This window comes from Microbacterium sp. I2 (genome assembly GCF_051364985.1).
Lineage (GTDB): Bacteria > Actinomycetota > Actinomycetes > Actinomycetales > Microbacteriaceae > Microbacterium.
Genome location: NZ_JBLWIH010000018.1, coordinates 1 through 111,482 on the forward strand (window position 1 = coordinate 1; position 111,482 = coordinate 111,482).

Genomic DNA, 111,482 nt, shown 5'->3' on the forward strand with positions numbered 1-111,482 from the left:
CGCAGCCGTGGCTCTGGGGGTACCCGAGCGACGAGCGCAGGCTGTTGGCACCGTGGAAGCCGATGTCGGGCGCGAACCAGGTGACCCACGGGACGTCGCGGACGCAGTACGGCGCGCCTTCGAAGCAGCCCATGCTCTGCTGGCGGGAGTACCCGTTCACCGTGAAGTTGCCCGTGGGCGTCGGGGTGTCCGAGAGGCCTGACGAGATCACGTACGAGCCGATGAGGCTCTCGTTCTCGAAGAGATACGCGCGCTGGTCGCCGAGGTCCACCTCGATGCGGCGGGCGAGCGAGACGGTCGCGACGGGCACCTCGTTGACGGGCAGGTCGAACGAGGCGTCTCCGCTGCTCAGCTGCGTCGCGAAGTCGTCCGCGACGCTCTGCGTGTCGCCGAGTTCGCGGCCGCTCTGACCGGCGGCCTCGGTGCGCAGCACCCGGCCGGCGCTGTTCGTGATCACGAGCGCGTTCTCGGGCGCCCGGTTGACGGCCGCGGCGAGTCCGTCGACCACAGGCTGGATCGCCGCAGCGTCGGCGGTGATCTCGAAGGCGCCATCCGCAGGTGCGGGCGTGATCGTGAGCCAGGATGCCGCGACGGCGCGATCGACCGGCACCGTGCGCTCTTCGCCGATGTAGAAACCGACCGTGTCGAGCATGCTGTTCAGCTGGCCGGCCGTCGCTTCGGCGGCGGGCGTGGGGATCGCGGCTTCGATGTCGGCCGGCACGACGTCGAATTCGACGCTCATGCCGCCGGCGTCGAAGGCGTTCTGCACGGCCTGCTGCACCGCGGCGACGTCGATCCCGGTGCCGAGGACGGCGGGGGTCACGACATACGTGGCGCTGGCGGGGTCGAAGGCCAGCGTCGCGTCGACGGGATCGGTGTAGAGGTCGGGCACGGCGGCGCGCAGCGCTTCGGTCGCCGCTTGGGTGTCGAGCGTGACCTCGGCCTCGATGGGTGCGGCGAACCAGGCGGTGGGGTTCCACATCGGGTGCTCGGCGAAGGCGGCGTCGGCCATCGCCCGCGCGTCGACCGAGGCGCCCAAGTCGGCACCGGTGACCTCGGCCTCGACGCCGTCGCCGGCGAGGACGATGGTCGTCTCGGCCAGGCGCTGCTCGATGGCGTCGGCCGCGGCGCCCGGGGTGAGCCATCCGACCGGAACCCCGGCGACGGTGGTTCCAGGAGCGATCAGGATGAGCGACGCGGCCACGAGTGCGGCGGCCGCCGCGGCGCCGGCCCCGATCCCGATCCACATCGCGGTGCGATGCTTCTTCGGCTGCGGCTCGGGCGGTGCCCATGCGTACGTCGGCGAGGCGGGTCCGTCGCCCGTGGGGGTGTCTTCGGTGACGGCGCGATCGTCGGTCGCCGGGACGGCGACACCGTCGGCGGCGTCGCCGTCCGACGCCTCGTCGGCGTTCGGCTTGGTGGCCAGATCCGTCACGTCTTCACCCCCCGGCATGAACAACGTCAGTCCCTATCGTAAGGGACGCAGCCTGCGCGTGGATTACGGCTAGGTCACACCTTTTCCCAGGTCAGGGGGCGCAGACCGCCTGGAATTCCTCGATCGTCTGCTGGAAGCTCGTCCCGAGCTCCTCGACTTCGGCGATCCGTGCCACATCGCCCTGCGCGATCGCGCCCATCACATCGGCGACCTGCTCGAACATCCCCTGGAGCGAGGGCAGCAAGGCGGCGACCTCGTCGTTCGTGATGTCGGCGGACGCCTCGGCGATGGGCTGGCCCGCCGCCTGCATGGCGTCGATCACGGCCGTCGGGTCCTCGCTCGAGATGTTCGCGAATTCATCCGTTGCCTGGGTGATGGTGTCCTCGACGAGCGCACACGCATCCGCCGTCGACTGCCCGCTGTCGCCGGGCTCGTCCTCGACGGTCGGCGCGCTGCTGCGAGACGGTGACGCGCTGTCCGGGACGGACGGGATGCCGTTGCACGCGGTCAGTGCGAACAGCGCCGCGCCCGCCAGTGCGAGAGCGGCCAGGCGGCGGCCGGCGGCGCCGCGGCGCGGCGGAGTGGTGCTCATGGCTCCACTGTAAGCGACCCCGCGCGCGTGGCAGCGGACGCGCCTGCGGCGGTCTCGCGAGCTCGTAACGGTTCGGTAAAGACCGCGCCGAAGGCCGGGGAAGGGGCTTGCGGATTGTTTGTTCGTAAGGTCTACTAACAAACATGGTCACCAACGCCGGCATGCGCAGCGCCTTCGCTCCCGGACGCACGCTCCGCCAGGGTGCGAAGGTTCTGCCCGAGCACGCGCGCGGTCACAATCGCTCGCTTCTGCTCCAGACGCTGTTCCATCAGGGCGCGATGAGCCGCGCCGACCTCTCACGCGAGACCGGACTGACCCGCGTCACGATCTCGGACCTGATCGCCGAACTGATCGCGGACGGCTTCGTCGCCGAGATGGGCGTGCGCGAAGCCTCCGGTCCCGGCAAGCCGGCGATCCTGGTCGACCTCGACCGCGCCGGGCATCGCATTGTCGGGCTGGACCTGTCGGGCAGCGACACCTTGATCGGCGCAGTGCTCACGCTCGACGGCGACATCGTCGCGCGGCGCGAGGTGCCCGTCCCGGAGGCCACGGATCTCGTCGCGACGGTCGTCGAGCTCGCGCGTGAACTCGTCGCCGACTCCCACGCCCCGGTCCTCGGCATCGGCGTCGGCACGCCGGGCATCGTCGACGATCACGGCGTGATCGTGACAGCCCCGAACTTCGGATGGGCCGGGTTCGACCTCGAAGGCGCGCTCCGACAGGCGCTCGGTCTGCCCGTTCTCGTCGCGAACGACGCGAACGCCGCAGTCCTGGCCGAGTACACCTTCGGCGGCTCGGCCGAGGACGTGCTGCTGGTCAAGGTCGGCCGCGGTGTGGGCTCCGGGCTGCTGGCATCCGGCCAGCCGATGCGTGGCAGCCGATTCGCCGCGGGCGAGATCGGCCACGTGACCGTCGGCACGGACGGTGGACCGCCTTGCGCGTGCGGGAAGGTGGGATGCCTCGAGGCCTGGCTGTCGGTGCCCTCGCTGACGAAGCGCTTGGCCGCGGCATCCGACGACGCCGCCCGTGAGGGCGTGCTGCGCGACGCGGGGGAGCGGCTGGGAATCGCGCTGGCTCCCGTCGCCGGCGCCCTCGACGTCTCGGAGATCGTGCTCTCCGGTCCCCCCGAACTGCTCGGTGGCCCACTCGCGGAGAAGGCCATCGAGACTCTGCGTGCCCGCACTCTCGCGCCCTCGGCCGATGACGCCCTGCGGCTGCGCATGACCGAGCAGGGCCAGGACATCGTCCTGCGCGGTGCCGCGGTCATGGTCCTGTCGGGTCAGCTCGGAGTGTCGTAGCACTGCGCGGCGCTCCTCCTGCGGGGCTTCGGCCCCACCCCCCGGATGGGTCACCCGACCCACCCGAACACCAAGAGAACACGAAGGAAGACACCATGAAGAAGACGCTCGGAGCTGTGGCGCTCCTCGGCGCCTCAGCGCTCTTGCTCGCGGGCTGCGCAGGCAGCGGCGACAACGGATCCTCGGGCGAGACGGAGGGCGCCGAGATCCGCGTGTGGCTCAACGGCACCGATACGCCGCAGGAGGCCCGTGACTACCTCAAGGAGACGTTCGAGGAGGAGAACCCCGGCGCGACGCTCACCATCGAGGAGCAGAGCTGGGAGGGACTGGTCGACCGTCTGACCACCAGCCTGTCGAGCTCCGACAGTCCTGACGTGGTCGAGTTCGGCAACACCCAGGCGCCCGCGTTCACCTCCGTCGGCGCGCTTCTCGACCTCAGCGACATGTACGAAGACCTCGGTGGCGACGACCTGCTGCCGGGATTCGTCGAGGCCGGCTCGTACGACGGTGCGTTCTACGCTCCGCCGCTCTACGCCGGCGCTCGCGTCGTGTTCGCCGACCCGGCCTTCGTCACCGAGGCGCCGGCCACGCTCGACGACTACATCGCCAAGGCGAAGGAGCTCGCTGCCGCCAACCCCGGCAAGTCGGGCATCTACTTCGCCGGCCAGGACTGGTACAATGCCCTCCCCTTCATCTGGGAGAACGGCGGCGAGATCGCCGTGCAGGATGGCGAGGAGTGGGACGCGCAGCTGAGCTCGGACGAGTCGGTCGCCGGCCTCCTGCAGGTGCAGGACCTGATGACGACGGCCTCGGTCGCACCCAAGGACGGCGACAACGCCGAGCCGTGGACGCCGTACTGCGAGGGCTCGTCGATCCAGTTCTCGGCCCCGAACTGGGCGCTGGGCCTGGCCAGCGAGTGCGAGACCGACAACCCGCCGGCCGCACCGTTCGTCTATGCCCTGCCGGGCATGGACGGCGACGCCGCAGAGGTGTTCGCGGGTGGATCGAACATCGGCGTGTCGGCGAAGTCGGCCAACCCCGACCTGGCCAAGAGCGCCCTGGAGATCATCCTGAGCGATGAGTTCCAGACGATCTACGGCGAGAACGGTCTGATCCCGGCCAAGAAGTCGCTGTCGTCCACGCTGGGTGACACTCCCGAGGCCCTGGCGTTCGCCGAGGCCGCAGGCAACGCCAAGCTCACCCCGGCATCGCCGAACTGGGCCGAGGTCGAGGCCGCTCGTATCCTCGAGGACTTCTTCGTCAAGATCGCGCAGGGCGGCGACGTCGCCGCGCTCGCGGCGGACGTCGACGTCCAGATCGAGGAGATCCTCAACGGCTGAGGCTCCGTGCCGACACCGAGAACGGGCGCAGACCGCAACGCTCTGCGCGAGTTCACCCGGGCCGGCGGCACCCGCCGCCGGCCCGGGTCATGCCCGGCCCCGCCATGCCGGGACATCATCACCGAACTACAGGAGCCACCATGTCCACCGCGTCCCGTCAGCTGCCTCCGGCGGTGAGCGCCGTCGAAGGCGAGCGGCTGATCGCCCCGCCCGAGCCGCGACGTACCGGCCGGCGACGCGCCGCGCGCGACGGAGGCTTCACGCCTTACGCGCTGCTGACTCCCGCCCTGATCGTGCTCGCGGCGATCACGGGATGGCCGCTCGTGCAGCTGCTCATCATGTCGTTCCAGGAGTTCGGTCGTGCCCAGATCTTCGGGGCGCCTCCGGAGTTCGTCGGGCTGGACAACTACGCAGAGGTGCTCACCGATGCGGCTTTCTGGGAGGTCCTCGCGCGGTCGCTCGTGTTCACCGCCGTGTGCGTGCTCGGGACCATGGTGCTCGGGATCCTCATCGCCCTCCTCATCAAGCGGCTCGGGACCGTGCTTCGGACCCTCGTGTCGGTGGGGCTCCTCCTCGCATGGGCCATGCCGCCGCTGGCGGCCACGATCGTCTGGGGATGGATCTTCGATACGCAGTACGGCGTCCTCAACTACGTGCTGGTCCACTGGTTCGGCCAGACGCAGTTCGAAGGCCACGCCTGGCTCATCGAGCCGCTGAGCTTCTTCTTCGTCGCGACGATCATCATCGTGTGGGGTGCCGTGCCGTTCGTCGCGTTCACCGTCTACGCGGGTCTCACTCAGGTGCCCGACGAAGTCCTCGAGGCCGCGCAGCTCGACGGCGCCGGCGCCGTGAAGCGCTTCACGCTCGTGATCGTGCCGTACATCCGGTCGATCCTCATCATCGTGACGATCCTGCAGGTGATCTGGGATCTGCGGGTGTTCACGCAGATCTATGCGCTTCAGTCGATCGGCGGCCTCGCCGAGCAGACCAACACCCTCGGCGTGTACATCTACCGCGTCTCGCTCGGGTCGGGTGACTTCGGCACCGGTGGTGCGATCTCGGTGATCGTCGTCCTCCTGCTGTCGGGGCTCTCCATCTTCTATGTGCGTCGCAACATCAAGGAGGAGGCACTGTGATCACCGCCACCCCCACGGCCGGACGCCGCGAGACCGCCGGCGCGCCTCGCCGACGCCGGCTCGGGGCCAAGCGCCGGATCGGATCGGTTCTGGCCGGCATCGCAGCGATCGTCGTGTTCGCGGCATCGGTCTTCCCGGTGTACTGGATGGTGAACACCTCGTTCCAGCCGAACGGCCAGGTGCGCGGCAGCGAGCTGCACTTCTGGCCCGACAACGGCACCGTCGACAATTACGTCAACGTCATCTTCCACTCGGCGCGCGCGCCGTTCCTCCCTGCGCTCGGCAACTCGCTCATGGTGACGCTGCTCACGGTGGTCGTCTCGCTCGTCTTCGCGTTCTTCGCGGCACTGGCGGTGACGCGGTTCCGCTTCCGCAGCCGCGCGGCGTTCGTCGTGACGATCCTCATCGTCCAGATGGTGCCCGCCGAGGCCCTGATCATCTCGATCTTCCGGGTGATCGATGGGTGGCAGCTCCTCAACACGGTTCTGGGCCTTTCGGCCGTGTACATCGCCACGGTGCTGCCCTTCACGATCTGGACGCTGCGCGGGTTCGTCAACGGGGTACCGGTGGAGCTCGAGGAGGCGGCGATGATCGACGGGCTCAGCCGTGCGGGGGCCTTCTGGCGCATCACCTTTCCGCTCCTTGCTCCCGGTCTGGTCGCGACCGGCATCTTCGGGTTCATCCAGGCGTGGAACGAGTTCATGTACGCGCTGGTGCTCAACCCTCGTCCCGAGGCCATGACCCTGCCGGTGTGGCTGAGGACGTTCCTCGACCCCAACGGAGGCATCAACTGGGCCGAGCTGATGGCCGGCTCGACGCTCGTCGCGATCCCGGTCGTGATCTTCTTCCTCATCGTGCAGACGCGCATGACGAGCGGTCTCGTGGCCGGGGCGGTCAAGGGCTGATGCGCGCGGAAGACGCCGCCCTCCGCCCGGGGGGACGGCCGATGAGGATCGGGCTGGATGTCGGAGGCACCAAGACCGACGCGGTGGCGCTTGACGCAGCGGGAACGATCATCGGCCGCGTCCGCCTGCCCACGGGATGGGGTCCGGATGCCGTCACCCAGACGATCCTCGACGCCGTCGGCGCGGTCGCCGCCGACGCCGGTGCAGGTGCCGGAGACGTGCGCTCGGTCGGCATCGGCATTCCCGGACAGATCCGGCCCGGCTCCGGCCGCGTCGTGCACGCCGTGAATCTCGGGGTCGAGCGACTCGACCTCGCCGCGGCTCTCACGCCGCGCGTGGGCGTGCCGGTGCGGCTCGAGAACGACGTCAAGGCTGCGGCGCTCGGCGCGTACGCCCTGCAGGCCGCGGCAGGACCGGCACCCGACTCGATGGCGTACCTCAACATCGGCACCGGCATCGCGGCCGGCATCGTCTCTCGCGGGACGCTGTGGCGCGGGGCCCGCGGCACGGCGGGTGAGGTGGGGCACATCTCGGTCGACCCGAACGGGCCGCTGTGCCGCTGCGGTCAGCGGGGATGCATCGAGGCCTTCGCGGGCGGCGGCGCGATCGCCGAACGCTGGGCACGGCGCGGTGCGCTGCCGGTGCGCGACGTGTTCGACGCCGCCGATGCGGGCGACGCGTCTGCCCGGCAGCTGCGCGCGGGTCTCGCGCGCGGCGTCGCTGCCGCGATCCGGGTACTGGTCCTGGTGGCAGACGTCGATATCGTGGTGCTCGGAGGGGGCGTGACGGCGTTGGGAGGACGACTGATGACGGATGTCGCAGCCGAACTGACCGCCAGCGCCGAGGCATCCACTTTCATGCGCTCGCTGCGGCTGGGCGAGCGAGTGGAGTTCCTGCCACCAGGCTCGCCGGCGGCTGCGCTGGGTGCCGCGCTGGTGGGTGCGGGCGAAACCGAACACGACGCCGAGGAGGCGCTGGCACATGGCTGAGATCGTCATCGTCCGCGACAAGGCGGAGGCCGGCGCGCTGGTCGCCGACGAGATCGCCGGACTCATCCGAGCCAACCCCGAGACGGTGCTCGGCCTGGCCACCGGGTCCACGCCGCTGCCCGTGTACGAGGCGCTGCGCCCGCGCCTGCAGGGGGTCGACGTGTCCCGCGTGCGCGGGTTCGCGCTCGACGAGTACGTCGGCATCGATCCGGCCCACCCCGAGAGCTACCGCTCGGTCATCACCCGCGAGGTCGTGGAGCCGCTGGGACTCGACCCGTCGCGGATCCGCACGCCCGACGGGTCGCCCGCAGGCATCGAGCGCCACGGCGACGAGTACGAGGCCGCGATCGTCGAGGCCGGCGGCATAGACCTGCAGATCCTCGGCATCGGCACAGACGGGCACATCGGCTTCAACGAGCCGGGGTCGTCGTTCGCGTCGATCACGCGCGTGAAGACGCTCACCGAGCAGACCCGCCGCGACAACGCGCGCTTCTTCGACTCGATCGACGACGTGCCGATGCATTGCATCACGCAGGGGCTCGGCACGATCCTGCGCGCGCGACACCTCGTGCTGCTCGCCTTCGGCGAGGGCAAGGCCGCCGCGGTCGCCGGAGCGGTCGAAGGACCGATCACCGCGTCGCTGCCGGGCTCGGCGATCCAGCTGCACCCGCACGCCACGGTCGTCGTCGACGAAGCGGCCGGGTCGCGTCTCGCGAGGGCCGGCTACTACCGTTACGCCTACGCCAACAAGCCCGACTGGCAGGGTCTGTAAGCCGGACTCGGCCCGCACGCTGCCGGAATCGGCATCCGCTGCAGAAGCGTTCGGCAGCGGATGCCGATTCCGACCGCGTGAGGCGTGGTGCTGTCACGCGACCCGTCGTTAGGCTGGCGCCATGACCGGCCCGATATCCGCGCCGCAGGGCGCTGAAGCCCGACGCGGAGCCTCGGGGAACGCGAGCGTGCGCTTCGCTAAGGACGCCCGGCTCGCGTGGATCCTCGGCGGCTCGCTGCTGATCGCGGTCGGTCTGCTGCCGATGGCGCTGCAGGCCGCGTCGGTGCTCGTCCCGGGCCTCGACCTCTTCGGCGACGCCCTCTGGGCGGCGGCTCTCACGGTGTTCGCCTTCGGTGTGCGCGGGGCGGGCAGCGTCGTCGCCCGGCGTCCGCTCGGCGTGACCGCTCTCCTCGTCGCCGGGTTCCTGCCGCTGGCCGGCACGCTGGCCTGGCGGTTCGTGCCCGTCGGCTCCGTCACGCCCGGCACGGCGATTCCGATCACTCAGATCCAGCTCGTCCTGATGCTGGCCGCCCTGCTCACGGCGACGGTCCAGATCGGCCGTGCTCCGGTCGTGCCGCCGAGGCTGCGGTGGCTTCCGCTCATCGCCGTCATCGTCGTCGCGGTCGCCTTCGCGGGCGCCCAGATCATCGCGATGCAGGTCCCGACGCTGGGGCAGCAGGTGCTCTCGCTGTTCGTCGCGGTGACCACTCTCGTACCCGCTCTCGCGCTCTTCGCGGTCGGCATCGCCGCGATCGTGGCGGGCGCTCAGCAGCCGCCGCGCGCCGACGCCGCGACGGTGCAGGTCTACCCGCCGGCCTCGTAGCGAGGCATCCGTCGCCGTCTCGTCCCCCCGCGGTGCGCGGACCGGGGGCGCCGCCGTGCGGCGCGAATCCTCCCCGCAGTCCCGCGCGAACCGGATCGAGTCGGATGGCTGCGGGTGAGGGGGTACCCGGGCCCGTCAGGGCGTGAAGACCTTGCCCGGGTTGAGGATGCCCTGTGGGTCGAAGACCCGCGTGATCTGCCGCTGCAGCTCCCACTGATCGTCGCCGAGCTCGTCGGCGAGCCAGCGGCGTTTGAGCACGCCCACGCCGTGCTCGCCGGTGAGGGTGCCGCCGAGCCGGAGCGCGGCCCGGAACAGGTCGTCGGCGGCGGCCCACACGTACGGCGGCGCCTCGATCACGCCGAACTCGTCGGGCTCGCCGTCGAAGATGAAGTTGGGGTGCAGGTTGCCGTCGCCGGCGTGGGCCACGGTCGGGATCGTGATCCCATGTTCGCGCTCGACGCGGGCGATCTCGTCGAACATCGCGGGCAGGGCGCTGCGAGGCACTGAGACGTCCTCGATCAGGGCGGTGCCCAGCGACTCCATCGCCGGGTGCATCGAGCGCCGGATCGTGAGCAGCCGCTCGCCCTCCGCGCGGTCGTGCGACATCGCGACGGTGCCGCCGGTCGCCCGCAGCACGGCCGCGATCGCGTCCGCCTCGGCGGCGGCCGCTGGTCCGTCGGTCTGGATGGTCAGCTGGGCGGCGCCCGGTGTCGGCGGCTCGAGCGAGAGCAGGGCATGGACCGCCGCCAGGGAGGCGGCATCCATCAGCTCCATGATCGCGGGCTGTACCCCCGACGCGGTGACGGCGGCGGATGCCTCGGCCGCGCGCCGCACGTCGGGGAAGGTCGCCGCGACCGTGCACACGCCGCCGGGCACGAGGCGTCGCAGCTTGAGCGTCGCGCCGACGATGACCCCGAGCGTGCCCTCCGACCCGATGACGAGCGACGTCAGGTCGAGGCCCGTGACACCCTTGACGGTGCGATGTCCGAGGCGCATCAGGCGGCCGTCGGCGAGAACGAGGTCCACGCCGAGCACGGCGTCGCGCACGACTCCGTACTTGGCGCACAGCAGACCGCCGGCGCCCGTCGCGATGTTGCCGCCGACCGTCGAGATCGCGCGGCTCGCCGGATCGGGAGCCCACCACAGTCCGTACTCGGCGAGCGCGGCGTTGAGGTCGGCGTTGAGGATGCCCGGCTCGACGACCGCCAGCAGGTCGTCGGCGTGCACCTCGAGGATGCGGTCCATCTCACGCAGCGAGAGGGCGATCTCGCCGTGGCCCGCGTTGGCGCCGCCGGCGAGACCCGTGGCCGCCCCACGGGTCACGACCGGCGTGGAGGTCGCAGTCGCGATGCGCAGCGTCTGCTGCACGTCTTCGACCGAGCGCGCACGAATCACCGCCAAGGGGAGACCGGATGCCGCGTGCCCGGACTTGTCGGCCCGTGCCGCGGCGAGCGAAGCCGGGGAGGTGTCGACGCGATCGCCCAGGGCGTCGCGCAGGAGCCCGACCACGTCGGAGCCAGGGGTGGCGAGGGCGGATGCCTCGATCGGCGCTGTCATCGAGGGTTCGGTCATGCGAGACGACGCCGTCCGGCGATGACGCCGACCGTCACGGCGACCACGCCGAATGCCAGTCCGATCCAGGCGTTGCCCATCATCCACCACGCGACCGTGGCGGACGCGTACACGAGGAGCTCGACGAGCGCGCGGACGAACGGGTGGACCGCGACGACGGCGCGGGGCGACACGAACAGGGCCCACGCGAGGATCGCGGCCACGGGCGCGGCGATGCCGGCGACGATGTTCCACGGGAAGGGCCACATCGTGAAGCCCCACAGCGCGAGGGTGGCGAAGGCGAAGATCTCGCAGAGGAACGCGACGATGTCGACCGCCGTCAGGGGTGTCCGCGTTCCCGGCGCCGTTCCGGCGGGTGTGGCGGGTGTGACAGGGGGCGTGTCGGACATGTTCCCAGTTTAGGACGCCGCTTCGTCGCGGATCATCGGCCAGGGAGTCGGTGCCCGTGCGATCAGGGCGCGGGAGTGCCGGCGATCGGATCGGTCTCGGTGGGCGCTGCGGCGGGGGCTTCCGGGGAGGCGTTGCTCGGAGGTTTCGCCGGCGCCACCCTGGTCGGGGCGGATGCGGCTCCCGCGGGGGCTCGGGACGTGCCCTGGTTTGCGGGCACCTGCGCCATCGGTGCTGCCGCTGTGGAGGGGGAGTCGCCGAGTCCTTGGGGCACGTCGCCGGTTCCCGGTCCCGTGTTGCCGCCGTTGCCGCCGCGAGTGCCGTGAGGCGGGGTGCCGTTGCCCGTCGTTCCGCCGTTGCCGTTGCCGTTGCCGTTGCCGTTGCCGTTGCCGAGGCTCGGCGTGCCGTTGCCGGTCGTTCCGCCGTTGCCGTTGCCGAGGCTCGGCGTGCCGTTGCCCGTCGTTCCGCCGTTGCCGTTGCCGTTGCCGAAGCTCGGCGTGCCGTTGCCCGTCGTCCCGCCGGTGCTGTTGCTCGGCGTGCCGTTGCCGGTACCGGGTCCTGTGCCCGGGTTCGCCGGAGTGCCCGTGTCGGGGTTCGCGGGCGTTCCGGCGCCCGGTGCCGGATTGCCGTCGGCGGACGTGCCGGGTTCTGCGCCCCCGGCCGCGCCGTCCGTCCCAGAATCGTCGTCGGGCGCTTCGGGCAGGACAGGGATGTCGGCGGGATCCGGCCCGGACCGATCGGCGATCTGCGTCGTGTCCGTGGACTCTCCGGTCCCCTCCGCACCGCCGACCGACTCGTCTCCGGCCGGCACGGTGTCGGAGATGGTCGTCTTGTCGGGGGTGTCCGCGGGGGACACGAGCGCAGGCAGCCCGACAGCCGCCGCCACGACACCGCTTACGACCACGAGCCCCGCTGCGGCAATGCCCGTCGTCGCGCCGATGCTCGCCAGCGCGGAGGCCGACGCGGCCCCGGCGGCGACAGCGGTGGTGCCGGCAGCGCTTCCCGCGACGCCGGCGCCCGTCACGGCGGCCGATCCGACGGATGCGGCGGAAGCTCCGGCCACGCCCGACGTCGCTCCAGCGGGCGCGACGACCGCGCCGGACATCACACTCGAGGGCATCGCGGCCAGCGCCAGGATCGGCGCTCCGCCGCCCTGCACCGTGGCGAGGTAGCCGGCCGTTCCGGTGGCGCCCAACGCGAGCGGCAGCAGGATCAGCGCCAGCCGGCCAGAGACCTCCTCGGCCTCGCTCGCCACGACCCCGCAACGCACGCACGACTCCAGATGCCGCTCGACCTTGCCGCGATCGCGCCGGCCGAGGTTGCGGCGGGCGTACGCTCCCAGGCGCTCGATCGTCCACTGGCAGTCGGATCCGTCCGCGACGGCGCGCAGGTGCGCTTGCACCCACGCTTCGCGCAGGCCCTCTCTGGCGCGGAACGTCAGCTGCGCGACCGCAGTCGGCTTGAGCCCGAGCAGCGGCGCGATCTCGGCGGGCTTCATCTGCTCGATCTCGGAGTACCAGAGCACCTCCTGCCACCGGATCGGGAGGCTGCGGAAGGCCTGATGGGTGAGGCTGCGGTCCAGCGCGGCGTCGCTGTCGTCGCGTACTGCCGCGTCTTCGACGTGGTCGAGTTCGTCGTAGGCGGTCTCGCGCCGCGCGCGTCCCCACGCGGCGGCGGTGTTGCGGATGCTGGTGAAGAGGTAGGCGCGGAACGAGCCGGTCGGCCCGCCGCCGGCCACGATGGACTGGTAGATGCGCGTGTAAGCCTCTTGCACGAGGTCGTCGGCATCCAGGCTCGAAGTCAGGTTGCGCGCGACGGTGACGCCCGCGCGGTAATGGCGGCGCCACAGCTCACCGAACGCACCGGCATCGCCCGATCGCGTGCGCAGGACGAGGTCGGCGTCGCCGAGCGCGACCGTCTCGCGCTGTCGCACTTCTTCGTGGTCCATGTGTTCCCCAGTGGTGCGACGACGTCGGCAGGTGCTCCCCGGCGCTCCCCGGCGCGGAGTCCGACGGGCGCCGCGTGTGGGTCCATTGTCGCCGCTGCCACGCAGTTTGACCAGGCCGGGCCGCCGCTGCCAGCCTGATGCCAGAGGAAACTCTGCGAAGTCGCGTAATAGATTCGCCCTGGCCCCGTCTCTTTCGTCAGAGTGGTGCGCCCGATCTCGTGCGTGGGGCATGAAGATGCGCGCCGCCGCGGCCCAGCCGCGGACCCGGCGGGGCTCGGAGGTAACTCGGGGGAGGGACCTCCGGCCCCGCCTACATCTTGTCGGCCGTCTGCTCGGCCTGAAGCGTCACGCCGATGCGACCGCGACGCCGTCGACCCAGACCGTCTCCACTGTCAGCTCCCGCGTCAACAGCACCGCGTCGGCGGTCGCTCCGATGCCGAGGCGTCCGAGATCGGCACGCCCGATCGCTCGCGCCGGCACCGATGCGGCTGCCGCGAAGGCGAGCGCCCGCGGCACACCGGCGCTGACGACGCGGCGGACCGCCTCATCCTGGGTGAGCGTCGAGCCTGCGATCGCCCCGCCGTCCTGCAACCGGGCCACGCCGTCGACCACGTTGACGGCCAGGCCACCGAGCTCGTAGTGCCCGTCGTGCGCACCGGCAGCCGCCATCGCGTCGGTCACCAGGGCGACGCGGTCCGGCGCGGCCGCGAACACCGTGGCGATGAGATCCGGATCGACGTGAACCCCGTCGGCGATGATCTCGAGCGTGACGCGCTCATCACGAAGGGCCACGACCACAGGTCCCGGTGCACGGTGATGGATGCCGCGCATCGCGTTGAAGGCGTGGGTCAGCAGCGTCGCGCCGGCGTCGAAGGCGCGACGGGTGGTGGCAGCGTCGGCGTCGGTGTGTCCCACCGCCACGGCCACTCCCGCCGCCGTGAGGCGGCTGATGGCGTCGTCGGCGCCGGGCAGCTCGGGAGCCAGGGTGACCTGCCGGATGGTGCCGCGGCCGGCTTCGAGAAGGCGATCGACGGATGCCGGGTCCGGCGCGCGCAGCAGTGCTTCGGAGTGCGCACCCTTGTGCCCAGGGTCGAGGAACGGTCCCTCCAGGTGAGAACCGAGGATCGTGGCATCCGCCTCGCACAGGTCGGCGACCATGGCCGCGTGCGCCACGAGGTCGTCTATCGAGGCGGTGACCCGCGAGATGACGGCACGCGTCGTGCCGTGGGCGCGGTGCAGCCCACGGGCAGTGCGGATCGCCTCGATACCGTCCTCGAAGCTGACGCCGCCCCCGCCGTGCACGTGGATGTCGATGAAGCCGGGGACGAGGCATCCGTTCCCGCCGTCGACGATCTCGTCCGCCGGCGGCCGCTGTTCACCGGAGCCGACAGCGGAGACCCGCCCGCCGTCGAAGAGGACCCACGCGCCGACGTCGTCGGGGTCGGCTTCGGCCGATCCGAACACGTGCACCGAGTGGACGAGAGTGCTCATTCGGTGGCCCAGGGGATCTCGTCGGACGCGTGGAATCCGATGCCAAGGCTCGACCACAGCGGGCCGAGCGCGCCGACGCGCTCGCGGAACGACGCCCACGTGCGCAGGTGGCTCGCTCCGGTCGCCGGAGACCAGGCCGCTTCGGCCGCGGCGGCGATGCGCGGAAACGCCATGACGTCGATGTCGTCGAGGTCGCGGATGGTCTCGGTCCACAGCGGCGCCTCGACGCCCAGGATGTCGGCGTCGTCGATGCCCGCGATGACATCCGACGGCTCCCACGAGTATGCCCGCTCGACGCTGGTCGGTCCGTTGGCCCATTCGAGTCCCAGCGACGGGCCGGCCACGTCGGAGCTCGAAGGCGGGTACTTCATGTCGAGGTAGATCGCGTCGGCGGGGGAGAGGATCAGCTGCGATCCGTTCGCGACGAACGCGCGGGCACGGTCGTCCATGCCGTCCGTCGGCACCATGTAGCCCCAGTACTGGCCGATCGTGGTGTCGGCGATGTTCTCGGCCGCACCCACCTCGTGCCAGGCGACCGGGACCTTGCCGAGGTCGGCGATGATGTCGCTCGCCCGCGCCACGAAGGTCGCGAAGTCCTCCGCCGATGTGCCCAGCGCCTCGTCGCCGCCGAGGTGAAGGTAGGGGCCGGGCGTCATCGCCGCGAGCTCGCCGAACACGTCGGCGACGAAGTCGTACGTCGCCTCGTCGTGGATCTTCAGCGACGAGAAGCCCACCGCGATGCCTCCGTACGGGGTGCCCGCCACCGGCAGCCCGCCGCCGTACACGCGCGCCGTCTCGCGGATGTCGTCGCTCAGCACCGGCGCCTCCGCGAGTTCCGGATACGCCAGCCCCACCGCGTGCGTGTGACCGGGCATGTCGATCTCGGGGACCACGATCAGGTGACGGGATGCCGCGTACTCCACGATCTCGCGGTAGTCGGCCTTGGAGTAGAAGCCGCCACCGGTGTCGCCGCCCACGGCGGTGCTGCTGGCCCGCGCGGTGAGCTCGGGACGCGAGTCGAGGTGGATGCGCCACCCCTGGTCGTCGCTGAGGTGCAGATGCAGTGCGTTGAACTTCAGCGAGGCGGCCCGGTCTATGTACGCCTTGACCGTCGAGAGGGAGTGGAAGTGCCGCGCGACGTCGAGCATCACGCCGCGGTAGGCGAAGCGCGGCGCGTCCTCGATCGTGATGCCGGGAACGACCCAGCGGTCGCCGTCGCGTGTGAGGAGCTGGCCGAGCGTCTGCACGCCGTAGAAGAGCCCGGCCGCATCCGCGCCGGTGACGACGACACCGCTCTCGGCGACGGTCAGGCGATACGACTCCGGGGCGCCGCCGGCCGCGACCCGCAGGTCGATCAGCCCGCCGCCGGAACCGTTCGCGTCGCCCAGGCCGAGACCCGTGCGCGCCCGGACCACCGCGGCGAGGGAGGCCGCGGCATCCGGATCCCCTTCGACCGCGGTCGAGGCGTCGAGGGCGAACGCGGCCCCGGTCGCCTCGATCGAGGCGGGGGCGGGAACGACGGGGGGCACACGCACAGTGTCTCCATTCTGCGCCGCCGGCGCGCAGCCGGCCAGCGCCGCCGCGAGGAACGCGGCGAACAGGGCCGTCCGTCGGCGCCGGTTCATTCCCCGGCGACGGTTCGTCGGAAGCGTTGCATGTAAAGCGTCCTAACAAAAGGCGTGAGCTCAGCCTATCGGTTATGCTCGGGGGGTCGCGACTGGCGTTGAGGTGGGCCACCATCGGGGAGCGACTGACTACGGCATTCGACCGCACGCCTGGGCCGATGTGATTCCCGGCACCCCGTGCCGCACCAGAAAGCCGTGAGTCAGGAGATCCCATGACCGATCAGTTCTTCAACGCCCCCCTCGCCGAGGTCGATCCCGAGATCGCTCAAGTGCTCGAGCGCGAGCTGGAGCGCCAGCGCGGCTACCTCGAGATGATCGCCTCCGAGAACTTCGTGCCGGTCTCGGTGCTCGAGTCGCAGGGCTCGGTACTGACGAACAAGTACGCCGAGGGCTATCCCGGACGCCGCTACTACGGCGGCTGCGAAGAGGTCGACGTCGCGGAGGAGCTGGCGATCGAGCGCGCGAAGGCCCTCTTCGGCGCCGGGTTCGCCAACGTCCAGCCGCACTCCGGAGCGACCGCCAACGCGGCGGTGCTGCACGCGATCGCCCGGCCCGGCGACACGCTGCTCGGGCTCTCGCTCGACCAGGGCGGCCACCTCACGCACGGCATGAAGATCAACTTCTCGGGCCGTCTCTACAACATCGTCGCGTACGGCGTCGACCCCGAGAGCTCGACCGTCGACATGGACGAGGTGGCGAGGCTCGCCCGTGAGCACAAGCCCAAGGTCATCATCGCGGGCTGGTCGGCGTACCCGCGTCAGCTCGACTTCGCCCGCTTCCGCGAGATCGCCGACGAGGTCGGCGCCTACCTGTGGGTCGACATGGCGCACTTCGCCGGACTCGTCGCCGCGGGCCTGCACCCCAACCCGGTGCCGCACGCGCACGTCGTCTCGTCGACGGTGCACAAGACGATCGGCGGCCCCCGCTCGGGGTTCATCCTCACCAACGACGCGGAGCTCGCCAAGAAGATCAACACCGCGGTGTTCCCCGGCCAGCAGGGCGGACCCCTCATGCACGTGATCGCCGCGAAGGCGACCGCGTTCAAGCTCGCCGCGACCCCGGAGTTCGCCGAGCGGCAGGAACGGGTGCTGCGCGGCGCGCGCATCCTCGCCGATCGGCTGTCGCAGCAGGATGTGACGGATGCCGGCATCTCGGTCCGCTCGGGAGGCACCGACGTGCACCTCGTGCTCGTCGACCTGCGGGGCGCCCAGATCGACGGCAAGCAGGCCGAGGATCTGCTGCACGAGATCCACATCACCGTCAACCGCAACGCCGTGCCGAACGACCCGCGGCCGCCGATGGTCACCTCGGGTCTGCGGATCGGCACGCCTGCCCTCGCGACCCGCGGGTTCGGCGACGCCGAGTTCACCGAGGTCGCCGACGTCATCGCGCTCGCCCTGCTGCCGGGCGCCGACGTCGCCGGGCTGCGCTTGCGTGTCGCCGCGTTGACCGCCGCCTTCCCGCTCTACCCCGGCCTGCACTACTGAATGGAAGCGTGCTTGCCTCGGGCAAGTACCTATGGCCATAGTTATATGAGCCGCGGGTTCTCCGCGCGACCGCGAAGGAGCACGACATGACAGCACGCGTCCTCGATGGGCGGGCCGCCGCCGACGCGATCAAGAAGGAGCTCGCCGAACGGGTCGCCGCACTGCGCGAACGCGGCGTGGTGCCGGGCATCGCCACGGTGCTCGTCGGGGCCGACCCGGCATCCCAGCTCTACGTCGGAATGAAGCACAAGCAGTCCGAGTCGATCGGCATGAACTCGATCCAGCGCGAACTGCCCGCCGACGCCACGCAGGAGCAGGTCGAAGCCCTCATCGACGAGCTCAACGCCGACCCGGCCTGCCATGGCTACATCGTGCAGCTGCCGCTGCCGAAGCACCTCGACACCGACGCCATCCTCGAGCGCATCGATCCGTCGAAGGACGCCGACGGCCTTCACCCGACGAACCTCGGCCGCCTCGTGCTCAACGTGAACACCCCGATCACCTCGCCGCTGCCCTGCACCCCGCGCGGCGTGATCGAGCTGCTCGTGCGCAACGGGTACGACCTGGCCGGCAAGCATGTCGTGATCGTCGGTCGCGGCGTCACCATCGGTCGCTCGATCGGCCTGCTGCTGACGCGCCGCGAGTACAACGCCACGGTCACGCTCACCCACACCGGCACGACCGATCTCGGGCATCACCTGCGACAGGCGGACGTGATCGTCGGGGCCGCGGGCGTCAAGCACATCGTCCGCGCCGAGGACGTGAAGCCGGGTGCCGCGGTGCTCGACGTCGGCGTCACGCGCGAGAGCGACCCCGAGACGGGCAAGTCGAAGGTCCACGGCGACGTGCACCCCGATGTCGCCGATGTCGCCGGCTGGCTCTCGCCCAACCCGGGCGGCGTCGGCCCGATGACGGTGGCCCTGCTCATGACCAACGTCGTCGAGGCCGCCGAGCGCACCCTCGCCTGAGAGCTGCCGCGACCCTCAGGTGGTGAATCGCGCGAGGAATGCCCGCGTGCGTTCCTCACGCGGCGCACCGAAGACCTCGGCGGGTGGACCCTCCTCGAGGATGCGGCCGGCGTCGAGGAACACGACGCGATCGGCGACGTCACGCGCGAACGCCATCTCGTGCGTGGCCATCACGATCGTCATGCCGTCATCGGCCAGATCGCGCACCAGGTCCAGCACTTCGCCCACGAGTTCGGGGTCCAGCGCAGAGGTGACTTCGTCCAGCAGCAGCAGCTCCGGCGAGGTGGCCACCGCACGTGCGATCGCCACCCGCTGCTGCTGACCGCCCGACAACCGGTCGGGATGCGCGTCGGCCTTGTCGGCGAGACCCACGCGCTCCAGAAGCGCGGTGGCCGCCGCATCCGCCTCCCTCCTGCCCAGGCGGTGCACGTGACGAAGTGCGAGGGTGATGTTGCGCTGCACGGACAGGTGCGGGAAGAGGTTGTACTGCTGGAACACCACGCCGATCCGCGACCGCACGGCATCGGCACCCACGCGAGGGTCGCTGATGTCCGTGTCGCCGAGCCAGATGCGGCCGTCGTCGATCGGCTCGAGCAGATTGACGGTGCGCAGGAGCGTGGATTTGCCCGAGCCGCTCGCGCCGATCAGGGCGACCACCTCACCGGGCGCGACCGACAGATGGATGCCGCGGAGCACGTCGTGATCGCCGAAGGACTTCCAGACGTCCTCGAGGCGCAGCACGGGGGCACTCATACGATGCCCCCGACCTGCTCGCGGGCGCGCACCCGCGCGGTGTACCAGTCGGTGAGCCGGATGGTGGGGATCGCGAGCAGCACGAACAGCAGCGCCGCCACGACGTAGGGCGTGAAGTTGAAGTACGCCGCGGTCTCGATCTGTGCCGCGCGCACGGCATCCACCGCGCCCAGGAGCGAGATGAGGCCGACGTCCTTCTGCATCGCGACGAAGTCGTTCATGAGGGCGGGCGTCACCTTGCGGAACGCCTGCGGCACGACGACCAGCCGCATCGACTGGCCATGCGAGAGTCCGAGGGACCGCGCGGCGTGGCGCTGGGACGGATGCACCGCCTCGATGCCGGCGCGGAACACCTCCGACACGTACGCCGAATACGTGAGCGTGATGGCGATCGTGCCCCAGAACTCCGTGGGCATGCGCACCGGGATCATCTGAAGCCCGGGGATGCCGAATCCCACGAGGTAGAGGACGATGATCAGCGGAATGCCGCGGAAGACGTCGGTGTACGCGGCTGCCACCGCCCGCAACGGCAGCCAGACGGCGCCACGCAGCGTCCGCAGCGTCGCCAGCAGCAGCCCGAACACCAGGACGAGCACCGCCGACATCGCGAGCACGCGCAGGTTCAGCAGGAACCCGTCCCACACACGAGGCATCGAGGCCAGCGCGATCTCGGGATCGAAGAACTGCTGCTGCACGCGCGCCCAGCCGGGCGTGTTGATGACGAGCAGCCACGCGAGCACGGCCAGCACGAGTGTCGACACGACGCTGATCGCGACGGATGCCGCGCCCTGTCGTTTGCGGAACGCACGGCGCTCGAGCTCGACGGAACTCACCTCGCGGGGCGCGCTGCCGACCTCGCGGGCCGGCGTGGCGGGGTCGGTCGCAGCCCCGCGTGCGCGGTCGGCCGCGGCGCTGCCGGGAGCGGGAGTCATCCGGCCAGGGTAGCGGCGCGCGTGCTCACTGCAGCAGCGGCGCCTGGCCCTCGCCGCCGAGCCACTCGGCCGCGAGCTCGTCGAGCGTGCCGTCCTCGCGCAGCGCGTCCACCGCGGCGGTCACCTCGTCTGTCAGCGGGGAGTCCTTGGCGAGCACGAATCCGAACTCGTCTCCGGTCTCGCCATCCGGGTTGGGCAGCTGGCCCACGAGCACGCCGTCGGTGAGCTCGACGCCCGAGATGTAGAACGCCGTCGGCAGATCGACGACGATCGCGTCGACCTGGCCGTTCTCGAGGGCGAGCTTGGCGTCGTCGTTCGTGTTGAACGCCTGCGCGCTCTGCGTGGGCTGGATGACGGACTCGATCGTGGTGTAGCTCGTCGTGCCGGTCTGCGCGCCGATGAGCAGGTCCTGAAGATCGGCGATCGACGTGGCGTCGGCGGCCGGAGACGATGCCGTCGTCACCACGACCTGCGTCGTCTCGTAGTACGGCGAGCTGAAATCGACCGACTCCTTGCGCTCATCGGTGATCGAGAACTGCTGCAGGTTGACGTCGAAGTCCTTCGGGCCGGGGGCGATGGCCTCTTCGAATCCGGTGCGCACCCAGACCACGTCCTCCGCCGCGAAGCCGAGCTGCTCGGCGACGGCGTAAGCCACCGCGGCTTCGAAGCCCTCACCCGACGCGGGGTCGTCATCGATGACCCAGGGGTAGTAGGCGGGCTCGCCGGTGGCGATGGTGATCTTCCCGGGCGTGACCCAGCCTTCGTCCGAGCCGGAGTCCGTGCCGGCGGGGGCGGCGGTCGACGCACAGCCGGCCAGCGCGAGCGCGGCGGCGCCGGCGACGGTGAGACGGAGCAGGCGAGTGCGACGCGACATGATGCCTCCAAGGTCGGGTGTGTGCGGGGCGCGTGCTGTCGCGGCCCGATGCACTCCATCTTGGCTACTGCGGGGCAGGACCGGCCGCGCAGGTCGGATTGTTACGGGGCGGGATGGGCGGATGCCGCCCCCGCCGTCGCAGGCTCAGACCACTCGGGCTTCGGCTGCGGCGAGGGCGGCGCGAGCGCCGTCGGTCGGGGCGATCGCTACGAGACCTCGGTACAGCTTCACGAGTGCGTCGACGTCGAGCTCGCCGGTGCGCGCGCGGTCGCAGTGCACGGCCTGGATCGCCGCCTCGAGCTGGAACCGGCCGAGCGGCCGACCCAGCGCGGAGGCCCGGCGCAGGAGTGCGGCGGCCTCGGCGATGAGGGCGCGGTCCCACAGCGCGGGATCCTGCTCGTCCAGCGGCGGCCATGGGCTCGTCGCGCGTGCCGGGACGCGGGACTGCGCGTAGGTGAGGAGGGCTGCCAGACCCCACGCCTCGGGTTCGTCCTCGAGCAGGCTGGCGGTCAGCACCGCGAGCCAGCGGGCCTCGTCGGCGATCGTCAGGCGCGGATCGCCGGCCTGCTCATGACGGGCATCGTCGAGCCAGTCGATCGCGTACGCACCGTAGATCGCCTCGAGCACGGCCTCGAGCCGCGCGGGCATGTCGGCCCGCGTCGGCACCCGGAACGGGATGCCGGTGTCGCGGATGCGGCGCTTGGCCCGCACCAGCCGCTGCGCCATCGTCGCCGGCTCCACCCCGAACGCCCGGGCGACGTCGGCCGCTTCGAAGCCGAGCACGGTCTGCAGCATGAGCGGCGTGCGGATGGCCGGATCGATCGCGGGGTGCGCGCAGGCGAAGAGCAGCTCGAGGCGCTTGTCGGGAATCGCGTCGCGTCTCTCGAGGACGTCCGACGCGTCGAGACGGTCGGGGTCGGCGAGTGTCGCCTCCAGTGACTCGTCGAGGGGCGTGCCGGTGCGGTGCGCCGCGGAGCGGAACATGTCGCGCAGGCGGTTGCGGGCCACGGTGAACAGCCACCCTTCGGGATTGGCGGGGATGCCGGCATCGGGCCATATCGTCAGCGCCCGCTCGAAAGCGTCGGCGAGGGCGTCTTCGGCGGTGGTGACGTCTCCGGTGGCGGCGGCGACCATGGCCAGGATGCGGCCGTACGACGCACGGGCGGCGAACGCGGCCGCCTCCCGTGCGTCGTCGGCTGGGCCCACGCGCCCGGAGGCTCCGCTCGACGCGCCTGGGCCCACGCGGCCGGAGGCTCCGCTCGACGCGTCAGCGGCGAGTGGAGGGGCCGTGGGGACGGCGACTGGAGGGGGCGTGGGGACGATGGGCATCAGCCCGCGAACGCCGTCCACGCGCCGTCGTGGAACCGGGTCATGGTCGGACGGATCTCGACGGTGCCCCAGCTCACCGAGGGCGCCTTGCCGGCCCAGCCGATGGCGGCGTCGAGGTCATCGACGTCGATCACGAAGGTGCCGCCGATCTGCTCCTTGGTGTCGGCGAAGGGCCCGTCCTGCACGCGCAGGGTGCCGCCCTGGGCGGTCACGGTGGTGGTGGCCGAGGAGGGCTGCAGCACCTCGGCCGATACGAGCACGCCCGCCGCGTCGAGCGCTGCGGCGTAGGCGTCGAACTCGCGCATGCCTTCGGCGAGCGCCTCGGGGCCGAGGTCGTCCGGGGTCATTTCGGGGTAGTGCAGCAGAAGGGTGTACCGCATGATGTGTCCTTTCGTCGGAACAGTGACACTGCGATGACGATCCAGCGCCCCGGCAATCGACAGCCGGCGAGAATCAGGACTTGCCGAGTTCGTCGAGCATGCGGCGCTGCTCCTCGGTGAGGCCGTCGTCCCGTTTGCTTCGGGCGGCGGATGACTCGGGCCGCGGTGCCGCGGGGGCGGTTGCGTCGGTGGCCACGGTCTTGGTGCCCGTCGCCCTGTCGTACAAGGCCCCTGCCTGCGACTCGACCCTGTCGTCGACGGCCCCGTAGATCGCCCAGCCGATGAGGAGGAAGACGGGCGGCAGCACGTAGCCCCAGAAGGCGCCGAAGATCCCGCCGCCGATCGAGACGCCGGTCAGCAGCACGGTGCCGATCCACACCAGGAACGCCACGGCGAAGGCGAGGAGCGCTTCGACCAGCTTCTCGCCGGCGCGGGTGCGGCGCCCGGCCGAGCGGGCCGCCATCGAGCGGAACCACTTCTCGACGAGCGGCTTGATCCAGATGACGATCGCGGTCAGCACGATGCCGGCCCACAATGCCGCCCAGCCGACGCGAGCCGGGGTGAGCCACCCGATCAGCAGCAGCACGACGACGTTGAACACGAGCAGTGAAACGAACCGCACGACCCACTTCTTCATGGATTCACTGTGCCACGACTCGTGCGCGGCCTGCGACTGCGCACAACTCAGCAAGAACCCTCGGCTCGCCGCGGGCGGACCGCGGAATTCCGCGGCCGACGACCCAAGCGGCCGCCATCCCTCCTGAATTGCGAACACCGCGCCGGCGCGAGCGGATGCCTCCGACCCGGGGCGGGGGTCAGTACGAGGCGCGCTCGGGGCCGGTGTCGGCCGGGACGAAGCGGGCGGCGAGCGCCTCGGAGCCGCGGGCGAGCAGCGCGGTGTCGGCGCCGACGAGGATGAACGACGCCCCCGCCTCGAGGTACGCGTCCGCCGCGGCCGGGTCGAACGCGTTGACGCCGACCGGCTTTCCCGTCGCGCGCACCGCCTCGAAGACGCGCAGGGCCGCCGCGATGACGTCAGGGTGCGTCTGCTGCCCGAGCAGACCCATCGAGGCGGCGAGGTCGCTCGGGCCCACGAAGACGCCGTCGACGCCGTCGACGGCGGCGATCTCGGCGGCCGCGTCGACGCCGGCGGCGGTCTCGATCTGCACGAACAGCGAAACGTGCTCGTCGGCGTCGGTCAGGTAGTCGTCGACGCGGTTCCACCGCGCCGAGCGCGCCAGAGCCGAGCCCACCCCACGCGTGCCACGCGGCGGATAGCGCACCGCCGCGACGGCGGCCTCGGCATCCGTCCTCGATGACACCATCGGCACGAGCAGGTTCTGGGCTCCGAGGTCGAGCACCTGCTTGATCGTCACGACATCGCCGATGGGCACGCGCACGACGGGCGTCACGGGGTACGCGGCGACAGCCTGCAGCTGGGACAGCACCGACTCGAGACCGTTGGGGGAGTGCTCCATGTCGATGAGCAGCCAGTCCAGGCCGGAACCGGCACAGATCTCGGCCACGAGCGGCGAACCGGAGCACACCCACATGCCCGTGAGGGGTCCGGATGCCTCGGCCAGTGCGGCACGGAAGGTCGGCGTCAGACGAAGCGGCATTCGATCACTCCCATGGGTCCGTAGTCGCACAGCACGCTATCGCCCCGCGCCACCCACATGGGGCGGGTGAACGATCCGGCGAGGATGATCTCGCCCGCCTCGAGGCGCGCACCGTGCTGGTGGAACTTGTCGGCGAGCCACGCGACGCCGGTCGCGGGGTGGCCGAGCACACCCGCCGCGACGCCGGTCTCTTCGATCTCGCCGTTGCGGGCCAGCACGCCGGGGACCCAGCGCAGGTCGATCTCGTCAGGACGCTTGTGCACCGTGCCGAGGATCATCGCGCCGTACGCGGCGTTGTCGGCGATCGTGTCGACGATCGTGCGCCCTTCGAGCTCGATGTGCGAGTTGAGCACCTCCAGAGCGGGCACGGCGTAGTCGATCGCGGCGAGGGCGTCGTCGAGGGTGCAGTCGGGGCCTTCGAGCGGCGCCTTCAGCACGAACGCGAGCTCGACCTCGATGCGCACGTTCGAGAAGCGGTCGACCGGGATCTCGGCGCCGGAGCGGTACACGGTGTCGTCGAACATCACGCCGTAGTCCGGCTCGGTGATGCCGGTGGCCTGCTGCATCGCCTTGGACGTCAGCCCGATCTTGCGCCCGACGAGGCGGCGGCCGTCCGCGATCATGCGGTCGCGCCACACGCCCTGGATCGCGTACGAGTCCTCGACCGTCGCGTCCGGGTGCCGTGCGGTGATGCGGGGGATCACGCCGTGCGTGCGGTCGGCCTCGGCCAGCTCCTCCGCGAGCTGCTGGATGACCTCGGGTGTCAGCATCCGTCCTCCTCAATGATCGCGCTCGTCCGTCTCTCAGCTTCGCCGTACGCAACTCCTGAAATCACGCGGTCGCACCCCGCCGGATCGGCCAGGAGGGCCATCCGCGCCCGCTTCTCAGGAGTCAGGCACGGGCGACGCGTCAGAGCTGGTGGCCGAGCTTGTACTCGCCCTGCTTCCAGCTGGGCAGCTCCTCGGCCTTCTCGTCGGGGCGCGTGTACGAGAAGCCGTCGGCGCCGATCGTGACGGCCATCTCGGACTCGTCGGTGCGCGCGACGACCGGCTGCGGGTTGCCGTCGAGGTCGAGGACGAGGGAAGCCTCGGTGTACCACGACGGAACCACCGGGTTGCCCCACCAGTCGCGGCGCTGGTTGTCGTGCACGTCCCACGTCACGACCGGGTTGTCGGGGTCGCCGGTGTAGTAGTCCTGCGTGTAGATCTCGACGCGGTGCCCGTCGGGGTCGCGCAGGTACAGGTAGAACGCGTTGCTCACGCCGTGGCGGCCGGGGCCGCGCTCGATCGCGTCGGAGCGGCGCAGTGCCCCGAGCTTGTCGCAGATCGCGAGGATGTTGTGCTTCTCGTGCGTCGAGAAGGCGACGTGATGCATGCGCGGCCCGTCGCCGCCGGTCATCGCGGTGTCGTGCACGGTGGGCTTCCGGCGCATCCAGGCCGCATAGACCGTGCCGGCCTCGTCCTGGATGTCCTCCGTGACGCGGAAGCCGAGGCTCTGCATGAAGTTGACCGCGCGGGGCACGTCCGGCGTGACCTGGTTGAAGTGGTCGAGGCGCACCAGCTCGCCGGGGGTGTGCAGGTCGTAGCGCCACGACAGCCGCTCGACGTGCTGCACATCATGGAAGAACTCGTACGGGAACCCGAGCGGGTCGACCACGCGCACCGACTCGCCGATGCCCTTCGTGAAGCCCTCCGAGTTGCGACGCACCTCGCAGCCGAGCTCTTCGTAGAACGCGACGGCCTTGTCGAGGTCTTCGGGCGTGCGCACGCGGTACGAGAAGGCGGCGACCGCCGCGACCGGGCCCCGGCGCACGACGAGGTTGTGGTGGATGAACTCCTCGGTCGAGCGCAGGTAGATGCTCTCGTCGTTCTCCTCGGTGACGTGCAGTCCGAGCACGTCGACGTAGAACACGCGCGACGCAGCCAGATCGGTCACGACGAGCTCCATGTACGCGCACCGCAGGATGTCGGGCGCAGGGCTCGTCGGCGTGGGGATGGGGTTGTCGGTGTGGATCGGCGCCTCCTGGCTCACGTAGAAGCCCGAGGAGGTGAGGATCATGTCGTCGCGGTGGGTCATTTCGCGTCCTTGCGTGTCTTGTCTTTCGTGTGTTGCCGAGCCGTCGCGTCCGGTCGCATCAGCGGGGCGCTGAGCGGCCGATTGCGACGGCTCGGCGCGGCGTCAAGCCGGGGCCTTGCCGAACGTGGGGTTGTGCGCCGGGCCGAGGGTGATGTGCACGGCCTGCTGGTCGGTGTAGAAATCGATCGAGCGGTAGCCGCCCTCGTGGCCGAGACCCGAGGCCTTGACCCCGCCGAATGGCGTGCGCAAGTCGCGCACGTTGTTCGAGTTGAGCCACACCATGCCGGCCTCGATGGCCTGCGAGAAGTTGTGGGCGCGCTTGAGGTCGTTGGTCCACACGTAGGCGGCGAGGCCGTACTTGACGCCGTTCGCAAGAGCGAGGGCCTCCTCGTCGGTGTCGAACGGGGTGATCGCGACGACGGGTCCGAAGATCTCCTCCTGGAAGATCCGGGCCTCCGGCGCGACGTCGGCGAAGACCGTCGGCCGCACGAAGTTGCCGGTCTCGAACCCGTCGGGGCGGCCGCCGCCGGCGACCAGCCGCGCCTCGGTCTTGCCGATCTCGATGTACGACATCACCTTGTCGTAGTGCTCCGGGTGCACGAGCGCGCCGACCTCGGTCTTCGGGTCGTGCGGGTATCCGACGGTCACCCGGTCGGCCTGGGCGGCGTAGCGCTCGACGAACTCGTCGTAGACCGAGCGCTCGACGAGGATGCGCGAGCCGGCCGTGCAGCGCTCGCCGTTGAGCGAGAAGACGCCGAAGATGGTGGCGTCGATCGCGGCCTCGAGGTCGGCGTCGGCGAACACGACGGCCGGGCTCTTTCCGCCCAGTTCCATCGAGAGGCCCTTCAGGAAGGGTGCGGCATTGCCGAAGATGATCTGCCCGGTGCGGCTCTCGCCCGTGAACGAGATGAGCGGGACATCCGGATGCTTCACCAGCGCGTCGCCGGCATCCTCACCGAGTCCGTTGACGAGGTTGAAGACCCCCTGCGGCAGCCCGGCCTCCTCGAAGATCCCCGCCCACAGCGACGCCGACAGCGGCGTGAACTCGGCCGGCTTGAGCACCACGGTGTTGCCGGTCGCGAGGGCGGGGCCGAGCTTCCACGACTCGAGCATGAACGGCGTGTTCCACGGCGTGATCAGGCCCGCGACGCCGATCGGCTTGCGGTTGACGTAGTTCATCTGCCGGCCCGGCACCTTGTAGGCGTCGTCGGCCTGCGCCACGATCAGATCGGCGAAGAAGCGGAAGTTCTCGGCCGCGCGCCGCGCCTGCCCGAGCGCCTGCGTGATCGGCAGGCCGGAGTCGTACGACTCGAGCTCGGCGAGCCGCGCGTCGCGTGATTCGACGATGTCGGCGATGCGGTGCAGCACGCGCGATCGCTCGCGCGGCAGCATCCGGGGCCACGGTCCCTCGGTGAAGGCGCGTCGCGCGGCGGCGACGGCCCGATCGATGTCGGCCTTCTTGCCTGCGGCGGCACGCACATAGGTCTCGTTCGTGACCGGGTCGAGCACGTCGAACGTGTCGCCGTCGGCCGAGCCTGCGAACTCGCCGTCGATATAGTGCTGGATCCGCTCAGGGAGCCCGTCGGGCACGTGCCGTGCGTCCAGCTGTGTGGTGGTGTCGGTCATGGGTTGCTCCTTCATGGGGAGAGGATCTTGGACGGATGCCGGGTGCCCGGCATCCGCGGACGGTCAGAACGCGGGCAGGCCCAGTGCCTCGTCGGGGTGCTCGTGGATCATGTAGGCGTCGAGGGTCGCCGAACGGTGGCGCCGGGCGGCCTTCTCGATCTCGCCCAGGGGCGCACCCGACTCGATGAGCTGCACGATGTTTTCGTGCTCGCGCACGGATTCGGCGGCACGGCCCGGCACGAAGCTGAACGTCGAGTCGCGCAGATGCCCGAGCCGCGCCCACTCGGCGTTCACGAGTTCGAGCATGCGCGGGTTGGCGCACCTGGTGAACAGCGCCGCGTGGAACTCCTGGTTCAGCGACGTGAACGCGCGCGGATCGAAGTGCTCGAGCGTCTCGATCATCAGCTCGTTGATGCGGCGCGCGTTGCGTATGTCGTCGGCGGTCAGCCGGCGTGCCGCGAGCGCGGTGGCAGCGCCCTCGAGGATCGACAGCGCCTGCATGCTGTGGCGGTACTGCGAGTCGTCGACCATCGACACGCGCGCGCCGACGTTGCGCTCGAACGTGACGAGGCCTTCGGCCTCGAGCTGACGGATCGCCTCGCGCACCGGTACGACGCTCATGTCGAGGTCGCCGGCGATCGCGCCGAGCACCAGCCGGTAGCCGGGGGTGTACTCCTGCCGCGCGATGCGCTCCTTGATCCAGTGGTAGGCGCGCTGCGACTTGCTCTGCGACGTGAGCGGCGTCTCGGTGGTCATCTCGTCTCCTCGTCCGCGCGGTCGGCGTCGAAACGTGCGCGCCACTCGGCGTTCATCGGGAAGAGACCGTCGACGGGATGACCCTCAGCGACGCGCGCGGCGATCCAGGCGTCTTCGTCCTCCTGCGCGAGTGCGGCGTCGAGGACCTCCTCGGCCATCGCGCGCGGAATCACGATGACCCCGTCGGCGTCGCCCACGACGACATCGCCCGGAAGCACCGTCGCTCCGCCGCAGGCAACGGCGACGTCGGCATCCCACGGCACGTGCTTGCGACCCAGCACGGCGGGATGGGCGCCGGCGGAGTACACCGGAATGCCGACCGCGGCGACGGCTGCGGCATCCCGCACGCCTCCGTCGGTCACGATGCCGGCCGCACCGCGCGCGTGCGCCCGGATCGCGAGCACGTCGCCGAGCGTGCCCGAACCGGTCTCGCCACGGGCCTCGATCACGAGCACCTCGCCCTCGCCCACGGCATCGAAGGCGCGCTTCTGCGCGTTGTAGCCACCGCCGTGCGAGGCGAAGAGGTCCTCACGGTTCGGCACGAAGCGCAGCGTGCGCGCGGTGCCGACCAGCTTCGCAGCGCTGTCCAGGGGAGCGCCGCTCAAGGGAGTGCTGCTCAAGGGAGCGCCGTTCGGGGGAGCGCCGTTCAGGGTAGCGCCGTTCAGGGGAGTGGGATGCAGCGGCGAGACGCCGTCGATGTGCACGTTGTTCAGCCCGCGCTTGCGCAGCTGTGCCGACAGCCCAGCCACGGGCGCGGCCTCGAGCTTGGCGCGCAGCTCGGGCGAGAGGCCCGTCGGTTCCGGCCCCGTCAATCCCCGTCCGGTCACCGAATCAGGTGATTTCACGTGCGTAGGAGATTCCGCCGAGATTCGTCCTACCTCGGTGAAATCACCGGATCTCGTGACCGCCGCGTCGGCCGTCGCGGGCGCCGGCTGGGGCGGCGGACCCGCGTCCTCTGGTGGCAGGCCCGCGGCCTCGCGGGAGCCCCACGCCTCGGTGCGCTGCAGATCGTCGGCGGCGGGAACGGACCCGAGTTCGGGGTCGAACCCGTCCTGGCCTTGCACGACCGTGGTGACGAGCCGTCCCGAGGTCGGTCCGCCGTCGACCGAGACCTCGACCTCGATCACATCGCCGGGCACGGCGACCGACGAGCCGGCAGGCGTGCCGGTGAGGATCACGTCGCCCGGCTCGAGGGTGAAGTGCTGCGAAAGGTCGGCGACGAGCTGGGCGAGAGGAAAGATCATGCCGGCCGACGTGTCGTCCTGCACGAGCTCGCCGTTCTGCCACGTGCGCAGTCGCAGCGCCGCCGGAGCGACTGCGCGGGCGTTGATCAGCGTCGGTCCGATCGGCGTGTACCCGTCGCGGCCCTTGGAGCGCACGTTCGACCCCTTGTCGTTGGCGCGCAGGTCGTACAGCCCGAAGTCGTTTGCGGCGGTGACGGCCGCCACGTGCGACCAGGCGGCGGCGAGCGGAACCCGCCGTGCCGGCGCACCGATCACGAGCGCGATCTCGCCCTCGAACGCGAGCAGTTCGGTGCCGGCCGGCCGCTCGATCGTGCTGCCGGAGGCGGCGACGGAGCTCGACGGCTTGAAGAAGTACGACGGATGCTGCGGCCGGCGTCCGCGCTGATCCGCGCGCGACGCGTAGCTGAGGTGGATCGCGATGATCTTGCCGGGCCGACCGGGGAGGGCGGCGAACCGGGGATCGCCCGGGACTCCCGTGCTCGACGGGGGCGCGGCATCCGTTTTCTCGTCCATTGAGCTCCCTCACTCCGGCGACCGGTTGCGTCGTATCCGAAATCGTATATGATCGTGCACGTTCCGGCAAGCGATCCCGATCCGCCCACCGGAGACGACGACGTCACGCACAGACACAGGAGTCACGCACATGAGCACCCCGCAATCCTCCGAGGGCTTCACGCCCACCGGCACCATCGCCGCATCCGTCGACCGCCGACGCGTCGTCTTCGCGACGATCGTCGGCACCACCGTCGAGTGGTACGACTTCTTCATCTACGCCACGGCCGTCGGCCTGGTGTTCGGGCAGCTGTTCTTCGCCCCGCTGGGCGCCGACAGCGCGTTGATCGCGTTTGCCACCGTCGGTGTGAGCTTCCTGTTCCGCCCGCTCGGCGCCTTCCTGGCCGGCCACTTCGGCGACAAGTACGGGCGCAAGCTCGTGCTGATGTGGACGCTGATCCTGATGGGTACGGCGACGGCGCTCATCGGCGTGCTGCCCACGTACGAGGCGATCGGCATCGCCGCGCCGATCCTGCTCGTGCTGCTGCGCATCCTGCAGGGCATCTCGGCCGGAGGCGAATGGGGAGGCGCGGTGCTCATGGCGGTCGAGCACGCGCCCAAATCGCGCCGCGGGGCCTTCGGCGCGTCGCCGCAGATCGGCGTGCCGCTCGGCCTGCTGCTGGCATCGGGCGTCATGGCGCTCATGACCGTGATCGCGCCCGGCGACCAGTTCCTGCAGTGGGGCTGGCGCGTGCCGTTCCTGCTCAGCGTGGTGCTGATCCTGGTCGGCTACTACGTCCGCCGACGCGTCGAAGAGAGCCCGGTGTTCGCCGAGCTCGCCGAGCGCAAAGAGAAGGCGCGGATGCCGATCGTCCAGCTCTTCCGCAAGCACGCGCTGCTCGTGCTCATCGCCGCGCTGGTCTTCGCGGGCAACAACGCCGTGGGGTACATGACGACGGGCGGCTACATCCAGGGCTACTCGACCAACCCCGAGGGGCCGCTCGGCCTCGAGCGCGGCCCGGTGCTGTGGGCCGTCACCGGCTCGGCCGTGACGTGGCTGCTGTCGACGCTCGCCGCCGGCTTCATCTCCGACCGGATCGGGCGGCGCACGACCTACATCGCCGGCTGGATCCTGCAGCTCGTCGGTGTGTTCCTGCTCTTCCCGCTCGTGAACACCGGCAACATCTGGCTGCTCTTCCTCGGGCTCGCGATCCTCACGATCGGCCTCGGCTTCACGTACGGACCCCAGGCGGCGCTGTACTCCGAGCTCTTCCCTGCCTCGATCCGGTTCTCCGGCGTGTCGATCTCCTACGCGATCGGTGCGATCCTGGGCGGCGCGTTCGCCCCGACCATCGCGACGTGGCTCGTGCAGCAGACCGGCTCGACCACCGCGGTGACCTGGTATCTCGCGGGCATGACGATGCTGGGGCTCATCGCCACCCTGCTGCTGCGCGACCGCAGCGGCATCCCGCTCGGCCCCGACCACGAGGCCGAGCAGTCGGTCAGCCCGATCTACGGGCTCTCGAAGGCCTGACGTCCGGCCAGCCCCCGACCTCCTGACCCGCTCTGCGGGTTGCGAAAACACCAGCCGGTGACGGCGACACGCCGGTGGCGGATGCCTCGCCCCGGCGTGTCTGGTCACGGACTGGTGTTTTCGCAGTCGGGTGGTGAGTGGGCGGGTCGGTCGGTCCGGCGGACTGGCCGCGGGGCCAGGGTCGCGGGTGACGGATGCCGCACCCCGAGCAGCGACTCGGGTCAGGGCCGAGGCATCCCTGTCGTGCGGGTGCGGCCTCGCACCTCGGCGATGACGCGGCCGCCGGCAGAGACCCGGGCGTCGTAGAGGCCCGACCGGCCCTCGACAGTCCGGCGCTCGGCGACGGCCTCGAGATCGTCACCCTCCCGTGCGGGGGAGAGGAACGCGATGTCGGCTCCGGCGACCAGGGTGACGGCATCCGTCTCGTTGCACGCAAGAGCGAGCGCGGTGTCGGCCAGGGCGAAGACGAGCCCGCCATGGGCCACCGCGAAGCCGTTGAGCATGTCGGCGCGCACCGTCATGCGCACGACGGCGCGGCCTGGCTCGGCGCGCACCACGCGCATGCCGAGTGCGGCGGAAGCGGCATCCGCCTCGATCATGCGGCGCCCGTGCGCGGTCGCGTAGACATCGTCCATGCCCGATCCTCTCCGCTCGGCGTTGAGCCGTCCGCGGCGCTGTGCGATCATCGTACAGAACGAGCGTTCAGTAATCCATGATGCTCGTGGTCGACGATGACGAACGGATGCCGATGCCGACGATCCTGCGAGAGAACCGGCGCGACCGGGTCTGGGTGCGGCTGCACCGCCCCGACGCGCGCAACGCGATCGACCGGGCCATGGTCGACGAGCTGCACGCGGTGTGCGACGAGCTCGAGCGCGCCCCCCGCATCCTGCTGATCGCCGGCGGCGACGGCGTCTTCGCGGGCGGCGCCGATATCGCCGAACTGCGCGACCGCACCCCCGCCGACGCCCTGGAGGGCATCAACTCGCGGCTGTTCGACCGCATCGCCCGGCTGCCCATGCCGGTGATCGCCGTGGTCGACGGATGGGCTCTCGGCGGCGGCGCCGAGCTCGCATACGCCGCGGACCTCCGTATCGCGAGCGACCGGGCGCGCTTCGGCAGCCCGGAGCCGTCGCTGGGGATCGTGCCCGCGGCCGGTGCGACGTGGCGGCTGCCCCGGCTCGTGGGCGAGCCGCTTGCGAAGGAGATGCTGCTCGCCGGCCGCATCCTCGGCGCCGAGGAGGCGCTCGCCGCGGGGCTCGTCGCCGCGGTGCATCCGCCCGCCGCGCTCGACGCCGCGGCCGACGAACTCGCCGACCGCGTCGCGGCGCGGGATCCGCTCGCGATCCGCCACACGAAGCGACTGATCGACGACCCGACCGACGACCCGCGGGCCGCCGCCGACGCCGCGCAGGCGGAGTGTTTCGGCTCGCCCGCCAAACACGAGCGCATGACCGCATGGCTCGACCAGCGGCTGGAGAGGAAGAACTCATGACCCTCGAAACCCCCATCGGTGCCGACAAGCCCGCACCCGAGTCCGCGATCTCCGAGACCGGGGAGCACGGCACCGAGGCTCCGCTGCTCGAGTCGTACATCGCCGGCGCGTGGCGGATGCCCGACGCGACCCGCACGACTCTCCTCCAGGACGCCTCGACCGGGGCTCCCGTCGCCCGCGTGGGCGGCGCCCCCGACCTCGCCGCCGCCGTCGAGCACGCGCGCACGGCGGGCCAGGCATCCCTCGGAGCCTTGCCGTTCCACCGCCGTGCGCTCATCCTCAAGGCGCTCGCCCAGGCCCTCACCGCGGCGAATGACGACCTCTACGAGATCAGCGCACAGACCGGGGCAACGGCGCGCGACAGCATGATCGACGTCGACGGCGGCATCGGTGTGCTCTTCACCTACGCATCGAAGGGCCGGCGCGAGCTTCCCAACGCCACGACGCTCGTCGACGGCGCCCCCGAGGGGCTCGCACGCGACGGAAGCTTCGGCGGTCAGCACCTGTGGTCGCGCCTGCCCGGTGTCGCGTTCCAGGTGAACGCCTTCAACTTCCCGATGTGGGGCATGCTCGAGAAGTTCGCCCCGGCGTTCCTCGCCGGAGTGCCCACGATCGTCAAGCCGGCGACGCCGACGGCCTACCTCACCGAGGCTGCCGTGCGCGTCATGGTCGACTCCGGCCTGCTTCCCGGCGGGTCGCTGCAGCTGGTGATCGGATCCGCCCACGGGTTCCTCGACCACCTCGACGCGCGCGACGCAGTCGGCTTCACCGGGTCTGCGTCGACGGGACGGATGCTGCGGCGCGACGACGCCGTCGTGGTCCGGGGTGTGTCGCTCACGACCGAGGCCGACTCCGTCAATGCGGCGATCCTCGGATCCGACGCGGTGCGCGGCACGGCCGAGTTCGACGCCTTCGTGGCCTCCGTCGTGACCGAGATGACGGCCAAGGCGGGGCAGAAGTGCACGGCGATCCGGCGTGTGCTGGTGCCCGAGGCATCCGTCGACGACGTCATCGAGGCGGTACGCGACCGACTGGCCGCGAAGGTCGTGCTGGGCGACCCGCGTGCCGAGGGCGTGACGATGGGGCCTCTCGCGAGCCTCGCGCAGCGCGACGAGGTGCGGGCGCGAGTGATGGACCTCGTCGCCGGCGGCGGCGAGATCGTGGTGGGTTCGCTCGACGACCGCGAAGTCGTCGGCGCCGGTGCCGGCGAGGGGGCGTTCGTGGCGCCGATCCTGCTGCGGTTCCGGGATGCCTCGGCCCCGGCGGTCCACGACATCGAGGCGTTCGGGCCCGTCGCGTCGGTGCTCGGCTATCGCGACCTCGACGACGCGGTGCGGCTGGCGAACCTCGGCGGCGGGTCGCTGGTGGCGACCGTGTGCTCGGCCGATTCGGGCGTGGTCGGCACGCTCGTCGCGGGCATCTCACCCTGGCACGGGCGTGTGCTCGTGCTCGACGGTTCGGTCGCGCGCACGTCAACCGGGCACGGCTCGCCGGTGCCGCACCTCGTGCACGGTGGCCCGGGGCGGGCCGGCGGCGGTGAGGAGCTCGGCGGCATGCGGTCGGTGCTGCACTACATGCGGCGCACGGCCTTGCAGGGCTCGCCCGAGGTGCTCACGCGGCTGACCGGACAATGGCGCGCAGGGGCGACGACGGATGACGGCATCCATCCCTTCCGCAAGCCGCTCGCCCAGCTCCGCGTCGGCGATCGGGTGGTGTCGCCGCCGCGGACGGTGACGCTGGACGACATCGAGCACTTCGCGGAGTTCACGGGCGACACGTTCTACGCCCACATGGACGAGGAGGCCGCCGCGGCCAATCCGTTCTTCCCCGGCCGCGTGGCGCACGGCTACCTGCTGCTGTCGTGGGCGGCCGGGTTGTTCGTCGACCCCGATCCGGGTCCGGTGCTCGCCAACTACGGTCTCGAGAACCTGCGGTTCGTGACGCCCGTCTCACCCGGCGACGAGGTGCGCGTGACCCTCACCGCGAAGCAGATCAGCCCGCGTGAGAGCGAGGAGTACGGCGAAGTGCGCTGGGACGCGGTCCTGGTGAACCAGCGCGACGAGGTCGTCGCGACCTACGACGTCCTGACGCTCGTCGCGAAGGAGTAGCCCGGCCCGACGTGCTCGGTTGCGAAAACACCAGTCGGTGACGGCGGCGCGCCGGTGGCGGATGCTTCGGCCCGGCGTGTCGGGTGACGGGCTGGTGTTTTCGCGCACGGGGTTGGTGTGGCATCCGTTGTGGTTCCTGGGGTTGGTTGCGAAAACACCAGTCGGTGACGGCGGCGCGTCGGTGGCGGATGCTTCGGCTCGGCACGTCGGGTAATGGGCTGGTGTTTTCGCACGCGGGGTCGGTGTGACATCCGTCGTGGCTCCTGGGGTTGGTTGCGAAAACACCGGTCGGTGACGGCGGCGCGCCGGTGGCGGCTGCTTCGGCCCGGCGTGTCGGGTGATGGACTGGTGTTTTCGCATGCGGGGTTGGTGTGGCATCCGTTGTGGTTCCTGGGGTTGGTTGCGAAACACCGGTCGGTGACGGCGGCGCGCCGGTGGCGGATGCTTCGGCTCGGCGTGTTCGTTGACGGGCTGGTTGGTGTGGCATCCGTTCTGGTTCCTAGGGCTGGTTGCGAAAACACCAGTCGGTGACGGCGGCGCGCCGGTGGCGGTCCCCACGCCCCCTCCACGCGCCGCTGGCGCGTCGCGCGGAGCCTCCGGGCGCGTGGGCCCAGCTTCGGCTCGGCGTGTCGGGTGACGGGCTGGTGTTTTCGCGCGCGGACATTCGGCCCGAGGCGCCCGAAACGCGGGTCAGCGGGCGCGGAGGCCGTCGAGGGCGACCGAGACGGTGGCGTCGGCGAGGGCCGCGGCATCCATCGGTCCGCCGGGGCGGTACCACTCGACGATCGAGTTGATCATGCCGAACAGCAGGCGCGAGGTCGTGCCGGGGTCGAGGTCGGCGCGCAGCGAGCCCTCCGCGTGCGCGGCCTCGACCAGCTGCGACACGCGATGGTCGAACTCGCGGCGCCGGCGCAGCGCATCGCGCTCGATGTCGGTGTTGCCGCGCACTCGCAGCAGCAGCGTCACGTAGGGCAGCTCGGCCACGAGCACGCGCACGGCCCCGCGCAGCACGAACTCCAGGCGGTCGGCGGCATCGCCACGATGATCGTCGGCGCCGGATGCCTCGAGCACCGCCTCGAGCTCGCCCAGGGCGCGGTCGAGCGCTCGCTGGAGGAGTTCCTCCTTGCCGCTCACGTGGTAGTACAGCGCGGACTTGCTGGTACCGAGGCGCTCGGCGAGCACGCTGATCGAGGTGGCCTCGTAGCCCCGCTCGTTGAATGTCGCGACGGCGATGTCGAGCACGGCGTCGAGGTCGTACGGCGCGCGGTCGGTGCGGCCGTTCCCTTTTCGGAACGTCGCGGCGTCGGCTGCGGCCGTGTTGCCCGTCATGGAACGCAAGAGTAGCATTACTGAACGAACGGTAAGTAGCGCAAGGAGGCGCGCATGACCACGGTGACACCAGCCCTCGAACTCGACGAGGCCGGCCCCGCGCGGTTCGAGGAGCTCATCGCGGCGGACCAGAAGGTCGAGCCCGCAGACTGGATGCCCGACGCCTATCGGCGCACGCTGGTGCGGCAGATCTCGCAGCACGCGCACTCCGAGATCATCGGCATGCAGCCGGAGGGCAACTGGATCACGCGGGCGCCGAGCCTGCAGCGCAAGGCGATCCTCATGGCGAAGGTGCAGGACGAGGCCGGTCATGGGCTCTACCTCTACTCGGCCGCGCAGACCCTCGGCACGCCGCGCGAGGAGATGTACGAGCAGCTGCTCACCGGCAAGGCCAAGTACTCGTCGATCTTCAACTACCTCACGCCGACGTGGGCAGACATGGGCTCGATCGGCTGGCTGGTCGACGGCGCCGCGATCTGCAACCAGGTGCCGCTGTGCCGCGCGTCCTACGGACCGTACGCCCGCGCCATGGTCCGCATCTGCAAGGAGGAGTCCTTCCACCAGCGGCAGGGGTTCGAGATCCTGCTCACCCTCATGAACGGCACCGAGGCTCAGCGCGAGATGGCCCAGGAGTCCGTCAACCGCTGGTACGCGCCGGCGCTCATGATGTTCGGGCCGCCCGACGACGCCTCACCGAACTCCGCGCAGTCGATGGCGTGGAACATCAAGCGCTTCTCGAACGACGACCTGCGCCAGCGGTTCGTCGACATGATCGTGCCCCAGGCCGAGATCCTCGGCGTGACCCTGCCCGACCCCGACCTGCGCTGGAACGAGGAGCGCGGGCACTGGGACTACGGCGACCTCGACTGGGACGAGTTCCGCGAAGTGCTGGCCGGACGTGGTCAGGCCAACAGCATCCGCATCGCCAAGCGCCGGCGCGCGCACGAGGACGGCGCGTGGGTGCGCGAGGCCGCCCGTGCCTACGCCGAGAAGCAGCAGGCTCGAGAGAAGGTGGCGTCATGAGCGCACCTGGAGCCGGCACGACAGAGACCTGGCCGCTGTGGGAGGTGTTCGTGCGTTCCTCCCGCGGGCTGTCGCACGTTCACGCCGGGTCGTTGCACGCGCCCGACGCGCAGCTCGCGCTGCACAATGCGCGCGACCTGTACACGCGGCGGGGCGAAGGGGTCTCGATCTGGGTCGTTCCGTCGACCGCGATCGCGGCATCCGATCCCGACGCCCGCGGTGCATTCTTCGAGTCGCCGCAGGGCAAGGACTACCGCTACCCGACCGCGTACACGGCCTCGGCCGACGTACCGCACCTGTGAGGCCGCGATGATCGACCGCCTGTCTCTGCTGCAGCCGAACCCCTCGGCTGTGGCGCCCGCTGCCGAGAAACCGGCAACGGATGCCGTCGCCCGCTACGCGCTGGGGCTCGGCGACGACGCGCTCGTGCTCGCGCAGCGGCTCGGGGAGTGGATCTCGAACGCGCCGGAGCTCGAGGAGGACGTCGCACTGGGCAACATCGGGCTCGACCTGCTCGGGCACGCGCGCGGCTTCCTCACGTACGCCGGCTCGGCGTGGGGGAAGACCGAGGACGATCTGGCGTACTTCCGCGACGAAGCGGAGTTCCGCAGCCGCTGGCTGTTCGAGCTGCCCAACGGGCAGGCCGGGCCGGACTTCGGATTCACGGTCCTGCGGCAGCTCGTCGCGTCGCTGTATTTCGGTGCACTGTACCGCCGGCTTGCGGCGTCGGCCGATCCGACGCTCGCCGCGATCGCCGCCAAGGCCGTCAAGGAAGTCGCGTACCACGCCGAGCACGCCACCCTGTGGACCCTGCGGCTCGGCCGCGGCACCGACGAGTCGCACGCCCGCATGACCCGCGCGCTCGGCGACATCTGGCCTTTCGTGGGTGAGTTGTTCGAGCCGGATCCGACCGCGGCGGGTCTCGACGGCATCGCGGTCGGTCCCGAGTCTCTGCACGACGAGGTTCTCGCCGGAGTGACGGCGGTGCTCGAGGATGCGGGTCTCGCCGTGCCGGACGTGCCTTTCGCCCGCGGGGGCGGCCGCGAGGGGCGGCACTCCGAGCAGTTCGGCCGCCTTCTCGGCGAGATGCAGCTGCTCGCCCGCGCCCATCCGGGGGCGACATGGTGATGCAGGCGGGCCTCCCGCGCCACAACTCCGGACCGTTGCCGCGCCGCCCGGGCGCAGCCGCGGAGTTCCGCCACTCCCGCTCGGCCCTGCCCGAGGCGGTCCGGAGTCACGGCACGCGTGCGGGGGTGGACGATCGCGAAGCGCGCCCGCGGCCCGCCGATCCTGGGCTGAGGGAGCTGTGGGATGCCGCGGCCACCGTCGTCGACCCGGAACTGCCGGTGCTGACCATCGAAGACCTCGGCATGCTCCGAGACGTGCGCCTGGACGGCGACGTCGCGGTGGTGCAGATCACCCCGACATACTCGGGATGCCCCGCCGTCGACGCGCTGCGGGCCGACATCGTCGCCGCGCTCGCTGCCCGCGGCCGTGACGCCCGGGTCGAGGTGACGCTCAGCCCCGCGTGGACCACGGACTGGATGAGCGCCGAAGGCCGCCGCAAACTCGAGGAGTTCGGGATCGCACCACCCAGGCCGCGCGGCGCGGACGGCGCCGTGGCCCTCGGTCTCGGCATCCGGTGCCCGCAGTGCGGGTCGCTGCATACCCGTGAGCTCTCGCGCTACGGCTCCACCTCGTGCAAGGCGCTGTGGCAGTGCCAGTCGTGCGGCGAGCCGTTCGACCGTTTCAAGGAGCTGTGATGACGGCCGCCACGACTTCTCCGACCGCCGTGAGCGCGCCCGCCGAGGCGGCGGCGTCCTCGGGCCGGCGGCGGGCCGTATTCCACCCGCTGACCGTGGAATCGGTGCGGCCGCTCACCGCGGACGCGATCGAGGTCGGCTTCGCGGTGCCCGTCGAGCTGGCGGACGCGTTCGACTACCGTCCCGGCCAGCACATCGCGCTGCGCATGACGCTCGACGGCGCCGAGGTGCGGCGCAGCTACTCACTGTGCCGCGCGCCCGCCGGCGGGGCCGGCGCACCGGGCACGCTCAGCGTCGCCATCAAACGCGAGCGCGGCGGCGCGTTCTCGACGTGGGCCCTCGAGCACCTCAAGGCCGGTGACGTCATCGAGGTGATGAGCCCCGATGGTCACTTCACTCCGCACGGCCGCTACGACCGCCCCGCACGGTTCGCCGCCATTGCGGCAGGCTCGGGGATCACCCCCATCATGGCGCTCATCGAGCACCACCTGGGTGAGCGCCCCGACGACACGTTCGACCTGGTCTACTCCAACCGCACGGCAGTCGACGCGATGTTCCTCGATGAGCTCGCCGACCTCAAGGACCGCTACCCGGCGCGCCTCGCCTTGCACCACGTGCTGACGCGGGAGCGTCGTCCGGCCGATCTCTTCTCGGGCCGCCTCGACGAGAAGCGCCTCGAGACCCTGCTGACACGCGTGCTGCGGCCCGAGACCGTCGACGAATGGTTCCTGTGCGGACCGTTCGAGCTGGTCGAGCGCGCGCGGGCGGTGCTGCTGCGACTCGGAGTCGAGGCATCCGCGATTCGTGTCGAGCTCTTCTCCACGGGCCGTGACGAGCACGCCGGGCCGAAGCCGCCGCCCGTCGAGGTCGCCCCCGGCGAGCCGGTGCGCACGATCTCGTTCCGCCTCGACGGCACGTCCGGCACGGTGACGACGCCGGTGTCGGCGGGCGAGACCATCCTCGCGGCGGCCCTGCGCACCCGCGGCGACGTGCCCTTCGCCTGCGCGGGCGGTGTGTGCGGCACCTGCCGCGCCGTGCTGCGCGAGGGCACGGTCGACATGGCGCAGAACCACGCGCTCGAACCCGATGAGCTCGCGCGCGGCCTCATCCTCACCTGTCAGTCCGTGCCGACCAGCGACGTCGTCAGCGTCGACTGGGATGCGTGACGCGTCGAAAGGAACCCGTCCGTGATCGACCTCGCCATCGACGACGCCGTCGCCGAGATCACCCTGAACGCACCCGAGAAGCTCAACGCCCTCTCCCTCGACGCACTGCAGCAGATGGATGCCGCGTACGCGGATGCCGAGGCATCCGGTGTCCGCTCACTCGTGCTGCGCGGCGAGGGGCGCGCTTTCTGCGCCGGGCGCGACATCGCCGGCGTCGACCCCGAGACCGACGACGTGCCCGGATACCTCGGCGCGGTCGAGCGGCTCATGCGTCGCATCGCCGGGTTTCCGGCGCCGACGTTCGCCGCCGTCCACGGTGCGTGTCTCGGCGTGGGGCTCGGGCTCGCGATCGCCACCGACATCGTGTACGTCGCTGACGGCGCGAAAGTCGGATCGCCGTTCGCCAATCTCGGAGCGCTGCTGGACTCCGGCGGCCACGCCCTGCTGTACGAGCGGCTCGGCGCCCACCGCGCGCTCGACCTCATCTACACCGGCGAGCTGCTCAACGGCGCCGACGCCGTCGCAGCGGGGCTGTTCAGTCGGGCGATGCCCGCGGACGAGCTGCTGGGTTTCACCCGGGAGCGTGCCCGGCGCGCGGCATCCGGCCCCACGACGGCGTTCCTCGCATCGAAACGCCTCATCGGTCGCATGCGCGACGAAAGGCTGTGGGATGCCGTGGCCGAGGAGTCCCGCGGGCAGGAGGCGCTGCGCGCCACCGCCGACTACCGTGAGGGCTTCGCCGCGTTCCAGCAGAAGCGGCAGCCCGAGTTCCGGGGCGAATGACGCTACCCGGGCGGGCGGCGTCAGCTGTTCACCCGGATGATCTCCTGCTGATACGGAGCGACGACAGCGGCCGAGATGCGGCAGTCGAGAACCAGGAACCGGCGGGATGCGGCGGGCTCGGCCGCCCACGTCGCGAGACGGTCGAGATCGTCGAGTGTGCGCACTACAACCCCCTCGGCCCCGACGCCGGCCGCGAGCGCGGCGAAATCCACCTCGGGGATGAGCATCGGCTCTTCGGCGAGGCCCTTGATCCCGTACAGATGGACCTCGGCGCCGTACGCCCGGTCGTTCCACACGACGGCGAGACCGCGGCCGGCGGCGACCCTCACCGCGGTCTCGAGGTCGGCGAGCGCCATGAGTCCGCCGCCGTCGCCTGTCGTCAGCACGATTGTCGATTCGGGTTTCGCGAGCGCCGCTCCGGGCACGGACGGCCACCCCAGCCCGATCGACTGGAACGCGGTGCCGACCATCATCATGCGGTCGGGCGAGGTGACCGGCCAGAACATGTTCGCCCAGCCGATGAAGTGGCCGCCGTCCGAGACGACCACGCGGTCCTCGGGCAGCAGCTCGGCGATGCGGCTCGCGACAGAACGCGGGTCGAGCCGCCCGTCGGGAGCGACCGCATCGCCGGCCTCCTGCCGCCGGGCCTCGGCGATGTCGACCGACTCGCGCCAGTCGCTCGGCTCGGCCGCGATCGCGCGGACCTCGTGGGCGATCGCCTCGGCGACCAGCCGCGCGTCGCCGCGCACGTAGCCCGCGACGTGGGGGTGCGTGGCGGTGGCCGCGACGTCGACCTGGAACACGCGCGTGCCCGGCGCGAACAGGTCGCCGAACCGCATCGTGAACTGATTGAGGGATGCCCCGAACACGACGGCCACGTCGGCCCGGCGAACCAGGCCCATGGCGCCTTCGGCTCCGAACCCTCCGGTGACCCCGAGATCGAACTCGGTCCGCGGGAACACACCGCGACCGAGCGCGGTCGACGCCGTCAGCGCGCCGGTGGCGTCGGCGAGGGCGCCGAGCGCGTCGCCGGCTCCCGAGATCCAGGCGCCGCGTCCGGCGAGCAGGAAGGGCCGGCGCGCGCCCGCGAGCGCCTCGGCGATCTCGCGTACCGTCGCCCGGGCGAACCCTCCGGTCGGTGCGAGCGGATCCGGCAGTCGCGGCTGGGGCGCCTCGGGCACAGGCCCGGCGTCGCGGGCCGCGACGTCGTACGGGATCGCGAGCACGGTGGGCACACGGTAGGTGAGCGCGTGCTCGATCGCGATGACAGTCGTGGCCGCGGCATCCGCTCGCCCCACGGTGTACGTGCGCGCGCCGACGGCCGATGCGAGGGCGATCTGGTCGACGTCCCACGGGCGCGGACCCGACGTCGGCTCGTCGCCCACGACCAGTACGAGAGGCACGTGCGCCTGCACCGCCTCGGCGAGGGCAGTGATGGTGTTGGTGAAGCCGGCGCCGTAGGTCGCCGTCGCGGCGGCGAGGCGTCCGGAGGCGCGGTGGAACGCATCCGCGGCCACGACGCCCCCGGCCTCGTGGCGCACAGCGGTGAAGTGCACGTCGGTCGAGCGCTCGAGCGCATCGAGGAAATAGGCGTTGCCGTTGCCCATCACACCGAACACGTGGTCGATGTGGCGCGCGAGGGTGAGGGCGACGTGGGCAGAGACGGTGGGCATGAGAAACCCCTTGGGAGACGTCAGACGGAGGATGAGGCCGTATGTGTCTCGCGCGTGCGCGCTGCGTGCCCATTTTTCGAGCACCGGCGGGCGACGATGCCACCGGACGAATCGAGTATAGGACTTCGGCCATGATGGGAGTCATGAGGACGATTCAGCTGCGCCGGTACACGCTCGTCGACGGAGAGTACGACGCCTTCGTCGCGTGGTGGGAGGCGTGGATGCCGAAGGTCCGCCCCGCCGCCGGCTTCGCGATCGATTTCGCGTACGGCATCCGCGAGACCAACGAATTCGTGTGGGCCGTCAGCGCTGAAGGCGACGCCGAGTCCTTCCTCGCCCGCGAGAAGGAGTACATGGCCTCGGATGCCCGGGCCGAGGCGTTCGCCGGAGTCCCGCAGCGCGTCGCGTCATCCGATATCCGGCTGGTCGAGGACTTCTCGGTCTCGAGGGCCTAGCCGCCGAGGGCCTCGCGGATCGCCGCGACCGAACGACCGAGCCGGGCGGCGATCTCAGCGTCGTCGTGACGGCTCGCGAGGTAGACCGCGGCGATCGCGGCAGGCCCCCGTCCACGCAGTGAGAGCGGCACCGCGACGGCACGCAGCGTGGGGATGACCTCGTCGTGGCTGTCGAACCAGCCGCGGACTGCGGCATCCGTCAAGTCCTCCTCCAGCGATGCGGGCACGTCAGCCGGCCACGACCCATGGGGGAGCAGCGACAGGATCGCCTTGCCCGGGGCGCCGCGGGTGACCGGATGCCGTGTGCCCGGCCGCTGAGCGACGGAGGCGACTGCGTGCCGCGGCTCGATCGAGGCGAGGGTGACGCATTCGTCGTGGTCGAGCACCGCGAGGAAGCACGTCATGCCGAGTTCGTTGGCGACCGCGGTCAGTTCGGGCAGCGCCTCGGCCTGCAGGTCGTGTGCCACGCCGGCTGCGAGGGCCGCGAGCCGGGCACCCAGAAGCACGCGCCCTGCCGAGTCGCGTGTGACGAGGCCGTGGTCTTCGAGGGTCCGCAGCAGCCGGTACGCGACCGAGCGATGCACTCCCAGGCGGGCGGCGACCTCGTCGATCGTGAGGGGCTCGCGTGCGTCGGCGAGCACCTCGAGGATCCGGATGCCGCGGCTCAGCGTCTGCGACGCCGGCGCGCCGTCGTCGTCGCGAGACTTCACGTTTGTCATGCTGCGGGGTCCTCTCGGCGACGTTCGCGACGTCTCGCGCCGGCCGAGTATTGCCGGAGCCGATTGCGTCGTATACGATCTGTTCAGAATCAGAACGGTGCGTTCGAATATAGAACACGAATCACCCGGGCACAACTGCCTCGACAGCGGCGTCGCAGAGGAGACACTCATGCAGTTCCACCACCACGGTTATGTGTCGGGCGAGCCGCGCATCCAGGACGCGGCCGGGACCGGCATCGACCGGCCGGTGGAGCTCCCGGACGAATCCGACGTTCTGATCGTCGGTTCGGGCCCGGCGGGCATGCTGCTGGCCGCACAGCTGTCGCAGTTCCCCGACGTCACGACCCGCATCATCGAGCGACGCGACGGCCGTCTCGTGCTCGGCCAGGCCGACGGCATCCAGCCCCGCAGTGTCGAGACGTTCCAGGCCTTCGGCTTCGCCGAGCGCATCATCGCCGAGGCCTACAACATCGCGTACATGAACTTCTGGGGTCCCGATCCCGAGAACCCGCGCAACATCATCCGCACCGCCCGCACCGAGGACTACGCGTTCAAGATCAGCGAGTTCCCGCACCTGATCGTCAACCAGGCGCGCGTGCTCGACTACTTCGCCGAGGCCGCCGCGTACGGCCCGGGCCGGATCGTGCCGGACTACGGCGTCGAGTTCGTCGGCCTCACCGTCCTCGAGGAGGGGGAGTATCCCGTCGAGGTGCGCGTGCGTCACACGAGCGGGCCGCGTGCAGGGCACGAGCAGACCGTGCGCGCCAAGTACGTCGTGGGCTGCGACGGCGCACGCAGCGGCGTGCGAGAGGCGATCGGCCGCCGGCACGTCGGACAGTTCGCCTCCCACGCGTGGGGCGTCATGGATGTGCTGGTCAACACCGATTTCCCCGACTGGCGCACCAAGTGCGCGATCAACTCCGCCGCGGGCAACATCCTCCACATCCCGCGCGAGGGCGGCTACCTCAGCCGCATGTACATCGACCTCGGCGAAGTGCCCGAGAACGACGAGCACCGCGTGCGGCAGACCCCGATCGACGAGATCATCCGCCGGGCGAACGAGATCCTGCATCCGTACACGCTCGACGTGAAGCAGGTGGCGTGGCACAGCGTCTACGAGGTCGGGCACCGCGTCACCGACAAGTTCGACGATGTCGATGTCGATCAGGGTCACGACCCCCGCATCTTCCTCGCCGGCGACGCGTGCCACACCCACAGCGCGAAGGCCGGCCAGGGCATGAACGTCTCGATGCAGGACGGCTTCAACCTCGGCTGGAAGCTCGGGCACGTGCTGTCCGGACTGAGTTCCGCCTCGCTGCTGTCGACGTACTCGGCCGAGCGGCAGCCCGTGGCGCAGCAGCTCATCGACTTCGACCGCGAGTGGTCGGCGCTCATGGCGCGCAAGCCCGAAGAGATCTCCGACCCGCAGGACCTGGCGACGTACTACCTCGCGACGGCCGAGTTCCCGTCCGGGTTCATGACGCAGTACGGCCCGTCGATGATCGTGACGGATGCCGCGCACCAGGCGCTGGCCGAAGGTTTCCCGCTCGGCAAGCGCTTCAAGTCGGTCGAGGTGGTGCGCGTGTGCGACGGCAACGTGGTGCACCTGGGGCACCATGCCAAGGCCGACGGCCGCTGGCGCATCTATGCCTTTGCGGACACCGCGGCCGGGGCATTCGCCGATGCCGCCGGCGCGGGGGAGCCGTCGGCGCTGTCGCGATGGGCGGAATGGATGCTGTCGCCCGAGGCGCCGATCGCACGGTTCACACCCGCCGGCTCCGATGTCGACGCCGTGTTCGATGTCAAGGTGATCTACCAGCAGCGCTTCGAAGACGTCGACATCGCGCGGGTGCCCGAGGTCTTCCTGCCCAAGACCGGACCACTCGGGCTCACCGATTGGGAGAAGGTCTACGCCGCTGCGCCCAGCGCCTGGAGCGAGGCCGACATCTTCGCCGAGCGCGGGCTCTCGCGCGACGGCGTCGTCGTGGTCGTCCGGCCCGACCAGTATGTCGCCGGCATCTTCCCGCTGGAGGCCACCGACGAGCTGTCGGCCTTCCTCGCGCAGACGTTCCTGCCCCAGCACGCCTCCGCCGCCGTGGCGGGCTGACCCCCGATCCCCGTGTCATGAGTGCGAAAACACCAGCCCGTCATGGGACACGCCGGGTCGCGGCATCCGCCACCGGCGTGTCGCCGTCACCGACTGGTGTTTTCGCACTCGGGGGTGAGGTACAGCCGGGCGAAACACGAGTGCATGCTGTACGCGACGTACATGTGACAGTGCCGCATCGAGCGGCAGAATTGGCCGAAAGACAGTGATCGAGCGGATGCCGCGGGCCGCGGCATCCGGAACCGACGAGGAGTCCCGCATGACGGACAGTGCAGTGATCGACAGCCGCGAGAGCGACCTGCTGGCGTCGGTGCCGGACGGGTTGTTCATCGGCGGGCAGTGGCGCGCGGCATCCGGTGACAAGACGCTCAAGGTGTACGACCCGTCCAACGGCGAGGTCGTGAAAGAGATCGCGAACGCGTCGCCCGAGGACGGCAAGGCCGCGCTGGACGCGGCGGTAGAGGCCTTCCCGGCGTGGGCGGCGACTCCGGCGCGGGAGCGGGCCGAGATCCTGCGGCGGGCGTTCGACCTGCTCCAGGAGCGCAAGGAGGACTTCGCGCTGCTGATGACGATCGAGATGGGCAAGCCGCTGGCCGAAGCGCGCGGTGAGGTCGCGTACGGTGGCGAGTTCCTGCGGTGGTTCAGCGAAGAGACCGCGCGGGTGCAGGGCCGTTATGGCGCGAACCCGGAGGGCACCGGTCGCATGATCGTGTCACAGCATCCGGTAGGCCCCTGCTTCTTGATCACGCCGTGGAACTTCCCGCTGGCGATGGCGACCCGCAAGATCGCGCCGGCGCTCGCCGCGGGCTGCACGGTGGTCATCAAGCCGGCCGAGCTGACGCCGCTCACGACGCTGGCCTTCGCGAAGCTGCTGGAGGACGCCGGCCTTCCCGCCGGCGTGGTCAACGCCTTCACCACCTCGACCTCGGGCGCCGTGTCGGAGCCGATCATCCGCGACCCTCGGCTGCGCAAGCTGTCGTTCACGGGTTCGACCCAGGTGGGGCAGCGGCTGCTGGAGCAGGCGGCGCAGGGCGTGCTGCGCACCTCGATGGAACTCGGCGGCAACGCCCCGTTCGTGGTGTTCGACGACGCCGACCTCGACAAGGCCGTGGATGGCGCGATGCTCGCGAAGTTCCGCAACATCGGCCAGGCGTGCACCGCGGCGAACCGGTTCATCGTGCACCGCTCCGTCGCCGACGAGTTCGCGCGCCGAGTCACCGAGCGCGTCAAGGGGATGAAGATCGGCCGCGGAACCGAGGAGGGTGTGGCGATCGGCCCGCTCATCGACGACCGCGCGGTCGAAAAGGCGTCGACCCTGGTGAAGGATGCCGTCGCCCGAGGTGCGTCGGTCGCGACCGGCGGCAACGCACTGGACGGCCCCGGCACGTTCTACGAGCCGACCGTGGTCACCGACGTGCAGCCGGGATCCGACATCCTGCGTGAGGAGATCTTCGGACCCGTGCTGGCGATCATCCCCTTCGACACCGAGGACGACGCCGTGCGCCTCGCGAACGACACCGAGTACGGACTCGTGTCGTACGTGTTCACCGAGAGCCTCTCGCGTGGCCAGCGCATGATCGAGCGGCTCGAGACCGGCATGATGGGCCTCAACGTCGGCGTCGTCTCGAACGCCGCCGCGCCGTTCGGTGGCTGGAAGATGTCCGGCCTCGGCCGCGAGGGCGGCGCCGAGGGAATCCACGAGTACCTGCAGACGAAGTACACGCTGACGGCGAACCCGTTCTGACGCGACCGGTCACCCGGCGGTTGCGGGCCGCACCTCGTAGGTGAAGTCGCCGACGTAGCGGAAGATCTCGCCGACCAAGGGCGCCGTGATCCGGACGTTCACGTGCTGCCGCGCGGCATCTGCGGAGTCGATGCGTTCCTCCAAATGCACGGTGGCAAGCCGGGGCAGAGGCAGGCGTATGCCGGCGAACCGCAGCGCCAGGCTGCGGGATCTCATGCGCAACCCGCCAGCGTGCACCGAGAGGTCGAGAGCGACTTCCAGTCCTCGTCGCTTGCCGAGCCGATCGATCAAGCGCCCATCGACGACGCTCATCGTGTCCTCCATGACCCGATCCCGGTCGGTGAAATGGAAGATGCGCATGGCGCTCAGGCTTCCGTCTCGTCGCGGAGTGTTGGTGATCGTGAACGGCACGTCGTGCTCGAGTTCGGGGAACAGGGTGTTTCGCGCCGCCATCAAAGCCAGCGCGGGTCGAAGCCACCGAGTGCGGGAGCCGGCCACCTGATAGAGACCTGTCCCGACTCCCACGTTGCCGGACGGTATCGCGCCGAAGTATCGCTGCAGGCGCGGCGCCAGCAGAGCGAAGTCAGCCCCCAGCGCGCGTTGGTAGACGGAGGGGAGATCCTGGTCCGGCGGTTTGCCTTGCGATCCCGCTCCGCTTGTCGTCATCGTGCCCTCCACGTCGAGACTACGCAGGAGCCGCACCGGAACCCGAGTGAGATGATCGACCCGTGACGGGTGCTGAGGGGGAGTCGCTGACGCATCCCGGGGATCCGGTGTGGCGCGAGGAGGGACGTGGGTTCCGGCGTTGGCAGAAGACCACCGTTCTCGGGCGCGGCGACGACGTGTGGCGCTGGGCGGCGGCGGAGGTGCTGCGCTGGGGTGTGAAAACCCGCAGCGGCTTCTCGGTCACGCCGGCCACGGTGGTGACCCAGGGGAGTCGGCCGATCATCCTCGCGCATCCGTTCGGCCTCTCGGTCCGCGAGCCTGTGGAAGTGGTCGAGGTCATCGACACGTCCGACCGCGTCGGCTTCGCATACCGGACGCTCGCCGGTCACCCGGTGTCCGGCGAAGAGGCGTTCGTCGTACATCGCGACGGAGACCTGGTTCTGCTGACCATCCGTTCGCTCACGCGACCCGCGAGCGGCCTGCCGTGGCGGGCGCTCTACCCCGCGCTCCTCGTGGCGCAGAGCGTCGCGCGCCGCCGCTACGTCCGAGCCCTCCGTCGCCGCGCGTCCCCCTGACGGATGCTAGGACCGGCGTGCTCAGGCCGATGCGGTGGCGAAGGCGTCCGCTTCCGCGGCGTGGCGGCGCAGGATGGCGGTTGCGCGCTCGACGGCGGGATGCGTGCGCATCGACCGCTTGAACCTGAGCATGATCCTCCGACGCAAGCCTGCGTCGCTCATCGGCACCGCCACGGTGCCCTGCGGCAGAAGGTATGCCCCGAGTCGCGGAACGACAGTCACTCCGAGTCCGGCGGCGACGTAGTCGAAGGCGGTCGCATAGTCGGGCGCGGCCACCTTGAACCGCGGACGGAAGCCGGCCTCGCGGCACGCGACGAGCACGATCTCGCGGCACGGTCCGCGCGCGTGGTCGTTGTCGATCCACGCCTCGTCGGTCAGGTCGCGGATCGACAGGGAAGGTCGCTGAGCGAGCTCGTGGTCGCTCGCGATCACCGCGAGGTATCCCTCGGTGAGGAGGTGCTCGACCATGTAGCCGTCGGCCTCTCCGTCACCAGCGGACGGGTTGTGCCCGGCAGTCCCCGATTCCGCGATGTAGAGCTGCAGGTCGGGATCGATCGAACGCTGCCCCTTCAGCTCGGCGAGGCCGATCTCGATCCGAAGGTCGCTGAACTCGTCAAGCGCGGCCACCACGTCCGGCATCCACGCGCGATTGGCCGACATGAAGCACTCGATGCGGAGCGTGCCGCTTCGGCCTGCCTTCAGGTCCTCGGTCAGCGCGTCCAGATCGGTGAGCTGCTCGAGCACGCGACCCGCGCGGTCCGCGACGGCACGACCGGCGGCGGTCGGGACGATGCCGCGGCCGTGTCGCTCGATCAGTGTGAGCCCGGTCTCGCGCTGGAGCGCGCTGACCTGCTGACTGACGGCTGACGGCGTGTATCCCAAGCGCGCGGCCGCGCGATTGATGGAACCGGCCTGAACCACCGCACGGAGGACTCGAAGGCGCTGCAGATCGACCATACGGGCACGATACAGCGGTGCTGAACGAATCGGAAGAAACATTCACTTGTTCTGAACGGATGCCGGAACCAAAGTGGTTCCATGCCTTCGCCTGCGCTTCCTCCGACGCGAGCCGACCTCCCGCTCATCACGGAAAGCCCACGGCGGGACTGGACCATCGCGGCTGCGACGGCGACCGTCCTCGTGCTGTGGGCCTCGGCTTTCGTCGCGATCCGCTGGGTCGGTGACGACCTCTCGCCCGGTTCGCTCGCGTTCGCGCGACAGTTCACGGCCACCGTCGTGCTCGTCGGCGTCGCGATCTGGCGCCGCCCCCCGCTGCCGCGGGGCCGCTCACTCGTGCTCGTCATCGTGTACGGCCTGCTCTGGTTCGGAGGATACACACTCGTGCTGAATCTCGCCGAGCGGCATCTCGACGCCGGCACAGCTGCGATGCTCGTCAACATCGCGCCGCTGATCGTGGCAGGAGTGGCGGGCGTCGTCTTCAAAGAAGGCTTCCCCAGGCCGCTGATCTGGGGCATCGGCGTCGCCTTCGTCGGCGTCGTCCTCATCGCGGCGGGCGGGGTCGGTGCACACAGCGACCCGCTCGGCATCGCGCTCGGGCTGCTCGCCGCCGTCCTCTACGCAAGCGGCGTGCTGGTGCAGAAGGTCGCCCTCCGCACGACGAATGCGCTGAGCGCCACGTGGGTGGGTTGCGCGGTCGGCGCGATCGCCCTGCTGCCCTTCCTCCTCGGACTGGCCGGCGAACTGACGCAGGCGCCGGCGACCGCCGTCGCCGCCGCGGTGTACCTCGGCGTCTTCCCTTCCGCGGTCGCCTTCCTGCTGTGGGCGCGCGTTCTGCAGCGGGGAACCGCCGGCGCGACCGCGTCGGCGACGCTCGCGGTCCCGGCGATCGTCGTCCTGCTGGCGTGGCTCCTGCTGGGCGAACTGCCCACGCTCCTCGGCATCATCGGCGGCACCCTCTGCCTCGCCGGCGTCGCGTGGAGCCGGAGGCTGCCGTCGCGCGCGACCTCTGCGTAGGCTGTCGCGGTGACCACACCGCTGGACCCGGGCCCGTTCTTCCACGGCACGAAGGCCGATCTGCGGGACGGCGATCTCCTCACCGCCGGCTTTCGATCGAACTATCGACCGGAAGTGGTGATGAACCACGTGTATTTCACCGCCCTTGCCGATGGCGCCGGACTTGCTGCGGAGCTCGCCGCCGGCGAGGGAGCGCCCCGCGTGTACATCGTCGAGCCGACAGGCCCCTTCGAGGACGACCCGAACGTCACCGACAAGAAGTTCCCGGGCAATCCCACCCGCTCCTATCGCAGCAAGGATCCGCTCCGAGTCGTCGGCGAGGTCGGTGATTGGACTCGGCTGACCCCTGAAGCGCTGCAGTCCTGGAGAGAGCGATTGGCCGCGCTGCGTGCCGACGAACGCGGCGAGATCATCAACTGACACGGCCTCGCCAGACGCAGCCTCGCCAGACGCGGCCTTGTCAAGCGGGCTCCGCTGCCTCGCCGTTCGACGTAGGTTTCGAACACGACGAACGGAGAAGCACATGGATCGCAATCCAGACCAGCCCACGACGGGCGACGACTCGAGGTCGGGAGGCCTCGGGCCTGACGGAACCATCCCCGACGACCCGGACGGCGTCGCCGCCGGGTTCACGGGCGAGCCGTCCACCTTCGAGCCGGAGGAAGACGAGCAGGCACCGGCATCCGACGACGCGCGCGACACCGACCAGGCCTGATCCGCACGCTGTCGGCGAGCTGCGCCATGATGGGCGAATGGTCCCCACGCCTCCTTCCGACGTGTCGCCCGCGGCCTCGGGGCGCGTCGGCCCGGCTTCGGCCGTGCGCGCCACGCGACTCCGGTCGCATCGACTGAGTGCCCCCACCGCCACCGTCGCCGATGCCGCACGCCACATGCTGGCGACCCAGGCACAGGAGTTCTGGGGCGGCCGCTGGGCGCTTGCCGCACGTACCCGCGGCAGAACGACCATCCGCGATGTCGACGCCGCGCTGGACCGCGGCGAGATCGTGCGCTCATGGACGATGCGCGGCACGATCCACGCCATCCCGGCCGAAGACCTGGCATGGGTGCTGTCCATCACGGCGGAGCGGCAGCTGCGCCAGGCTGCGGCAGTCCATCGGCGCGAAGGCATCGACGAGGCCGAGGTCGCCCGCGCCGAAGCGGCGGTGCGTACGGCGCTGACCGGCGGCAACCGCCTCACGCGCAAGGAGCTCTTCGAGGTCCTCGAGGCGGCCGGGGTCTCGACCGCGGGTCAGCGTGGCTACCACGTGCTGGTGCACCTCTCGCTGCGCGGGCTCGTGTGCCAAGGACCGGTCGTGCCTCGCGACAACGGCCCCACGCGCGAGCAGTACATCGTGCTGACCGAGGAGTGGATCACGGATGCCGCGGCCCCGGCGGATCCGCACGCCGAGATGTTCGTCCGCTACATCGCCTCGCACGGCCCGGCGGGGCCGCGCGACTTCGCGTGGTGGTCGGCGCTGCCGGTCGGGGTCGCGCGAAGCGCGGCGGAAGCGGCATCCGACCGCCTCACTCTCGTGGTCGACGAGCCCGAACCGCAGTACGTGGTGAGCGCTGCCCCGCCTCCGCTCGCCGCGGATGCGCCCGCGGTCGTCGCCCTGCCGCCGTTCGAGGAGTACTACCTCTCGTACATCGACCGGACCGTGCCGTGCGCGCCTGAGTTCCTGAAGGCGATCGGGCCGGCGATGAACGGCATCGTGAGGCCGATCCTCGTCGCGCGCGGCGAGGTCGTCGGGGTGTGGACGCATTCGGTCGCCGTGGGGCGTCACGCCCTCGACCCCGTGCCGGAGCTGTTCACGCCGGGAGCCGCGACGGACGCCGAGATCACCGCCGCGCTCGACCGCTACCGCGACTTCATCACCGCGTAGCCGGCGGCCCCGGCCGGTCTCCTCGGCCACCCCCATGCGAAAACACCAGTCCGTCACGTGACACGCCGGGCCGCGGCATCCGTCATCGGCGCGTCGACGTCACCGACTGGTGTTTTCGCAGCGCAGGCAGGCGTCGAGGGGTCGGCGATCCGCTCAGGCGTGGCGGTCGAGGAAGTCGTAGACCTCGTTGTCGTCGACGCCGGGGAAGGCGCCCCGGGGGAGCGGCGAGAACATCTGCATGTGCACGCGGGCGCTCGGCCAGGCCTTGCCCGACCACCGTTCCGCGACATCGCCGGGTGCGCGCCGGCAGCACGACTCGTCGGGACACGTCGAGGTCGCGCGCTTCTGCGTCTCGCGTCCGCGGAACCAGCGCGCGTCGTCGAAGGGCACGCCGACGGTGATCGAGAACTCGCCGGCCGACGTCGTGCCGGTCTGCGTCGAGCACCAGTATGTGCCGGCGGGGGTATCGGTGTACTGGTAGTGCTCGGTCGTGCGATTCTGCTCCCCGAACGCCGCCCGCGCCGAGAACTTGCGGCACGCGGCCTGCCCGTCCACCGCACCGGTGACGTCCATCGGCAGGGGCAGATCGTCGTTCTCGTACACGCGCGTGATCGCGCCCGACCCGTCGACACGCAGGAAGTGCAGCCGGATGCCGAGATGCCTGGTCGCGAGATTGGTCAGGCGCATTCCGGCCGCTTCGTGCGTGACGCCGAACGCATCGCGGAAGTCCTCGACGGCGAGATTGCGGTCCTTCTTCGCCTGCTGCAGGAACGCCACGGACGCCGTCTCGGGCATGAGGCAGCACGCGGCGTAGTAGTTGATCTCGAGGCGCTGCTGCAGGAAGTCGGCGTAGTCGGTGGGGCGCTTGTGACCGAGCAGGCGGTGCGCCATCGCCTGCAGGGCCATCGAGCGCAGACCGTGACCGCCGGGGATGGATGCCGGAGGCAGATAGATGCGACCGTGTTCGAGGTCGGTGACCGACCGGGTCGAGTGGGGCAGATCGTTCGCATAGATCAGCTCGAACCCGAGCTTCTCGGCCATGATGCTCACCGTGCGGTGCGTGAGCGCTCCCGAGACGTGACCGGCCGACTTCAGCTGCTTCTCGGCGAGCTTCTCGATCTCGGGTAGGTAGTTGTCGAGTTCGCGCATCTTCAGGCGCAGCTCGGTGTTGGCGCGCCGCGCTTCCTCGGGCGTCGCGATGGCCTCCCGCTCGCGACGCTGCAGCTCGCGATGCAGCCCGAGGATCGACTCGATCGTCTCGTCCGGCATGCCCTTGGTGACCTTGACCGGGGCGATGCCGAGCTGGCGGAACACCGAGCTCGACTGCGCCCGCTCGAGCTCGATCTCGAGGGCCGCGCGCCGGTTGGGCGGTTCGTTGGAGAGAAGCTCCGCGACCTCGGCGCCGGTGGCGTGCGCAATGGCCTGCAGGAGCGAGAGCTTGGGCTCGCGCTTGCCGTTCTCGATGAGACTCAGCTGACTGCCTGCCACGCCGACTTTGGCACCCAGCTCGTCGAGCGTGTACCCGTGGGCGAGCCGCTGATGACGGATGCGGTGACCCAGAGTGGTCAGTTCGAGCGGGGTAGGCGGCATTCCTTGATGATAGCGAAAGAATTGCAACTTTTGACGGCCCCGATGCTCGGAAGAGGCATTCATCTGCGGGGAAAGTGGAGGAAGACACCGAATCTGTCACGTCGAATCGAAGAGGAGCGACCATGGCGCTTGCCGACATCTTCACCCGTAACGAAGGTTCCGCCTCGTCCCGCCCCACCGTCGCGCGACGCTACGGCGAGGTGCCGACCATCCAGGGCGAGGGCATGGTCGCCCTCCAGGCCTGGGTCGACGAGATCGCGGCCCTCACCCAGCCCGACCGGATCCATTGGGTCGACGGCTCGCGAGCCGAGAACGATGCCTTGCTGCGCGAGATGGTCGACGAGGGCAAGCTCATCAAGCTCAACCCCGAGTGGCGGCCCGGGTCGTACCTGGCCCGCTCGCACCCGAGCGACGTCGCCCGCACCGAGGCGCGCACCTTCATCGCCTCCGAGCGCGAGGAGGATGCCGGCCCGACCAACAATTGGATCGCGCCCGACGAGATCCGCGCCACGATCACCCCGCTCTTCGAGGGATCGATGCGCGGCCGCACGATGTACGTCGTCCCCTTCTCGATGGGACCCGTCGGCGGACCCCTCTCGCACATCGGCGTGCAGGTCACCGACAGCGCGTACGCGGTCACGTCGATCGGGATCATGACCCGCGTGGGCACCGAGGTGCTGCGCGAGATCGCCGGCGGCGCCCACTGGGTCAAGACGGTGCACTCCGTCGGTGCGCCGCTCGCGCCGGGGGAGGCGGACGTTCCGTGGCCCTGCAACGACGAGAAGTACATCGTCCACTTCCCCGACACGCTCGAGGTCTGGTCGTACGGCTCCGGCTACGGCGGCAACGCCATCCTGGCGAAGAAGTGCTTCGCGCTGCGGATCGCCTCTGTGATCGGCCGCAACGAGGGGTGGCTCGCCGAGCACATGCTGCTCATCCGCGTCATCGACCCCGCCGGTCGTGCGTACCACCTTGCTGCGGCGTTTCCGTCGGCGTGCGGAAAGACCAACCTCGCGATGCTGCGCCCGACGATCCCCGGTTGGCGCGTCGAGACGCTCGGCGATGACATCGCGTGGCTCCGCCCGGGAGAGGACGGCCGCCTGTGGGCCATCAACCCCGAGGCCGGGTTCTTCGGCGTCGCGCCGGGCACCGGCGAGTCCACGAACGTCACGGCGGTCGAGACGCTGTGGGGCAACACGATCTTCACGAACGTCGCGCTCCGGCCCGACGGCGACGTGTGGTGGGAGGGTCTCACCGACGAGCCGCCGGCAGAGCTCATCGACTGGGAGGGCAAGCCGTGGACTCCGGCATCCGGTCGTCCTGCCGCCCACCCGAACTCGCGCTTCACGGTCTCGGCGGCGCAGTGCCCGCAGATCGCCGACGACTGGGAGGCCCCGCAGGGCGTGCCGCTCGATGCGATCCTCTTCGGCGGACGGCGCGCCACGAACATGCCCCTCGTGGTCGAGGCAACTGACTGGACGCACGGCGTGTTCATGGGCTCGAACGTCTCGTCCGAGCGCACCGCGGCCGCCGAGGGCACCGTCGGCGAGCTTCGCCGCGACCCATTCGCGATGCTGCCCTTCTGCGGCTACAACATGGCCGACTACTTCGGGCACTGGCTCAAGATCGGGCAGAAGCTGCGGTTCGACCGCGCGCCGCGCGTGTTCCAGGTGAACTGGTTCCGCAAGGGTGCGGACGGCCGTTTCCTGTGGCCCGGCTTCGGCGAGAACTCGCGCGTGATCGACTGGATCATCCGCCGCATCGAGGGCGAGGCTCCGGCTGTCGACAGTCCGATCGGGCGTCTTCCGCGCACCGAGGACCTCGACCTCGAGGGTCTCGAGGTCAGCCAGGACGACCTCGCCGAGCTGTTCGCGATCGACCGCGACTCGTGGCTGCGCGAGGCCGATCTCACCGAGGAGTTCTACCGCACATTCGACGGCCGCATCCCTGCCCCGCTGTGGGCGGAGCTGGCCGCTCTGAGGTACCGCTTGCAGCGCGGTTGACGCGCAGCACCCCGACCGGCGCCCGGCCCTCTTCTTGGCAGAGGGGCCGGGCGCCTATTTCCGTGCGGTGCCGCCGCGCAGGCGGAGCACCTTGTCGCGGGTGAGCGGGATCGTTCCGCCGGCGAGCCGCGCGCGTGGCACCATGGCGGCATGAGCGAGGAACTGACGCTGTGCTGCCTGCTGTGGGCCCACCCGGGAACCGAGTCCGACCTCGTCGCATATGAGGATCGCGTCCTCGCGCTCCTGCCGGAACACGGCATCGAGCTGGTCGTGCGCGCGATCGGCGACGGCGGGGACGCCAGGCCGATCGAGACGCAGGTCTATCGCATCCCGGATCAGGCGGCGCTGGACGCCCACATGGCCGATCCGCGTCGGGCGGCGCTGGCCGACGAGCGGGAACGCGTCATCGCCCGGACCGAGCTCTTCCCCGTCGTCCTGCGCTGACGGCGCACGGGGCACGGGTCAGACCAGAAGCTGGTGCTTCGCCAGGTCGCGATACAGCGGCGTCGAGACGACGAGTTCGGAGTGCGTGCCCTGGCCGACGACCCGGCCGTGGTCGAGCACGACGATGTGATCGCTGTCGACGACCGTCGACAGGCGGTGGGCGATGACGATGAGGGTCCGGCCCGCCGCGACGGCGTCGATCGCGTCGCGCATGCGCTGCTCGTTGAGTCCGTCGAGCGACGACGTCGACTCATCCAGCAGCAGGATCGGGGGAGCCGCCAGCAGCGCCCGCGCGATCGCCAGGCGCTGGCGCTCGCCGCCCGAGAGCATCACGCCGCTCTCGCCGACGGGAGCGTCGAGGCCGAGCGGGTTGCGGTCGAGGACGTCCCCCAGGTTGACGGCGCGCAGCACGGCGTCGCATTCGGAGTCGGATGCCTCGGGCGAGGCCAGTCGCAAGTTGTCGCCGATCGTGCCGGCCAGGGTCGGGGCATCCTGTTCCACGTACCCCAGCTGTGCGCGCAGCAGGTCGCGGTCGAGCGTGCGGACGTCGGCCCCGTCGAGCAGAATCGCCCCGCCGGTCGGGTCGTAGAACCGCTCGATGAGGGCGAGCGTCGTGCTCTTGCCCGCGCCGGACGGGCCGACGAGCGCGACCCGCGCGCCCCGCGGCACCGTGAACGACACGCCCCGCAGCACCTCGCCGTCGGGCACAGCCAGCGGGGCGGCATCCGGTTCCGCCTCCGTCTCGGCGGCGATCGCCGACGTCTCGAGCGCCACGGTGTCGATGGTCGACGTGTCGACGTGTGCGTTCTCGAGGACGGCGCGCGCCTCGTCCGCGGCCTTGCGGCGTGCGGCGACGACGTTCTCGGGGTAGCGGAAGCGCACGTCGCGGAACTCGATCGCCGGCGCCGTCCCCGCGGTCAGTGCGCCCGGGTTCGTGGCGGCCGATGCCGGAGTCGCTGCCACCGCGACGGGCGCGGCGGACCGGATACTCGCGGCGATCGCCGCGTCGTCCTGCGCCTCGGTCGGCAGGTCGAGCACCTCCTGGATGCGGCCGAGCGCACCCAGTGCCTGGTTCACCGATGTGATCGCGCCGAAGAACGACCCGAGCGGCGCGATCAGCATGAAGAGGAACATGATGAACGTCACGAGGCTCGCGATCGTGATCGCCCCCGTCGCGACGCGGAACCCGCCGAGGCCGATCACGACCAGCAACGACACCTGCAGTGCGATGCCGGCGATCGGCACGACGAGCGCCGAGACCTTCGCGATGCGCACGCCGACCCGGTACGCGTCGGCGGCGCGAGCGGTAACGGCCTCTGTCTCGCGGTCGGTGGCCCCCGCAGCGCGCACGGTGCGGATCGACCCGACGGCGCGTTCCACCCCCGAGGCGAGCTCGCCGACCTTCTCCTGCTGCTCGGTCGACGCGGTGCGGATGCGTCCGCTCAGCGCCACGACGCCGAGCACCGAGACGCCGATCACCACGACGATGATCGCGAGAAGCAGCGGATCGATGATGGCCATCGCGATCAGGGAGCCGACGAACAGCAGCGCATTGCCGATCGAGTCGGCCAGCCCCTGGGTCAGGGCGGCGTAGAGGAGGGTCGTGTCGCTGCCGACGCGTGAGACCAGGTCGCCCGTGCGGCGGGCGTCGAACTCGCTGATCGGCAGGTGAAGGATGCGCGCGATGAGCTTGCGGCGGCTGGAGTACACCACGGCTGTGCCGGTCCGCTGCAGGAGATAGTGCTGCCAGCCCGAGATGAGCGACCCCACCACCACGAATCCGACCAGCGCCCACACGAGGAGCCCGAGGCTCTGCTCTTTCTGCACGCGCTCGATGACCTGGCCGACGAGCAACGGCTGCACCAGGGTCGCAACGGCGCCCAGCACGCTGAGGACCGCGACCGCGACGAGGGTGCCCTTGTGCTCGAAGATGTACGGCAGCAGCTGTCCGAAGCTGGCGCGCGGTCCGTCGTCGGCTTTGCCGCGGCGGTTCCGGATGCCTCGCCCCTTCGTGGGCGCCGCGGGCTGAGCGGTGTCGGGCTCGGTGGCTTCGTCGAGTTCGGCGGAGGGCATGGGTGTACCTCGTTCGTGCGTGGGGGTCACTTACGACCGTACTTCTTGTGGACGGCCTGTCGGCTCACTCCGAGGGCGCTGGCGATCGCCTGCCATGAGAAGCCCAGGTTGCGAGCCTTGCGCACCTGCACCTCCTCGGCGCGGGCGAGCTCGCGACGGACCTCGGCAAGGCGGTGGAGCTCGGCGAGGGGCTCCCGTTCGGGCGCCGCCCCGATCAGCGTTCGGATGTCGTCACCGCTCATCGCCCCTGCCTCTCCTCGATGCCGCGAACGCTCTCTTCCCGGCATCCGTCGCCGTCAACCATAGTTGACGCGGGTTCCTTCGTCAACTCACGTTGACACCCCGCCGTTGCGTTCACTTGCCCTGGATGTACAGCACAAGCGCCGCTTCGCGTACATCCAGGGCGAGTGAACCTGGGAGGAGCGGGCGCGAGTGCGTGTCGGGAGCGGGCGCTAGGGTAGTCCGGTGCCCGCCCCCGTGATCGCAGCGAACAACCTCGTCAAGGCCTACAAGGTGAAGGGAAAACCCGACTTCCTCGCCGTCGACGGGCTGTCGTTCGAGGTGGCTCCGGGGGAGTCGTTCGGCCTGCTCGGCCCCAACGGCGCGGGCAAGTCCACGACGATGAAGATGATCGGCGCGGTGTCGACGCGCACCGGCGGTGACCTGTCGATCCTGGGGCTCGACCCCGATCAGTACGGCCCCGAGATCCGCTCACGGCTGGGCGTCGTTCCGCAGCAGGACAACCTCGACGGCGAGCTCAACGCGCGCGAGAACCTCTACATCTACGGCCGCTACTTCGGTTTGCCGGGCAAGGTCTGCGCACAGAAGGCCGACGAGCTGCTGGCGTTCGCCGCGCTCGAAGACAAGGCCAAGAGCAAGGTCGACCAGCTCTCAGGCGGCATGAAGCGCCGGCTGACGATCGCCCGGGGCCTCATCAACGATCCCCGCATCCTGCTCCTCGACGAGCCGACCACCGGCCTGGACCCGCAGGCGCGGCACGTGCTGTGGGACCGGCTGTTCCGCCTCAAGGAGCGCGGCACCACCCTCGTGCTCACGACGCATTACATGGACGAGGCCGAGCAGCTGTGCGATCGGCTCATCGTCGTCGACAAGGGCCGCATCATGGCCGAGGGCACCCCGTCCTCGCTCATCCGCGAGCACTCCAGCCGCGAGGTGCTCGAGGTGCGCTTCGGGTCGGATCGCAACCAGCAGGTCGCCGGTCAGCTCGAGGGGATCGGCGATCGCGTCGAGGTGCTGCCCGACCGCGTCCTCGTCTACGCGCACAACGGCGAGGCGGCGCTGGAAGAGGTCACTCAGCGCGGGCTTCACCCCATCACGAGCCTGGTGCGCCGATCGAGCCTCGAGGACGTGTTCCTGCGGCTGACCGGAAGGTCGCTGATCGAATGAGCGCGAATCCCGAAGGTTCGCCCGTCGCCACCGATCCCGCGCTGGACGACCTCCGCGCCGAGGCGATGGAGTGGGGGCGCAAGCCGCGCTCGCGCGGCACCTGGTACGTCACCGAGCACATGGTGCGCGCGATGCGGGCGTATGGCTGGACGATCATCGTCGGCGCGCTCGGGCAGCCCGTGCTCTACCTGCTCGGCCTCGCAGTCGGTCTTGCCGCGATCATCGACGCCCCGATCGAAGACGGCGGGCAGACCGTGCCGTATCTCGTCTTCGTCGCGCCGGCGCTGCTGATGACCTCGGCCATCGCGGTGGCGTCCGAGGAGTTCACCTACCCGGTCATGGCGGGCTTCAAGTGGCGCCGGTACTTCTATGGTTTCAACGCGTCGCCGCTGTCTTCGAGCCAGATCGCCAACGGCGTCGTGGCGGGCGCGGGTGCCCGCATGGCTGTCACGGTGGTCCTCTACTTCGCGTTCATCGCCCTGTTCTTCGCGATCCTTCAGCCCGGCGCACTGGTGCCCTCGACGGCGTGGCTGTCGGTCTTCATCGGCCTGCTCGCGGGCCTCTCGTTCGGCATTCCCCTGATGGCATACGCTGCCACGATCGAGGACGACAAGGGCCAGTTCGCGCTGGTGCAGCGGTTCGTGTTCATGCCGATGTTCCTGTTCTCAGGCACGTTCTATCCGCTCGCCAACATCGGCTGGCTGCAGTGGATCGGCTGGATCTCGCCGCTGTGGCACGCGACCGAGCTCGGGCGCGTGGTCACCTACGGCAAGCAGGTCGATCCCCTCCTGCTCACGGTGCACATCGCGTATCTCCTCGTCCTCACCGTCGGCGGTCTCATCGTTGCGCGACGGCTCTTCGAGAGGAGGCTCTCGAAGTGACGACCATGACGGATGCTACGGTCCGCAGTGGCAGCGTGCGCGCGCTGTGGGCGGGCAATCCCCAGTCGGTGGTGCAGCGCGGTCTGATCGCGGCCCGCTCCTCGAGCTGGGTGGTCGTGCTGTCGGGCTTCTTCGAGCCGGTGTTCTACCTGGCGTCGATGGGGATCGGCCTGGGCGCGATCATCGGCGACGTGCAGACCTCCAGCGGTGTCGAGATCTCGTACGCCGCCTTCATCGCGCCGGCACTGCTCGCGGTCTCGGCGATGAACGGCGCGATCTACGACTCGACCTGGAACGTCTTCTTCAAGCTCAACTACGGCAAGCTCTATGAGGGCATGTTGGCGACCTCGCTCGGACCGCTCGACGTGGCGCTGGGCGAGATCCTGTACGCGCTGCTGCGCGGGCTGCTGTACGCGACCGGCTTCATGATCATCATGCAGGTGCTCGGACTGAACCTGGCGTGGACGGCGATCCTCGCGATCCCGGCCGTGCTGCTCATCGCCTTCGGCTTCGCGAGCCTCGGGATGGCCGTCACCAGCTACATGAAGACGTTCCAGCACATGGACTGGATCAACTTCGTGCTGCTGCCGATGTTCCTGTTCTCGGCCACGCTGTACCCGATCTCGATCTATCCCGACTGGGTGCAGTCGATCATCATGGCGTTCCCGCTGTGGCACGGCGTCGAACTCGTGCGGGGGCTGACCACCGGCATCCTGTCTGCCGACATGCTCTGGCACGTGCTCTACTACGTCGTCATGATCGCGGTGGGCCTGGTCTTCACGACGAAGCGGCTGCGCGCGCTGTTCCTCGACTGACACGGCGGGCGGGTCGCTCGGCCGTTTCCATGCTCGGTATTGAACATGTTCAGAAAGCACGCTAGCTTCTGAACATGTCCAGTTCTGACGGCGCCACGCTGACGAAGAGTGAGCGCACCCGGTCACTGATCCGCGACGTCGCCCTGCGGTCGTTCCGCGAGCGCGGGTACGACCAGACGACGATCCGGCTCATCGCCCAGGAGGCGGGGGTCTCGGTCGGCACGACCAACTACCACTTCGCCTCGAAGAACGACCTCGTGCAGGAGCTGTACCTCGACGTGCAGGAGGCGCACCGAACGGCCGCGCTTCCGCTGCTCGCCGGGACCGACGGGCTCGTCGAGCGGCTCGGGGTCGTCTACCGCACCGGGCTCGCACAGCTCGCGCCGTACCACCGGTTCGCGCCGGAGTTCCTTTCGGCCGCGGTGTCGCCGCGGTCGTCGCTGAACCCGCTGTCGGCCGACTCCTCGGAATCCCGTGACATCATCGTCGGACTCTTCCGCGACGCCGTGGCCGGCGCGAAGGACCGGCTGCCGGCGGAGTTCGACGAGGATCTTCCGGCAGCCCTGATGCTCGGGCATCTGCTTCTCGCGCTGTTCTGGGTGTACGACTCCTCGCCGGACCAGGAGCGCACGCAGCGTCTCCTCGATCGGGGACTCCGTCTGCTGACGCTGTCGCTGCCTCTCGTGCGCGCGCGGATCCTGAGGCGCCCGCTGCGGGAACTGCTCGATCTGATCGCCGAGGTGCGGGCATGACCGCCGACCTCCCGCCGGTCTTCGTGAGCATCCGCATCCGCGCGTCGCTCGAGCGCGTGTGGGAGCTGACGCAGGACCCTGCCGAGCACGCGCGCTGGGATGCCCGATTCAGCAGCATCGCTCCGATCGAGGAACTGCCCGGTGGAGGCATCCGATTCGCCTATGAGCGCCGGATTCCGGGGCACACCATCGCGGGACTCGGCACCACGATCGGCGAGCGCTCGCGTGCGGACGGCACCCGCACCTCGGCGCTCCGCTTCGACACCCGCGACCGGCTCTCTCCGCTCGGCCCCGGGCGCGGGTACTGGCGCTATCGACCCGACGGCGACCACGTCGTCTTCTCCACGGGCTACGACTACGAGCCCGCGTGGGGTCGCGCGCTCGACCGTCTGCTGGTGCGACCGCTGATCGGATGGCTCACCGCGTGGAGCTTCGACCGGCTGCGCATCTGGGCCGAGACGGATGTTCCGCCAGAGCGATGGCCGCTCGGCTCGGCGCTCGCTCCCTGGCGGCGCGAGCGGCCGCGCGCCGCGCGCACCACTCGCCGACCCCCGCACCGACGCGTGATGGAGGACGCCCCGGAGACACTGCGACAGCTGGTCCGGCCATGAGCATCGACGCACCCGCACGAGCCCGCGCCGTCGCGCCGGCAGGCTCGATGTTCGCGACGGCGATGGGGCAGGACTTCGCGCGGCTCCACCCGATGCTGCAGCGCCGCTTCGGCGTCGGGCTCGCGGGCGGCTACGCGTGCATCGGCCGCGGCACCATGAGCCGCATCGTGCGCGGACCGTGGTGGACGATCCCGTTCCTGCAGATCGGCCGCTTCCGCAGCATCCTCGTCCCGGAGGTCGGGCTCGACGTCCCGTTCACGATCGAGAACTACCCGTACCGCGACCCCTACGGTCGCGAGACGGTCACGTTCGTGAGAGAGTTCCGGATGCCGCGAGCCCGGCGCCGCTTCGACGCCACGATGATCCTCGATGCCGAGCGGCAGCGCATCGTCGACTACCTCGGCACGCATCAGCACCTCGCCGTCGACCTCGAGCTCTCGGCCGAGCCCGACGGAAGCCTGCTGCTGGTCTCGGGCGCGCAGCGCTTCTACGAGGGCCCGCTGGCGTTCCGGTTCCCGATGCTCTTCAGCGGACGCGCCGAGTTGCGCGAGAGCTATGACGATGAGGCACAGGTCTTCCGCATCAGCCTGCGCGTGCGCAGCCGGGTCTTCGGCCTGCTCTTCGGCTACGACGGAGAATTCCGCTGCGAGTTCGTCGAGACCTCCGATGCGCCCGCGCACACCAAGCCGGTGCGGCACGAAGCACGTGCCTGAACGGATGCCGCGGGCATGGGCCCGCGGCATCCGTCCTCGCATCTTCGTCGTGTCAGAGAGACCCGGTCGCCCCCACGCCGAGTTCGGCGTCGTAGTCGACGTCCTTCGTCTCGGGCGACAGAAGCAGCGCGATGAAGGTCAGCACGCCCATCGCCGACAGGTAGATGCCGACCAGCCACGGGCTGCCGCCGGCCGCGGCCCACAGCCAGACGGCCACGATCGGCGCGAGCGCGGCGCCCAGGATCGACGACAGGTTGTACGAGATCGCCGAGCCGGAGTAGCGCACGTTCGTCGGGAACAGCTCGGGCAGCACCGCACCCATCGGACCGAACGTCGCCCCCATCAGCATGAACCCGAAGATGAGGAAGGCCTGCACGAGGGCGCCGGTGAACTTGGGATCGACGTGGGGGAGCAGGAACAGGTTGAACGTGAAGCCGAACACCACGATCAGCGCCGTCACCCACAGCAGCAGCCGCCGCCGGCCGATCGCGTCGGCGATCGGCCCCGACAGCAGGGTGAAGATGCCGAAGAACACGACCCCGATGATCTGCATCAGCACGAAGTCGGTGTAGCCGAAGCCCAGCCCCGGATAGAACTGCGCCGCGAACGCCGCCGGATCGAACGACTCACCCGCTGCCTCTGCGGCCGCCTGCGCCGCTGCCGACGCGGTGTCGAGGTCGGCCGCCTTGGTGCCGTACGACAGCGTGAAGTTCGTCATGAGGTAGAACAGCACGTATGTCGCCAGCATGATGAACGTGCCGAGGATCAGGTGCCACCAGTGGTGGCGAACGACGGTGCCCAGCGGGAACTTGCGGATCGCGCCCTTCTGCTCCGCCTTGACGAACGTCTCGGATTCGACGAGCCGCAGGCGCACCCAGAGGCCGATGATGACCATGACGGCGGAGAACAGGAACGGCACGCGCCATCCCCACGCCAGGAAGTCGGCCGAGCGCTGCCCGGCGCCTTCGGGGTGGGGGAGCAGGAAGTTGATCCCGAGGAAGACCGAGTTGGCGATGATGAAGCCGAGCGGCGCGCCGAGCTGAGGGAACGTGCCGTACCACGCGCGCTTCCCCTTCGGGGCGTTCTCGGTGGCCACGAGTGCCGCGCCTGACCACTCGCCGCCCAGCGCGAAGCCCTGGGCGAGCCGCAGCACGAGCAGCAGGAACGCCGCCCACCAGCCGATGTCGTTGTACGTGGGAAGGCAGCCGATGAGGAACGTCGCGATTCCCATCGTGAGCAGCGACGCCACGAGGGTCGCCTTGCGGCCGAACCGGTCGCCGAAGTGGCCGAACACGATCGCGCCGAGCGGCCGCGCGATCATGGCGGCTCCGAAGACGCCGAACGAGGCCAGCAGGGCCGTCGTGTCGTTGCCGGTGGGGAAGAAGAGGATCGGGAAGACGAGCACCGCGGCGGTCGCGTAGACGTAGAAGTCGTAGAACTCGATCGTCGTGCCGATGAGGCTCGCGGTGATGACGCGGGAGCGGGGATTGGCGGGGGCCGCGGCGGTGGTGGCGGTGGGGGAAGTCATGAAGAACCTGATTGTCGCGAGCGGGGCGTCCTGGTGGGACGGGCCGGTGGGCATCCGCTCGCCGCGTGGTGACGCGTCAGGCGGCACTGCACTGGGTCACCGTGTGCGGGGACGGGATCATCCAGGCACGAGGATCAATCCTAGTCGCGCGAGCCTGCCTCGAACCTCGCGACGAGGGGATGCCGCAGACCTCGGCCTACGGCATCCCCTCGTTGCGTGAAGTCGCGCGTCAGCGCCAGAGCAGCGCGATCGCGGCATTGGCGAGCGTCAGCACGCCGATCGACCAGAACAGCGCGGGAGGGACCGAACCGGTCTTGCGCTGGCGACCGGCGCCGATCCCGAGCAGCGCGCCGATGATGACGAGGATGACCAGCTTCACGCCGATCTTGATGTAGTTGAGCTCGCCCTCGATGCCCCACGGGGCGGCGAGGATGAGGCCTGCGAGACCGGCGATGGCCAGGCCCCAGTTCATCAGGCGCGTGATCTGGCGCTTGCCGCCGACGGCCTCGACGACCCAGGCTCCGAAGAGCACTGCGAACCCGACGAGGTGGATGAGCACGACGATGTGACGCAGGGTTTCCATGGTCGTCAAGCTAGACCCATCGGCGGGCGGGCGCCAGGAAGGCCGACCTCACCGCGGGCCGGGTCCGCAGCGTCAGGCGCGCAGGCCCCGGAGGATCAGCGCCGTGCGCATCGCAGCATCCGCCGCCTCGAAGCCCTTGTCCTCCTCCGAGCCGGGCAGTCCCGCACGCGCGATGCCCTGGGCTTCGTCGTCGAGGGTGAGCACACCGAAGCCGACCGGCTTGCCTGTGTCGATCGCGACGCGCGTGAGGCCGTCGGTCGCCGCGTTCGAGACGAACTCGAAGTGCGGGGTGCCGCCGCGGATGATCACGCCGAGTGCCACGACGGCATCGGCGCCCTGATCGAGCGCCGTCTTCGCCACCACCGGCAGCTCGAACGACCCGGGCACGCGAACGAGGCGCCACGACGCCCCCGCCGCGTCGAGGGCGCGCTGCGCACCCGCGATGAGTCCGTCGGTGATGACGTCATGCCACATGCCCGCGACCACGACGACGTCCAGTCCCGTGGCATCGATCTGGCCGGTGGCCTCGGGTGCGCCCTTGCCGCTCACTGTGCTGCTCCTTCGCGCTGCTCGTCTGACCCTTGCCGCTCGGCGGTCTCGTGCATGAGCGCGAGGGCGTCGGCGAGATCCTCTTCGGCGATCAGGTGACCCATCCGGTCGCGCTTGGTCGCCAGGTACTGGTGGTTGTTCGGTCCGACGCCCACGAGAAGGGGAACCTGCTCGACGATGTCAAGACCCAGCGCGCGCAGCTGCGAGACCTTGTCGGAGTTGTTGGTCAGCAGACGAACCCGCTCGATGCCGAGATCGGCCAGGATGCCCGCTGCCGCAGCGTAGTCGCGGGCATCGGCCGGCAGGCCGAGAGCGAGGTTGGCATCGACGGTGTCGAGGCCGCGCTCCTGCAGCGAGTAGGCGCGCAGCTTGTTGATGAGCCCGATGCCGCGACCCTCGTGCCCGCGCATGTAGACAACGACGCCGCCGTCCTGCTCGATGGCGTCCAGCGCGGCGTCCAGTTGCGGGCCGCATTCGCACTTGAGCGAACCGAACGCCTCGCCCGTCAGGCACTCGGAGTGCACGCGCACCAGCGGTGCGTCGCCCAGCTCTCCCGATACGACGGCGATGTGGTCCGTGCCGGTGACGCGGTCCTTGTAAGCGAGGAAGCGGAACTCGCCGTGGCCGGTGGGCACACGGGCCTCGGCCCGCAGGCTCACCCGGCGCTTGTGGGCGCTGCGCACCGCGGGATCGCACGGCTCATGCTCGTCGAGGTAGGCGATCAGCTGCTCGATCGTGATGACAGGGATGCCGTACTGGGCGCCGAGCTCTTGCAGTCCGGGCAGCCGCATCATGCTGCCGTCATCGGCCACGACCTCGCCGATGACGCCGACCGGCGCAAGCCCCGCGAGCCGGGTCAGCTCGACCGCGGCCTCGGTGTGGCCGGCGCGCTCGCGCACGCCGCCGTCCACCGCTCGCAGTGGCAGGATGTGGCCGGGCCGGATGACGCTGGCCGGCGTGGACTCGGGGTCGGCCAGCACGTTGAGCGTGTGCGCACGATCCGAGGCGCTGATGCCGGTCGACTGGCGGTCGGCCGCGTCGACGCTCACCGTGTAGGCGGTGCCCCGGGCATCCTCGTTGTTCTCGACCATGGGGGGAAGATCCAGGCGGTCCGCCCAGTCGGCGGGCATGGGCGCGCACAGGAACCCGCTGGTCCAGCGGACCGTCCACGCGACCCACTCGGGCGTCGCCAGCTGTGCCGACAGCACGACGTCGCCCTCGTTCTCGCGATCCTCATCGTCGGCGACGATGACGGGCTTTCCCGCGCGCAGGGCATCCAGCGCCTCAGGGATCGTGGCAAGGCTCATTCCGAGCCTCCTTCCGTCGGTGCGGCGGCAGCCGCATGCGGGGCCGGCGCTGCCGGAGCGGCGGGGGCGAAGGCGGCCTCGCGGAGCGCGGGTGCGTCCGGAGCCGCAAAAGACAGCAAGCGCTGCACATGACGCGCCAGGATGTCGGTCTCAAGGTTCACGCGGTCGCCCGGCTCGAGAGCGCCGAGTGTCGTGGCGGTCAGGGTCTCGGGGATGAGCGACACCTCGAACCATGCGCCGTCGGTCGCCGCCGTGCCCGGCGCGGGGGCGGGGCTGGCGGCGCTGACCGTCAGCGACACTCCGTCCACCGCGATCGATCCCTTGTCGACGACGAGCGGCGCGAGCTCGTGCGGCAGGCCGATCCGCAGCACCCGCCACTGCGCGCCCGGACGAACTTCGAGCAGCTCGCCGGTGCCGTCGATGTGGCCCTGCACGATGTGACCGCCGAGGCGTCCGTGAGCGGCGGTCGCGCGCTCGAGGTTGACCGCGCGGCCCGGGGCGACACCTGCCAGCGTGGACATGTCGAGGGTCTGCTTCATGACGTCGGCGGTGAACCAGTCCGCGCCCTGGTCGACGACGGTGAGGCACACGCCGCTGACCGAGATCGAGTCGCCGTGCGCGGCATCCGACACCGCCTTCGGTCCCTCGACGGTCACGCGCACGCCGTCACCCGACGGCTCGACGGCGGTGATGCGGCCGATCTCTTCGACGATTCCGGTGAACATCAGGCGTCTCCTTCCGACGCAGGGCTGGCGATGACGAGAAGGTCATCGCCGAGAGTGTGGACACCCGCAACCGAGAGGCGGCGGGCGTGTGCGATCGTGTCGACACCGATGTCGCGCAGCGCGAGCATGTCGCCGCCGAGCAGCACCGGTGCGACGTAGACGAGCAGTTCGTCGGCGAGCCCCTCGCGCACGAACGACGCGGCGACGGCAGGGCCGCCTTCGACGAAGACGCGGTGGGCGCCGCGCATCCGCAGGTCGTCGAGCACCGCCATCAGATCGCCGGAGTACTGCAGGAAGCGGTGGGGATGCCGGTGCAGAGCAGCGTCGTCCGGCACCGGCCGTGAGCCCAGCACGACCGGCAGCGGCTGCTGGGGCAGCAGCGTTCCGTCGTCGGCACGTGCGGTGAGCGCGGGATCGTCGGCGAGCACGGTGCCGGTGCCGACGATGATCACGTCGGACTCGGCGCGCCGGCGGTGGACGTCGTTGCGCGCAGCGGGGCCGGTGATCCACTTGCTGGTGCCGTCGGATGCCGCGGCCCGGCCGTCCAGACTCTGCGCCCACTTGACCGTGACGTGCGGGCGGCCGAGGCTCTGCACCGCCAGCCAGGACTCCAGCAGCGCGTGACCCGCCTCGAGGAGAAGTCCCGCCTCGACGTCGACGCCGGCCTCGCGCAGCCTTGCGCCGCCGCCGGATGACCGCGCCCCCGGATCGGCGACGGAGTACACGACGCGGGCGATCCCGGCGGCGATGAGCGCCTCGGAGCACGGGCCGGTCCGCCCGGTGTGGTTGCAGGGCTCGAGGGTGACCACCGCGGTGGCTCCCCGGGCGTCGCCCGGCGCGAGGCGCGAGAGAGCGTCGACCTCGGCATGCGGCGTGCCGGCCCCGCGGTGCCATCCCTCGGACAGGACGGTGCCGTCGGCCGCGAGGATCACGGCCCCCACCTGCGGATTCACGCCTCGCGGGCCTTGCCCGGCGATCGTGAGCGCACGGCGCATCGCGTCGCGTTCTGCTGCGCTCGCCATCCCGTTCCTCGTTTCGCCATGCTGTGAATCCACATTCCGCGATTCACAGTTCCGGGCGCTCCGGGGCACGGGAAGCGGCGGCGCGCGTGGCGCCACCCGTGCTGCCTCCCATCCGGACTAGCGACTGGCCCCGCTTTCGGACCTCTGTCGCATCACCGTCGGTCCCGGAATTCCACCGGATCGGCCGGGGCGGCATCCGAATCGGATGCTGAGCCTCGGCTCGCGGACTGTCACCGCCGGTTCGGATTCTCACCGACCCCGGAGCACGTTGATGCTCTCGAGTCTAGTCAACGCGGGGACCAGCGATTCATTCCATGTCGGCGAATGCATTCAGGCCCGGTGAAGGCCAGCGCTGCCCGGCGTGCGCGCGAGCCGTTGTCGGTCCGGCCACGTAGCCTGGAACCCGGGGACGGTGAGACGATGAGCACGGCAGTGACCACGGGTTTCGATCAGCTCGCGGCGCGCCCGTACGCGGACGTGCTGATCCTGGGCGGCGGCATCAACGGCCTCGCGACCTTCCGCGACCTCGCGATGCAGGGCGTCGATGTCGCCCTGGCCGAGCAGGCGGACTTCGTCAGCGGGGCGTCTGCGGCGTCGTCCCACATGATCCACGGCGGGATCCGCTACCTCGAGAACGGCGAGTTCCGCCTGGTGCACGAAGCGGTCACCGAGCGCAACGGGCTGCTGCGCACCGCGCCCCATTATGTGCGGCCGCTGCAGACCACGATCCCGATCTTCTCGACGTTCTCGGGCGTACTGGCGGCACCGCTGCGCTTCCTCCGGCACGGCGCGGGCAAGCCGCGCGAGCGCGGCGCCGCGCTCATCAAGATCGGACTCGTGATCTACGACTCGTTCTCGCGCGGCGGCGGTCTGTTCGGCAAGGGCACGGTGCCCCGCCATACCGTGCACGGGCACAAGCGATCGCTGCGGCAGCTGCCCGATCTCAACCCGGCTGTGAAGTACACCGCGACCTACTGGGACGCGTCTCTGCACGATCCGGAGCGTCTTGCATTGGATGTGCTCCGCGACGGCCGTGCGGCCGGGGGCGATCGGGCCAGGGCCGCCAACTACACGGCGGCGGTCGGCACGCGAGAGGGGCGCGTCGTGCTGCAGGATGCCGAGACCGGCGCGGAGACGCTGTTCACAGCATCCGTCATCGTCAACGCCTCCGGCCCGTGGACCGATCTGACCAACATCGCGCTCGGCGAGGCCACCCGGTATATGGGAGGCACCAAGGGCTCGCACATCGTGCTGGATCATCCGGACCTGCTGGCGGCGACCGGGGGCCGCGAGCTCTTCTTCGAGAACAAGGACGGGCGGATCGTCCTGATCTACCCCCTGAAGGGACGCGTGCTCGTCGGCACGACCGACCTCGAGCACGACTTGGCGGATCCCGTCGTGTGCACCGACGCCGAGGTGGACTACTTCATCGACCTCATCGGCCAGGTCCTCCCCGCGGTCCACGTCGACCGCTCCGACATCGTGTACCGCTTCTCGGGTGTGCGTCCGCTCCCCGGGCACGGCGACCTCGCCCCGGGATTCGTCTCGCGGGACTACCGCATCGAGTCCGCGCCGCTGGCAGGTGGCGCCGCGGCATCCCGCGCCACGGTGCTGAGCCTGGTCGGCGGCAAGTGGACCACCTTCCGTGCGTCCGCCGAACACCTCGCCGATCGCGCGCTGGGACTGCTGGCGCATCCGCGCCGACGGTCCACGAAAGGCGTGCCGATCGGGGGTGGCCGCGACTTCCCGATCACCGAGCGCGCCCGGCAGCAGTGGATCGCGCTGCACGCGGTCGATCTGGCACCCGCGCGGGTCGCGGCGCTCCTGGACCGATACGGAACCGTCGCAGCGGCGGTGGCCGACGGGATCGCAGCCGACCCCGACGACGCACCGCTCGCTCATGCTCCCGGGTACAGCTCGGGCGAGCTTCGGCACCTCGCCGCGACCGAGGATGTCCGCCACCTCGAGGACGTGCTCCTGAGGCGCACCAGCATCGCGTTCACCGGGGGAGCCACCCCCGCGGCCGCGCGCGAGGCCGCCGAGGCGATCGCGCCCGTCCTCGGGTGGGACGATGCCCGCGTGACGGCGGAGGTGGAACGCGCGATGATCCACGTCCACGCGGCAGACCCGGATTGGGCCGAGGCGTCCTCGCGATAGCCTGACCGCACGCGCCGGCCGTAGCCGTGCCGAACAACGGGCGACGTCGCCCGTGAGGAAGGAGGTGAGCGTGCCCGACCACGTCCTCGCCATCGACCAGGGAACCACCTCGACGCGGGCCATCGTGTTCGACGCGACGGGAGCGATCATGTCGGTCGCCCAGCGCGAGCATGAACAGATCTTCCCTCGCGCCGGCTGGGTCGAGCACGATCCCGTCGAGATCTGGACCAACACGGAGTGGGTGATCGCCTCGTGCCTGTCGCGCGCGCGGGTGACGGCATCCGATGTCGCCGCCATCGGCGTGACGAACCAGCGCGAGACGGCGATCGTGTGGGAGAAGCGCACCGGGCGCCCCATCTCGAACGCACTCGTCTGGCAGGACACGCGCACGCAGCCGCACATCGACCGGCTCGCGCAGGACGGCGGCGCCGACCGGTTCGCACAGGTGACCGGACTGCCGCTCGCGACCTACTTCTCGGCATCGAAGGTCGCGTGGATCCTCGAGCACGTGCACGGCGCGCGGGCGGCCGCCGAAGCGGGGGAGCTGCTCTTCGGCACGCCCGACACGTGGGTGGTCTGGAACCTGACCGGGGGCGCGCGCGGCGGCATCCACGTCACCGACGTCACCAACGCGTCTCGCACACTGCTGATGGACCTGCGCACCCTGGACTGGGCGGACGACCTGCTCGAGGTGTGGGGCATCCCGCGTGCGATGATGCCCCAGATCCGCTCGTCGTCCGAGGTGATGGGCCACTCGCAGCTGCCGTCCGTGCTCGACGGCGTGCCGATCGCCGGCATCCTCGGAGATCAGCAGGCGGCCACCTTCGGGCAGGCGGCGTTCGACGCCGGCGAATCGAAGAACACCTACGGCACGGGCAACTTCCTCCTGGTCAACACCGGAACCGACGTCGTGCAGTCCGGGAGCGGGCTCATCACGACGGTCGCCTACCGGTGCGGCGACGAGCCCGCACGCTACGCGCTGGAGGGCTCGATCGCCGTGACCGGATCGCTCGTGCAGTGGCTGCGCGACAACCTCGGCATCATCCAGCGGTCCGAAGACGTCGAGACGCTCGCGGCGAGCGTCGACGACAACGGCGGCGCCTACTTCGTGCCCGCTTTCTCGGGCCTGTTCGCGCCGTACTGGCGCCCCGACGCGCGTGGAGCCCTCGTCGGCCTGACGAGGTACGTCAACAAGGCCCACATCGCCCGGGCCGCCCTGGAATCCACCGCGTTCCAGACGCGCGACGTCATCGACGCCGTCATCGCCGACATCGGTCGCGGACTCGACGAACTCCGCGTCGACGGCGGGATGACACGCGACGACCTGCTGATGCAGTTCCAGGCCGACATCCTCGGCATCCCCGTCGTGCGACCCAAGGTGATCGAGACGACGGCGCTGGGCGCCGCCTACGCCGCCGGTCTCGCGACCGGCGTGTGGCGCGACCGCGACGAGCTGCGGGCGCACTGGCAGGAGGACGTGCGCTTCGAGCCGCGGATGCCGCAGGACGAGCGCGAGCGCCGATGCCGCATGTGGCGCAAGGCGGTGTCGAAGTCGCTCGACTGGGTCGACGACGACGCCCGGGTGCTCATGGGCGCCGCCGACGACTGAGCTACTTGAGCAGCCGTGACAGACGCCGGTCGGCGAGGATCTTGCCGCCGGTCTGGCACGTCGGGCAGTACTCCAGCGAGTTGTCGGCGAAGAAGACGCTGCGCACCTCGTCCCCGCACACCGGGCAGGTCTCGCCGCGTCGTCCGTGCACCTGCATGCCTCGACGCTTGGCGTCTTTGAGCTCAGCGGGAGGCTTGCCGGATGCCTCGGTCACGGCATCCGTCAGCGTCTGGATCATCGCGGCGTAGAGCCGGTCGACGTCCTCCGCGGTGAGGCTCGAGGCGAGCGCATAGGGCGACATCTTCGCGGCGTGCAGGATCTCGTCGGAGTACGCGTTGCCCACGCCGGCGACCGTCGCCTGATCGCGCAGCACGCCCTTGATCTGGGTACGACGGCCCTCGAGCAGCGACGCGAGAGTGTCGCGCGTGAAGCCCGGGTCGAGGGGATCCGGCCCGAGCCGCGCGATACCGGGGACGTCGGCCGGGTCGCGCGCGACGTACACCGCGAGCGACTTCTTGGTGCCGGCTTCGGTGAGATCGAACCCCGACCCGTCGCTGAGTGCGACGCGCAGCGCGATCGGCGTCTTGCCGGGCTTGATCAAGGTGGGAGCGAGCTCGTCCGTGAACCGCAGCCACCCGGCCTTCGCGAGGTGGAAGATGAGGTGCGGCCCGGTGGTCGACAGGTCGACGAACTTGCCATGGCGTGAGGCGCCCGTGATCTCGGCATCCTTCAGCGCGTCGATCGGCGGGTCGTACGTCTTGAGCGCGGCGATGTTGCCGACCATGACGCGGGTGATGCGTAACCCCTTCAGGCGCTCGCCGAGGAAGTCGACGAGCCCCTGCACCTCCGGCATCTCGGGCATGCGCTCATCCTGCCACGCCGCACCGACGTGACGCACGCGGGACGGGAACGGCTCAGTCTTCGAGCACGGGCCAGGGCTGCGGCATCCGGTCGTCCGTCCTCAGCACCGCCGCGATCCAGCCGTCGTCGCGGCCGGACGAGCCGACGAGCGCCTCGCGCAGGATGCCCTCGTAGCGGAAGCCCAGCGTGCGTGCGGCGCGAGCCGAGCCGACGTTGCCGACGACGGCGCGCCACTCGATGCGGTGCAGATCCGCTCCCGCGGGGTCGAAACCCCAGTCGATGACGGCACGCGCGGCCTCGGTCAGCAGCCCGCGCCGGCGCGACCACGGCGAGACCCAGTAGCCCAGTTCCCCACCGCCGCGGCCGTCCAGCCGGTAGAGGCCGATCATGCCGGCCAGCACGTCGCCCTCGCGCATCGCCCACGTCACGTGCGCGCCGCTCTTCCACTCCTCGGCGACCTTCGGCACGAACTCCTCGGCGTGACGCCGTTCGTAGGGAGACGGCACCGTCGTGTAGCGCTGGGTCTCGGCATCCTGACACGCGTCGTAGATCGCGTCGACGTCGTCCACCGTGGGCAGCGACAGCACCATCCGCTCGGTGCGCAGGGTCACGGGCTCCATCGCACCACGGTATCCTCCCCTCCTGTTCGCACCTCAGTCCCGACCGCGTGCCAGTCTCGGCGTGTCCGCGGATCGACGCGGTGGCCCCCGACCGTCGTGCACGCGCGGACTGAATTGTGAACGGCACTCGGCCGGTCCGGCACCCGACGAGCCTCGTCCGGCCGCGGTCCGGGTGGTCGCGGGTCATGCCGTCCGTCCGGCCGCGGTTCGGGCGGTCCGGCATCGTCCGTTCGTACCTCAGTCTCGGAGCGTGGCCCGGTGTCGGCGAGTCGCGGAATCTCGCGCCACCTCCCGGCTGGGGTCCATCTGCGGACTGAAATGCGAACGACCGCGGGCGGCATCGCTTCCTCCCCAAACTCGCGGCACACCGGGTTGCCCACAGACTGCGCGACTTCGAGATCGGCGCGACCGCGCCGTAGCGAGACTGCGAGCGTGGAAGTGAAGAGCCGGTCGGAACTCATGGAAGCGGGATGGACAGCCAGGGACATCACCGGGGCGGTCCGTTCCGGCGCACTGATCCGCGCGCGCCGGAACCGGTACGTTCACGCTGACGCGCACAAGGACCTCGTGAGGGCCGTCCGAGTCGGAGGTTTCCTGGGCTGTCTGTCCCTCCTGCGCGCGCTGGAGGTGTTCGTGTTCAGCAAGCCCGACTTGCACGTCCACATGATCCGCGGCGCGAGCCGCATGCGCTCGCCGAAAACGGCGAGTAGGCGACTCCCCGACCGCACGCGACGGAAGGTGACACTTCACTGGCATGCCCTCGTCTCCGAGCCGCAGGGCGGACGCGTCAGCCTTCTCGACGCATTGATCCATGCCGTGCGCTGCCAGCCGCCGCGGCATGCCATCGCATCGATCGACAGTGCGTTGAACAAGGGGCTACTGAAGGTGGAGGAGCTCGGGGCTTTGTTCGCGGCCCTTCCGAGGCGGCATCAGATCCTGCGCGGGTTCATTGACGGTCGTGCCCAGTCCGGTCCAGAGACCCTCGTACGCCTCATGCTCGTGGCCCTGGGGTGTCACGTCGACCTTCAGGTGAAGTTCGACGCGGTCGGCTTCGTCGACCTCGTCGCCGACGGCTGGCTGGTCATCGAGTGCGACAGCAGGTCGCATCACAGCTCCTGGCAGCAGCAGCTGAAGGACTACCGGCGCGATGTCGAATTGGCCAAGCAGGGTTATTGCGTGCTGCGACTCACCGCCGAGGACATCCTCTACCGGCCCGACGCGGTGATGGAGGCTCTTCGGGGCCTCGTACACGGCCCTCGCACCGTGAGGTAGCGCGTATCCAGCGAGCGAGGAGGGCTCGGCGTTCGCAACTCAGTCCGGACGGCTGACTGGGCCGTGCGGTGCGCCGGATTTCCGGGGGACAGGCCGAACCGCGCGCGGCCGGACTGAATGACGTACGCGACACCGTTCGACGGCCAATCACACGACGGGGCGCAGCAGGGGCAGGGGCGCCGGGGGCCGCCGGTCACACCCGGCGGAGGAGGCCGACCTTCTCGTAGACGTCGGCGAGGGTGCGGTCGGCGACGGCGTCGGCCTTCGCGGCGTTGAGGGCCAGCACGTGGTCGAGCTCGGCGGGATCGTCGAGCAGCTCGAGAGCGCGGGCGCGGACCGGGCCGAACTCCTCGACCACGACCTCGGCAAGGCCCTTCTTGAAGTCCCCGTAGCCGCGGCCGGCGTACTCGTCCTCGATCGACGGGATCTGGCGGCCCGTCAGGGCCGCGTAGATCACGAGCAGGTTCGACACCCCGGGCTTGGCCTCACGGTCGTACCGCACCGAACCCTCGCTGTCGGTGACGGCCCGCATGACCTTCTTCGCCGACACGGCCGGGTCATCGAGCAGCCACAGCACCCCGGCATCCAACTCGGCCGACTTCGACATCTTCGCGGTGGGGTTCTGCAGGTCGTAGATGCGGGCGGTCTCCTGCTGGATCACCGGCATCGGAACCGTGAAGGTCTTGCCGAAGCGGCTGTTGAAGCGCTCGGCGAGGTCGCGCGTGAGCTCGACGTGCTGCTTCTGGTCGTCGCCGACGGGCACGATGTCGGTCTGGTACAGCAGGATGTCGGCGGCCATCAGCACCGGGTAGGTGAAGAGCCCGACCGAGGTGGCTTCGGCCCCGTAGCGCTGCGACTTGTCTTTGAACTGCGTCATGCGCCCGGCCTCGCCGAACCCGGTGATGGTCGACAGGATCCATGCCAGCTCGGCGTGCGCCCGCACGTGGGACTGCACGTACAGCGTCGACTTGGACGGCTCGATGCCGGCGGCGATGTACTGCGCGGCCGTGCGGCGGGTCTTCTCGCGCAGGTGCTCGGGGTCCTGCGCGACCGTGATCGCGTGCAGGTCCACCACGGAGAAGAACGCGTCGTACGACTGCTGCAGGTCGCGCCACTGCATGAGCGCCCCGATGTAGTTGCCGATCTGGAGCGAGTCGGCGGAGGGCTGCATGCCGGAGTACAGACGCGGTTTGCTCACCCCACGATCCTAAGGGCGACGGATGCCTCAGCCGGCCGCGCGTGCGCGACGCTCGAGTCCCTCCAGCAGGATGTCGAGCGCGAACTCGAACTCCACGCGGTCGTCGCACCAGCCGAGGGTGCCGACCTCGTCTTCGTGGACGACGTCCGCGAGCATGGCCTGCACATTCGGCATGAGGGCGCCGAGCGCAGCGGCCTGCCCGGGGTCGACGTCTCCGTCGGCGCCTTGCGGGTCGTCGAGGATGAGCTCCTGCGAGAACCCGAACTGGCGGCTGCCGAGCGTGTGCATCGCGTGGTGGATGAGGTCCCACGACAGACCGCCCGATCGCATGACCGCGACGTTGGTGTCGACCCACGTGGCGAACGCGGGCGTCATCGTGCCTCGCGCTTCGAGCGCGCGAGGCACCCACGGGTGGCCGAGGAGCACCTCGCGCGCGGCCAGGATCCGGGTGCGCAGGTGGTCCTGCCACGACAGCGGCGGGGGAGTGGTCGCGCGCGCCGCACGCTCTCCGACGTCTTCGAAGACGAGGTCGAGGGCGCCCGTGATGACGGCGTCCTTGCCGCGAACGTGGTAGTAGATCGACATGGGCTCGACGCCCAGCTGCTGGGCGAGCCGGCGCATCGTGAGCGCGTCGATCCCGCCTTCGTCGGCGATCGCGATCGCTTCGCGCAGTACGCGTTCGCGCGAGAGCGGCTCTCTGCGCGGCGTCGTCGCGAGCGTCGTCATGCCGGACCTCCCGCGTCCACGGTACCGCCTTGTCGGCCGCCCGGACCCGAGGCAGGCATCGCGAAAGGGTCTGGACAAGGACTCGGAAGGGCACTACCTTACGTAGTAAGTCGTACACCGTAAGGTGCGACGGAGAGAGCGGAGACTCCGATGAGCAGCATCGACCACGACAACGCGCGCGATGCCGGTCACACTCCGGCCGACGCGCACGTTCCCACCACCATGCGTGCTGCCGTCGTCCACCGCTTCGGCGGTCCGGACGTCGTGGCGGTGGAACGGATGCCCCGTCCCGAGCCGCGCGACGGCGAGATCCTGGTTCGGGTGCACGCCGCGAGCGTCAGCATCGCCGACCACCGGGTGCGGGCGCGGGACGTGCCTCGCGGGCTGCGGATCCCCACGATGTTCGCGCTCGGCATGACGCGGCCGCGGCACCCCGTGCTGGGCATGGACGCCGCCGGAACCGTCGTACAGGTCGGCGTAGGAGTGACGAGGTTCGCGCGGGGCGGCCGGGTGCTGCTCCTGCGGGGCGCGGGCTTCGGGTGTCACGCGGAATTCGCGACGATCGCGGCGGACGGGGCGGTGGCGAGGATCCCCGACGGCGTCTCGTTCCTCGACGCGGCGGCCGTGCCGTTCGGCTTTTCGACGGCGGACGCGTTCCTCGAGGCCGGCGGCATCGGGCCGGGGCAACGTGTGCTGGTCAACGGGGCGTCAGGCGCGGTGGGGTCCGCTGCCGTGCAGCTGGCGAAGCTTCGCGGGGCGACGGTGACGGCGGTCACCAGCGCGGGCAACGCCGGGCTGGCCCGCGACCTCGGGGCCGACCGCGTGATCGACTACGCGCGCGAGGACTTCGCGGCGGGCGGCGCCGAGTACGACGCGGTCGTCGAGTGCGTGGGCAATGCGCCCCACGCGCGGTCCGTGCGCGTGCTCCGGCCGGGTGGGGTGCTGTTGCTCGTGATCGCCGATCTCGCGGGGATGCTCGGGTCCAAGCTGCGACCCACGCGCGGCGGCATCCGGCGGATCCAGGATGTCACTGCCCCCACGGGTGCGCAGCTCGCACGCCTCGCCGAGCTCGCCGCGACCGGTGTCATCCGCCCCGTCATCGATCGCGTGTACGAGCTGGACGCCATCCGCGATGCCCACGAGTACGTCGATACCGGCCGCAAGCGCGGCAACGTCCTGGTCGCGCTCGGCGAGTGACGCAACCGCGCGGACGCCCTCCTACTCGAACGGCTGAACCGGAACCGGCGCCGCCGCACCGACGAAGGCGACGATCTGGTGACCGCCGGGGTTGGTCTGCTCCGCGTCGGTGAGCCAGTTGTTCGTGACCCACACGTTACCGGACGGATCCACCGCGATTCCGGTGCTGCGGGCGAGCCCGTCGAAGGCGTAACCGGTGTCGTCGGGCGAGATCGCCTCACCCGTGACCAGCCCTCGCGGGCAGGTCGCGGCATCCGCTCCGCAGAATGCGGCGACACGCTGCTCGCTGAAGTCGGCGACCCACACGTTGCCGTCGCCGTCTGTCGCGATGCCCCAGGGGAGTGTGACGCCGCCGCCGGTGTAGGGCGTGGAGACGGTGCCGTCCGGCGCGATCATCGTGACCGACGGCGTACCGCGGCCCTCGGCCGTGCGGTCGGGGCACGGCAACGTGATGCCGCCGGAATTGGCCACCCACACGTTGCCCGCCGCGTCGGCGGCGATGCCCATCGGCCGGTCGAACGCCCCGGTCAGCGGCGAGAACGACGCGGGCGTCCCATCGCGTTCGAGCACAGCGACCGCGCTGTTGACCGTGCCGGTGACGAAGACGTTCTGCCCGTTGTCGACGATCGCGAAGGGTGCCTCGAGCCCGAACGAACCGAGGTTGCGCGCCTGGTCGGGATCGCCCTCCGGGTAGACGGCGACCGAGTCGTTGCCGCAGTTGGCGATCCACAGGTTGCCGTCGCCGTCGAACTCGATGCCCTGCGGCCAGCTCAGGTCGCCCTGGGTGAATCCGGTGTCGGGCGAGACGGGGGTGTCGCCGTCGAACAGCGACATGCTGTTGTGCGGCGGCTGGTCCTCTTCGGGGCAGCCGGGCGCCGCGGCGGCGAAGCCGAAGTTGCTGAACCACAGTCGCCCGCTCCGGTCGAATTCGATGCCGAAGCCTGAGCCGCTCAAGCCGCCGCCCTGCAGTGTGGCGATGAGCTCACCGTCGGGCGCGAACCCGAACGCCTGGTCGCTGCCGCACACCGGCACTGCCGGGTCGGCGTTGTACTGGTAGTTGTTGTTGATCCAGATGTTGCCGTCGGGGTCGATGGTGAAGTTGCCCGGCCCCGAGAGCGACTCTCCGTCGCCGTCGAACCGCAGCGCGAGCGTCCATGCCGCGGGAACGTCCGACAGTCCGGGGCGCTCGCCGCTCGCGCCGGAAGCGACGTCGAACAGGGCGGCAGCCGAGGCCGACGGGTCACGGGCGATCGCCGCGAACGCGGCGGCGGCGGTCTCGGGCTCACTGTCGTCGGATCCGGCGTCGAAGAGCACGTCGCAGGCCGTGTCGTCGGTGAGGCAGGCGCTGAGGATGTCGGTCAGCGAGGTGAATGTGGCCAGCGTGCTCGTCTCGGAGCCGTTGGGTGATGTCGTGAGGACCTCGCCGTAGTCGCCCGATACCGGATCGGCGAGATTGGCCGCCATGCTCGTCGCGTTCACAAGCCACCGGGGGTCGCCCGACGGGGCGTCGACGCCGTAGAACTGCGCCAGCCCGTACCCGGCCGCAACCGTCGTCCGCTCGTTGAGCGTGACCTCGCCCGCGTCGGGGGTCGCGACCGCGGCCAGTAGTGCCCGGTCGGAGTCGGCCGGTCGGGCGTCGAGGTATACGAGCACGGCGTCGCCCGCGCCGAGTTCGAAGGCGCCGTCGTCGTCGGTCGTGGTGGTGGCGCCCGGCTCGGCTCCGTCCGATCCGAGGCTCCACGCCGTGACCGTCCATCCGGCCGTGTCGACGCCGTCGGCCACCAGATCGATGGATCCGGTGAGCGTCGGCTCGGGTTCGGCCGCAGGAGCGCACCCGCCGAGAACCATCGCGGCCGCCATCGCCATGAGCGCGCTCGCGCCCGCGAGCATCTTCCGGTCGTGCACAGTGAACCCCCGTCTGTGGCCTTCCCCTCGCGGAGTCTAGCCATACACGGTTGCGCCTCCGGGGAGGTGTCGGACGAACCGCGCGCCCCGCGCCCGGGCGGCGCCGCCGCGGGCCCCGCTATCTGCCGATGGTGTATTCCGCAACGACCGGGGCGTGATCGCTCCAGCGGGTGTCCCACGAGGGCGCCCGCACGACGCGGTAGTCCGCCACGCGCTCGCCCAGCGCCGGAGTGGCGAGGTGGTAGTCGATCCGCCAGCCCGAGTCGTTGTCGAACGCGCGCCCGCGCATCGACCACCAGGTGTACGGTCCGTCGACGTCGCCGTGGAAGCGCCGGCCGACGTCGACCCAGCCGAGCCCCGTTCCCACCGAGCCGTCGACACCGGTGACCTCGGTTCCGGCCTGGCCGAAGAACCGGTCGAAATAGGCGCGCTCGCGGGGGAGAAAGCCGGCCTTCTTGACGTTGCCCTTCCAGTTGCGGATGTCGAGCTCGCGGTGCCCGACGTTGAGGTCGCCCATCACGAGGGCGAGCGGCGACGCGGCGGCCAGCTGCGGCAGGCGTGCCTCCATCGCGTCGAGGAACGCCCACTTCGCGTCCTGCCGCGGGGTGTCCGCCTCGCCGGTGTGCACGTAGGCACTGACGACGATCAGCCGCTCGCCATCGATGTCGAAGTCGGCCTCGATCCACCGGCCGGCGCTGTCGAGCGGCTCGGGACCGAGCACCCGGCGCACATCGACCGATGGCATCCGGCTCGCGACCGCGACGCCGGCACGGCCCTTGGCCAGCGCCTCGTCGTTGACGATCTCCCACCCCGGCAGTGCCGTGCGCAGCTCTTCCTCGGTCGCGCGGACCTCCTGGAGGGCCATCACGTCGATGTCGGCGGCGTCGAGCCATTCGAGCATGCCCTTGCGCGTCGCCGCGCGGATTCCGTTGACGTTGACAGAGGCGATGCGAACACGGCGAGACACGCCTGCCAGCCTATCCAGCGCCGCCGACACTCACTCGAACAGGCTGCCCGCCTTCTTCCGGACGGGGGGAGCGGATGCCTGCACCTGCGCCAGTTCGTGCTCGGCGTTTCGCACCGCACGGTCGGCCTCCCACATCCGGAACCATGGGGCAGCGTCGCGGGCGTCCCGCGCCGTGCGCAGGCGCACGCGCGCTGCCAGCAGCAGGGCGGCATGCTCGGCCGCGAGGCGGTCCGCCTCGCTTTGCGGAAGCAGCGGGATGTCCTGGTCCTCGGCCGAGATGGCGATCCACGAGGCGGCCACGAGGAGGACGATCCCGATGATGCGGAACCACAACAGCATGCCGACGAAGATCGCGAAGGTCGCCAAGAGCGCATTCGTGGGCGTGTAGACGAAGAGCCACCCGGTGAAGAACTCGAGGACCGTGATCGCGCCGCCGCCCAGCAGCGCGCCCGGCCAGATGCGCCGCCACGGCAGCTTCGTCCCGGTGAGGAAACGGATCAGCGCGGCCAGGGCGGCGGCGAAGATCACGAACGAGATGAGGATGGATCCGATGCGCGTCGCCATGCCGAACCAGCCCGACGAATCACTCCACCCGAACAGCCCGAAGACCAACTGCAGAGCCCAGGTCCCGATCGAGGTCGCAGCGAATCCGAGCAGCAGCGCCAGCGCGAACAGCAGGGCGCCGACGAGGTCGCGCGCCTTCAGCATGAAGTAGCTGCGAAGGTCGGGCGGCAGACCGAAGATGTCGCGCACGGCACGTCGCGCGAAGGTGACGAAGCCGATCGCGGTCCACATCAAGGTTCCGAGTGCGATGGCACCCGTGATGCCCAGGACCCCGGCGTTGTTCGTGGCGATGTCTGTGACCTGCTGCTCGGTGAACAGGCCGGTCTCGCTGATCAGCCCCGGGATGTAGCTGTTGATCAGGTCGATGAGCCCGTCGATCGCCTCCGTGCTGCCGCCCAGCCAGAGCCCGGCGATCGCGAACGCGACGTAGATCCCCGCGAACGTCGCGAACAGCGCCTGGTAGCTGACCCCTGCCGCGAGGAGGAAGCCGTTGCGCTGCAGGAACCGTCGCCACACGCGCACCGGGAACCACCCGAGCGTGCGCTGCGTGATCGCCGTGGCCTTGCTGATCGGCTCGTCGAACCGTACGCGCAGGCTCTCCTGTGTCGCCTCCCACCGCTCCCGCAGCGACTCCTCCTCGCGCTGGGCGGCTTCGGCCTGGACCTGCGCGTGCCGGTGCCGGCCCGATCGGCCCTTTTCGCTCACGATGTCAGATTAGCGATGACGGATGCTTCGTCACGGGGTGGACGCGGCATCCGTTCTCGTCTGGAAGCGCGGCACCGCGAAGAGCACGGCTGCCAGCGCGACCGCGGGAAGCAGGAACGCGGGCCCGAGGCCGGGTGCATCGGCCAGCAGCCCGACCACGACGGCGCCGAGGATCGCCCCGGCGTAGTTGAACAGGTTCACGCGCGCGATGACCTGGTCGCTGTGGCGCGGATCGAGCTCGCCGGCGGCACTGAACGTCACGGGGACGAGCGCGCCAGCCGACACTCCGGCCAGCGCGAATCCGGCCACCGCAGCACCCGGCAGCGGGATGAAGGCGACGATCGCGCATCCGACGGCCGAGACGCTCGCCGCGATCGCGACGAGCCGGCGTCGGCCCATCGCCGTCACCAGGCGGTCGGTCACGAGGCGGGTCACGAGCACCACGGCCTGGTAGGCGGCGTAGCCCAGCGGGGCCATCCAGGCGAGGGCGGCGAGGTCGTCCTGCAGATAGACGGTGCTCCAGGTGCTCACCGCGGAGTCCGCGACGAACACCGCGAGCACCACGAGACCGAACACCCAGATGCCCGCGCGGGGGAGACGTGCCCGCTCCGCCTTCGGCAGTGCCTCGTCCACCGGCGTCTCGCGCAGCCCGATTCGCGCGACGACGATCGCGGCGCCGAGTGCGATCGCGGCGGCGCACGTGAGCGCGATACCGGCCGCGAGTGCGGATGCCGCGACGAGTGAGACCAGCAGCGCTCCGGCGATCGCGGCCGCCGTCGCGGCGGCGAAGAACCCGCCGAGAAGGTGCCGCCCATAGGCTCGCTGCACGGCGACTCCCTGCATCGCGGCAGCGGCGTCGACGCAGCCGAGCCCGATGCCGAAGACCGCGAACGCCGCCGCGAATCCGGCGAACGGCGTCGGCACCGCGATCACCGGGAGCGCGACCGCCTGGATCACGAGCCCCAGCGCGAGTGCCGCCCGGCTGCCGAAGCGCACGGCGACGAGATTGGCCAGCACCGATCCCGCCGCGGCGGCCAGGGCCACGCCCAGCACCAGCATCGATACGACGGAGTCGTCGACGTCCTGGCGGGCCTTGAGGGCCGGCAGCGACGTGACCACCACGGCGTAGCCGAGGCCCTGGGCGACGTAGGCGGCCGAGACCGCGAGGCGCGACGACCTCAGACCCACTGGAACGGATGCCGTCGGCATCCGTTCACCGTCCTGTCGTCCGCCGCTGTCGGAACTGTGCTGCGGCCGGTCGCTCCGTTGCGACGCGCCCACCGCGGTCGCCCTAGGGCCGTCCGCGCAGAACGGCCTGCTTGACCTCGGCGATCGCCTTGGTCACCTCGATGCCGCGGGGGCATGCCTCGGTGCAGTTGAAGGTCGTGCGGCACCGCCACACGCCCTCCTTGTCGTTGAGGATGTCCAGGCGCACATCGCCCGCGTCGTCGCGCGAGTCGAAGATGAACCGGTGGGCGTTGACGATGGCTGCCGGACCGAAGTACTGGCCGTCGGTCCAGAACACCGGGCACGACGAGGTGCACGCCGCGCACAGGATGCACTTGGTGGTGTCGTCGAAGACCTCGCGGTCCACGATCGACTGGATGCGCTCCTTGCCCGGCTCGGGCTTCGAATTCGCGATGAGGAAGGGCTGCACTTCGCGGTAGGAGGCGAAGAACGGCTCCATGTCGACGATGAGGTCCTTCTCGAGCGGCAGGCCCTTGATCGCCTCGACGTAGATCGGCTGCGAGATGTCGAGATCCTTGATGAGGGTCTTGCACGCCAGCCGGTTGCGGCCGTTGATGCGCATCGCATCGGAGCCGCAGATGCCGTGCGCACACGAGCGGCGGAACGACAGCGAGCCGTCGACCTCCCACTTGATCTTGTGCAGCGCGTCGAGCACGCGGTCGGTGGAGTAGAGCTCGACGTCGTAGTCCACCCAGCGCGGCTCTTCGTCGACCTCGGGGTTGAACCGGCGGATGATGAAGGTCACCAGGAACGACTGGATGCCGGTGTCGTTCGAGGCCTCCTCGACACGCTCGGCGGCGTCGGCGTCGGTGCGCTCGATGATGTCTGTGGCGGTGGTGGCCATCAGTACTTCCTCTCCAACGGCGGGTAACGCAACTCGCCGGCCTCGTTCTTCGTGAAGACGACGGGCTTCCAGTCGAGCCGGATGTGGTCTTCCGAATGCGAGGACCCGGCGTCTCCCGACAGGTACGCCATCGTGTGCTGCATGTAGTTCTCGTCGTCGCGCTGGGGGAAGTCGTCGCGCATGTGGCCGCCGCGGCTCTCTTTGCGGTTGCGGGCGGTCACGACGACGACCTCGGCGATGTCGAGCAGGAACCCGAGCTCCACCGCTTCGAGCAGATCGGTGTTGTAGCGCTTGCCCTTGTCGTCGACGTGGATGTTCTTGAACCGCTCGCGCAGTTCGGAGATCACCTCGAGCACCTCGCCGAGCGATTCCTCGGTGCGGAAGACCTGGGCCTTGCGGTCCATCTCGTCCTGGAGCGTCTTGCGCAGCACCGCGATCCGCTCGGTGCCCTGGTTGTTGCGCAGGCCCTCGATCAGACCGCGCACCTCGGCGGCCGGGTCTTCCGGAAGCGGCACGAACTCGGCGGTCTTGACGTACTCGACGGCGTTGCGTCCGGCGCGTTTGCCGAAGACGTTGATGTCGAGCAGGGAGTTGGTGCCGAGGCGGTTCGAGCCGTGCACCGACACGCACGCGCATTCGCCGGCGGCGTACAGCCCGGGGACCACGGTGGTGTTGCTGCTGAGGACCTGGGCGTCATTGTTCGTCGGGATGCCGCCCATCGCGTAGTGCGCCGTGGGCATGACCGGCACCGGCTCGACGACCGGGTCCACGCCCAGATAGGTGCGGGCGAACTCGGTGATGTCGGGGAGCTTGGTCTCGAGCACCTCGGCGCCCAGGTGCGTGCAGTCCAGCAGCACGTAGTCCCGGTGCGGGCCGGCGCCACGGCCCTCGGCGACCTCCTGCACCATGCAGCGGCTGACGATGTCGCGGGGTGCGAGGTCCTTGATGGTCGGCGCGTAGCGCTCCATGAAGCGCTCGCCCGACGCGTTTCGCAGGATCGCGCCCTCACCCCGCGCGCCTTCGGTGAGCAGGATGCCGAGCCCGGCGAGGCCGGTCGGGTGGAATTGGAAGAACTCCATGTCCTCCAGGGGCAGACCCTTGCGCCAGATGATCCCGACGCCGTCGCCCGTGAGGGTGTGCGCGTTCGAGGTCGTCTTGAAGATCTTGCCGAAGCCTCCGGTGGCGAAGATGACGGCCTTCGAGTGAAAGACGTGCAGGTCGCCCGTGGCGAGTTCGTAAGCCACGACGCCGGCGATCTCGGTGCCGCCAGCCTCGCCCTGCACGGTGATCAGGTCGAGCACATAGAACTCGTTGAAGAAGTTGATGCCGAGCTTGACGCAGTTCTGGAACAGCGTCTGCAGGATCATGTGGCCTGTGCGGTCGGCTGCGTAGCACGCGCGACGCACCGGGGTCTTGCCGTGGTCGGCGGTGTGACCGCCGAAGCGGCGCTGGTCGATCTTGCCCTCGGGGGTGCGGTTGAACGGCAGGCCCATGTTCTCGAGATCGATGACGGCGTCGATCGCCTCGCGCGCGAGGATCTCGGCGGCGTCCTGGTCGACGAGGTAGTCGCCGCCCTTGACGGTGTCGAAGGTGTGCCACTCCCACGAGTCCTCTTCGACGTTGGCCAGCGCCGCGGCCATGCCTCCCTGCGCCGCGCCGGTGTGCGAGCGCGTCGGGTACAGCTTCGAGATGACGGCCGTCCGCGCCCCCGGGCCCGCTTCGATCGCCGCGCGCATGCCGGCTCCGCCGGCTCCCACGATGACGATGTCGAACTGGTGGTAGTGGACGCCGTCTCGGACGTAGCTGTCGATGCTCTGCGTGGTCACTCTCAGTGCTTTCGGTGGAGGGAGGTGTCGGTCGTCGCCCGCGCTACGCGCACAGTTCCTGCAGCCAGTCGGCGCTGGTGTCGCTCAGGCCCAGGCACGGGTCGAACGTGAACACGACGAGCGTGCCGAGGACGATCAGGAACCCTGCAGCCAGCCACAGCGCCCACACCAGCAAACGGCGGGTCGTGGCGTGCGTCACATAGTCGTTGACGATGGTGCGCATGCCGTTCGCGCCGTGGATGAGCGCGAGCCACAGCATCAGCACGTCCCACCACTGCCAGAACGGCGAAGCGAACTTGCCGGCGACGAAGGCGAAGTCGATGCCGTGGATGCCCTCGCCGAGCATCAGGTTCACGAAGAGGTGGCCGAAGATCAGGATCACAAGGAACACGCCCGAGACCCGCATGTAGATCCAGCCCCACTTCTCGAGGTTCGGACCCTTGCGGCGGACGGGGGCGTGCGGTGCACGGGGGTCGGCGATGGTCGCGCTCATCAGTGACCGCCTCCCGGTGCGAACGCCAGCATGAGATGGCGGGGAGCGAACCCGAGCATCGTCACGACCCACAGGCCGAGCACGCCCCACCACAGCTGCCGCTGGTGGCGGGTGGCCCACGACCACAGGTCGACGGCGATGATCCGCAGGCCGTTGTACGCGTGGTAGGCGATCGCGCCGACCAGAGCGACTTCGCCGAGCGCCATGACCCAGTTCTTGTACGTGCCGATGACGGCGTCGTACGCCTCGGGCGAGACGCGGATCAGTGCGGTGTCGAGGACATGCACGAGGAGGAAGAAGAAGATGGCGATGCCGGTGATGCGATGCAGTACCCACGACCACATGCCTTCGTTCCCGCGGTACAGGGTGCCGCGGGGGACTCGGGAAGTGGTCTCGGATACCGACGGTGTGACGCGCGCTGGTGCAGACACGGCCGTCCTCCCTGATTGGAACCTGTACGTTTCATCCTATTCCCGCATTCGGGACCCGGCGACGAAGGGGCACCTCACCCGGTCCCGGTGAGCGAGAGCCGGTTACCCTGTGACGCATGGCCCACGCGATCGAAGACTTCTACGCCGTCATCCCCGCGGGCGGCATCGGCAGCCGGCTGTGGCCGCTCTCGCGTGCTGACGCACCCAAATTCCTGCACGACCTGACGGGGTCGGGTCAGACGCTGCTGCGCGACACGTGGGACCGGCTCGAGCCCCTCGCCGGCCGCGACCGTATCGCGGTCGTAACGGGCCGGGCGCATCGAGCGGCGGTCGAGAAGGAGCTGCCGGGGATCGCCGACAAGAACGTGTTCCTCGAGTCCGAGCCGCGAGACTCGACGGCCGCGATCGGACTGGCCGCCGCGATCCTGGTGCGCCGCGAGCCGGACGTCATCATCGGCTCGTTCGCCGCCGATCATGTCATCCGCGTGCCGCAGCTGTTCGACTGGGCGGTACGCCAGGCCGTCGCCACCGCCCGCGAGGGATACATCTGCACGATCGGGATCCAGCCGTCCGAGCCGTCCGTCGGCTTCGGCTACATCAAGAAGGGCTCGGCCCTCGTCGTCGACGGCGCGCCCGAGGCCGCCCTGGTCGAGAGCTTCGTCGAGAAGCCCGACCTCGGCACGGCCAAGGAGTACTTCGCCGACCGCAACTACCTGTGGAACGCGGGCATGTTCATCTCACGAGCCGACGTGCTGCTGGGTGAGATCGCCGAGAACGAGCCGCAGCTCTACGCGGGTCTGATGGACCTCGCCGAGGCGTGGGACGACCGCGAGCTTCGTGGTCCGGTCGTCGACCGCATCTGGCCGACGTTGACCAAGATCGCGATCGACTACGCCGTCGCCGAGCCGGCCGCCGCCCGAGGACGCCTCGCGGTGATCCCCGGTCACTTCGACTGGGACGACGTCGGAGATTTCGCGAGCCTCGCGAAGCTCAACTCCGGCGGTCGCAAGAACGACCTGGCGATCCTGGGGCCGAACGCCCGCATCCTCTCGGATGCCGCCAGTGGAATCGTCATCAGTCAGACCGGTCGCGTGATCAGCCTCATCGGGGTGCGCGACATCGTCGTCGTCGACACCGAGGACGCGCTCCTGGTCACCACCAGCGAGCACGCGCAGCGGGTCAAGGGCGTGGTCGACGCCCTCAAGCTGAGCGGTCGCGGCGAGGTCCTCTGACCGCCAGCGGAGACGGATGCCGCGGCATCCGCTCATGACGGCTGTATTGCGTCTTTGTAACCATTGCCGGGAAGGCGTTCGCCGCGTATGCAAGTGCGGCGTCACAGTGTGTAACTTGATGCAGTCCCCGTGAAGGACTCGGGGGTCATGGATGTGGAGGCTGAGTTGACCATCTCACGCACCAAGAAGCTCGCCGGCGTCACAGCCGCGGCGGGCCTTCTGATCGCCCTCGCGGGCTGCGGCTCCGCCCCTGAGGCGGACCCGACCGACGGCGGCGACGCCGGCAACGTCGTCGAGGGCTTCACCCCTTGCCTCGTGTCCGACGACGGCGGCTTCAACGACAAGTCGTTCAACCAGTCCGCGCTCGAGGGCATGGAGCGCGCCGCCGATGAACTGGGCGTCGAAATGATCGAGGTGGAGTCCAGCTCTGCCAACGACTACGCGCCCAACCTGGAGAACCTCATCGCCGAGGGCTGCACGTTCATCGTCTCGGTCGGCTTCAAGCTGTCGGCCGACACCATCACCTCGGCCAACGCCAACCCCGAGGTCAGCTACGCCATCATCGACGACTGGGCCGACAACACCGGCGCCCAGGACGACGAAGGCAACGACATCGGCGACGGCACCACCGACGCCCCCAACATCAAGCCCCTCATGTTCGACACGGTCCAGGCCGCGTACCTCGGCGGCTACGCCGCGGCCGCATGGTCGGCGCAGGCGGGCGTGAACAAGGTCGGCACGGTCGGCGGCATCCCGATCCCGCCGGTCACGATCTTCATGGACGGCTTCGTCGACGGTGTCGCGAAGTACAACGAAGACAAGGGCGCCGCGGTCGAGACCTTCGGCTGGGACGTCGCGTCGCAGCAGGGCTCGATGACCGGTGGCTTCCAGGCCAACGACACCGCCAAGCAGGCGATGCAGGGAATCCTCGACCAGGGCGTCGACGTGATCCTGCCCGTCGGCGGACCGATCTACCAGAGCGCGCGTGACGCGATCACCGACGGCGGCTCGGGAGCCGTCATGCTCGGCGTCGACTCCGACCTCGCCGTCGCCGACCCCTCGGTCGCCGACATGGTCCTCGTGTCGATCATGAAGCGCATCGACGAGGCCGTCTACGAGGCCACCCTCGAGGCCTCCACCGGCGAGTTCGACGTGGCGCCGTACATCGGCACGCTCGAGAACGAGGGTGTCGGCCTGTCGAGCTTCGGCTCGTTCGAGGCCGAGCTGCCGGAGGGTCTGCTCGACGAGCTGGCCGCCCTGCAGGAGCAGATCATCTCGGGTGACCTCGAGGTGACTTCGCCCAGCTCGCCGTAAGCAGGCGGTATCCGCGATGCGGCCGGGTGGACTCCACCCGGCCGCATCCGTGCGGGGCGACCCTGCATTCGATGGCGCCGCGGCCGACCGGGTCTATGGTGCCGCGGGTGAACGGATATATAAGGTGCACATATGAAGCTCGAGCTGCGCGGGATCACCAAGCGCTTCGGCTCCCTCGTCGCGAACGATCACATCGATCTGGTGGTCGAGCCGGGGGAGATCCACGCCCTGCTGGGCGAGAACGGTGCGGGCAAGTCCACGCTGATGAACGTGCTCTACGGCCTGTACCAGGCCGATGAGGGCGAGATCCTGCTGAACGACGAGGTTCAGCGGTTCCGGGGTCCTGGCGACGCCATGGCCGCCGGCATCGGGATGGTCCACCAGCACTTCATGCTCATCCCCGTCTTCACGGTGGCCGAGAACGTCATGCTCGGTCACGAGGACACCAAGGCGCTCGGCGCGCTCGATCTCGCGAAAGCCCGCGAGCACGTGCGTGCCGTGGCCGACAGGTTCGGGTTCGAGGTCGATCCCGATGCCGTCGTCGGCGATCTCCCTGTCGGCGTGCAGCAGCGGGTCGAGATCATCAAGGCGCTCTCGCGCGACGCGAAGGTGCTCGTGTTCGACGAGCCCACCGCGGTGCTCACCCCGCAAGAGACCGACGAGCTCATGGCGATCATGCGCCAGCTGCGCGATGAGGGCACCTCCATCGTCTTCATCACCCACAAGCTTCGCGAGGTCCGTGCCGTCGCCGACCGCATCACCGTGATCCGGCTCGGCAAGGTCGTGGGCGAGGCGCTTCCGACCGCCTCGAACGCCGAGCTCGCCTCGCTCATGGTCGGCCGCGCCGTCGAGCTCACGGTGCACAAGGACGCGCCCAAGGTCGCCGAAGGCGGCCTCGACGTGCGGGACCTGCGCGTGGTGACCGCGAACGGCACCGTGGTGGTCGACAACGTCACCTTCCAGGCGCGTCCCGGCGAGGTCGTCGCCATCGCGGGGGTGCAGGGCAACGGGCAGACCGAGCTCGTCGAGGCGATCGTCGGACTCGCCGAGCGAGTCACCGGATCGATCAGCCTCGACGGCGTCGAACTGGTCGGCAAGAGCGTGCGCGGCATCCTCGACGAAGGCGTCGGCTTCGTGCCCGAGGACCGTAGCGAGGACGGCCTCGTCGGCGGCTTCTCGGTCGCCGAGAACCTCATCCTCGACCGCTCCGGCGACAAGGCGTTCGTGTCGGGCGGGACGATCCGCCGCGGTGTGCTCGAGGAGTTCGCCCGGGCGCGTATCGAGGAGTACGACATCCGCACGCAGGGGCCAGGCATCCCCGCCGGCACTCTGTCGGGCGGCAACCAGCAGAAGGTCGTCATCGCGCGCGAGATGAGCAGGCCGCTCAAGCTGCTGGTCGCGGCGCAGCCCACCCGTGGCGTGGATGTCGGCTCGATCGAGTTCATCCACAAGCGGATCATCGAGACACGGGATGCCGGCATCCCGGTCGTCGTCGTCTCCACCGAGCTCGACGAGGTCGCCGCTCTCGCGGACCGCATCGTCGTGATGTACCGAGGCGCGATCATCGGCATCGTCCCCGGCAACGCACCCCGTGACCTGCTCGGCCTCATGATGGCCGGCGAGAAGCCAGAGGAGGTCGTCGCGTGAGCGATCAGACACCCGGCGCCGGCCCCGACCCGCTGAAGGGACTGCCGCCCGAGCAGCTGCCCCCCGTGTCAGGCCCGCTCACCGGATCGCCGAGCCCGGCCGGCATCCCGGCCGCACCCCGGCAGAACGTGTTCATCAAAGACCTGCTGCGCAGCAGCTGGGTGACGACGATCCTCGCGATCGTGGTGGCGATGATCGTCGGGGGCATCCTCATGGCGATCACGGATGAAGAGGTGCAGGAGGCCGCGGGTTACTTCTTCGCGCGTCCGGGGGACACCTTCATCGCGATCTGGAACTCCGTGTACGGCGGCTACGAAGCCATGTTCCGCGGTGCGATCTTCAATCCGCGCGCGAACGACTTCGCGACGCAGATCCGTCCCCTCACGAACACTCTGGGGTTCGCGGCTCCGCTGATCGCGGCCGGCCTCGGCGTCGCGCTGGCCTTCCGCGTCGGCCTGTTCAACATCGGCGGACGTGGACAGATCCTCATCGCGTGCGCGGTGGCGGGCCTGCTGACGTTCAACCTGAATCTGCCGATGTTCCTGCAGCTGCCGATCACGCTGGCCGCCGGCATCGCCGGCGGTGCGATCTGGGGCGGCATCGTCGGCCTGCTGAAGGCCCGCACCGGCGCCCATGAAGTCATTCTGACGATCATGCTCAACTACGTCGCGTTCTACCTCGTGACGTGGATGGTCCGCACCCCCGGCATCCTGCAGCGCCCCGCCGGCGACCAGCCGATCTCGGCCGCGACGCCCGCCAACGCGCAGTTCCCGGATCTGCTGGGCCCGCGTTTCCCGCTCCTGGATTGGGGCTTCCTCATCGTCATCGGCGCGACGGTGTTCGTCTGGTGGCTGGTCGAGCGCTCGAGCCTCGGCTTCCGGCTGCGTGCCGTCGGCGAGAATCCGCACGCGGCGCGGGCAGCCGGCATCTCGGTGCAGCGCATGTACATCTACGCGATGCTCTTCGCCGGCGGCCTCGCGGGCCTTGCGGGCATGAACCAGATCCAGGGCGCGGTGACGACCGGCTTCGACGGGCTCATCGACGCCGGTATCGGATTCGACGCCATCACGGTCGCCCTCCTGGGCCGCAGCCGCGCGTGGGGCGTCTTCGCCGCCGGCATCCTGTTCGGCGCGCTGAAGGCCGGGTCGTTCACGATGCAGGCCTCGCAGGACATCCCCGTCGACATCGTGCTCGTGGTGCAGTCCCTGATCGTGCTGTTCATCGCGGCACCGCCGCTGATCCGCGCGATCTTCTTCCTCCCCAAGACCGACGCCGAGAAGGCCGCGAAGGCCAGAGCCAAGGCCGCGAAGAAGGCGGTGGCCGCATGACCTCCACGCCGACGACTCCCGCTCCTGCCGCAGCTCCCGCGCCTGCCGGCACTGTGCAGCTGGCGACCGTCAAGGTCCGCCACTTCAAGATGCCGATCACCCTGGCGATCGCCACGGTGCTGCTCGGCCTCCTCTTCCTGCTGGTGCCCCGTGACGGCATCAGCACGTTCCGCCTCGGCGACCCCGCGGCATCCATCGGTCTTCCGAACGTCAGTGTGCCGACAGCCGTGACGAGCTGGATCGTGTTCGCGCTGCTGGTGCTGCTGACCGTGTGGGCGTTCTGGGACGCGTATTCCTACCGGCGCACCGGCATGTGGCTGTCGATCGTGTTCGGCGTCCTCGCCGTCTTCGCGTTCCTCGTCTGGGCTGCCGCCGGCGGACTCGTGCCGGTGACCGGCCTGCTGTTCGGTGCGGTGTCGCTCTCGGTACCGCTCATCTTCGGCGCCCTCGGCGGTGTCATCGGCGAGCGGGTCGGCGTGGTCAACGTCGCCATCGAGGGGCAGTTCCTCTTCGGCGCCTTCAGCGCCGCCCTGCTGGCCAGCATCACGCACAACCCGTTCGTCGGCCTGGTCGGCGCGATGGCCGGGGGCGTGCTCGTCGCATTCGTGCTTGCGGCGTTCTCGATCAAGTACCTCGTGGACCAGGTCATCGTCGGTGTCGTGCTCAACGTGCTGGTGACGGGGCTCACCGGCTTCCTCTACGGCGCGCTGCTCGTGCCCAACGAGGCCGAGCTGAACCGCCCGGTGCGCTTCACGCGCTGGGAGATCCCGGTGCTGGGCGAGATCCCCATCATCGGACCAGTCCTCTTCAACCAGACCTTCATCGTCTACCTGATGTACGCCACGGTCGCTGCCGTGGCGTGGGGACTGTACCGCACCCGCTGGGGCCTGCGCCTGCGTGCGGTGGGCGAGCATCCCCAGGCCGCCGACACCGTCGGCATCAAGGTCAACTCGAGCCGCTTCTGGAACGTGTCGCTGGCCGGCGCGATCGCCGGAATCGGAGGCGCGTACTTCACCCTCGTCTCGGTCGGTCAGTTCACCAAGGAGATGACCGCGGGTCTCGGCTTCATCGCCCTGGCAGCCGTGATCTTCGGCCGCTGGGATCCGATCCGCGCGACGCTCGCGGCGCTGCTCTTCGGTTTCGCGACCAACCTGCAGAACCTGCTCACGGTGCTGCGCACGCCGATTCCGAGCGAGTTCATGCTGATGCTGCCGTACCTCGTGACGATCATCGCCGTCGCCGGATTCGCGGGGCAGATCCGTGGTCCCGCCGCCGCCGGCAAGCCGTATATCAAGGGATGACTGTGACCGACATCGACTGGGATGAACTGCGCGCCGCCGCCACGGAGGCGATGCACCGTGCCTACGCGCCGTACTCGCGCTACAAGGTGGGTGCGGCCGCCCTCGTCACGGACGGACGCATCGTCACGGGCTGCAACGTCGAGAACGCGTCGTACGGAGTGACCCTGTGCGCCGAGTGCGGGCTCGTGAGCGAGCTGGCGATGACCGGCGGCGGCGGCCTCGTCGCGTTCGTGTGCGTCAACGGCGAGGGCCACACGATCATGCCGTGCGGCCGGTGCCGCCAGCTGCTCTACGAATTCGCGATCCCCGGAATGCTTCTCGAGACGGTGTCGGGCATCCGCACCATCGACGAGGTGCTTCCTGACGCGTTCGGCCCGCGCGACCTCGAAGAGGCCGCCCGATGACGTCGGTCGAGGCATTCGACGCCGTCGATGTCATCCGCACCAAGCGCGACGGGGGAGCCGTTCCCGAGGACGCGCTGCGCTGGATGGTCGACGCGTACACACGCGGGTACGTCGCCGACTCGCAGATGGCCGCCTTCGCGATGGCCGTGCTGCTCAACGGCATGGCGCGCGACGAGGTCCGCGTCCTGACCGATGCGATGATCGCGTCGGGTGAGCGCATGAGCTTCGCGTCGCTGGGCAAGCCCACCGTCGACAAGCATTCCACCGGCGGCGTCGGAGACAAGATCACGCTTCCGCTCGCGCCCCTGGTCGCCGCCTTCGGCGTCGCCGTCCCGCAGCTCTCCGGGCGCGGCCTCGGCCACACCGGCGGCACGCTCGACAAGCTCGAGTCGATCCCGGGCTGGCGTGCGGCGCTGTCGAACGATGAGATGTTCGCGCAGCTGCGCGAGGTCGGCGCCGTCATCTGCGCGGCCGGCTCGGGGCTCGCTCCCGCCGACAAGAAGCTGTACGCGCTGCGGGACGTGACCGGCACGGTCGAGGCGATCCCGCTGATCGCGTCGAGCATCATGTCGAAGAAGATCGCCGAGGGCACCGACTCGCTCGTGCTCGACGTTAAGTTCGGCTCCGGCGCGTTCATGCGCGACATCGACAAGGCGCGCGAACTCGCCCGCACGATGGTGGAGCTCGGCACCGACTCGGGCGTCGCCACCACGGCACTCCTCACCGACATGAACACGCCGCTGGGCCTGGCGATCGGCAACGCCAACGAGGTGCGGGAGTCGGTCGAGGTGCTCTCGGGCGGCGGCCCGGCCGACGTCGTGGAGCTGACCGTCGCGCTCGCGCGCGAGATGCTCGCCCTCGCCGGCCAGCCGGACGCCGACGTCGAGGCGGCGCTCAAGGACGGCCGCGCGATGGACGCGTGGCGCGCGATGATCCGCGCTCAGGACGGGGATCCGGATGCCGCGCTCCCGGCCGCCCGCGAGACCCACACGGTGACGGCGGCCGAAGCCGGCTACCTCACCCGCCTCGAGGCGCTTCCCTTCGGCATCGCCGCGTGGCGGCTCGGTGCCGGGCGCGCTCGCGCCCAGGATCCGGTGCTGCACGCCGCCGGCATCGACCTTCACGTCAAGCCTGGCGACGTCGTCTCGCCCGGACAGCCCCTGTTCACCCTGCTCGGCGAAGATGCGTCCCGGTTCGATCGTGCACTCGAGGCGCTCGACGGGGCGTGGCAGGTGGGACCGGATGCCCCGGCCCCGGCTCCGCTCGTGCGGGAACGCATCACCGCCTAGGCTGAGGCATCCGTCCCGGCACCCCGTCCGCTCGCTTCCGACATGCCCCACCGAGGAGAGAACATGCCCATCGACCAGCACGGTGACGCCATCCTGGACGGCGTGTCGATCCGCGGTCTTCCGAAGGTGTCGCTGCACGACCACCTGGACGGCGGTGTGCGGCCGCAGACGATCATCGAGCTCGCCGACGACATCGGGCTCGATGTGCCCGAGACGGATGCCGACGACCTCGCCGACTGGTTCACCGAGAAGAGCGACTCGGGCTCGCTGGTGGAGTACCTCAAGACGTTCGACCTGACGACCGGCGTGATGCAGACGCGCGAGGGACTCACGCGCATCGCGCGCGAGTTCGTCGAGGACCTCGCCGCCGACGGCGTGATCTACGGCGAGGTGCGCTGGGCTCCCGAGCAGCATCTGGCCAGCGGTCTGTCGCTCGAGGAGGTCGTCGCCGCGGTGCAGGAGGGCATCGAGGAGGGGGAGGACGCTGCGGAGCGGCGCGGCCATGACATCCGTGTCGGGCAGCTGATCACCGCGATGCGGCACACCGACCGCTCGCTCGAGATCGCACGTCTGGCCGTCGACTGGCGCACCCGCGGCGCCGTGGGCTTCGACATCGCCGGGCCCGAGGACGGATTCCCGCCGTCGAATCACCGTGCCGCCTTCGACTACCTGGCGTCCGAGTTCTTCCCCGCGACGGTGCACGCCGGTGAGGCTGCCGGACTCGACTCGATCCGCTCCGCCCTCATCGACGGCCGGGCCCTGCGGCTGGGGCACGGCGTGCGCATCGCCGAAGACCTCGAGGTCGTCTCGCGCGCGGGCGAAGAGGTGCTCGTGCAGTTCGGCGACCTCGCGCGGTGGGTGCGCGACCGTGAGATCCCGCTCGAGCTCTCGCCCTCGTCGAACCTGCAGACCGGCGCGATCGAGCGGTGGGGCACGACGATGGAGGACCACCCCTTCGACCTGCTGTACCAGCTCGGATTCTCGGTGACGGTGAACGTCGACAACCGCACCATGAGCCGCACGTCGCTGACCCGAGAGCTCGCGCTGCTGGCCGAGACCTTCGAGTACGGTCTCGACGACCTCGAGGTGTTCCAGCTCAACGCCGCGGCCGGCGCGTTCCTCGCGGTCGAGGAGCGCGAGGAGCTCATCGACCTCATCACCAGCGGCTTCGCGGAGTAGCCAAACTCCTCGCGCTCCCGCGCGTGCGGTCCCGGTTCGGAGGTCCCCGTGCCGCGGCATCCGTCGGTGCTCGTGACCCGGTTGGTGCGGTCCGGGTTCGGCAGGTTCCGGATGCCGGGAATCTGCGAAACCCGGACCGCGACCGTCCTCCTCACGGGGGGCGGGAGTCGCTGGTGTCTACAGATCGGCTCCCGCGGCATCCGTCGGTGCTCGTGACCCGGTTGGTGCGGTCCGGGTTCGGCAGATTCCCGGCATCCGGAACCTGCCGAACCTGGCCCCCACCAACCGGGTCACAAGCACCGCGAATGCCGCGGCACGGGGAGGACGGTCGCGGTCCGGGTTCGGCAGGTTCCGGATGCCGGGAATCGGCGGAACCCGGACCGCGGCCTCCTCCCCACGGGGTGCGGGAGTCACTGGTGTCCACAGATCGGCTCCGGCGACGCGCCGGCGGTGACAGACGGTGCTGAGATCGTGGCGTGACCACCCAGGGATCCCCCTTCGGCGACGAGCCATTCGCTGTCGCCGCCGGCCTCGCGGCCGGAGTCGGTCGCGGCGCGCTGGCGGGCGCGCGATTCGACGCTCCGTTTCGAGGAGTCCGGCAGTGGAGAGGGGCGGATCCGGGCGACCCGGCCGAGCCGGACAAGCTGACCCCGAAGCAGCGGGAGCTCCGAGACTTCAAGAAGAGGTGCCGCCAGTTCGCCACGCGGATGGGCGACACGGACTTCTTCAGTCATGGCACCGCGCTCATCCTGCGCGGCGTTCCGACGCCGCTGGACTGGGACGAGGCGATCCACGTCTCCGGCCTCCGGCCCCGCAATCCCGCGCGCTCTGCGGGCGTCGTCTCGCATCGCCTCGCCCAGCGCGAGGCGGCATTTCGCGTCATCGGCGGATTGCGGGTCGAGCATCCGGTACGGGCCTGGGTGCAGGCATCCACTCACCTCACCGAGGTCGAACTCATCGTCGCGGCCGATCATCTCGTCGCTCGCCGCCGAGGTCTCGCGACGATAGACCAGTTGAGAGCCGAGGCCCGGCGAAATCGAGCACCCGCGCTCGAGCCTGTGCTCGACCGAGTGCGTGACGGGTCGGAGTCCCCGTGGGAGACAAGACTGAGGCTCATCCTCGTGGAGGCCGGTCTGCCGGAGCCGGATCTCGCGGTCGAACTGCGGGCGGCGGATGGCCGATTCCTCGCTCGGCTCGACCAGGGATACCTGCGATATCGCGTGGGCGTCGAGTACGACGGCCGTCAGCACGCAGAGAACCCCACACAGTTCGCGCGCGATGCCGATAGATGGCGCGACATCGCCGACGAGGGTTGGGATCTGGTGCGCATCCTGCATCATCATCTGTATCCCGACCCGAATGTCGCGATCGACCTGGTGCGTCGCGCCCTCCTTCGTGCCGGATGGCAAGGGTAGGCGCTCGGCCGGGTTCCCCGCGCCCTCCACCTCCGCCGCGCGGCGCTGCCGTCGGCTGCGGTCCACGTTCTGCCGATTCCGGGTGCGGTAAATCTGCCAAACCTGGACCGCACGCGTGGCCACGATTCGGAGGGACGGATCCGGAGGAAAGATGGAGGGATGCCGGGGGCCGGGGGCCGCGCACCCCCTACCGGGGTAGGGGGTGCAAGGACGGCTCTGCGGGGTGACGCGCGCGACGGGGCCCGATTCCTACGGTTGCAGGACACCGAAAGAACCCGAACAGAACTGGGAACCCGTCGTGACGCTTCTGGATCGTCCCCGCACCGACACCGCCCGCACTTCCCCCGCTCCGAGGGATGCCGCGATCGACCTCGTGCGCGCCGTGTGCCTCGTCGTGGTCGTCGCGCTGCACGCCTTCATGGCCGGGATCGCGGTCGTGGACGGCGAGATCGCGGTGACGAACGTCGTGATCGGCCAGGCGTGGTTCGCGCCGGTGTCGTGGATCGTGCAGATCATGCCGATCTTCTTCATCGTCGGCGGATTCGCCGGGATCACGCAGTGGCGGCGCATGCGGGACCGCGGCGAATCCGCCGTGTCGTTCGTGACCGGCCGCCTGCGGCGCCTCGCGGTGCCGGCGATCGCCGCGTTCGCCGTGATCGGCGTCGGACTCACGGTCGCGCTCATGGCCGGTGTGTCGCCCGACCTGGTCGGCGAGCTCGGGTTCCGCATGGCGCAGCCGATGTGGTTCCTCGGGGTGTACCTGGGCGCTTCGGCTCTCGTGCCGCTGCTGTCGCGCTGCCATGAGTGGGCTCCGCGCATGACGCTCGGGATGCTGGTGCTCGGGGTCGTGGCGGTGGATGCACTGCGAATGGGCACCGGGATCGCCGGCCTCGGCTTCCTCAACCTCGCGTTCGTGTGGCTGGCCATGCAGCAGCTCGGCTTCTGGTGGGCCGACGGGCGCCTCGCGGTGATGTCGCCGCGGCGACTCGTCATGGGGCTCAGCGCCTCGCTGATCGTGCTCGCCGGACTGTTCGCGTCGGGCGCGTACTCGCCCGACATGTACGAGAACCTCAACCCGCCGACGATCTGTCTGGTCGTGCTCGGCGCCGCCCAGCTCTTCGCGCTGGCGCTCGCCGCACCCCGCCTGCGGCAGGTGGCCGCCCGCCCGCACATCGCAGCCGCCGTCGATGCGATCGGCAGCCGTTCGATGACGGTGTACCTGTGGCACATGCCGGCCCTCGTCCTCGTCGCGGCGCTGCTGTTCGCGTCGGGTGTTCCCTTCCCCGACCCGCTGAGCCCGCTGTGGTGGGCGACACGGCCGGCGTGGATCCTGAGCGTCTGTGTCGCGACGGTGCTGCTCGTGCTCGTGGCGCAGCGCTTCGAGCGCCGCCGGGTCACGACCACGGGTCAGGAGCCGGCCCGAGGCCGGGTCGTGGTGGCCGTGGTGCTCGGTATGGCCGGTGTGGTCGCGGTGCTGATCGGCGGGTTCACTCCGCTCACGGCCGTGCTCGCCGTCGCCGGACTCGTCGCATCGCTGCGGCTGGCCTCCGGCCGCAGCGCATCGGTCCCGCGCGCCGGCCGCTACCCGGCGCCCGGGATGACGAGCCCGGCCTCGTAGGCGGCGATCACCAGCTGGGCCCGGTCGCGGGCGCCGAGCTTGGCGAGGATCCGCGAGACGTGTGTCTTCACGGTCTGTTCCGCGACGAACAAGCGTGCGGCGATCTCGGAGTTGGTCTCGCCCTGCGCGACACCCACGAGCACCTCGCGTTCCCGCTCGGTGAGCTGGCCGAGGACGGCGCGATCCGTGCGCCGCGGTCCTCTGGTCGCGGCGAACCGCTCGATGAGCGTCCGGGTCGCGCTGGGGGCGAGCAGCGCGTCGCCGGCGGCGATGATCCGGACCGCTTGCGTCAGCTCCTCGGGCGACGCGTCCTTCAGGAGAAAGCCGGCCGCGCCGGCCGACAGCGCGTCGAAGACGTAGTCGTCGATGTCGAAGGTCGTCAGGATCAGGATGCGGGGGGCCTGCGGCGCGGCGGAGATCTCCCGGGTCGCCGCGATGCCGTCGAGCACCGGCATCCGCACATCCATCAGCACGACATCCGGGTGAAGCTGCGCGACGAGCCGGACGCACTCCTCGCCGTCGGCGGCGGAACCGACCACCTCGATGTCGGGCTGCTCGCCCAGCAGTGCCGAGAAGCCGGCCCTCACCATGGCCTGGTCGTCTGCGATCACGACACGGATCATTCGGATGCTTCCTCCTTCGTCGCCGGGAACTCCGCGGTGACCTCGAATCCGCCGTCGCTCGTCGCGGCGGCGACCACCGTGCCGCCGGCGCTGCGCACGCGTTCGCGCATGGCGACGAGCCCGTGGCCCCCACCGGCGACGACCGTGGCGTGGGTCGTGGGGCGCTCGTTGCGCACGCGGATGACCACCATGCCGTCCAGCGCCTCGACGGCGACCCGGATGGCGGCCCCGGGCGCGTGGCGCAGCGCGTTGCTCAGTGCTTCCTGCACGACGCGGTACGCGGCGAGGTCGGCGATCGCCGACAGCGCGGGCTTGTCGGAGCCGATCCATTCGCTCCGCACGTCGGCGCCGGCCTGCGCGGTCTGGCGCACCAGCACGCCGATGTCGGCGAGCCCGTGCTGCGGCTCGACGAGGGGCGCGTCTCCGTCGACGCGCAGCGCGTCCAGCAGCCCGCGCATCTCGCGCAGCGCCGTGCGGGCCTGAGTGGCGATGTCGGCGAACTCCTCCGCGGTGCGGGTGTCGACGCCGCCGAGGCGTGCGGGGGCGCTCGCCGCCTGGACGTTGATGACCGACATGCTGTGCGCGATGACGTCGTGCAGATCGCGCGCGAGCCGCGCCTTCTCTTCGGCGATGACCCGGCGCGACAGCTCTTCGGCATTGATGCGCTGCTCGCGCACCAGCTGCCTGCGGATGCGACGCCACTGACGCACCGCGATGCCGATGCCGAGCACGCCGGCGCCGATCGAGACGAAGACGACGATGTTCGCCGTCGCGGCATCGGCGTGGCCGCCGCCGTGGACCAGGGCGATCACGATGGAGCCTGCCGCCGACAGGCCGAAGATCGAGCTGGCGATCTGCCACGGGGCCCGGAAGGCGAGCAGGAACACCATGCAGAACTGGGTGATCTCGGGTGCCACCGCCCATGGCCACGGTGCTTCCGGCGTCGGCGCCGACAGCCACAGCAGACCGCACACCGCGAGCACCGAGATCACGCCGGCGGCCGTCGGCCAGCGCAGGGCGAGCGGCAGTGCGCCGACGTGCAGCACGGTGAGGCTGAACGCGGCAGCCAGCGGCACTCCGTAGATCGTCGCCGAGAGTGGGACCTGCACCGAGATCAGGGCCAGCGCCACGGCTGACACCGCGACCCAGGTCCATGCTTCGGACCGTCGTCCGCGCTCGACGGGTTCGGTCGTGCTCACGTTGCCCTCCGTCTGCTGTCGCTCCAGTCTCCCTGATCTCGGTGCCCCGGCGCGCGAGAAGGTGCCCGGGCGCGAGAAGGTGGCCCGGCGCGCGAGAAGGTGCCCCGGCGCGCGAGAAGGTGTCCCGGTGCGCGAGAAGGTGCCTCGCTGCGCGACGAGGTGCCCCGGCGCGCGAGAAGGTGCCACCGTCTCGGCGACGAAGGCACCTTCTCGCGAGTTGGCGCACGCCGCGACGCACCGGACCTCGACGCCGGAGCGACGCGCAGGGGTCAGCGCCGTGCCACGCCGGGATGGGTCCGCAAGTACTCCTCGAACGCCTCCGCCGAGGTCATCGCCGGAGTGAACCCGAACCGCGTCTTCAACGCCTCGTTCGCGAGCACGGGGCGGTACCTCAGGAACCCCACCTGTTCGGGTCCGTGCACGGTGAGGCGCAGCATCCGTCCGATCCGAAGGCCGAACCCGATCAGGGCCGCAGGCACGGTGATGACCGGCTTGCCGAGACGGCGCGCGATGTCGTGAATCGTGAGGCGGCCGTCGCCGGCGACGTTGTAGATGCCGGGCGGTCCGTCGGTGGCGGCGCGGACCATGGCCGCAGCGACGTCGTCCACCCACACGAAGACGAAGGGCGAGTCCGAGCCGCGCACGGCCAGGAGCGCGGGGCCGTCCCACAGCGCGGTGATCTGGTTCTGCACGCTCGGCCCCAGGATCGTGCCGATGCGGAACACCACCTGTTCGAGCGCGGGGTGGGTCACGCGCAATCCCGCGAGCATCTGCTCGACGAGGCGCTTGTGCTTGGCGTACGGGAACTCCTCGTTGCCGCGCACCGGGTCGGACTCCCGCAGCCATTCCGGATTGTCGGGGTGGTACCCGTACGCCGCGCCGGAGGACGAGACGACGATGCGGCGCACACCGGCCTCGACGCACGCGTCGAGCACCTGACGGGTGCCGTCGACATCGACGCGGTACTCCAGGTCATGGTCGCGGCCCGGGCTCACGATCGCCGCAAGATGCACGACGACATCGATGTCGTGCCGCTCGAGAAGAGCGGCGAGGCCGGCCGGTCCCGTCACATCGCACTCCTCGTAGAGCACATCCTCGACGGGATGCTCGGGCGGCCGCACATCGCCGGCCACCACGAGCTTAACGTCGGGATGCCCGGTGAGGGCGGTGACGACGTGCGAGCCGAGGAACCCCGCGCCACCCGTCACCAGCACACGGACTCCGCGGGCGGCGACGCTCACGAGGCCGGCCCCGCCGGTGTCGCGGCGTCGCCGGCCGTGGCATCCGTTCCGCTCGTCGCGGCCGCGTGCCGCGATGCGTCGCCCTTCGCCGAGCCGGTGCGTCGCCGGGTGTGGCGGGCCCACAGTGCCGCGAGGACGAGACCCGCGATGATGTCCCAGATGCCCCACCAGCCGGCGACGATCGCCATGCCGCCCAGACCCCCGAAGAACGCGAACACCAGCCCGAGTCCCAGGCCGGCATTGCGGATGCCGACCTCGAAGGTCATCGCCTTGCGCTCGCGCGTGCCGAGTCCGCCGACCACTGCCGTGCCGTAGCCGATCGCGAGGGCGACCGCGTCGTGGATGGTCACGACGAGCACGATGATCCCGAGGAACGCGACGAAGTACGACCAGTTGCCCGCGAGCGCCGCGACGATGAACGCCACCAGCGCCAGCAGCGAGAACCACTTGACGAACGGCTGGACCTTCGTCGCGAACCGCTCGAACCGGTTGCGGATCAACAGCCCGGCCGCGAACGGCAGGCCGATGATGAGGAAGATGTCGAGCAGCATCGCCCACGGGTTCAGCTCGACAGCTTCGAGGAGCGTGCGGGCGGTCGGGTGCACGGAGCCCCAGAAGGCGACCGACAGCGGCAGCACCACGATGTAGAGCAGGTTCGACACCGCGGTCATCGACACCGACAGGGCGACGTTGCCTCCGGAGCGATGCGTCAGCACCTGCGAGATGTTGCCGGGAGGGCAGCACGCCACGAGGATCATGCCGAGCGCCATCGAGGGCGTCACGGGCAGGATCAGCGTCAGCCCGAATGTGACTGCAGGCAGGACCACGAGCTGCGCGAGGATCGCGATGACGAACGGCTTGGGCTTGCGCGCGACGACCTTGAAGTCGTCGACGGTCGTGTCCAGTGCGATCCCGAACATGATGAGCCCGAGCACGACGTTGAGCACCACGAGGGTCCCGGGATTGAAGTTCAGGACGACGTCGTCGGGATTCATGCCGAGACTCCCTTCACGCGGCGTCGGACGAGAGGCGGACGACGGATGCCGCGGCGCGGCGCGGTGGCGACGGCATCCGTCGTCAAGCTCTCGGTGGCCGCACGCACGGCACGCCGGTAGGCGTCCTTGTTGACGTAGTACGACATGCGCTCCAGGCCCAGATAGCGGTAGCCGCCGCTGAGATCGGGCCACGGTTCGTCCGCGACGCGGGCGCGGAACGCCGCCGCGCGCTCGGGGTGACGGTCCAGCGCCGAAAGGTACGCGGCGATGAGCTCGGCCTGCTCGTAGCGGCCCTGCCAGCCGATTCCGGATGCCTCGATCATGCCCATCACGAAGAGTCCGTTGAAGGCGGGCGGGAAGACGTTGAGGTACAGCTTCGGCGACCAGCCGGTCCAGTTGAGTTCCTCGCGCACCACGAACGGGTAATCGAGCGTGTAGCCGGTGGCCATCAGCACGACGTCGTACTCGCCGCTCGACCCGTCGCGGAAGTGCACCGTGCGCCCGTCCAAGCGGTCGATGTCGGCACGGATGCGCAGATCGCCCTGGCCGAGGTGATTCAGGATCAGCGTGTTGACGATCGGATGCGACTCGTACAGGCGGTAGTCCGGCTGGGGGAATCCGAACCGCACCGGGTCGCCGGTGAAGGCCCGCAGCACGCGGGTGTCGACGAACTGCTTGACCCGCGCGGGGAGCGGACGGCCCTGGTTGAGCGTGTCGGAGGGCTTGCCGAACAGGTAGCGGGGCACGAAGTAGTACCCGCGGCGCACGCTCATCTCGACGGATGCCGCGTGATGGACCGCGTCGACCGCGATGTCGCATCCCGAGTTGCCGGCGCCCACGATGAGCACGTGCTTGCCGGTCAGCTGCGTCGCCGTCTTGTAGGCGCTGGTGTGGAGGACCTCACCGGTGAACTCGCCTCGGAAGGTGGGGAGGTTCGGCTCGGCGAGCGTGCCGTTCGCAAGGACCACGCCGTCGTAGCGCTGCTCGACGGAGCCGTGCGGGCCTTCGGCGCGCAGCATCCATCCGCCGTCCTCGGTGCGCGTGAGCGAGGTGACTCTCGTCCCGAAGCGGAACAGCTCGGCGAGCCCGAAGTGGTCGGCGAACTCGCGGAAGTACGCGATCAGCTCGCGGTGACTCGGGTAGTCGGCGGTCGAGCGCATCGGGAACTCGCGGAACTCGGTGGTCGTGCGGGACGAGATGAGATGCGCGGACTCGTACACCGTCGAGCGGGGGTTGTCGATGTCCCACAGGCCCCCGACCCCGCGCGATGCCTCGTAGCCGTCGAACGAGATGCCCTGCTTCTGCAGCGCCCGTGCGGCCGACAGGCCCGACGGGCCTGCTCCGATGATCGCGTACCGCTGCTCCGTCATGGATTCCTCAGTGTGCTCCTCGCACGTCGTCGTGCGCCAGTAGAGACCTTATGTTCTCGTCATTGAGGGAGGAAATTCACGGTCTATACTTGCAGGGTCCTATATATGTGTTGTCTAATATCACCATGACACTTCCGGCGATCATCCTCGGACTGCTCGACATCGAGCCGATGACCGGCTACGACCTCAAGAAGGCGTTCGACGGCTCGGCCGCCCACTTCTGGTCGGCCGACCAGGCACAGATCTACCGCACACTGAGCAAGCTCGTCGACGAAGAGGCCGTTGAGGTGCACGTGATCCCCGGGGAGGGGCGGCCCGACCGGCGCGAGCACCGGATCACCGACGGAGGCAGGCGGATGCTGGCGGACTGGCTCGACTCGCAGCTCGAGCCGGAGCGCGCCCGAGAGCCCTTCCTGGCGCGCCTCTTCTTCTCCGGGCGCGGCGAGCCGGAGCTCGCGCCCCGGCTCCTGGCCGAACGACGGGCAGCCGTGGAGCAGCGGCTTGCCGCTCTCCGTGCGCTGCCGCGGGCGACCGCCACGCGGGAGCAGCGGCTGCGCACGGCGACGCTGGACTACGGGCTGCGGGCGCTCGAGGCCGAGCTCGAGTGGATCGACGCGACGCTGGCGGTGCTGTGATGCGGTTCGTGGAGTCCGGCCCGGCGGGGGCCGAGAGCATCCTGTTCATCCACGGCGGCAACGTCGCGGGATGGATGTGGCGCGGCCAGGCCGAGGCGCTTCCCGGCTTCCATTCGCTCATCCCCGACCTTCCCGGCTTCGGAGCATCGGCCGGCGAGTCCTGGCCGACGCTCGTCGAGGTGGCCGACGCCCTCGCCGATCTCGTGCGCGCGCACGGCGAGGGCGGGCGGGCCCACGTGGTCGGGCTGTCGCTCGGCGGCGTGCTCGGTGTGATCCTGGCGGCGCGGCATCCGGATGTCGTCCGGAGCGTGTTCGTGACGGGCGCGGCGGTGCGGGGAGTCCGCGGAGTGACGCGTGTCATCGGGCTCGCTCAGATCGCGGTGTGGGGGTCGCGCTCGTACTGGACGGGGCTTGCCCGCAGCTTCCGGCTGCCCGCCGACTCCGTGGACGAGTTCGTCACCACCGGCCTCGGCATCGATCGGGACTCGGCCGGGCGCATGATGCGCGAGGTCTACGACGGCGTGCCGGCGTCGGTGCTCGACGGGCTGCGCGGCCTCCAGGCTCCGCTGCTCGCGATCGCCGGTGAGCGAGAGCCGCGCGTGGTCCGCGCGGCTCTGCGCGACGTCGTCGGCCGCACTCCGCGCGGAACCGCGGCGATCGCCCCACGGATGCACCACGTGTGGAGTGCCGAGGACCCTGAGCTGTTCCACCGGGTGCTCCGGCACTGGCTCGCGCGCACCGAAGCGTCGCCCGAGCTGCGCCCCGCTTGAGCGACCTCGCCGGCTTCACACGAGAAGCGCGAGGATGCCGCGGCCGAGCACCACCGTCGCCCCGGCCCACGCGAGCACGAGCATGGCTGCGCGGGCGATCCGCGGCGACACGTTGCGCGCGAGGATCGTGCCGATCGCGATGCCCGCGACGGTCGCGAGGGCGAGCGCGCCGAGGTCTTCGAGAGGGACCGCGGGAAGCCCTCTCAGGGCGACGGAAGCGATGTCGAGGGCGACGAAGATGACCTGTGCGCTGGCAGCGAAGCGCACCTGCGCCCACCGATCGCCCACGGCGTAAGCCGCCAGCGGCGGACCGCCCAGCCCGCTCGCGGCGTTCATGAAACCCGCGGCGGAGCCGGCGATGACGGCACCAGTGCGTCCGGTGAGGGAAGCAGACAGCGCGGGGAGGTGGCCGGCGACCAGTGCGAGATACGCCATCGCGGCGATGAGGAGAAGGAGCGCCGCTTCCGGGAGGAGTCGCACCACGAGCACGCCGAACGGAGCCGCCAGCAGGCCGGGCCAGACGAGCCACCACGTGCGACGCCAGTCGATTCGCCGCCACACCAGCGGGATGGCGACGAGGGAAGCGATGAGCGCGAGGATCACCGCGATCGTGATGCCCTCGACCGGGCCGTACAGCAGCACGATGGGCCCGACGAGCACGAGAACGAACCCGAGTCCGGTGATCCGCTGGATGACGGCGGCGACGAAGGCGGCGAGACCCGCGAGGACAACGGTCACCGAACGAGCGTACCCGCGGTGCTCAGGGCCGGAGCTCGGCCTGCCGGGCGGCGACGACCTCCTGAACGCGGGGGAAGAGCGGATGCCCCGGCTCCAGGCCGGTGACCGCCTCGGTGATGGACGCGGCATCCTGTTCCCGCAGCATCCGCTGCAGATCCACCGACTGCGCGTCCTCGGAGTCGTCGAACGCGAGTGCCGCGCCCATCGCGTCGACGAGCGCGTCGACGCTCAGCCCGCGCTCGGCCGCCTCGGCGGCAGGGCCCACGAAACGCTCGTGCCGAGACAGCTTGCGCAGCGGCTGCCGGCCGACGCGCCACACCGTGTCGGGGAGCGCCCGATTGGCGAATCGTGACAGGATCGTCGCCCGGTAGCGGGCGAGCTCTGCCGCGTCGAACTCGTGCTTGGCCTCGAGCAGCGCCGAGGTCTCTTCCAGTGCCGCGCTGACGCGCGCCGCGATGTCGTCGTCGGCCAGCGCCTCCGAGATGGTCTCGACGCCGGCCTGCACCCCGTAGTACGCCGTGGCCGCGTGGCCGGTGTTCACGGTGAAGAGCTTGCGCTCGATGTAGGGCGCGAGATCGTCGACGAAGTGGGCGCCCGGGATGTTCGGCGGGTCGTCGCCGAACGGATCCCCTTCGATCGCCCACTCGAAGAACGGCTCCACCGTCACATCGACGCCGTCGCCGGGAGCCTGCGCCGGCACGATCCTGTCGACCGCGGTGTTCGCGAACACCGCGCGCGACGCCAGGGCGTCCCACGCTTCGCCGGCGAGGGCCACGATCTCGCCCCGCAGCAGGTCGGTCGCGCCGATGGCGTTCTCGCACGCCATGATCTGGAGCGGGGGAGAAGACGGATCGCGAAGGGCCAGGCCCGACATGATCAGCGGAGCGACGAACTTCAGCACGGTCGGCCCGACCGCGGTGGTGACGACATTTGCGCCGGCGATCTCGTCGATCACCTCGTCGGGATGCTCGGCGCTGTTGATGGCACGGAAACCGGTCACCACGATGTCGCGCCCACCCTCGCCCACCTCGTGCACGGTGTACGACGACGCGGCATTGATCGCGTCGACGAGCGCGGCCGCGACGTCCGAGAACACCAGGTCGTAGCCGCCCTCGTGCAGCAGCAGGCCGACGAAGCCCCGGCCGATGTTGCCCGCGCCGAAGTGGACGGCCTTCATCACACGCCCGCGGCCGATACGAGGGAGAAGAGCTCCTCGGGAGACTGGGCCCCCTTCAGCTTCTCGACCTCGTCCTCCTCGGAGAAGAGGATCGCGATCTGCGAGAGGATCTCGAGGTGCTCGTCGCCCTTGCCGGCGATCCCGATCACGAACGTGACCGGCTCGCCGCCCCAGTCGACACCCCCGTCATACCGCACGACCGACAGTGCGGACTCCAGGATGGCGTCCTTGGTCTCGTTGGTGCCGTGAGGGATCGCCAGCTCGTTGCCCATATAGGTCGAGACGGTCTGCTCCCGCTGCTGCATCGCGTCGAAGTACGCGCCGGTGACGGCGCCGGAGGATTCCAGGATGTCGGCCGCCTCTTTCATCGCCTCCTCGCGCGTCGCGCTGCCGGAGTGGATGCGCACCTGCCCGATGCTCAGAACGTCCCGTGCCATGTCTGCCGCCTTTCGTCGATTCCGGATGCCGCTGTCTCGGCGTCGTCTGCCGTCTTGCGTGTGGTCGAGCCGAGGTGGTGGGGGGGGGGGGACCCCGC

General features: G+C 70.2%; 104 protein-coding genes and 2 riboswitches. Of the genes, 50 read left to right on the top strand and 54 right to left on the bottom strand.

Features of this window, described 5'->3' with window-relative positions:
* Both ACLKM7_RS13195 and ACLKM7_RS13200 read right to left on the bottom strand, forming a co-directional pair.
* A partial coding sequence (locus ACLKM7_RS13195; RefSeq protein ID WP_436447619.1) for a L,D-transpeptidase family protein occupies nucleotides 1-1,435 on the bottom strand: 1,435 nt, incomplete at its 3' end.
* Between the two features lie 91 nt (nucleotides 1,436-1,526).
* On the bottom strand, nucleotides 1,527-2,027 hold the full coding sequence (locus ACLKM7_RS13200; protein ID WP_436447620.1) for a hypothetical protein: 501 nt from the start codon (nucleotides 2,025-2,027) through the stop codon (nucleotides 1,527-1,529).
* A 143-nt stretch (nucleotides 2,028-2,170) separates the two neighbouring features.
* Here ACLKM7_RS13200 and ACLKM7_RS13205 point away from each other — a divergent pair, with 143 nt between their 5' ends.
* The 7 genes from ACLKM7_RS13205 to ACLKM7_RS13235 all read left to right on the top strand — a co-directional run bounded on the left by ACLKM7_RS13205 (nucleotide 2,171) and on the right by ACLKM7_RS13235 (nucleotide 9,290).
* A complete protein-coding gene (locus tag ACLKM7_RS13205) occupies nucleotides 2,171-3,325 on the top strand; it encodes an ROK family transcriptional regulator (protein WP_436447621.1) in 1,155 nt (384 codons plus the stop codon).
* Nucleotides 3,326-3,420: 95 nt separating this feature from the next.
* Nucleotides 3,421-4,665 (top strand): extracellular solute-binding protein, encoded by a 1,245-nt coding sequence (locus ACLKM7_RS13210; RefSeq protein WP_436447622.1) that lies wholly within the window; start codon nucleotides 3,421-3,423, stop codon nucleotides 4,663-4,665.
* A gap of 140 nt (nucleotides 4,666-4,805) precedes the next feature.
* Nucleotides 4,806-5,801: a carbohydrate ABC transporter permease gene (locus ACLKM7_RS13215; protein ID WP_436447623.1), complete on the top strand. Its 996-nt coding sequence runs from the start codon at nucleotides 4,806-4,808 to the stop codon at nucleotides 5,799-5,801.
* Complete coding sequence (locus tag ACLKM7_RS13220) at nucleotides 5,798-6,706, top strand: carbohydrate ABC transporter permease (protein WP_436447624.1); 909 nt, start codon at nucleotides 5,798-5,800, stop codon at nucleotides 6,704-6,706. The genes ACLKM7_RS13215 and ACLKM7_RS13220 overlap by 4 nt, the downstream gene beginning before the upstream one ends.
* A 41-nt stretch (nucleotides 6,707-6,747) precedes the next feature.
* A complete protein-coding gene (locus tag ACLKM7_RS13225; RefSeq protein ID WP_436447625.1) occupies nucleotides 6,748-7,695 on the top strand; it encodes an ROK family protein in 948 nt (315 codons plus the stop codon).
* A complete protein-coding gene (locus ACLKM7_RS13230) occupies nucleotides 7,688-8,467 on the top strand; it encodes a glucosamine-6-phosphate deaminase (RefSeq protein WP_436447626.1) in 780 nt (259 codons plus the stop codon). Before ACLKM7_RS13225 ends, ACLKM7_RS13230 begins: the two co-directional genes overlap by 8 nt.
* 121 nt (nucleotides 8,468-8,588) lie before the next feature.
* Nucleotides 8,589-9,290 carry a hypothetical protein gene (locus ACLKM7_RS13235; protein WP_436447627.1) on the top strand — a complete coding sequence of 234 codons (702 nt, stop codon included), beginning with the start codon at nucleotides 8,589-8,591 and terminating at the stop codon, nucleotides 9,288-9,290.
* Between the two features lie 135 nt (nucleotides 9,291-9,425).
* Here ACLKM7_RS13235 and ACLKM7_RS13240 read toward each other — a convergent pair whose 3' ends face one another.
* The 5 genes from ACLKM7_RS13240 to ACLKM7_RS13260 form a co-directional block, all read right to left on the bottom strand.
* Nucleotides 9,426-10,847 carry an FAD-binding oxidoreductase gene (locus tag ACLKM7_RS13240; RefSeq protein WP_436447716.1) on the bottom strand — a complete coding sequence of 474 codons (1,422 nt, stop codon included), beginning with the start codon at nucleotides 10,845-10,847 and terminating at the stop codon, nucleotides 9,426-9,428.
* An 11-nt stretch (nucleotides 10,848-10,858) separates the two neighbouring features.
* Nucleotides 10,859-11,251: a YrdB family protein gene (locus ACLKM7_RS13245; RefSeq protein ID WP_436447628.1), complete on the bottom strand. Its 393-nt coding sequence runs from the start codon at nucleotides 11,249-11,251 to the stop codon at nucleotides 10,859-10,861.
* Nucleotides 11,252-11,313: 62 nt separating this feature from the next.
* Entirely contained in the window at nucleotides 11,314-13,197 is a 1,884-nt protein-coding gene (locus ACLKM7_RS13250; protein ID WP_436447629.1) for a sigma-70 family RNA polymerase sigma factor, read from the bottom strand.
* A 345-nt stretch (nucleotides 13,198-13,542) separates the two neighbouring features.
* Nucleotides 13,543-14,688: an N-acetylglucosamine-6-phosphate deacetylase gene (nagA, locus tag ACLKM7_RS13255; RefSeq protein WP_436447630.1), complete on the bottom strand. Its 1,146-nt coding sequence runs from the start codon at nucleotides 14,686-14,688 to the stop codon at nucleotides 13,543-13,545.
* A complete protein-coding gene (locus tag ACLKM7_RS13260; RefSeq protein ID WP_436447631.1) occupies nucleotides 14,685-16,223 on the bottom strand; it encodes a beta-N-acetylhexosaminidase in 1,539 nt (512 codons plus the stop codon). Before ACLKM7_RS13260 ends, nagA begins: the two co-directional genes overlap by 4 nt.
* A 168-nt stretch (nucleotides 16,224-16,391) precedes the next feature.
* Nucleotides 16,392-16,476: riboswitch (ZMP/ZTP riboswitch) on the top strand.
* Between the two features lie 49 nt (nucleotides 16,477-16,525).
* On the opposite strand from ACLKM7_RS13260, the gene glyA reads away from it, so the two are divergent.
* Together glyA and ACLKM7_RS13270 are read left to right on the top strand one after the other, a co-directional pair.
* Nucleotides 16,526-17,800 carry a serine hydroxymethyltransferase gene (gene glyA / locus ACLKM7_RS13265; protein WP_436447632.1) on the top strand — a complete coding sequence of 425 codons (1,275 nt, stop codon included), beginning with the start codon at nucleotides 16,526-16,528 and terminating at the stop codon, nucleotides 17,798-17,800.
* An 86-nt stretch (nucleotides 17,801-17,886) separates the two neighbouring features.
* Entirely contained in the window at nucleotides 17,887-18,768 is an 882-nt protein-coding gene (locus ACLKM7_RS13270; protein WP_436447633.1) for a bifunctional methylenetetrahydrofolate dehydrogenase/methenyltetrahydrofolate cyclohydrolase, read from the top strand.
* 15 nt (nucleotides 18,769-18,783) lie between these two features.
* On the opposite strand, the gene ACLKM7_RS13275 is transcribed toward ACLKM7_RS13270, so the two are convergent.
* From ACLKM7_RS13275 to ACLKM7_RS13330, 12 genes are all read right to left on the bottom strand, one after another.
* Nucleotides 18,784-19,521: an amino acid ABC transporter ATP-binding protein gene (locus tag ACLKM7_RS13275; RefSeq protein WP_436447634.1), complete on the bottom strand. Its 738-nt coding sequence runs from the start codon at nucleotides 19,519-19,521 to the stop codon at nucleotides 18,784-18,786.
* Complete coding sequence (locus ACLKM7_RS13280; RefSeq protein ID WP_436447635.1) at nucleotides 19,518-20,453, bottom strand: amino acid ABC transporter permease; 936 nt, start codon at nucleotides 20,451-20,453, stop codon at nucleotides 19,518-19,520. The genes ACLKM7_RS13275 and ACLKM7_RS13280 overlap by 4 nt, the downstream gene beginning before the upstream one ends.
* 25 nt (nucleotides 20,454-20,478) lie before the next feature.
* Nucleotides 20,479-21,327: an ABC transporter substrate-binding protein gene (locus ACLKM7_RS13285; protein ID WP_436447636.1), complete on the bottom strand. Its 849-nt coding sequence runs from the start codon at nucleotides 21,325-21,327 to the stop codon at nucleotides 20,479-20,481.
* A gap of 144 nt (nucleotides 21,328-21,471) precedes the next feature.
* Nucleotides 21,472-22,533, bottom strand: coding sequence for an RNA polymerase sigma factor (locus ACLKM7_RS13290; protein ID WP_436447637.1), 1,062 nt, complete (start codon nucleotides 22,531-22,533; stop codon nucleotides 21,472-21,474).
* A gap of 122 nt (nucleotides 22,534-22,655) precedes the next feature.
* Complete coding sequence (locus tag ACLKM7_RS13295; protein WP_168912514.1) at nucleotides 22,656-23,036, bottom strand: YciI family protein; 381 nt, start codon at nucleotides 23,034-23,036, stop codon at nucleotides 22,656-22,658.
* A 73-nt stretch (nucleotides 23,037-23,109) separates the two neighbouring features.
* Nucleotides 23,110-23,673, bottom strand: a complete 564-nt coding sequence (locus ACLKM7_RS13300; protein WP_436447638.1) for a hypothetical protein — start codon at nucleotides 23,671-23,673, stop codon at nucleotides 23,110-23,112.
* Nucleotides 23,674-23,851: 178 nt separating this feature from the next.
* Nucleotides 23,852-24,655, bottom strand: coding sequence for an HpcH/HpaI aldolase family protein (locus ACLKM7_RS13305; RefSeq protein WP_436447639.1), 804 nt, complete (start codon nucleotides 24,653-24,655; stop codon nucleotides 23,852-23,854).
* Nucleotides 24,640-25,425 (bottom strand): 2-oxo-hepta-3-ene-1,7-dioate hydratase, encoded by a 786-nt coding sequence (locus ACLKM7_RS13310; protein ID WP_436447640.1) that lies wholly within the window; start codon nucleotides 25,423-25,425, stop codon nucleotides 24,640-24,642. The genes ACLKM7_RS13305 and ACLKM7_RS13310 overlap by 16 nt, the downstream gene beginning before the upstream one ends.
* A 139-nt stretch (nucleotides 25,426-25,564) precedes the next feature.
* On the bottom strand, nucleotides 25,565-26,731 hold the full coding sequence (gene hpaD / locus ACLKM7_RS13315) for a 3,4-dihydroxyphenylacetate 2,3-dioxygenase (RefSeq protein ID WP_436447641.1): 1,167 nt from the start codon (nucleotides 26,729-26,731) through the stop codon (nucleotides 25,565-25,567).
* Between the two features lie 102 nt (nucleotides 26,732-26,833).
* On the bottom strand, nucleotides 26,834-28,357 hold the full coding sequence (hpaE, locus tag ACLKM7_RS13320; protein WP_436447642.1) for a 5-carboxymethyl-2-hydroxymuconate semialdehyde dehydrogenase: 1,524 nt from the start codon (nucleotides 28,355-28,357) through the stop codon (nucleotides 26,834-26,836).
* Between the two features lie 63 nt (nucleotides 28,358-28,420).
* Nucleotides 28,421-29,113: a GntR family transcriptional regulator gene (locus tag ACLKM7_RS13325; protein WP_436447643.1), complete on the bottom strand. Its 693-nt coding sequence runs from the start codon at nucleotides 29,111-29,113 to the stop codon at nucleotides 28,421-28,423.
* On the bottom strand, nucleotides 29,110-30,870 hold the full coding sequence (locus ACLKM7_RS13330; RefSeq protein WP_436447644.1) for a fumarylacetoacetate hydrolase family protein: 1,761 nt from the start codon (nucleotides 30,868-30,870) through the stop codon (nucleotides 29,110-29,112). The genes ACLKM7_RS13325 and ACLKM7_RS13330 overlap by 4 nt, the downstream gene beginning before the upstream one ends.
* A gap of 130 nt (nucleotides 30,871-31,000) precedes the next feature.
* Between ACLKM7_RS13330 and ACLKM7_RS13335 the strand changes: the two genes are divergently transcribed.
* Nucleotides 31,001-32,383 (top strand): MFS transporter, encoded by a 1,383-nt coding sequence (locus tag ACLKM7_RS13335; RefSeq protein ID WP_436447645.1) that lies wholly within the window; start codon nucleotides 31,001-31,003, stop codon nucleotides 32,381-32,383.
* Nucleotides 32,384-32,604: 221 nt separating this feature from the next.
* On the opposite strand, the gene paaI is transcribed toward ACLKM7_RS13335, so the two are convergent.
* A complete protein-coding gene (gene paaI, locus ACLKM7_RS13340) occupies nucleotides 32,605-33,018 on the bottom strand; it encodes a hydroxyphenylacetyl-CoA thioesterase PaaI (RefSeq protein ID WP_436447646.1) in 414 nt (137 codons plus the stop codon).
* Nucleotides 33,019-33,125: 107 nt separating this feature from the next.
* Here paaI and ACLKM7_RS13345 point away from each other — a divergent pair, with 107 nt between their 5' ends.
* Both ACLKM7_RS13345 and paaZ read left to right on the top strand, forming a co-directional pair.
* The gene (locus tag ACLKM7_RS13345) at nucleotides 33,126-33,878 is read left to right on the top strand and encodes an enoyl-CoA hydratase/isomerase family protein (RefSeq protein WP_436447717.1); all 753 of its coding nucleotides are present in this window, start codon (nucleotides 33,126-33,128) and stop codon (nucleotides 33,876-33,878) included.
* Entirely contained in the window at nucleotides 33,875-35,986 is a 2,112-nt protein-coding gene (gene paaZ, locus ACLKM7_RS13350; RefSeq protein ID WP_436447647.1) for a phenylacetic acid degradation bifunctional protein PaaZ, read from the top strand. Before ACLKM7_RS13345 ends, paaZ begins: the two co-directional genes overlap by 4 nt.
* A gap of 690 nt (nucleotides 35,987-36,676) precedes the next feature.
* Here paaZ and ACLKM7_RS13355 read toward each other — a convergent pair.
* The gene (locus ACLKM7_RS13355) at nucleotides 36,677-37,315 is read right to left on the bottom strand and encodes a TetR/AcrR family transcriptional regulator (RefSeq protein WP_436447648.1); all 639 of its coding nucleotides are present in this window, start codon (nucleotides 37,313-37,315) and stop codon (nucleotides 36,677-36,679) included.
* 54 nt (nucleotides 37,316-37,369) lie between these two features.
* On the opposite strand from ACLKM7_RS13355, the gene paaA reads away from it, so the two are divergent.
* The 6 genes from paaA (at nucleotide 37,370) to ACLKM7_RS13385 (ending at nucleotide 42,050) form a co-directional block, all read left to right on the top strand.
* Nucleotides 37,370-38,338, top strand: coding sequence for a 1,2-phenylacetyl-CoA epoxidase subunit PaaA (gene paaA, locus ACLKM7_RS13360; RefSeq protein ID WP_436447649.1), 969 nt, complete (start codon nucleotides 37,370-37,372; stop codon nucleotides 38,336-38,338).
* Nucleotides 38,335-38,640 carry a 1,2-phenylacetyl-CoA epoxidase subunit PaaB gene (paaB, locus tag ACLKM7_RS13365; RefSeq protein WP_436447650.1) on the top strand — a complete coding sequence of 102 codons (306 nt, stop codon included), beginning with the start codon at nucleotides 38,335-38,337 and terminating at the stop codon, nucleotides 38,638-38,640. Before paaA ends, paaB begins: the two co-directional genes overlap by 4 nt.
* 7 nt (nucleotides 38,641-38,647) lie before the next feature.
* Complete coding sequence (gene paaC, locus ACLKM7_RS13370) at nucleotides 38,648-39,466, top strand: 1,2-phenylacetyl-CoA epoxidase subunit PaaC (protein ID WP_436447651.1); 819 nt, start codon at nucleotides 38,648-38,650, stop codon at nucleotides 39,464-39,466.
* A 125-nt stretch (nucleotides 39,467-39,591) separates the two neighbouring features.
* A complete protein-coding gene (paaD, locus tag ACLKM7_RS13375) occupies nucleotides 39,592-40,101 on the top strand; it encodes a 1,2-phenylacetyl-CoA epoxidase subunit PaaD (protein ID WP_436447652.1) in 510 nt (169 codons plus the stop codon).
* On the top strand, nucleotides 40,101-41,267 hold the full coding sequence (gene paaE, locus ACLKM7_RS13380) for a 1,2-phenylacetyl-CoA epoxidase subunit PaaE (protein ID WP_436447653.1): 1,167 nt from the start codon (nucleotides 40,101-40,103) through the stop codon (nucleotides 41,265-41,267). The genes paaD and paaE overlap by 1 nt, the downstream gene beginning before the upstream one ends.
* A 21-nt stretch (nucleotides 41,268-41,288) precedes the next feature.
* Nucleotides 41,289-42,050 carry an enoyl-CoA hydratase/isomerase family protein gene (locus tag ACLKM7_RS13385; RefSeq protein ID WP_436447654.1) on the top strand — a complete coding sequence of 254 codons (762 nt, stop codon included), beginning with the start codon at nucleotides 41,289-41,291 and terminating at the stop codon, nucleotides 42,048-42,050.
* A gap of 20 nt (nucleotides 42,051-42,070) precedes the next feature.
* On the opposite strand, the gene ACLKM7_RS13390 is transcribed toward ACLKM7_RS13385, so the two are convergent.
* Nucleotides 42,071-43,723, bottom strand: a complete 1,653-nt coding sequence (locus ACLKM7_RS13390; RefSeq protein WP_436447655.1) for a thiamine pyrophosphate-binding protein — start codon at nucleotides 43,721-43,723, stop codon at nucleotides 42,071-42,073.
* A 143-nt stretch (nucleotides 43,724-43,866) separates the two neighbouring features.
* Between ACLKM7_RS13390 and ACLKM7_RS13395 the strand changes: the two genes are divergently transcribed.
* A complete protein-coding gene (locus tag ACLKM7_RS13395) occupies nucleotides 43,867-44,178 on the top strand; it encodes a hypothetical protein (protein WP_436447656.1) in 312 nt (103 codons plus the stop codon).
* Here ACLKM7_RS13395 and ACLKM7_RS13400 read toward each other — a convergent pair.
* Nucleotides 44,175-44,897 carry an IclR family transcriptional regulator gene (locus tag ACLKM7_RS13400; protein WP_436447657.1) on the bottom strand — a complete coding sequence of 241 codons (723 nt, stop codon included), beginning with the start codon at nucleotides 44,895-44,897 and terminating at the stop codon, nucleotides 44,175-44,177. The genes ACLKM7_RS13395 and ACLKM7_RS13400 overlap by 4 nt on opposite strands.
* Nucleotides 44,898-45,066: 169 nt before the next feature.
* On the opposite strand from ACLKM7_RS13400, the gene ACLKM7_RS13405 reads away from it, so the two are divergent.
* Together ACLKM7_RS13405 and ACLKM7_RS13410 are read left to right on the top strand one after the other, a co-directional pair.
* Nucleotides 45,067-47,004: an FAD-dependent monooxygenase gene (locus tag ACLKM7_RS13405; RefSeq protein ID WP_436447658.1), complete on the top strand. Its 1,938-nt coding sequence runs from the start codon at nucleotides 45,067-45,069 to the stop codon at nucleotides 47,002-47,004.
* A gap of 259 nt (nucleotides 47,005-47,263) precedes the next feature.
* Nucleotides 47,264-48,748: an NAD-dependent succinate-semialdehyde dehydrogenase gene (locus ACLKM7_RS13410; protein WP_436447659.1), complete on the top strand. Its 1,485-nt coding sequence runs from the start codon at nucleotides 47,264-47,266 to the stop codon at nucleotides 48,746-48,748.
* A 9-nt stretch (nucleotides 48,749-48,757) separates the two neighbouring features.
* On the opposite strand, the gene ACLKM7_RS13415 is transcribed toward ACLKM7_RS13410, so the two are convergent.
* Nucleotides 48,758-49,414 carry a DUF4166 domain-containing protein gene (locus ACLKM7_RS13415; protein WP_436447660.1) on the bottom strand — a complete coding sequence of 219 codons (657 nt, stop codon included), beginning with the start codon at nucleotides 49,412-49,414 and terminating at the stop codon, nucleotides 48,758-48,760.
* Nucleotides 49,415-49,476: 62 nt separating this feature from the next.
* Between ACLKM7_RS13415 and ACLKM7_RS13420 the strand changes: the two genes are divergently transcribed.
* Nucleotides 49,477-49,989 (top strand): DUF1990 family protein, encoded by a 513-nt coding sequence (locus ACLKM7_RS13420; RefSeq protein ID WP_436447661.1) that lies wholly within the window; start codon nucleotides 49,477-49,479, stop codon nucleotides 49,987-49,989.
* Nucleotides 49,990-50,010: 21 nt separating this feature from the next.
* On the opposite strand, the gene ACLKM7_RS13425 is transcribed toward ACLKM7_RS13420, so the two are convergent.
* Nucleotides 50,011-50,946, bottom strand: coding sequence for a LysR family transcriptional regulator (locus ACLKM7_RS13425; protein ID WP_436447662.1), 936 nt, complete (start codon nucleotides 50,944-50,946; stop codon nucleotides 50,011-50,013).
* Between the two features lie 81 nt (nucleotides 50,947-51,027).
* On the opposite strand from ACLKM7_RS13425, the gene ACLKM7_RS13430 reads away from it, so the two are divergent.
* The 4 genes from ACLKM7_RS13430 (at nucleotide 51,028) to ACLKM7_RS13445 (ending at nucleotide 53,846) form a co-directional block, all read left to right on the top strand.
* Nucleotides 51,028-51,963, top strand: a complete 936-nt coding sequence (locus tag ACLKM7_RS13430) for a DMT family transporter (RefSeq protein ID WP_436447663.1) — start codon at nucleotides 51,028-51,030, stop codon at nucleotides 51,961-51,963.
* A 9-nt stretch (nucleotides 51,964-51,972) separates the two neighbouring features.
* The gene (arr, locus tag ACLKM7_RS13435) at nucleotides 51,973-52,383 is read left to right on the top strand and encodes an NAD(+)--rifampin ADP-ribosyltransferase (protein WP_436447664.1); all 411 of its coding nucleotides are present in this window, start codon (nucleotides 51,973-51,975) and stop codon (nucleotides 52,381-52,383) included.
* Nucleotides 52,384-52,486: 103 nt separating this feature from the next.
* The gene (locus tag ACLKM7_RS13440; protein ID WP_436447665.1) at nucleotides 52,487-52,678 is read left to right on the top strand and encodes a hypothetical protein; all 192 of its coding nucleotides are present in this window, start codon (nucleotides 52,487-52,489) and stop codon (nucleotides 52,676-52,678) included.
* A 37-nt stretch (nucleotides 52,679-52,715) separates the two neighbouring features.
* Nucleotides 52,716-53,846 carry a winged helix DNA-binding domain-containing protein gene (locus ACLKM7_RS13445; RefSeq protein ID WP_436447666.1) on the top strand — a complete coding sequence of 377 codons (1,131 nt, stop codon included), beginning with the start codon at nucleotides 52,716-52,718 and terminating at the stop codon, nucleotides 53,844-53,846.
* Between the two features lie 153 nt (nucleotides 53,847-53,999).
* Here ACLKM7_RS13445 and ACLKM7_RS13450 read toward each other — a convergent pair whose 3' ends face one another.
* Nucleotides 54,000-55,436, bottom strand: a complete 1,437-nt coding sequence (locus ACLKM7_RS13450) for a helix-turn-helix domain-containing protein (protein WP_436447667.1) — start codon at nucleotides 55,434-55,436, stop codon at nucleotides 54,000-54,002.
* Nucleotides 55,437-55,558: 122 nt separating this feature from the next.
* On the opposite strand from ACLKM7_RS13450, the gene ACLKM7_RS13455 reads away from it, so the two are divergent.
* Together ACLKM7_RS13455 and ACLKM7_RS13460 are read left to right on the top strand one after the other, a co-directional pair.
* Nucleotides 55,559-57,439, top strand: a complete 1,881-nt coding sequence (locus ACLKM7_RS13455; protein WP_436447668.1) for a phosphoenolpyruvate carboxykinase (GTP) — start codon at nucleotides 55,559-55,561, stop codon at nucleotides 57,437-57,439.
* A gap of 150 nt (nucleotides 57,440-57,589) precedes the next feature.
* Nucleotides 57,590-57,883, top strand: coding sequence for a hypothetical protein (locus ACLKM7_RS13460; RefSeq protein WP_436447669.1), 294 nt, complete (start codon nucleotides 57,590-57,592; stop codon nucleotides 57,881-57,883).
* Between the two features lie 18 nt (nucleotides 57,884-57,901).
* Here the strand turns inward: ACLKM7_RS13460 and ACLKM7_RS13465 are convergent, their stop codons facing one another.
* Nucleotides 57,902-59,956, bottom strand: coding sequence for an ABC transporter transmembrane domain-containing protein (locus ACLKM7_RS13465; protein WP_436447670.1), 2,055 nt, complete (start codon nucleotides 59,954-59,956; stop codon nucleotides 57,902-57,904).
* 26 nt (nucleotides 59,957-59,982) lie between these two features.
* On the bottom strand, nucleotides 59,983-60,198 hold the full coding sequence (locus tag ACLKM7_RS13470; RefSeq protein ID WP_436447671.1) for an AsnC family protein: 216 nt from the start codon (nucleotides 60,196-60,198) through the stop codon (nucleotides 59,983-59,985).
* A 223-nt stretch (nucleotides 60,199-60,421) separates the two neighbouring features.
* Between ACLKM7_RS13470 and ACLKM7_RS13475 the strand changes: the two genes are divergently transcribed.
* From ACLKM7_RS13475 to ACLKM7_RS13500, 6 genes are all read left to right on the top strand, one after another.
* Nucleotides 60,422-61,363 carry an ABC transporter ATP-binding protein gene (locus ACLKM7_RS13475; RefSeq protein ID WP_436447672.1) on the top strand — a complete coding sequence of 314 codons (942 nt, stop codon included), beginning with the start codon at nucleotides 60,422-60,424 and terminating at the stop codon, nucleotides 61,361-61,363.
* Nucleotides 61,360-62,244, top strand: coding sequence for an ABC transporter permease (locus ACLKM7_RS13480; RefSeq protein ID WP_436447673.1), 885 nt, complete (start codon nucleotides 61,360-61,362; stop codon nucleotides 62,242-62,244). Before ACLKM7_RS13475 ends, ACLKM7_RS13480 begins: the two co-directional genes overlap by 4 nt.
* Before the next feature lie 5 nt (nucleotides 62,245-62,249).
* Nucleotides 62,250-63,059, top strand: a complete 810-nt coding sequence (locus ACLKM7_RS13485; protein ID WP_436447718.1) for an ABC transporter permease — start codon at nucleotides 62,250-62,252, stop codon at nucleotides 63,057-63,059.
* Between the two features lie 74 nt (nucleotides 63,060-63,133).
* Entirely contained in the window at nucleotides 63,134-63,811 is a 678-nt protein-coding gene (locus tag ACLKM7_RS13490) for a TetR/AcrR family transcriptional regulator (RefSeq protein ID WP_436447674.1), read from the top strand.
* A complete protein-coding gene (locus ACLKM7_RS13495; protein WP_436447675.1) occupies nucleotides 63,808-64,422 on the top strand; it encodes an SRPBCC family protein in 615 nt (204 codons plus the stop codon). The genes ACLKM7_RS13490 and ACLKM7_RS13495 overlap by 4 nt, the downstream gene beginning before the upstream one ends.
* A complete protein-coding gene (locus ACLKM7_RS13500) occupies nucleotides 64,419-65,135 on the top strand; it encodes a DUF4166 domain-containing protein (RefSeq protein WP_436447676.1) in 717 nt (238 codons plus the stop codon). The genes ACLKM7_RS13495 and ACLKM7_RS13500 overlap by 4 nt, the downstream gene beginning before the upstream one ends.
* A 52-nt stretch (nucleotides 65,136-65,187) precedes the next feature.
* On the opposite strand, the gene ACLKM7_RS13505 is transcribed toward ACLKM7_RS13500, so the two are convergent.
* From ACLKM7_RS13505 to ribD, 6 genes are all read right to left on the bottom strand, one after another.
* Nucleotides 65,188-66,663 (bottom strand): MFS transporter, encoded by a 1,476-nt coding sequence (locus tag ACLKM7_RS13505; RefSeq protein WP_436447677.1) that lies wholly within the window; start codon nucleotides 66,661-66,663, stop codon nucleotides 65,188-65,190.
* Nucleotides 66,664-66,892: 229 nt separating this feature from the next.
* The gene (locus tag ACLKM7_RS13510; RefSeq protein WP_436447678.1) at nucleotides 66,893-67,246 is read right to left on the bottom strand and encodes a Fe-S protein; all 354 of its coding nucleotides are present in this window, start codon (nucleotides 67,244-67,246) and stop codon (nucleotides 66,893-66,895) included.
* 72 nt (nucleotides 67,247-67,318) lie between these two features.
* Nucleotides 67,319-67,795: a 6,7-dimethyl-8-ribityllumazine synthase gene (ribH, locus tag ACLKM7_RS13515; RefSeq protein WP_436447679.1), complete on the bottom strand. Its 477-nt coding sequence runs from the start codon at nucleotides 67,793-67,795 to the stop codon at nucleotides 67,319-67,321.
* Nucleotides 67,792-69,102 carry a GTP cyclohydrolase II gene (gene ribA, locus ACLKM7_RS13520; protein ID WP_436447680.1) on the bottom strand — a complete coding sequence of 437 codons (1,311 nt, stop codon included), beginning with the start codon at nucleotides 69,100-69,102 and terminating at the stop codon, nucleotides 67,792-67,794. The genes ribH and ribA overlap by 4 nt, the downstream gene beginning before the upstream one ends.
* Nucleotides 69,099-69,827, bottom strand: a complete 729-nt coding sequence (locus ACLKM7_RS13525) for a riboflavin synthase (protein WP_436447681.1) — start codon at nucleotides 69,825-69,827, stop codon at nucleotides 69,099-69,101. Before ACLKM7_RS13525 ends, ribA begins: the two co-directional genes overlap by 4 nt.
* The gene (gene ribD, locus ACLKM7_RS13530) at nucleotides 69,827-70,849 is read right to left on the bottom strand and encodes a bifunctional diaminohydroxyphosphoribosylaminopyrimidine deaminase/5-amino-6-(5-phosphoribosylamino)uracil reductase RibD (protein ID WP_436447682.1); all 1,023 of its coding nucleotides are present in this window, start codon (nucleotides 70,847-70,849) and stop codon (nucleotides 69,827-69,829) included. The genes ACLKM7_RS13525 and ribD overlap by 1 nt, the downstream gene beginning before the upstream one ends.
* Before the next feature lie 95 nt (nucleotides 70,850-70,944).
* Nucleotides 70,945-71,119: riboswitch (FMN riboswitch) on the bottom strand.
* A gap of 150 nt (nucleotides 71,120-71,269) precedes the next feature.
* Here ribD and ACLKM7_RS13535 point away from each other — a divergent pair.
* Nucleotides 71,270-73,006: a glycerol-3-phosphate dehydrogenase/oxidase gene (locus ACLKM7_RS13535; protein ID WP_436447683.1), complete on the top strand. Its 1,737-nt coding sequence runs from the start codon at nucleotides 71,270-71,272 to the stop codon at nucleotides 73,004-73,006.
* 70 nt (nucleotides 73,007-73,076) lie between these two features.
* On the top strand, nucleotides 73,077-74,615 hold the full coding sequence (gene glpK, locus ACLKM7_RS13540; RefSeq protein ID WP_436447684.1) for a glycerol kinase GlpK: 1,539 nt from the start codon (nucleotides 73,077-73,079) through the stop codon (nucleotides 74,613-74,615).
* Between the two features lies 1 nt (nucleotide 74,616).
* On the opposite strand, the gene ACLKM7_RS13545 is transcribed toward glpK, so the two are convergent.
* Nucleotides 74,617-75,477 carry an Fpg/Nei family DNA glycosylase gene (locus tag ACLKM7_RS13545; protein ID WP_436447685.1) on the bottom strand — a complete coding sequence of 287 codons (861 nt, stop codon included), beginning with the start codon at nucleotides 75,475-75,477 and terminating at the stop codon, nucleotides 74,617-74,619.
* Nucleotides 75,478-75,529: 52 nt separating this feature from the next.
* Nucleotides 75,530-76,096 carry a GNAT family N-acetyltransferase gene (locus tag ACLKM7_RS13550; RefSeq protein WP_436447686.1) on the bottom strand — a complete coding sequence of 189 codons (567 nt, stop codon included), beginning with the start codon at nucleotides 76,094-76,096 and terminating at the stop codon, nucleotides 75,530-75,532.
* A gap of 318 nt (nucleotides 76,097-76,414) precedes the next feature.
* Between ACLKM7_RS13550 and ACLKM7_RS13555 the strand changes: the two genes are divergently transcribed.
* Nucleotides 76,415-77,368, top strand: coding sequence for an endonuclease domain-containing protein (locus ACLKM7_RS13555; protein WP_436447687.1), 954 nt, complete (start codon nucleotides 76,415-76,417; stop codon nucleotides 77,366-77,368).
* Nucleotides 77,369-77,561: 193 nt separating this feature from the next.
* Here the strand turns inward: ACLKM7_RS13555 and trpS are convergent, their stop codons facing one another.
* A complete protein-coding gene (gene trpS, locus ACLKM7_RS13560) occupies nucleotides 77,562-78,566 on the bottom strand; it encodes a tryptophan--tRNA ligase (RefSeq protein WP_436447688.1) in 1,005 nt (334 codons plus the stop codon).
* A 27-nt stretch (nucleotides 78,567-78,593) separates the two neighbouring features.
* Entirely contained in the window at nucleotides 78,594-79,292 is a 699-nt protein-coding gene (locus tag ACLKM7_RS13565) for a TetR/AcrR family transcriptional regulator C-terminal domain-containing protein (protein ID WP_436447689.1), read from the bottom strand.
* A gap of 150 nt (nucleotides 79,293-79,442) precedes the next feature.
* Here ACLKM7_RS13565 and ACLKM7_RS13570 point away from each other — a divergent pair, with 150 nt between their 5' ends.
* The gene (locus ACLKM7_RS13570) at nucleotides 79,443-80,489 is read left to right on the top strand and encodes an NAD(P)-dependent alcohol dehydrogenase (RefSeq protein WP_436447690.1); all 1,047 of its coding nucleotides are present in this window, start codon (nucleotides 79,443-79,445) and stop codon (nucleotides 80,487-80,489) included.
* A 21-nt stretch (nucleotides 80,490-80,510) separates the two neighbouring features.
* On the opposite strand, the gene ACLKM7_RS13575 is transcribed toward ACLKM7_RS13570, so the two are convergent.
* The 8 genes from ACLKM7_RS13575 to sdhC all read right to left on the bottom strand — a co-directional run bounded on the left by ACLKM7_RS13575 (nucleotide 80,511) and on the right by sdhC (nucleotide 89,472).
* On the bottom strand, nucleotides 80,511-82,394 hold the full coding sequence (locus ACLKM7_RS13575; RefSeq protein WP_436447691.1) for an NHL repeat-containing protein: 1,884 nt from the start codon (nucleotides 82,392-82,394) through the stop codon (nucleotides 80,511-80,513).
* Between the two features lie 118 nt (nucleotides 82,395-82,512).
* Nucleotides 82,513-83,361, bottom strand: coding sequence for an exodeoxyribonuclease III (locus tag ACLKM7_RS13580; RefSeq protein ID WP_436447692.1), 849 nt, complete (start codon nucleotides 83,359-83,361; stop codon nucleotides 82,513-82,515).
* A gap of 30 nt (nucleotides 83,362-83,391) precedes the next feature.
* The gene (locus tag ACLKM7_RS13585; protein ID WP_436447693.1) at nucleotides 83,392-84,630 is read right to left on the bottom strand and encodes a YihY/virulence factor BrkB family protein; all 1,239 of its coding nucleotides are present in this window, start codon (nucleotides 84,628-84,630) and stop codon (nucleotides 83,392-83,394) included.
* 30 nt (nucleotides 84,631-84,660) lie between these two features.
* Nucleotides 84,661-85,839: an MFS transporter gene (locus ACLKM7_RS13590; protein ID WP_436447694.1), complete on the bottom strand. Its 1,179-nt coding sequence runs from the start codon at nucleotides 85,837-85,839 to the stop codon at nucleotides 84,661-84,663.
* An 82-nt stretch (nucleotides 85,840-85,921) separates the two neighbouring features.
* Nucleotides 85,922-86,722, bottom strand: a complete 801-nt coding sequence (locus ACLKM7_RS13595) for a succinate dehydrogenase iron-sulfur subunit (protein ID WP_436447695.1) — start codon at nucleotides 86,720-86,722, stop codon at nucleotides 85,922-85,924.
* Complete coding sequence (sdhA, locus tag ACLKM7_RS13600; protein ID WP_436447696.1) at nucleotides 86,722-88,548, bottom strand: succinate dehydrogenase flavoprotein subunit; 1,827 nt, start codon at nucleotides 88,546-88,548, stop codon at nucleotides 86,722-86,724. The genes ACLKM7_RS13595 and sdhA overlap by 1 nt, the downstream gene beginning before the upstream one ends.
* A gap of 43 nt (nucleotides 88,549-88,591) precedes the next feature.
* Nucleotides 88,592-89,041 (bottom strand): succinate dehydrogenase hydrophobic membrane anchor subunit, encoded by a 450-nt coding sequence (locus ACLKM7_RS13605; protein WP_436447697.1) that lies wholly within the window; start codon nucleotides 89,039-89,041, stop codon nucleotides 88,592-88,594.
* The gene (gene sdhC, locus ACLKM7_RS13610; protein WP_168912458.1) at nucleotides 89,041-89,472 is read right to left on the bottom strand and encodes a succinate dehydrogenase, cytochrome b556 subunit; all 432 of its coding nucleotides are present in this window, start codon (nucleotides 89,470-89,472) and stop codon (nucleotides 89,041-89,043) included. The genes ACLKM7_RS13605 and sdhC overlap by 1 nt, the downstream gene beginning before the upstream one ends.
* A gap of 116 nt (nucleotides 89,473-89,588) precedes the next feature.
* Between sdhC and ACLKM7_RS13615 the strand changes: the two genes are divergently transcribed.
* From ACLKM7_RS13615 to ACLKM7_RS13660, 10 genes are all read left to right on the top strand, one after another.
* Entirely contained in the window at nucleotides 89,589-90,704 is a 1,116-nt protein-coding gene (locus ACLKM7_RS13615; RefSeq protein ID WP_436447698.1) for a mannose-1-phosphate guanylyltransferase, read from the top strand.
* Nucleotides 90,705-90,869: 165 nt separating this feature from the next.
* Nucleotides 90,870-92,018, top strand: a complete 1,149-nt coding sequence (locus ACLKM7_RS13620) for a BMP family lipoprotein (protein ID WP_436447719.1) — start codon at nucleotides 90,870-90,872, stop codon at nucleotides 92,016-92,018.
* A gap of 132 nt (nucleotides 92,019-92,150) precedes the next feature.
* A complete protein-coding gene (locus tag ACLKM7_RS13625) occupies nucleotides 92,151-93,665 on the top strand; it encodes an ABC transporter ATP-binding protein (RefSeq protein WP_436447699.1) in 1,515 nt (504 codons plus the stop codon).
* Entirely contained in the window at nucleotides 93,662-94,993 is a 1,332-nt protein-coding gene (locus tag ACLKM7_RS13630) for an ABC transporter permease (RefSeq protein WP_436447700.1), read from the top strand. The genes ACLKM7_RS13625 and ACLKM7_RS13630 overlap by 4 nt, the downstream gene beginning before the upstream one ends.
* Nucleotides 94,990-96,294 carry an ABC transporter permease gene (locus ACLKM7_RS13635; RefSeq protein ID WP_436447701.1) on the top strand — a complete coding sequence of 435 codons (1,305 nt, stop codon included), beginning with the start codon at nucleotides 94,990-94,992 and terminating at the stop codon, nucleotides 96,292-96,294. The genes ACLKM7_RS13630 and ACLKM7_RS13635 overlap by 4 nt, the downstream gene beginning before the upstream one ends.
* Before the next feature lie 2 nt (nucleotides 96,295-96,296).
* On the top strand, nucleotides 96,297-96,698 hold the full coding sequence (locus ACLKM7_RS13640) for a cytidine deaminase (RefSeq protein WP_168912454.1): 402 nt from the start codon (nucleotides 96,297-96,299) through the stop codon (nucleotides 96,696-96,698).
* Nucleotides 96,695-97,987 carry a thymidine phosphorylase gene (locus tag ACLKM7_RS13645; RefSeq protein WP_436447702.1) on the top strand — a complete coding sequence of 431 codons (1,293 nt, stop codon included), beginning with the start codon at nucleotides 96,695-96,697 and terminating at the stop codon, nucleotides 97,985-97,987. Before ACLKM7_RS13640 ends, ACLKM7_RS13645 begins: the two co-directional genes overlap by 4 nt.
* Before the next feature lie 63 nt (nucleotides 97,988-98,050).
* A complete protein-coding gene (locus ACLKM7_RS13650; protein WP_436447703.1) occupies nucleotides 98,051-99,166 on the top strand; it encodes an adenosine deaminase in 1,116 nt (371 codons plus the stop codon).
* Nucleotides 99,167-99,642: 476 nt separating this feature from the next.
* Entirely contained in the window at nucleotides 99,643-100,581 is a 939-nt protein-coding gene (locus ACLKM7_RS13655; protein ID WP_436447704.1) for a hypothetical protein, read from the top strand.
* A 298-nt stretch (nucleotides 100,582-100,879) separates the two neighbouring features.
* Nucleotides 100,880-102,199 carry an acyltransferase family protein gene (locus tag ACLKM7_RS13660; protein WP_436447705.1) on the top strand — a complete coding sequence of 440 codons (1,320 nt, stop codon included), beginning with the start codon at nucleotides 100,880-100,882 and terminating at the stop codon, nucleotides 102,197-102,199.
* On the opposite strand, the gene ACLKM7_RS13665 is transcribed toward ACLKM7_RS13660, so the two are convergent.
* The 5 genes from ACLKM7_RS13665 to ACLKM7_RS13685 all read right to left on the bottom strand — a co-directional run bounded on the left by ACLKM7_RS13665 (nucleotide 102,163) and on the right by ACLKM7_RS13685 (nucleotide 107,627).
* A complete protein-coding gene (locus ACLKM7_RS13665) occupies nucleotides 102,163-102,822 on the bottom strand; it encodes a response regulator (RefSeq protein WP_436447706.1) in 660 nt (219 codons plus the stop codon). The two genes, ACLKM7_RS13660 and ACLKM7_RS13665, sit on opposite strands and share 37 nt — an antisense overlap.
* Complete coding sequence (locus ACLKM7_RS13670; protein WP_436447707.1) at nucleotides 102,819-104,021, bottom strand: sensor histidine kinase; 1,203 nt, start codon at nucleotides 104,019-104,021, stop codon at nucleotides 102,819-102,821. Before ACLKM7_RS13670 ends, ACLKM7_RS13665 begins: the two co-directional genes overlap by 4 nt.
* A 269-nt stretch (nucleotides 104,022-104,290) precedes the next feature.
* Nucleotides 104,291-105,262: an SDR family oxidoreductase gene (locus ACLKM7_RS13675; protein ID WP_436447708.1), complete on the bottom strand. Its 972-nt coding sequence runs from the start codon at nucleotides 105,260-105,262 to the stop codon at nucleotides 104,291-104,293.
* A complete protein-coding gene (locus tag ACLKM7_RS13680) occupies nucleotides 105,259-106,257 on the bottom strand; it encodes a bile acid:sodium symporter family protein (RefSeq protein WP_436447709.1) in 999 nt (332 codons plus the stop codon). Before ACLKM7_RS13680 ends, ACLKM7_RS13675 begins: the two co-directional genes overlap by 4 nt.
* Nucleotides 106,254-107,627, bottom strand: a complete 1,374-nt coding sequence (locus ACLKM7_RS13685) for a flavin-containing monooxygenase (RefSeq protein ID WP_436447710.1) — start codon at nucleotides 107,625-107,627, stop codon at nucleotides 106,254-106,256. The genes ACLKM7_RS13680 and ACLKM7_RS13685 overlap by 4 nt, the downstream gene beginning before the upstream one ends.
* Before the next feature lie 125 nt (nucleotides 107,628-107,752).
* Between ACLKM7_RS13685 and ACLKM7_RS13690 the strand changes: the two genes are divergently transcribed.
* Both ACLKM7_RS13690 and ACLKM7_RS13695 read left to right on the top strand, forming a co-directional pair.
* Complete coding sequence (locus tag ACLKM7_RS13690) at nucleotides 107,753-108,262, top strand: PadR family transcriptional regulator (protein ID WP_436447711.1); 510 nt, start codon at nucleotides 107,753-107,755, stop codon at nucleotides 108,260-108,262.
* Between the two features lie 8 nt (nucleotides 108,263-108,270).
* The gene (locus ACLKM7_RS13695; RefSeq protein ID WP_436447712.1) at nucleotides 108,271-109,032 is read left to right on the top strand and encodes an alpha/beta fold hydrolase; all 762 of its coding nucleotides are present in this window, start codon (nucleotides 108,271-108,273) and stop codon (nucleotides 109,030-109,032) included.
* 15 nt (nucleotides 109,033-109,047) lie between these two features.
* Here the strand turns inward: ACLKM7_RS13695 and ACLKM7_RS13700 are convergent, their stop codons facing one another.
* The 3 genes from ACLKM7_RS13700 to ACLKM7_RS13710 are packed head-to-tail and all read right to left on the bottom strand — an operon-like array spanning nucleotide 109,048 to nucleotide 111,384.
* The gene (locus tag ACLKM7_RS13700; protein ID WP_436447713.1) at nucleotides 109,048-109,770 is read right to left on the bottom strand and encodes a sulfite exporter TauE/SafE family protein; all 723 of its coding nucleotides are present in this window, start codon (nucleotides 109,768-109,770) and stop codon (nucleotides 109,048-109,050) included.
* 22 nt (nucleotides 109,771-109,792) lie between these two features.
* The gene (locus ACLKM7_RS13705; protein ID WP_436447714.1) at nucleotides 109,793-110,947 is read right to left on the bottom strand and encodes a mannitol-1-phosphate 5-dehydrogenase; all 1,155 of its coding nucleotides are present in this window, start codon (nucleotides 110,945-110,947) and stop codon (nucleotides 109,793-109,795) included.
* Entirely contained in the window at nucleotides 110,947-111,384 is a 438-nt protein-coding gene (locus ACLKM7_RS13710; protein ID WP_436447715.1) for a PTS sugar transporter subunit IIA, read from the bottom strand. Before ACLKM7_RS13710 ends, ACLKM7_RS13705 begins: the two co-directional genes overlap by 1 nt.
* Nucleotides 111,385-111,482: the final 98 nt, after the last annotated feature.

Coding starts and splice junctions, on each gene's coding strand:
- ACLKM7_RS13200 (WP_436447620.1), bottom strand. CDS start 2,027: ATGAGCACCACTCCGCCGCGCCGCGGCGCCGCCGGCCGCCGCCTGGCC.
- ACLKM7_RS13205 (WP_436447621.1), top strand. CDS start 2,171: ATGGTCACCAACGCCGGCATGCGCAGCGCCTTCGCTCCCGGACGCACG.
- ACLKM7_RS13210 (WP_436447622.1), top strand. CDS start 3,421: ATGAAGAAGACGCTCGGAGCTGTGGCGCTCCTCGGCGCCTCAGCGCTC.
- ACLKM7_RS13215 (WP_436447623.1), top strand. CDS start 4,806: ATGTCCACCGCGTCCCGTCAGCTGCCTCCGGCGGTGAGCGCCGTCGAA.
- ACLKM7_RS13225 (WP_436447625.1), top strand. CDS start 6,748: ATGAGGATCGGGCTGGATGTCGGAGGCACCAAGACCGACGCGGTGGCG.
- ACLKM7_RS13230 (WP_436447626.1), top strand. CDS start 7,688: ATGGCTGAGATCGTCATCGTCCGCGACAAGGCGGAGGCCGGCGCGCTG.
- ACLKM7_RS13235 (WP_436447627.1), top strand. CDS start 8,589: ATGACCGGCCCGATATCCGCGCCGCAGGGCGCTGAAGCCCGACGCGGA.
- ACLKM7_RS13240 (WP_436447716.1), bottom strand. CDS start 10,847: ATGACAGCGCCGATCGAGGCATCCGCCCTCGCCACCCCTGGCTCCGAC.
- ACLKM7_RS13245 (WP_436447628.1), bottom strand. CDS start 11,251: ATGTCCGACACGCCCCCTGTCACACCCGCCACACCCGCCGGAACGGCG.
- ACLKM7_RS13250 (WP_436447629.1), bottom strand. CDS start 13,197: ATGGACCACGAAGAAGTGCGACAGCGCGAGACGGTCGCGCTCGGCGAC.
- nagA (WP_436447630.1), bottom strand. CDS start 14,688: ATGAGCACTCTCGTCCACTCGGTGCACGTGTTCGGATCGGCCGAAGCC.
- glyA (WP_436447632.1), top strand. CDS start 16,526: ATGACCGATCAGTTCTTCAACGCCCCCCTCGCCGAGGTCGATCCCGAG.
- ACLKM7_RS13270 (WP_436447633.1), top strand. CDS start 17,887: ATGACAGCACGCGTCCTCGATGGGCGGGCCGCCGCCGACGCGATCAAG.
- ACLKM7_RS13275 (WP_436447634.1), bottom strand. CDS start 19,521: ATGAGTGCCCCCGTGCTGCGCCTCGAGGACGTCTGGAAGTCCTTCGGC.
- ACLKM7_RS13280 (WP_436447635.1), bottom strand. CDS start 20,453: ATGACTCCCGCTCCCGGCAGCGCCGCGGCCGACCGCGCACGCGGGGCT.
- ACLKM7_RS13285 (WP_436447636.1), bottom strand. CDS start 21,327: ATGTCGCGTCGCACTCGCCTGCTCCGTCTCACCGTCGCCGGCGCCGCC.
- ACLKM7_RS13295 (WP_168912514.1), bottom strand. CDS start 23,036: ATGCGGTACACCCTTCTGCTGCACTACCCCGAAATGACCCCGGACGAC.
- ACLKM7_RS13300 (WP_436447638.1), bottom strand. CDS start 23,673: ATGAAGAAGTGGGTCGTGCGGTTCGTTTCACTGCTCGTGTTCAACGTC.
- ACLKM7_RS13305 (WP_436447639.1), bottom strand. CDS start 24,655: ATGCCGCTTCGTCTGACGCCGACCTTCCGTGCCGCACTGGCCGAGGCA.
- ACLKM7_RS13310 (WP_436447640.1), bottom strand. CDS start 25,425: ATGCTGACACCCGAGGTCATCCAGCAGCTCGCGGAGGAGCTGGCCGAG.
- hpaD (WP_436447641.1), bottom strand. CDS start 26,731: ATGACCCACCGCGACGACATGATCCTCACCTCCTCGGGCTTCTACGTG.
- hpaE (WP_436447642.1), bottom strand. CDS start 28,357: ATGACCGACACCACCACACAGCTGGACGCACGGCACGTGCCCGACGGG.
- ACLKM7_RS13325 (WP_436447643.1), bottom strand. CDS start 29,113: ATGACCACCGAGACGCCGCTCACGTCGCAGAGCAAGTCGCAGCGCGCC.
- ACLKM7_RS13330 (WP_436447644.1), bottom strand. CDS start 30,870: ATGGACGAGAAAACGGATGCCGCGCCCCCGTCGAGCACGGGAGTCCCG.
- ACLKM7_RS13335 (WP_436447645.1), top strand. CDS start 31,001: ATGAGCACCCCGCAATCCTCCGAGGGCTTCACGCCCACCGGCACCATC.
- paaI (WP_436447646.1), bottom strand. CDS start 33,018: ATGGACGATGTCTACGCGACCGCGCACGGGCGCCGCATGATCGAGGCG.
- ACLKM7_RS13345 (WP_436447717.1), top strand. CDS start 33,126: ATGCCGATGCCGACGATCCTGCGAGAGAACCGGCGCGACCGGGTCTGG.
- paaZ (WP_436447647.1), top strand. CDS start 33,875: ATGACCCTCGAAACCCCCATCGGTGCCGACAAGCCCGCACCCGAGTCC.
- ACLKM7_RS13355 (WP_436447648.1), bottom strand. CDS start 37,315: ATGACGGGCAACACGGCCGCAGCCGACGCCGCGACGTTCCGAAAAGGG.
- paaA (WP_436447649.1), top strand. CDS start 37,370: ATGACCACGGTGACACCAGCCCTCGAACTCGACGAGGCCGGCCCCGCG.
- paaB (WP_436447650.1), top strand. CDS start 38,335: ATGAGCGCACCTGGAGCCGGCACGACAGAGACCTGGCCGCTGTGGGAG.
- paaC (WP_436447651.1), top strand. CDS start 38,648: ATGATCGACCGCCTGTCTCTGCTGCAGCCGAACCCCTCGGCTGTGGCG.
- paaE (WP_436447653.1), top strand. CDS start 40,101: ATGACGGCCGCCACGACTTCTCCGACCGCCGTGAGCGCGCCCGCCGAG.
- ACLKM7_RS13390 (WP_436447655.1), bottom strand. CDS start 43,723: ATGCCCACCGTCTCTGCCCACGTCGCCCTCACCCTCGCGCGCCACATC.
- ACLKM7_RS13395 (WP_436447656.1), top strand. CDS start 43,867: ATGAGGACGATTCAGCTGCGCCGGTACACGCTCGTCGACGGAGAGTAC.
- ACLKM7_RS13400 (WP_436447657.1), bottom strand. CDS start 44,897: ATGACAAACGTGAAGTCTCGCGACGACGACGGCGCGCCGGCGTCGCAG.
- ACLKM7_RS13405 (WP_436447658.1), top strand. CDS start 45,067: ATGCAGTTCCACCACCACGGTTATGTGTCGGGCGAGCCGCGCATCCAG.
- ACLKM7_RS13410 (WP_436447659.1), top strand. CDS start 47,264: ATGACGGACAGTGCAGTGATCGACAGCCGCGAGAGCGACCTGCTGGCG.
- ACLKM7_RS13415 (WP_436447660.1), bottom strand. CDS start 49,414: ATGACGACAAGCGGAGCGGGATCGCAAGGCAAACCGCCGGACCAGGAT.
- ACLKM7_RS13425 (WP_436447662.1), bottom strand. CDS start 50,946: ATGGTCGATCTGCAGCGCCTTCGAGTCCTCCGTGCGGTGGTTCAGGCC.
- ACLKM7_RS13430 (WP_436447663.1), top strand. CDS start 51,028: ATGCCTTCGCCTGCGCTTCCTCCGACGCGAGCCGACCTCCCGCTCATC.
- ACLKM7_RS13440 (WP_436447665.1), top strand. CDS start 52,487: ATGGATCGCAATCCAGACCAGCCCACGACGGGCGACGACTCGAGGTCG.
- ACLKM7_RS13445 (WP_436447666.1), top strand. CDS start 52,716: ATGGTCCCCACGCCTCCTTCCGACGTGTCGCCCGCGGCCTCGGGGCGC.
- ACLKM7_RS13450 (WP_436447667.1), bottom strand. CDS start 55,436: ATGCCGCCTACCCCGCTCGAACTGACCACTCTGGGTCACCGCATCCGT.
- ACLKM7_RS13455 (WP_436447668.1), top strand. CDS start 55,559: ATGGCGCTTGCCGACATCTTCACCCGTAACGAAGGTTCCGCCTCGTCC.
- ACLKM7_RS13460 (WP_436447669.1), top strand. CDS start 57,590: ATGAGCGAGGAACTGACGCTGTGCTGCCTGCTGTGGGCCCACCCGGGA.
- ACLKM7_RS13465 (WP_436447670.1), bottom strand. CDS start 59,956: ATGCCCTCCGCCGAACTCGACGAAGCCACCGAGCCCGACACCGCTCAG.
- ACLKM7_RS13470 (WP_436447671.1), bottom strand. CDS start 60,198: ATGAGCGGTGACGACATCCGAACGCTGATCGGGGCGGCGCCCGAACGG.
- ACLKM7_RS13480 (WP_436447673.1), top strand. CDS start 61,360: ATGAGCGCGAATCCCGAAGGTTCGCCCGTCGCCACCGATCCCGCGCTG.
- ACLKM7_RS13485 (WP_436447718.1), top strand. CDS start 62,250: ATGACGGATGCTACGGTCCGCAGTGGCAGCGTGCGCGCGCTGTGGGCG.
- ACLKM7_RS13490 (WP_436447674.1), top strand. CDS start 63,134: ATGTCCAGTTCTGACGGCGCCACGCTGACGAAGAGTGAGCGCACCCGG.
- ACLKM7_RS13495 (WP_436447675.1), top strand. CDS start 63,808: ATGACCGCCGACCTCCCGCCGGTCTTCGTGAGCATCCGCATCCGCGCG.
- ACLKM7_RS13500 (WP_436447676.1), top strand. CDS start 64,419: ATGAGCATCGACGCACCCGCACGAGCCCGCGCCGTCGCGCCGGCAGGC.
- ACLKM7_RS13505 (WP_436447677.1), bottom strand. CDS start 66,663: ATGACTTCCCCCACCGCCACCACCGCCGCGGCCCCCGCCAATCCCCGC.
- ACLKM7_RS13510 (WP_436447678.1), bottom strand. CDS start 67,246: ATGGAAACCCTGCGTCACATCGTCGTGCTCATCCACCTCGTCGGGTTC.
- ribA (WP_436447680.1), bottom strand. CDS start 69,102: ATGAGCCTTGCCACGATCCCTGAGGCGCTGGATGCCCTGCGCGCGGGA.
- ACLKM7_RS13525 (WP_436447681.1), bottom strand. CDS start 69,827: ATGTTCACCGGAATCGTCGAAGAGATCGGCCGCATCACCGCCGTCGAG.
- ribD (WP_436447682.1), bottom strand. CDS start 70,849: ATGGCGAGCGCAGCAGAACGCGACGCGATGCGCCGTGCGCTCACGATC.
- ACLKM7_RS13535 (WP_436447683.1), top strand. CDS start 71,270: ATGAGCACGGCAGTGACCACGGGTTTCGATCAGCTCGCGGCGCGCCCG.
- ACLKM7_RS13545 (WP_436447685.1), bottom strand. CDS start 75,477: ATGCCCGAGATGCCGGAGGTGCAGGGGCTCGTCGACTTCCTCGGCGAG.
- ACLKM7_RS13550 (WP_436447686.1), bottom strand. CDS start 76,096: ATGGAGCCCGTGACCCTGCGCACCGAGCGGATGGTGCTGTCGCTGCCC.
- ACLKM7_RS13555 (WP_436447687.1), top strand. CDS start 76,415: ATGCGAACGACCGCGGGCGGCATCGCTTCCTCCCCAAACTCGCGGCAC.
- ACLKM7_RS13565 (WP_436447689.1), bottom strand. CDS start 79,292: ATGACGACGCTCGCGACGACGCCGCGCAGAGAGCCGCTCTCGCGCGAA.
- ACLKM7_RS13570 (WP_436447690.1), top strand. CDS start 79,443: ATGAGCAGCATCGACCACGACAACGCGCGCGATGCCGGTCACACTCCG.
- ACLKM7_RS13590 (WP_436447694.1), bottom strand. CDS start 85,839: ATGCCGACGGCATCCGTTCCAGTGGGTCTGAGGTCGTCGCGCCTCGCG.
- ACLKM7_RS13595 (WP_436447695.1), bottom strand. CDS start 86,722: ATGGCCACCACCGCCACAGACATCATCGAGCGCACCGACGCCGACGCC.
- ACLKM7_RS13605 (WP_436447697.1), bottom strand. CDS start 89,041: ATGAGCGCGACCATCGCCGACCCCCGTGCACCGCACGCCCCCGTCCGC.
- ACLKM7_RS13615 (WP_436447698.1), top strand. CDS start 89,589: ATGGCCCACGCGATCGAAGACTTCTACGCCGTCATCCCCGCGGGCGGC.
- ACLKM7_RS13625 (WP_436447699.1), top strand. CDS start 92,151: ATGAAGCTCGAGCTGCGCGGGATCACCAAGCGCTTCGGCTCCCTCGTC.
- ACLKM7_RS13635 (WP_436447701.1), top strand. CDS start 94,990: ATGACCTCCACGCCGACGACTCCCGCTCCTGCCGCAGCTCCCGCGCCT.
- ACLKM7_RS13645 (WP_436447702.1), top strand. CDS start 96,695: ATGACGTCGGTCGAGGCATTCGACGCCGTCGATGTCATCCGCACCAAG.
- ACLKM7_RS13650 (WP_436447703.1), top strand. CDS start 98,051: ATGCCCATCGACCAGCACGGTGACGCCATCCTGGACGGCGTGTCGATC.
- ACLKM7_RS13665 (WP_436447706.1), bottom strand. CDS start 102,822: ATGATCCGTGTCGTGATCGCAGACGACCAGGCCATGGTGAGGGCCGGC.
- ACLKM7_RS13680 (WP_436447709.1), bottom strand. CDS start 106,257: ATGAATCCCGACGACGTCGTCCTGAACTTCAATCCCGGGACCCTCGTG.
- ACLKM7_RS13685 (WP_436447710.1), bottom strand. CDS start 107,627: ATGACGGAGCAGCGGTACGCGATCATCGGAGCAGGCCCGTCGGGCCTG.
- ACLKM7_RS13690 (WP_436447711.1), top strand. CDS start 107,753: ATGACACTTCCGGCGATCATCCTCGGACTGCTCGACATCGAGCCGATG.
- ACLKM7_RS13705 (WP_436447714.1), bottom strand. CDS start 110,947: ATGAAGGCCGTCCACTTCGGCGCGGGCAACATCGGCCGGGGCTTCGTC.
- ACLKM7_RS13710 (WP_436447715.1), bottom strand. CDS start 111,384: ATGGCACGGGACGTTCTGAGCATCGGGCAGGTGCGCATCCACTCCGGC.